114 protein-coding genes, 1 tRNA gene, 1 other RNA gene and 1 pseudogene (2 of these 117 cut by a window edge) are annotated in these 115,343 nt (G+C 51.9%); 48 read left to right on the forward strand and 69 right to left on the reverse strand.

Features of this window, described 5'->3' with window-relative positions; all coding sequences use genetic code 11:
* The 9 genes from BM025_RS09140 to BM025_RS09180 all read left to right on the forward strand — a co-directional run.
* Positions 1 to 4 carry the 3' portion of a chorismate mutase gene (locus tag BM025_RS09140; protein WP_085848365.1) on the forward strand. The gene continues 293 nt to the left of window position 1, outside the view, so the window shows 4 of its 297 coding nt (coding positions 294-297); the start codon falls outside the window, past its left edge; its stop codon occupies positions 2 to 4.
* A gap of 58 nt (positions 5 to 62) precedes the next feature.
* On the forward strand, positions 63 to 437 hold the full coding sequence (gene rpsP / locus BM025_RS09145) for a 30S ribosomal protein S16 (protein ID WP_085848364.1): 375 nt from the start codon (positions 63 to 65) through the stop codon (positions 435 to 437).
* Between the two features lie 204 nt (positions 438 to 641).
* On the forward strand, positions 642 to 1,289 hold the full coding sequence (gene bluB, locus BM025_RS09150) for a 5,6-dimethylbenzimidazole synthase (protein WP_085848363.1): 648 nt from the start codon (positions 642 to 644) through the stop codon (positions 1,287 to 1,289).
* A gap of 30 nt (positions 1,290 to 1,319) precedes the next feature.
* A complete protein-coding gene (gene rimM, locus BM025_RS09155; protein ID WP_085848362.1) occupies positions 1,320 to 1,829 on the forward strand; it encodes a ribosome maturation factor RimM in 510 nt (169 codons plus the stop codon).
* Positions 1,830 to 1,836: 7 nt separating this feature from the next.
* On the forward strand, positions 1,837 to 2,613 hold the full coding sequence (locus BM025_RS09160) for a hypothetical protein (RefSeq protein ID WP_085848361.1): 777 nt from the start codon (positions 1,837 to 1,839) through the stop codon (positions 2,611 to 2,613).
* Between the two features lie 39 nt (positions 2,614 to 2,652).
* Positions 2,653 to 3,477: a tRNA (guanosine(37)-N1)-methyltransferase TrmD gene (trmD, locus tag BM025_RS09165; protein WP_085848360.1), complete on the forward strand. Its 825-nt coding sequence runs from the start codon at positions 2,653 to 2,655 to the stop codon at positions 3,475 to 3,477.
* 289 nt (positions 3,478 to 3,766) lie between these two features.
* On the forward strand, positions 3,767 to 4,141 hold the full coding sequence (rplS, locus tag BM025_RS09170; protein WP_085848359.1) for a 50S ribosomal protein L19: 375 nt from the start codon (positions 3,767 to 3,769) through the stop codon (positions 4,139 to 4,141).
* Positions 4,142 to 4,152: 11 nt separating this feature from the next.
* Entirely contained in the window at positions 4,153 to 4,374 is a 222-nt protein-coding gene (rpmE, locus tag BM025_RS09175) for a 50S ribosomal protein L31 (protein WP_085848358.1), read from the forward strand.
* A 222-nt stretch (positions 4,375 to 4,596) separates the two neighbouring features.
* A complete protein-coding gene (locus BM025_RS09180) occupies positions 4,597 to 5,409 on the forward strand; it encodes a division plane positioning ATPase MipZ (RefSeq protein WP_085848357.1) in 813 nt (270 codons plus the stop codon).
* A 98-nt stretch (positions 5,410 to 5,507) separates the two neighbouring features.
* Here BM025_RS09180 and BM025_RS09185 read toward each other — a convergent pair whose 3' ends face one another.
* The 9 genes and pseudogenes from BM025_RS09185 to BM025_RS09225 form a co-directional block, all read right to left on the reverse strand.
* Positions 5,508 to 5,816: a hypothetical protein gene (locus tag BM025_RS09185; protein ID WP_085848356.1), complete on the reverse strand. Its 309-nt coding sequence runs from the start codon at positions 5,814 to 5,816 to the stop codon at positions 5,508 to 5,510.
* A gap of 138 nt (positions 5,817 to 5,954) precedes the next feature.
* Positions 5,955 to 6,908 carry a glycosyl transferase family protein gene (locus BM025_RS09190; protein ID WP_085848355.1) on the reverse strand — a complete coding sequence of 318 codons (954 nt, stop codon included), beginning with the start codon at positions 6,906 to 6,908 and terminating at the stop codon, positions 5,955 to 5,957.
* Complete coding sequence (locus tag BM025_RS09195) at positions 6,905 to 9,565, reverse strand: nitrate reductase (RefSeq protein WP_085848354.1); 2,661 nt, start codon at positions 9,563 to 9,565, stop codon at positions 6,905 to 6,907. The genes BM025_RS09190 and BM025_RS09195 overlap by 4 nt, the downstream gene beginning before the upstream one ends.
* A 38-nt stretch (positions 9,566 to 9,603) precedes the next feature.
* Positions 9,604 to 10,866, reverse strand: a pseudogene (locus BM025_RS09200) (NAD(P)/FAD-dependent oxidoreductase); the annotation flags it as partial.
* Positions 10,867 to 10,868: 2 nt separating this feature from the next.
* Entirely contained in the window at positions 10,869 to 12,557 is a 1,689-nt protein-coding gene (locus tag BM025_RS09205; protein ID WP_170842165.1) for an ABC transporter ATP-binding protein, read from the reverse strand.
* 4 nt (positions 12,558 to 12,561) lie between these two features.
* Positions 12,562 to 13,656, reverse strand: coding sequence for an ABC transporter permease (locus tag BM025_RS09210; RefSeq protein WP_085848352.1), 1,095 nt, complete (start codon positions 13,654 to 13,656; stop codon positions 12,562 to 12,564).
* A gap of 60 nt (positions 13,657 to 13,716) precedes the next feature.
* Positions 13,717 to 15,084, reverse strand: a complete 1,368-nt coding sequence (locus BM025_RS09215; RefSeq protein ID WP_085848351.1) for a CmpA/NrtA family ABC transporter substrate-binding protein — start codon at positions 15,082 to 15,084, stop codon at positions 13,717 to 13,719.
* Positions 15,085 to 15,368: 284 nt separating this feature from the next.
* Positions 15,369 to 16,544, reverse strand: coding sequence for an ABC transporter substrate-binding protein (locus BM025_RS09220; protein WP_085848350.1), 1,176 nt, complete (start codon positions 16,542 to 16,544; stop codon positions 15,369 to 15,371).
* Positions 16,541 to 17,125, reverse strand: coding sequence for an ANTAR domain-containing response regulator (locus BM025_RS09225; RefSeq protein ID WP_085848349.1), 585 nt, complete (start codon positions 17,123 to 17,125; stop codon positions 16,541 to 16,543). Before BM025_RS09225 ends, BM025_RS09220 begins: the two co-directional genes overlap by 4 nt.
* Before the next feature lie 222 nt (positions 17,126 to 17,347).
* Between BM025_RS09225 and mobA the strand changes: the two genes are divergently transcribed.
* Positions 17,348 to 17,977 (forward strand): molybdenum cofactor guanylyltransferase MobA, encoded by a 630-nt coding sequence (gene mobA / locus BM025_RS09230; RefSeq protein ID WP_170842166.1) that lies wholly within the window; start codon positions 17,348 to 17,350, stop codon positions 17,975 to 17,977.
* Here the strand turns inward: mobA and BM025_RS09235 are convergent.
* The gene (locus BM025_RS09235) at positions 17,965 to 18,222 is read right to left on the reverse strand and encodes a sulfurtransferase TusA family protein (RefSeq protein ID WP_085848440.1); all 258 of its coding nucleotides are present in this window, start codon (positions 18,220 to 18,222) and stop codon (positions 17,965 to 17,967) included. The genes mobA and BM025_RS09235 overlap by 13 nt on opposite strands.
* Positions 18,223 to 18,464: 242 nt before the next feature.
* On the opposite strand from BM025_RS09235, the gene BM025_RS09240 reads away from it, so the two are divergent.
* Positions 18,465 to 19,901, forward strand: coding sequence for an alanine/glycine:cation symporter family protein (locus BM025_RS09240; protein WP_085848347.1), 1,437 nt, complete (start codon positions 18,465 to 18,467; stop codon positions 19,899 to 19,901).
* 88 nt (positions 19,902 to 19,989) lie between these two features.
* Here the strand turns inward: BM025_RS09240 and BM025_RS09245 are convergent, their stop codons facing one another.
* Both BM025_RS09245 and BM025_RS09250 read right to left on the reverse strand, forming a co-directional pair.
* Positions 19,990 to 20,838, reverse strand: a complete 849-nt coding sequence (locus tag BM025_RS09245) for an asparaginase domain-containing protein (protein WP_085848346.1) — start codon at positions 20,836 to 20,838, stop codon at positions 19,990 to 19,992.
* A complete protein-coding gene (locus BM025_RS09250; protein WP_085848345.1) occupies positions 20,835 to 21,563 on the reverse strand; it encodes an aspartate/glutamate racemase family protein in 729 nt (242 codons plus the stop codon). Before BM025_RS09250 ends, BM025_RS09245 begins: the two co-directional genes overlap by 4 nt.
* Before the next feature lie 107 nt (positions 21,564 to 21,670).
* On the opposite strand from BM025_RS09250, the gene BM025_RS09255 reads away from it, so the two are divergent.
* Both BM025_RS09255 and BM025_RS09260 read left to right on the forward strand, forming a co-directional pair.
* Positions 21,671 to 22,480, forward strand: a complete 810-nt coding sequence (locus tag BM025_RS09255) for a helix-turn-helix domain-containing protein (RefSeq protein WP_085848344.1) — start codon at positions 21,671 to 21,673, stop codon at positions 22,478 to 22,480.
* 115 nt (positions 22,481 to 22,595) lie between these two features.
* Positions 22,596 to 23,600, forward strand: a complete 1,005-nt coding sequence (locus BM025_RS09260) for a LacI family DNA-binding transcriptional regulator (protein WP_085848343.1) — start codon at positions 22,596 to 22,598, stop codon at positions 23,598 to 23,600.
* On the opposite strand, the gene BM025_RS09265 is transcribed toward BM025_RS09260, so the two are convergent.
* Together BM025_RS09265 and BM025_RS09270 are read right to left on the reverse strand one after the other, a co-directional pair.
* Positions 23,597 to 24,730 carry a Gfo/Idh/MocA family protein gene (locus BM025_RS09265; protein ID WP_085848342.1) on the reverse strand — a complete coding sequence of 378 codons (1,134 nt, stop codon included), beginning with the start codon at positions 24,728 to 24,730 and terminating at the stop codon, positions 23,597 to 23,599. The two genes, BM025_RS09260 and BM025_RS09265, sit on opposite strands and share 4 nt — an antisense overlap.
* A gap of 171 nt (positions 24,731 to 24,901) precedes the next feature.
* The gene (locus BM025_RS09270) at positions 24,902 to 25,999 is read right to left on the reverse strand and encodes a Gfo/Idh/MocA family protein (protein ID WP_085848341.1); all 1,098 of its coding nucleotides are present in this window, start codon (positions 25,997 to 25,999) and stop codon (positions 24,902 to 24,904) included.
* Positions 26,000 to 26,190: 191 nt separating this feature from the next.
* Here BM025_RS09270 and iolC point away from each other — a divergent pair, with 191 nt between their 5' ends.
* From iolC to BM025_RS09285, 3 genes are read left to right on the forward strand one after another with little or no spacing between them, the layout of a single operon-like run.
* Positions 26,191 to 27,171, forward strand: coding sequence for a 5-dehydro-2-deoxygluconokinase (gene iolC, locus BM025_RS09275; protein WP_085848340.1), 981 nt, complete (start codon positions 26,191 to 26,193; stop codon positions 27,169 to 27,171).
* Positions 27,172 to 27,180: 9 nt separating this feature from the next.
* Complete coding sequence (locus tag BM025_RS09280; RefSeq protein ID WP_085848339.1) at positions 27,181 to 28,035, forward strand: 5-deoxy-glucuronate isomerase; 855 nt, start codon at positions 27,181 to 27,183, stop codon at positions 28,033 to 28,035.
* The gene (locus BM025_RS09285; protein WP_085848338.1) at positions 28,032 to 28,862 is read left to right on the forward strand and encodes a class II fructose-bisphosphate aldolase; all 831 of its coding nucleotides are present in this window, start codon (positions 28,032 to 28,034) and stop codon (positions 28,860 to 28,862) included. Before BM025_RS09280 ends, BM025_RS09285 begins: the two co-directional genes overlap by 4 nt.
* Before the next feature lie 98 nt (positions 28,863 to 28,960).
* Here the strand turns inward: BM025_RS09285 and BM025_RS09290 are convergent, their stop codons facing one another.
* Positions 28,961 to 29,707, reverse strand: a complete 747-nt coding sequence (locus BM025_RS09290) for a tryptophan 2,3-dioxygenase family protein (RefSeq protein ID WP_085848439.1) — start codon at positions 29,705 to 29,707, stop codon at positions 28,961 to 28,963.
* Positions 29,708 to 29,835: 128 nt separating this feature from the next.
* Here BM025_RS09290 and BM025_RS09295 point away from each other — a divergent pair, with 128 nt between their 5' ends.
* Positions 29,836 to 30,294 (forward strand): Lrp/AsnC family transcriptional regulator, encoded by a 459-nt coding sequence (locus tag BM025_RS09295; RefSeq protein ID WP_085848337.1) that lies wholly within the window; start codon positions 29,836 to 29,838, stop codon positions 30,292 to 30,294.
* Between the two features lie 53 nt (positions 30,295 to 30,347).
* Here BM025_RS09295 and BM025_RS09300 read toward each other — a convergent pair whose 3' ends face one another.
* The 9 genes from BM025_RS09300 to BM025_RS09340 form a co-directional block, all read right to left on the reverse strand.
* Positions 30,348 to 31,391, reverse strand: coding sequence for an L-idonate 5-dehydrogenase (locus BM025_RS09300; RefSeq protein ID WP_085848336.1), 1,044 nt, complete (start codon positions 31,389 to 31,391; stop codon positions 30,348 to 30,350).
* An 8-nt stretch (positions 31,392 to 31,399) separates the two neighbouring features.
* Entirely contained in the window at positions 31,400 to 32,677 is a 1,278-nt protein-coding gene (locus BM025_RS09305; RefSeq protein ID WP_085848335.1) for a TRAP transporter large permease, read from the reverse strand.
* 2 nt (positions 32,678 to 32,679) lie between these two features.
* Positions 32,680 to 33,186: a TRAP transporter small permease gene (locus tag BM025_RS09310; protein WP_085848334.1), complete on the reverse strand. Its 507-nt coding sequence runs from the start codon at positions 33,184 to 33,186 to the stop codon at positions 32,680 to 32,682.
* Positions 33,187 to 33,290: 104 nt separating this feature from the next.
* Positions 33,291 to 34,262: a TRAP transporter substrate-binding protein gene (locus tag BM025_RS09315; RefSeq protein ID WP_085848333.1), complete on the reverse strand. Its 972-nt coding sequence runs from the start codon at positions 34,260 to 34,262 to the stop codon at positions 33,291 to 33,293.
* Positions 34,259 to 35,002: a GntR family transcriptional regulator gene (locus BM025_RS09320; RefSeq protein WP_085848332.1), complete on the reverse strand. Its 744-nt coding sequence runs from the start codon at positions 35,000 to 35,002 to the stop codon at positions 34,259 to 34,261. The genes BM025_RS09315 and BM025_RS09320 overlap by 4 nt, the downstream gene beginning before the upstream one ends.
* A 300-nt stretch (positions 35,003 to 35,302) precedes the next feature.
* Positions 35,303 to 36,343, reverse strand: coding sequence for a Gfo/Idh/MocA family protein (locus tag BM025_RS09325; RefSeq protein ID WP_085848331.1), 1,041 nt, complete (start codon positions 36,341 to 36,343; stop codon positions 35,303 to 35,305).
* A gap of 349 nt (positions 36,344 to 36,692) precedes the next feature.
* Positions 36,693 to 37,475, reverse strand: coding sequence for an ATP-binding cassette domain-containing protein (locus tag BM025_RS09330; protein WP_085848330.1), 783 nt, complete (start codon positions 37,473 to 37,475; stop codon positions 36,693 to 36,695).
* A complete protein-coding gene (locus BM025_RS09335) occupies positions 37,475 to 38,557 on the reverse strand; it encodes an ABC transporter permease (RefSeq protein ID WP_085848329.1) in 1,083 nt (360 codons plus the stop codon). The genes BM025_RS09330 and BM025_RS09335 overlap by 1 nt, the downstream gene beginning before the upstream one ends.
* An 85-nt stretch (positions 38,558 to 38,642) precedes the next feature.
* Positions 38,643 to 39,662, reverse strand: coding sequence for a sugar ABC transporter substrate-binding protein (locus BM025_RS09340; protein ID WP_085848328.1), 1,020 nt, complete (start codon positions 39,660 to 39,662; stop codon positions 38,643 to 38,645).
* A 181-nt stretch (positions 39,663 to 39,843) separates the two neighbouring features.
* On the opposite strand from BM025_RS09340, the gene BM025_RS09345 reads away from it, so the two are divergent.
* Complete coding sequence (locus tag BM025_RS09345) at positions 39,844 to 41,043, forward strand: ROK family transcriptional regulator (RefSeq protein WP_085848327.1); 1,200 nt, start codon at positions 39,844 to 39,846, stop codon at positions 41,041 to 41,043.
* 55 nt (positions 41,044 to 41,098) lie between these two features.
* On the opposite strand, the gene hemF is transcribed toward BM025_RS09345, so the two are convergent.
* Entirely contained in the window at positions 41,099 to 41,992 is an 894-nt protein-coding gene (gene hemF, locus BM025_RS09350; RefSeq protein WP_085848326.1) for an oxygen-dependent coproporphyrinogen oxidase, read from the reverse strand.
* 120 nt (positions 41,993 to 42,112) lie between these two features.
* Between hemF and BM025_RS09355 the strand changes: the two genes are divergently transcribed.
* Positions 42,113 to 42,487, forward strand: coding sequence for a hypothetical protein (locus BM025_RS09355; protein WP_085848325.1), 375 nt, complete (start codon positions 42,113 to 42,115; stop codon positions 42,485 to 42,487).
* 7 nt (positions 42,488 to 42,494) lie between these two features.
* On the opposite strand, the gene BM025_RS09360 is transcribed toward BM025_RS09355, so the two are convergent.
* Genes BM025_RS09360 through clpS form a run of 3 tightly spaced genes read right to left on the reverse strand, consistent with a single transcriptional unit; the run spans position 42,495 to position 44,664 of the window.
* Positions 42,495 to 43,307: an SDR family NAD(P)-dependent oxidoreductase gene (locus BM025_RS09360; protein WP_085848324.1), complete on the reverse strand. Its 813-nt coding sequence runs from the start codon at positions 43,305 to 43,307 to the stop codon at positions 42,495 to 42,497.
* Positions 43,308 to 43,337: 30 nt separating this feature from the next.
* On the reverse strand, positions 43,338 to 44,318 hold the full coding sequence (locus BM025_RS09365; protein WP_085848323.1) for a class I SAM-dependent methyltransferase: 981 nt from the start codon (positions 44,316 to 44,318) through the stop codon (positions 43,338 to 43,340).
* 22 nt (positions 44,319 to 44,340) lie between these two features.
* Positions 44,341 to 44,664, reverse strand: a complete 324-nt coding sequence (gene clpS, locus BM025_RS09370; RefSeq protein ID WP_085848438.1) for an ATP-dependent Clp protease adapter ClpS — start codon at positions 44,662 to 44,664, stop codon at positions 44,341 to 44,343.
* A gap of 135 nt (positions 44,665 to 44,799) precedes the next feature.
* On the opposite strand from clpS, the gene BM025_RS09375 reads away from it, so the two are divergent.
* Positions 44,800 to 45,510, forward strand: coding sequence for an HAD family hydrolase (locus BM025_RS09375; RefSeq protein WP_085848322.1), 711 nt, complete (start codon positions 44,800 to 44,802; stop codon positions 45,508 to 45,510).
* A gap of 218 nt (positions 45,511 to 45,728) precedes the next feature.
* A complete protein-coding gene (locus tag BM025_RS09380; protein WP_085848321.1) occupies positions 45,729 to 47,303 on the forward strand; it encodes a D-alanyl-D-alanine carboxypeptidase family protein in 1,575 nt (524 codons plus the stop codon).
* Between the two features lie 38 nt (positions 47,304 to 47,341).
* On the opposite strand, the gene BM025_RS09385 is transcribed toward BM025_RS09380, so the two are convergent.
* From BM025_RS09385 to BM025_RS09405, 5 genes are all read right to left on the reverse strand, one after another.
* Entirely contained in the window at positions 47,342 to 48,949 is a 1,608-nt protein-coding gene (locus BM025_RS09385) for an ABC transporter ATP-binding protein (RefSeq protein WP_085848320.1), read from the reverse strand.
* On the reverse strand, positions 48,946 to 50,052 hold the full coding sequence (locus tag BM025_RS09390) for an ABC transporter permease (RefSeq protein ID WP_085848319.1): 1,107 nt from the start codon (positions 50,050 to 50,052) through the stop codon (positions 48,946 to 48,948). The genes BM025_RS09385 and BM025_RS09390 overlap by 4 nt, the downstream gene beginning before the upstream one ends.
* Positions 50,049 to 51,140, reverse strand: coding sequence for a microcin C ABC transporter permease YejB (locus BM025_RS09395; protein ID WP_085848318.1), 1,092 nt, complete (start codon positions 51,138 to 51,140; stop codon positions 50,049 to 50,051). The genes BM025_RS09390 and BM025_RS09395 overlap by 4 nt, the downstream gene beginning before the upstream one ends.
* 67 nt (positions 51,141 to 51,207) lie before the next feature.
* A complete protein-coding gene (locus BM025_RS09400; protein WP_085848317.1) occupies positions 51,208 to 53,082 on the reverse strand; it encodes an extracellular solute-binding protein in 1,875 nt (624 codons plus the stop codon).
* A 209-nt stretch (positions 53,083 to 53,291) separates the two neighbouring features.
* Positions 53,292 to 53,807, reverse strand: a complete 516-nt coding sequence (locus BM025_RS09405; protein WP_085848316.1) for a c-type cytochrome — start codon at positions 53,805 to 53,807, stop codon at positions 53,292 to 53,294.
* A gap of 121 nt (positions 53,808 to 53,928) precedes the next feature.
* Here BM025_RS09405 and BM025_RS09410 point away from each other — a divergent pair, with 121 nt between their 5' ends.
* Positions 53,929 to 54,759 carry a prephenate dehydratase gene (locus BM025_RS09410; RefSeq protein ID WP_085848315.1) on the forward strand — a complete coding sequence of 277 codons (831 nt, stop codon included), beginning with the start codon at positions 53,929 to 53,931 and terminating at the stop codon, positions 54,757 to 54,759.
* A 78-nt stretch (positions 54,760 to 54,837) separates the two neighbouring features.
* On the opposite strand, the gene BM025_RS09415 is transcribed toward BM025_RS09410, so the two are convergent.
* Both BM025_RS09415 and nudC read right to left on the reverse strand, forming a co-directional pair.
* Entirely contained in the window at positions 54,838 to 55,311 is a 474-nt protein-coding gene (locus BM025_RS09415; protein WP_085848314.1) for an SRPBCC family protein, read from the reverse strand.
* Between the two features lie 25 nt (positions 55,312 to 55,336).
* Positions 55,337 to 56,296 (reverse strand): NAD(+) diphosphatase, encoded by a 960-nt coding sequence (gene nudC / locus BM025_RS09420; RefSeq protein WP_085848313.1) that lies wholly within the window; start codon positions 56,294 to 56,296, stop codon positions 55,337 to 55,339.
* A 235-nt stretch (positions 56,297 to 56,531) separates the two neighbouring features.
* Here nudC and BM025_RS09425 point away from each other — a divergent pair, with 235 nt between their 5' ends.
* From BM025_RS09425 to recR, 6 genes are all read left to right on the forward strand, one after another.
* Positions 56,532 to 58,505, forward strand: a complete 1,974-nt coding sequence (locus BM025_RS09425) for a bifunctional 2',3'-cyclic-nucleotide 2'-phosphodiesterase/3'-nucleotidase (protein ID WP_085848312.1) — start codon at positions 56,532 to 56,534, stop codon at positions 58,503 to 58,505.
* Between the two features lie 105 nt (positions 58,506 to 58,610).
* Positions 58,611 to 58,707, forward strand: an RNA gene (ffs, locus tag BM025_RS09430) — signal recognition particle sRNA small type.
* Between the two features lie 133 nt (positions 58,708 to 58,840).
* The gene (rsgA, locus tag BM025_RS09435; protein WP_085848311.1) at positions 58,841 to 59,887 is read left to right on the forward strand and encodes a ribosome small subunit-dependent GTPase A; all 1,047 of its coding nucleotides are present in this window, start codon (positions 58,841 to 58,843) and stop codon (positions 59,885 to 59,887) included.
* A gap of 63 nt (positions 59,888 to 59,950) precedes the next feature.
* Positions 59,951 to 61,717, forward strand: coding sequence for a DNA polymerase III subunit gamma/tau (locus tag BM025_RS09440; RefSeq protein WP_085848310.1), 1,767 nt, complete (start codon positions 59,951 to 59,953; stop codon positions 61,715 to 61,717).
* Positions 61,718 to 61,791: 74 nt separating this feature from the next.
* Positions 61,792 to 62,136, forward strand: a complete 345-nt coding sequence (locus tag BM025_RS09445) for a YbaB/EbfC family nucleoid-associated protein (RefSeq protein WP_085848309.1) — start codon at positions 61,792 to 61,794, stop codon at positions 62,134 to 62,136.
* Between the two features lie 9 nt (positions 62,137 to 62,145).
* Positions 62,146 to 62,742, forward strand: a complete 597-nt coding sequence (gene recR, locus BM025_RS09450) for a recombination mediator RecR (protein WP_085848308.1) — start codon at positions 62,146 to 62,148, stop codon at positions 62,740 to 62,742.
* A gap of 88 nt (positions 62,743 to 62,830) precedes the next feature.
* On the opposite strand, the gene BM025_RS09455 is transcribed toward recR, so the two are convergent.
* Positions 62,831 to 63,568 carry a DUF1013 domain-containing protein gene (locus BM025_RS09455; protein ID WP_085848307.1) on the reverse strand — a complete coding sequence of 246 codons (738 nt, stop codon included), beginning with the start codon at positions 63,566 to 63,568 and terminating at the stop codon, positions 62,831 to 62,833.
* A 137-nt stretch (positions 63,569 to 63,705) separates the two neighbouring features.
* On the opposite strand from BM025_RS09455, the gene BM025_RS09460 reads away from it, so the two are divergent.
* Positions 63,706 to 64,347, forward strand: a complete 642-nt coding sequence (locus BM025_RS09460; RefSeq protein ID WP_085848306.1) for a ribonuclease T2 family protein — start codon at positions 63,706 to 63,708, stop codon at positions 64,345 to 64,347.
* 39 nt (positions 64,348 to 64,386) lie between these two features.
* On the opposite strand, the gene BM025_RS09465 is transcribed toward BM025_RS09460, so the two are convergent.
* Together BM025_RS09465 and BM025_RS09470 are read right to left on the reverse strand one after the other, a co-directional pair.
* Positions 64,387 to 65,376 carry an NAD(P)H-quinone oxidoreductase gene (locus tag BM025_RS09465; protein WP_085848305.1) on the reverse strand — a complete coding sequence of 330 codons (990 nt, stop codon included), beginning with the start codon at positions 65,374 to 65,376 and terminating at the stop codon, positions 64,387 to 64,389.
* Entirely contained in the window at positions 65,376 to 66,110 is a 735-nt protein-coding gene (locus tag BM025_RS09470) for a COQ9 family protein (RefSeq protein ID WP_085848304.1), read from the reverse strand. Before BM025_RS09470 ends, BM025_RS09465 begins: the two co-directional genes overlap by 1 nt.
* 110 nt (positions 66,111 to 66,220) lie before the next feature.
* Here BM025_RS09470 and rpsU point away from each other — a divergent pair, with 110 nt between their 5' ends.
* Entirely contained in the window at positions 66,221 to 66,427 is a 207-nt protein-coding gene (gene rpsU / locus BM025_RS09475; protein ID WP_058263026.1) for a 30S ribosomal protein S21, read from the forward strand.
* A 112-nt stretch (positions 66,428 to 66,539) separates the two neighbouring features.
* On the opposite strand, the gene BM025_RS09480 is transcribed toward rpsU, so the two are convergent.
* Both BM025_RS09480 and araD read right to left on the reverse strand, forming a co-directional pair.
* A complete protein-coding gene (locus tag BM025_RS09480; protein ID WP_085848303.1) occupies positions 66,540 to 67,442 on the reverse strand; it encodes a dihydrodipicolinate synthase family protein in 903 nt (300 codons plus the stop codon).
* A gap of 43 nt (positions 67,443 to 67,485) precedes the next feature.
* A complete protein-coding gene (gene araD / locus BM025_RS09485; protein WP_085848302.1) occupies positions 67,486 to 69,225 on the reverse strand; it encodes an L-arabinonate dehydratase in 1,740 nt (579 codons plus the stop codon).
* Positions 69,226 to 69,439: 214 nt separating this feature from the next.
* Here araD and BM025_RS09490 point away from each other — a divergent pair, with 214 nt between their 5' ends.
* Positions 69,440 to 70,462 (forward strand): LacI family DNA-binding transcriptional regulator, encoded by a 1,023-nt coding sequence (locus BM025_RS09490; protein WP_244515582.1) that lies wholly within the window; start codon positions 69,440 to 69,442, stop codon positions 70,460 to 70,462.
* Positions 70,463 to 70,657: 195 nt separating this feature from the next.
* Positions 70,658 to 71,398 (forward strand): FadR/GntR family transcriptional regulator, encoded by a 741-nt coding sequence (locus tag BM025_RS09495; protein ID WP_085848301.1) that lies wholly within the window; start codon positions 70,658 to 70,660, stop codon positions 71,396 to 71,398.
* Here the strand turns inward: BM025_RS09495 and BM025_RS09500 are convergent.
* Positions 71,387 to 73,909, reverse strand: a complete 2,523-nt coding sequence (locus BM025_RS09500) for an ABC transporter permease (RefSeq protein ID WP_085848300.1) — start codon at positions 73,907 to 73,909, stop codon at positions 71,387 to 71,389. The genes BM025_RS09495 and BM025_RS09500 overlap by 12 nt on opposite strands.
* Positions 73,906 to 74,598 (reverse strand): ABC transporter ATP-binding protein, encoded by a 693-nt coding sequence (locus BM025_RS09505; protein WP_085848299.1) that lies wholly within the window; start codon positions 74,596 to 74,598, stop codon positions 73,906 to 73,908. The genes BM025_RS09500 and BM025_RS09505 overlap by 4 nt, the downstream gene beginning before the upstream one ends.
* A 127-nt stretch (positions 74,599 to 74,725) precedes the next feature.
* Between BM025_RS09505 and BM025_RS09510 the strand changes: the two genes are divergently transcribed.
* A complete protein-coding gene (locus BM025_RS09510) occupies positions 74,726 to 75,313 on the forward strand; it encodes an arylesterase (protein WP_306455980.1) in 588 nt (195 codons plus the stop codon).
* Positions 75,314 to 75,316: 3 nt separating this feature from the next.
* On the opposite strand, the gene ccoS is transcribed toward BM025_RS09510, so the two are convergent.
* From ccoS to ccoN, 8 genes are all read right to left on the reverse strand, one after another.
* The gene (gene ccoS / locus BM025_RS09515; protein WP_085848297.1) at positions 75,317 to 75,478 is read right to left on the reverse strand and encodes a cbb3-type cytochrome oxidase assembly protein CcoS; all 162 of its coding nucleotides are present in this window, start codon (positions 75,476 to 75,478) and stop codon (positions 75,317 to 75,319) included.
* Positions 75,475 to 77,652 (reverse strand): heavy metal translocating P-type ATPase, encoded by a 2,178-nt coding sequence (locus BM025_RS09520; protein WP_085848296.1) that lies wholly within the window; start codon positions 77,650 to 77,652, stop codon positions 75,475 to 75,477. The genes ccoS and BM025_RS09520 overlap by 4 nt, the downstream gene beginning before the upstream one ends.
* A gap of 12 nt (positions 77,653 to 77,664) precedes the next feature.
* The gene (locus BM025_RS09525; protein WP_085848295.1) at positions 77,665 to 78,123 is read right to left on the reverse strand and encodes a FixH family protein; all 459 of its coding nucleotides are present in this window, start codon (positions 78,121 to 78,123) and stop codon (positions 77,665 to 77,667) included.
* Complete coding sequence (gene ccoG / locus BM025_RS09530; RefSeq protein ID WP_085848294.1) at positions 78,124 to 79,554, reverse strand: cytochrome c oxidase accessory protein CcoG; 1,431 nt, start codon at positions 79,552 to 79,554, stop codon at positions 78,124 to 78,126.
* Positions 79,555 to 79,779: 225 nt separating this feature from the next.
* Positions 79,780 to 80,637, reverse strand: coding sequence for a cytochrome-c oxidase, cbb3-type subunit III (gene ccoP / locus BM025_RS09535; RefSeq protein WP_085848293.1), 858 nt, complete (start codon positions 80,635 to 80,637; stop codon positions 79,780 to 79,782).
* On the reverse strand, positions 80,634 to 80,816 hold the full coding sequence (locus BM025_RS09540) for a cbb3-type cytochrome oxidase subunit 3 (RefSeq protein WP_085848292.1): 183 nt from the start codon (positions 80,814 to 80,816) through the stop codon (positions 80,634 to 80,636). The genes ccoP and BM025_RS09540 overlap by 4 nt, the downstream gene beginning before the upstream one ends.
* Before the next feature lie 12 nt (positions 80,817 to 80,828).
* Positions 80,829 to 81,554 (reverse strand): cytochrome-c oxidase, cbb3-type subunit II, encoded by a 726-nt coding sequence (gene ccoO / locus BM025_RS09545; protein ID WP_085848291.1) that lies wholly within the window; start codon positions 81,552 to 81,554, stop codon positions 80,829 to 80,831.
* Positions 81,555 to 81,567: 13 nt separating this feature from the next.
* Positions 81,568 to 83,163, reverse strand: coding sequence for a cytochrome-c oxidase, cbb3-type subunit I (gene ccoN, locus BM025_RS09550; RefSeq protein ID WP_085848290.1), 1,596 nt, complete (start codon positions 83,161 to 83,163; stop codon positions 81,568 to 81,570).
* Between the two features lie 296 nt (positions 83,164 to 83,459).
* On the opposite strand from ccoN, the gene BM025_RS09560 reads away from it, so the two are divergent.
* Positions 83,460 to 84,299 (forward strand): universal stress protein, encoded by an 840-nt coding sequence (locus tag BM025_RS09560; RefSeq protein ID WP_085848288.1) that lies wholly within the window; start codon positions 83,460 to 83,462, stop codon positions 84,297 to 84,299.
* Positions 84,300 to 84,386: 87 nt separating this feature from the next.
* Here the strand turns inward: BM025_RS09560 and fnrL are convergent, their stop codons facing one another.
* The gene (fnrL, locus tag BM025_RS09565; RefSeq protein ID WP_085848287.1) at positions 84,387 to 85,118 is read right to left on the reverse strand and encodes a transcriptional regulator FnrL; all 732 of its coding nucleotides are present in this window, start codon (positions 85,116 to 85,118) and stop codon (positions 84,387 to 84,389) included.
* A 73-nt stretch (positions 85,119 to 85,191) separates the two neighbouring features.
* Here fnrL and hemN point away from each other — a divergent pair, with 73 nt between their 5' ends.
* Positions 85,192 to 86,547 carry an oxygen-independent coproporphyrinogen III oxidase gene (gene hemN / locus BM025_RS09570; RefSeq protein WP_085848286.1) on the forward strand — a complete coding sequence of 452 codons (1,356 nt, stop codon included), beginning with the start codon at positions 85,192 to 85,194 and terminating at the stop codon, positions 86,545 to 86,547.
* Between the two features lie 26 nt (positions 86,548 to 86,573).
* Here hemN and hemC read toward each other — a convergent pair whose 3' ends face one another.
* A complete protein-coding gene (gene hemC, locus BM025_RS09575; RefSeq protein WP_085848285.1) occupies positions 86,574 to 87,518 on the reverse strand; it encodes a hydroxymethylbilane synthase in 945 nt (314 codons plus the stop codon).
* Positions 87,519 to 87,622: 104 nt separating this feature from the next.
* Here hemC and hemE point away from each other — a divergent pair, with 104 nt between their 5' ends.
* Together hemE and BM025_RS09585 are read left to right on the forward strand one after the other, a co-directional pair.
* Positions 87,623 to 88,657: a uroporphyrinogen decarboxylase gene (gene hemE, locus BM025_RS09580; protein WP_085848436.1), complete on the forward strand. Its 1,035-nt coding sequence runs from the start codon at positions 87,623 to 87,625 to the stop codon at positions 88,655 to 88,657.
* Entirely contained in the window at positions 88,654 to 89,154 is a 501-nt protein-coding gene (locus tag BM025_RS09585) for a GNAT family N-acetyltransferase (RefSeq protein ID WP_085848284.1), read from the forward strand. Before hemE ends, BM025_RS09585 begins: the two co-directional genes overlap by 4 nt.
* Before the next feature lie 259 nt (positions 89,155 to 89,413).
* Here the strand turns inward: BM025_RS09585 and BM025_RS09590 are convergent, their stop codons facing one another.
* From BM025_RS09590 to BM025_RS09610, 4 genes are all read right to left on the reverse strand, one after another.
* Positions 89,414 to 90,091 (reverse strand): glutathione S-transferase family protein, encoded by a 678-nt coding sequence (locus tag BM025_RS09590; RefSeq protein WP_085848283.1) that lies wholly within the window; start codon positions 90,089 to 90,091, stop codon positions 89,414 to 89,416.
* 33 nt (positions 90,092 to 90,124) lie between these two features.
* Entirely contained in the window at positions 90,125 to 90,988 is an 864-nt protein-coding gene (yghU, locus tag BM025_RS09595) for a glutathione-dependent disulfide-bond oxidoreductase (protein WP_085848282.1), read from the reverse strand.
* 14 nt (positions 90,989 to 91,002) lie between these two features.
* Positions 91,003 to 91,653, reverse strand: coding sequence for a TetR/AcrR family transcriptional regulator (locus tag BM025_RS09600; RefSeq protein WP_085848281.1), 651 nt, complete (start codon positions 91,651 to 91,653; stop codon positions 91,003 to 91,005).
* A gap of 283 nt (positions 91,654 to 91,936) precedes the next feature.
* A complete protein-coding gene (locus BM025_RS09610) occupies positions 91,937 to 93,142 on the reverse strand; it encodes a multidrug effflux MFS transporter (protein WP_085848279.1) in 1,206 nt (401 codons plus the stop codon).
* A gap of 318 nt (positions 93,143 to 93,460) precedes the next feature.
* Between BM025_RS09610 and BM025_RS09615 the strand changes: the two genes are divergently transcribed.
* Positions 93,461 to 93,874: a plasmid partitioning protein RepB C-terminal domain-containing protein gene (locus BM025_RS09615; RefSeq protein WP_280139345.1), complete on the forward strand. Its 414-nt coding sequence runs from the start codon at positions 93,461 to 93,463 to the stop codon at positions 93,872 to 93,874.
* 1,476 nt (positions 93,875 to 95,350) lie between these two features.
* Positions 95,351 to 95,539 (forward strand): hypothetical protein, encoded by a 189-nt coding sequence (locus tag BM025_RS18925; protein ID WP_085848277.1) that lies wholly within the window; start codon positions 95,351 to 95,353, stop codon positions 95,537 to 95,539.
* Between the two features lie 141 nt (positions 95,540 to 95,680).
* On the opposite strand, the gene BM025_RS09625 is transcribed toward BM025_RS18925, so the two are convergent.
* The 4 genes from BM025_RS09625 to BM025_RS09640 form a co-directional block, all read right to left on the reverse strand.
* Positions 95,681 to 95,757: transfer RNA gene (locus BM025_RS09625), tRNA-Arg, on the reverse strand.
* 87 nt (positions 95,758 to 95,844) lie between these two features.
* On the reverse strand, positions 95,845 to 97,275 hold the full coding sequence (locus tag BM025_RS09630; RefSeq protein ID WP_085848276.1) for a sensor histidine kinase: 1,431 nt from the start codon (positions 97,273 to 97,275) through the stop codon (positions 95,845 to 95,847).
* 20 nt (positions 97,276 to 97,295) lie between these two features.
* Positions 97,296 to 98,717: a dihydrolipoyl dehydrogenase family protein gene (locus BM025_RS09635; RefSeq protein ID WP_085848435.1), complete on the reverse strand. Its 1,422-nt coding sequence runs from the start codon at positions 98,715 to 98,717 to the stop codon at positions 97,296 to 97,298.
* 2 nt (positions 98,718 to 98,719) lie between these two features.
* Positions 98,720 to 99,481, reverse strand: a complete 762-nt coding sequence (locus BM025_RS09640) for a TVP38/TMEM64 family protein (RefSeq protein ID WP_370738055.1) — start codon at positions 99,479 to 99,481, stop codon at positions 98,720 to 98,722.
* A gap of 261 nt (positions 99,482 to 99,742) precedes the next feature.
* Here BM025_RS09640 and rpmH point away from each other — a divergent pair, with 261 nt between their 5' ends.
* The 9 genes from rpmH to BM025_RS09685 all read left to right on the forward strand — a co-directional run bounded on the left by rpmH (position 99,743) and on the right by BM025_RS09685 (position 107,163).
* Positions 99,743 to 99,877 carry a 50S ribosomal protein L34 gene (rpmH, locus tag BM025_RS09645; protein WP_085848275.1) on the forward strand — a complete coding sequence of 45 codons (135 nt, stop codon included), beginning with the start codon at positions 99,743 to 99,745 and terminating at the stop codon, positions 99,875 to 99,877.
* A 23-nt stretch (positions 99,878 to 99,900) separates the two neighbouring features.
* Positions 99,901 to 100,377 carry a ribonuclease P protein component gene (gene rnpA / locus BM025_RS09650; RefSeq protein ID WP_085848274.1) on the forward strand — a complete coding sequence of 159 codons (477 nt, stop codon included), beginning with the start codon at positions 99,901 to 99,903 and terminating at the stop codon, positions 100,375 to 100,377.
* Entirely contained in the window at positions 100,374 to 100,619 is a 246-nt protein-coding gene (gene yidD / locus BM025_RS09655; protein WP_085848273.1) for a membrane protein insertion efficiency factor YidD, read from the forward strand. The genes rnpA and yidD overlap by 4 nt, the downstream gene beginning before the upstream one ends.
* Before the next feature lie 2 nt (positions 100,620 to 100,621).
* Positions 100,622 to 101,503, forward strand: coding sequence for a tRNA 2-thiocytidine(32) synthetase TtcA (gene ttcA, locus BM025_RS09660; RefSeq protein WP_085848272.1), 882 nt, complete (start codon positions 100,622 to 100,624; stop codon positions 101,501 to 101,503).
* Between the two features lie 82 nt (positions 101,504 to 101,585).
* Positions 101,586 to 103,118 (forward strand): putative bifunctional diguanylate cyclase/phosphodiesterase, encoded by a 1,533-nt coding sequence (locus BM025_RS09665; RefSeq protein WP_085848271.1) that lies wholly within the window; start codon positions 101,586 to 101,588, stop codon positions 103,116 to 103,118.
* 101 nt (positions 103,119 to 103,219) lie between these two features.
* Positions 103,220 to 105,031, forward strand: a complete 1,812-nt coding sequence (gene yidC / locus BM025_RS09670) for a membrane protein insertase YidC (RefSeq protein WP_085848270.1) — start codon at positions 103,220 to 103,222, stop codon at positions 105,029 to 105,031.
* A 17-nt stretch (positions 105,032 to 105,048) separates the two neighbouring features.
* Positions 105,049 to 105,696 carry a ribosome biogenesis GTP-binding protein YihA/YsxC gene (gene yihA / locus BM025_RS09675; protein WP_085848269.1) on the forward strand — a complete coding sequence of 216 codons (648 nt, stop codon included), beginning with the start codon at positions 105,049 to 105,051 and terminating at the stop codon, positions 105,694 to 105,696.
* Positions 105,697 to 105,763: 67 nt separating this feature from the next.
* Entirely contained in the window at positions 105,764 to 106,654 is an 891-nt protein-coding gene (gene argB / locus BM025_RS09680) for an acetylglutamate kinase (RefSeq protein ID WP_085848268.1), read from the forward strand.
* On the forward strand, positions 106,654 to 107,163 hold the full coding sequence (locus tag BM025_RS09685) for a SixA phosphatase family protein (protein ID WP_085848267.1): 510 nt from the start codon (positions 106,654 to 106,656) through the stop codon (positions 107,161 to 107,163). The genes argB and BM025_RS09685 overlap by 1 nt, the downstream gene beginning before the upstream one ends.
* A 67-nt stretch (positions 107,164 to 107,230) precedes the next feature.
* On the opposite strand, the gene BM025_RS09690 is transcribed toward BM025_RS09685, so the two are convergent.
* The 9 genes from BM025_RS09690 to BM025_RS09730 form a co-directional block, all read right to left on the reverse strand.
* Positions 107,231 to 108,022 carry an amino acid ABC transporter ATP-binding protein gene (locus BM025_RS09690; RefSeq protein WP_085848266.1) on the reverse strand — a complete coding sequence of 264 codons (792 nt, stop codon included), beginning with the start codon at positions 108,020 to 108,022 and terminating at the stop codon, positions 107,231 to 107,233.
* Positions 108,023 to 108,037: 15 nt separating this feature from the next.
* On the reverse strand, positions 108,038 to 109,342 hold the full coding sequence (locus tag BM025_RS09695) for an amino acid ABC transporter permease (RefSeq protein ID WP_085848265.1): 1,305 nt from the start codon (positions 109,340 to 109,342) through the stop codon (positions 108,038 to 108,040).
* 1 nt (position 109,343) lies between these two features.
* Positions 109,344 to 110,564, reverse strand: a complete 1,221-nt coding sequence (locus BM025_RS09700) for an amino acid ABC transporter permease (RefSeq protein ID WP_085848264.1) — start codon at positions 110,562 to 110,564, stop codon at positions 109,344 to 109,346.
* Between the two features lie 138 nt (positions 110,565 to 110,702).
* Positions 110,703 to 111,737, reverse strand: a complete 1,035-nt coding sequence (locus BM025_RS09705) for an amino acid ABC transporter substrate-binding protein (protein ID WP_085848263.1) — start codon at positions 111,735 to 111,737, stop codon at positions 110,703 to 110,705.
* Between the two features lie 315 nt (positions 111,738 to 112,052).
* Entirely contained in the window at positions 112,053 to 112,763 is a 711-nt protein-coding gene (locus BM025_RS09710; RefSeq protein WP_085848262.1) for an ATP12 family chaperone protein, read from the reverse strand.
* 3 nt (positions 112,764 to 112,766) lie between these two features.
* Positions 112,767 to 113,435 (reverse strand): HAD-IA family hydrolase, encoded by a 669-nt coding sequence (locus tag BM025_RS09715; protein WP_085848261.1) that lies wholly within the window; start codon positions 113,433 to 113,435, stop codon positions 112,767 to 112,769.
* Positions 113,432 to 114,472 (reverse strand): RluA family pseudouridine synthase, encoded by a 1,041-nt coding sequence (locus tag BM025_RS09720; RefSeq protein WP_085848260.1) that lies wholly within the window; start codon positions 114,470 to 114,472, stop codon positions 113,432 to 113,434. The genes BM025_RS09715 and BM025_RS09720 overlap by 4 nt, the downstream gene beginning before the upstream one ends.
* Positions 114,469 to 114,846 (reverse strand): fluoride efflux transporter CrcB, encoded by a 378-nt coding sequence (gene crcB, locus BM025_RS09725; protein WP_085848433.1) that lies wholly within the window; start codon positions 114,844 to 114,846, stop codon positions 114,469 to 114,471. The genes BM025_RS09720 and crcB overlap by 4 nt, the downstream gene beginning before the upstream one ends.
* A gap of 67 nt (positions 114,847 to 114,913) precedes the next feature.
* Positions 114,914 to 115,343: the end of a replication-associated recombination protein A gene (locus BM025_RS09730; protein ID WP_085848259.1), read on the reverse strand. The gene runs 884 nt beyond the window's last position; only the last 430 of its 1,314 coding nucleotides appear in the window; its start codon lies off the right edge, out of view; it ends in the stop codon at positions 114,914 to 114,916.

Consider the following 115,343-nt stretch of genomic DNA (forward strand, 5'->3'; position numbering starts at 1 on the left):
TTAACGACAAACTGCTTGGGCTCTGCCCCTCGCATCCCAAACAGAAACTAGGAGATACTATCATGGCTATGAAAATTCGCCTCGCGCGCGGTGGTTCTAAGAAACGCCCATTTTACCGTATTGTTGCTGCAGATTCACGCATGCCACGTGACGGCCGCTTCATCGAAAAACTCGGTACATACAACCCATTGTTGGCCAAAGATTCCGAAGATCGTGTGATCATGGATCTGGACCGCGTGAAATACTGGTTGGGTCAAGGCGCTCAACCAACTGAGCGTTTGGCACGTATGCTCGAAGCAGCTGGTGTTCTTGCGAAAAAAGAACGCAACAACCCGAAAAAAGCTGTCCCAGGCAAAAAAGCTCAAGATCGCGCTGAAGAAAAAGCACAAAAAGTTGCTGATGCGGCTGAAGCTGCGGCAGCCCCTGCTGAAGCATAAGTCTAGCCGTTGCAGTCATCTGCAGCGACACGGACAAAAAGCGCAGACTGTTTGATCTGTGCTTTCTCTATCGGCGTCGGGTTTGCCCTTTGGGTGGGCCCGGCGTTTTTTATGCTCTAAGGTCCATGTGGGGTTTGTCGACACCAAGCCTTGACCACAGGGGCCGTTGAGATAAAGCTGAGACTAGGGAGACAGGACAAACAGATGAAAACGACATCTCGAACAGGTCAGTTCACGCGTGCCTTTCGCGATGATTTTCAGATGCTGATGCGGTTGCGGCGCGATGTGCGCCACTTTCGCACGGACCCTGTCGATCCCGATCTCTTTGCCACCTGTCTCGATAGCTTTTCACTGGCGCCTTCCGTTGGGCTTTCACAACCTTGGCAGATCGTAGATGTCAAAAGTGACAAAGCCCGCGCGGCAGTCCAAGCCAATTTTGAAACCGCCAACGCACAAGCTCTGAGCGGCTACACTGGCGACACAGCGAAACTTTACGCGGGACTTAAGCTTGCAGGCCTACGTGAAGCCCCCATTCATTTGGCCGTGTTTTGCGATGAAGCGTCTGAGAAAGGCAAAGGTCTTGGCGCGGGCACCATGCCCGAAATGCGCCGCTATTCCGTTGTCTGTGCCATCATGCAGTTCTGGCTAACCTTGCGCACGCATGGCTTAGGCCTTGGCTGGGTATCGATTTTAGATGCCGCGCGTTTGAATGACGATCTTGATATTCCTAAAGACTGGGCGCTGGTCGGCTATCTGTGTATCGGTTGGCCGCAAACCCAAACGCTTGACCCCGAACTTGAACAGCTTGGCTGGGAAGAACGGCTGCCTTGCCCTCTTCCCGAGATACGCTAATCTAGCCACATATAAATGAAAGAACACGCTATGAGCGACACGAGAATTATCGTTGGGGCCATCGCAGGATCCTTTGGCGTACACGGCGAGGTGCGTCTCAAATCCTTTTGCGTCCCACCCGAGGCCATTGCAGACTATAGCCCGCTGTACACCGAAGACGGCAGCCGCAGCTTTGATATTGTACTTGAAAGATCCATCAAAAATGGCTTTGCTGTGCACCTCAGCGGTGTGAACAATAAAGAAGATGCAGACGCCCTAAAAGGCGTCACGCTGTTTGCCGATCGTGACCAACTGCCATCCTTGCCTGATGATGAATTCTACTACACAGACCTTGTGGGGCTTGAAGTTTATGACACTGGTGGCACCAAGCTTGGCATCGTGCGCGTTGTGGTTGACCATGGGGCTGGCGATTTGCTTGAAGTTTATGCGCCAACGATGAAAGCGCCCGCACTATTGCCCTTTACCAAGGCAGCTGTGCCAACGGTTGATCTTGCGGCGAAACGTATTATTGCCGACCCACCCGAAGGTCTGTTCGAGTGATTTAGATATGAGTCGACGCATCATAATCCATGCGGGGTTTCACAAAACTGGCACCACGACGTTGCAGGACACTCTAAGCCTGAACGCGGGATTTTTTCTGCCCCACGTGGAACTTTACCTGCGAAATGGTGTGTTGATTTCGTCGCTGTCGCGCGCCGTATTAGATTTTTCAGGAAACCGTGGGAAAAGAACACGGGATGAAGTGCGCGCGCAGGCCGAGATATTTTTTTCACTCATCGACCAAAAAGACCCGCGTCCTGTTCTAATCAGCAGCGAAAGCCTTGCGGGTCATTTCCCAGGATCTTCTGGCGTCTCAAAATACGCCCCCGCCCCCCTCGCCATCGAAACGATCAGGGATGCATGGGTTTTTGTGTCAGGCACAGCAGATGGGTTTGAAACCTATTATTCTACGCGCCGCACCGGATGGCTGGCGTCTTGTCATTGGCACAGGTTGAAACATAGCCGTTCAAAAATCAGCCTTGAAGACTATTGCGAAACGTTCGCCAGTGCCGCGGATCACGCCAGTATCATTGATGACATACGCGCGCGGATTGGCGTGCATGCGGTTCATTCCGTCGCGCTTGAAGATATGGATCATCCCATTGATCCTATTTTGGAAATTCTAAACCTATCCCATTTGCGCGCTGATTTGAACATCCCTCCGAATGCCAATGCATCGCTTGGGGACGAGGCGCGCGAAAAACTATTGATGCTCAATCGCAGCAATACAGGGAACCGCGACTATCAACAAGCCAAGGCAGCGATTTTGCGTATCACAACCTGACCCCTTTTCCTTTTGCACGCGTACAGGCTATATGGCTCCATGACCGATCAACCCACAAGAACACCGTCCACATCTTTGTCAAAATCCCATGGCCGCATTGCCGTGCGCCCAAGTTTGCAACCTCGTGATCTTATGGTGGACACGCCGGAGCTTGCAGGCACGTGGAAGGCGAAAATCATCACGCTTTTGCCCACCGCATTTCCTGGGATGCTCGGCGAAAGCCTGACGGGCAAAGCGCTGCAAGATGGGCTGTGGCAACTTGAACCGATTGATCTGCGGATTTTTGGCGAGGGCAAACATCGCAACGTCGATGACACCCCTGCAGGCGGTGGCGCTGGCATGGTGTTGCGGCCTGATATTATGGGCAAAGCGATTGATTTTGCGCAAAACGGCCTGCCAAGTGACCGTGAAAAATGGCCACTCATCTATCTATCCCCACGCGGCAAACGCTTTGATCAAGCGACGGCAAAACGCTGGTCCAAAGCCGAAGGCATCACCATGATTTGCGGTCGGTTTGAAGGCTTGGATGAACGCGTGATCGAACACTACGACATCGAAGAAGTGTCATTGGGTGACTTCGTTTTGACCGGCGGTGAAATTCCTGCGCAAGCGATGATCGACGCCACAGTACGCCTGATTGATGGTGTGCTTGGCAATGCAGAAAGCATCGAAGAAGAAAGCCATTCCAACGGCTTGCTTGAGCACCCACAATACACCCGTCCAGCTGACTGGCGTGGTCATAAAATTCCCGAAGTCTTGATGTCTGGTCATCATGGCAACATCGCCAAATGGCGCGCGGACATGTCGAAATCTCTGACCCAAGATCGCAGGCCGGATCTATGGACCTTGCATAAAGCACAATAAAACCCGCCTCTTTTTTAAAGCATTCGACATGGCCGTCTCCCTCTTGCCTCGTCCCTCATTCAAGCCTATACACCGCGTGTTCGGGATTGGAATCAGTCACCGGACCGTTTGTGTATTGGTATTTGCGCCTTCTTCGACGCAGGATATTGCCCCATAGCAAACGCGATAAAGTAAAAACGACCTGAACACTCTTGCGGGCATCATTTGATGGACCCGATAGAAGACACAGAGCTCTGAGGACGTACACACCTTCACGGAAAATACCGTGAGCATATATTGGAGAACAGCGATGAACCTTATCGCACAGCTGGAAGCCGAGCAGATTTCTGCACTCGGCAGCACAATTCCAGATTTTAAACCGGGTGACACCATCCGCGTTGGTTACAAAGTTACCGAGGGCACGCGCTCTCGTGTACAGAACTACGAGGGTGTTTGTATCGCTCGTAAGAACGGCAAAGGCATTGCTGGCTCGTTCACAGTTCGCAAAATTTCTTTTGGTGAAGGCGTAGAACGTGTGTTCCCGCTGCACTCCACAAACATCGATAGCATCGAAGTTATTCGTCGTGGCCGTGTACGTCGTGCGAAACTCTACTACTTGCGTGATCGCCGTGGTAAATCCGCACGTATCTCTGAAGTCACCAACTACAAAGCGCCTAAGGCGTAAGGGGTCCTGTCATGAAAAAAGATACACACCCAGAATACCACACCATCAACGTCAAAATGACAGATGGCACAGTGATTCAAATGAAATCCACTTGGGGTTCCGAGGGCGATCAGCTTGCACTCGACATCGATCCATCTGCGCACCCTGCGTGGAACGGTGGCAGCTCCCGTCTCCTCGACCAAGGCGGCCGCGTTTCCAAGTTCAAAAACAAATACGCAGGTCTTGGCTTCTAAGCCAAACACCTTTGATTGTATTATTAAAAACGCCGCTCTTAGGAGTGGCGTTTTTTTATGCCTCTTCACCTCTCGCACACTAGACTTCCAAGTCACAAAGCCCTTCGTTTTCATCTCAAATCAGCAATTACTCTTGCGCCAATATAGGCAAGGGCGGCATATAGGGACAAAGCAAAACAGGCGCGCACAAGTACACCGCGCCGCAAGTAAGGTGGACAACACGTGGCGCACATTATCATCGTAGGCAACGAAAAGGGCGGCGCAGGCAAGTCGACCGTGTCCATGCATGTTGCGACAGCCCTGTCACGCATGGGCCTCCGCGTTGGTGCGCTTGATTTGGACTTGCGTCAAAAAACCATGGCCCGCTATTTGGAAAACCGTCTGGCGTTTTGTCTGCGCGAAGGTTTTGACCTGCCGACCCCTGAATATCGCGAACTGCCATCAGTGAGCGACGAAGACTTGGGTGAAGGCGAAAACATGTATGACCGCCGCTTGTCCTTGGCTGTGTCAGGCCTTGAAGAAACCTGTGATTTTATTTTGATTGATTGTCCGGGGTCGCACACACGCCTTAGCCAAGTGGCACATTCGCTGGCCGACACGCTGATCACGCCGATGAATGATAGCTTTATTGACTTCGATTTGCTGGCACGCGTTGATCCGGAAACCAATAAAATCCAAGGCCCGTCTGTGTATTCAGAAATGGTGTGGAATGCGCGCCAATTACGGGCGTCTGCCGGATTAAAACCCATCGATTGGGTTGTTTTGCGCAACCGACTTGGGGCGCAAAATATGCACAATAAGAAAAAAATCGGCGATGCGATGCAAGAACTGTCCAAGCGGATTGGCTTTCGCGTTTCGCCGGGGTTTTCTGAGCGCGTTATCTTTCGCGAGTTGTTCCCACGTGGCTTGACCTTGCTTGACCTGAAAGAGATCGGCGTCAAAAATGCGCTCAACATTTCCAATGTGGCAGCGCGTCAGGAAGTACGAGATTTGATGAAAACGCTTGATCTTCCCGGCGTTGATATCAATTTTTAGCCCACGACTCTATTACCCACAGGTCACTCAAATCAGCTCCACGGAACAATCACGGTCTGAATGATTTTTTTAACTGAGGGCGCTTTAAAAGGCTCGCCTCAGGCAAGGCGATCTAGGCGTGACAAAAACTTGTCCTGTTTGTTTTTCTTAGAAGCCCGCCCGGTTGTATCGTCGTGGATTTGATCATGACTGTGGCGCACACCCAACACAGGCGCGTTTGACGGCTCGGGCATATGTGTATCAAGCTTTTTCGGTCCACGGCGCTCAAAATAGCGTTGCGTCAACAGCGCAACAAGCGCGAAAACCATCAAGCCAACGCCGATAGCCCCCAACACAATGCTATCGCCTGTGCTTAGACCATTCATCCATGCTTCAAAAGAAAGCTGTGCGTTTTCCCAAAGTGCCATGCCTGTTCCCACTCTCAATGACGTTTACCACCTTTCACCCTGTAAAAAGGCAAAAATTAGACTTTGTTGCGGAAACAACTGTGAGAATTAAGGGCGAAAAGTGGAACCGAACGGGCTACACAGCGCATAGGTGACCCATTATTTATCGCGCGTCGTCCACAATGTGCGCGCTGCTGCACTGGGATTATGGTGACCAAGCGTATCCAGCGCCAATGCCGCGGTGCTTTGGATCACGCCCTCAGCAAAGGGATCAATCAGCGCACCGGACCAGAGCGCAGCCAAACGCGCTGGGTCGCTTTCCCCATCATTCAGTTTACGTGTCTCGTCTAGGTCGGGCTCGAAATGATATTCCCACGGTGCGCCGTCGCGCAGACCAAATGCCACGATATCTTTGGATGGGTTACGTTCAAATTCACCCCCGCCGCCCTTGATCACAGTAAGCGACTTGAGGGATAAAATCTGCGACGCATCAGATTGAAGTTCACGGTATGAGGGATGAAAAACGCCCTGTACGCTCACATCAGCCCCGCCGGGATTGAGCATCCGGCTGACGGTATTTAAACAGGAACGCAGGTTGAAATCACGCCGCAGCAAAAGCAATTTCAGTAATTTAGGCGCAAAATTTTCAAGCGGCAGATAAGCAATGCCCTGCGCTTTGAGGCTGTGTGCGGCGGCATCTGCATCGGCACACACAGCAATTCCAGCATAGGGCAACGCATCACGAATGGCCTGCGCCGCCTCGCCTTCGCCGTTAAACCCATGCATCAAAACGCTGTACCCAGCTTGAGCGACCAATTTGGCAGAAAGCAGAAAATACGGCAGCCCACGCGTGCGACCTGCAGCGTAGCTTGGCCAATCCAAATCAGGTTGCGGGACAGCTTTCAAATCATCCCGCAAGGCTTGTGTGAAGCCTGCGATTTCATCGGCGACCTCGCCTTTCATGCGTAGCAACATCAACAGTGCGCCGACAGATTCAGGCGCAGCTTGCCCCGCAAGAATGATCTGCATCGCCTCATAGGCCTCGGTGTAAGTGAGTGCCCGCGAGCGCCCGGGGCCGCGGCCTAGAATTCGAACATAGGGAGCGAGTGTCATTCTGCGGCTTCTTTCAAATTGGTCTGCGCCCCCCGCACCTTGGCAAGAAGCTCTGCTAACTCTGGTCTGCAAGAGCCACAATTCGTGCCCGCTTGCAAGGCTTTGCCAATCATGTCCACACTCATCAAACTTTGGGCTTCGATGGCGGCCACGATCGTATTCACCCCGACATTAAAGCATGAACACACCACAGGACCAGCGTCAGGTTGATCCGCAGGCGATACACCCGCGATGGCATTCGGCGCATCGGTGTTGGGTAAGGTCGCAAGATAATCACGCATCACAGCCACGGGTGATTTTGACACAAACAGCGCCGCTTTGAGAACACCGTCTTGATAAAAAGCCAACCGTGCAGTGCCCGAGTTTGCGTCTATCATAATTTGCGCTGGCGTGTCTGGCAAAGCAAACATCCGGCGCGCTTCGACTTCCCAATCTTTAGGAGCGCTACTTCCTGCCAATTCAAACCTGTATCCTGTCGTGGTTTTTGCCCGCGCCCAATAGGCACAGTTTGGCGAGACCTCACCGGTAGAGATCGCAAAGCCATACCACTCGGCCTGAAACGGCGTCACTTGGACAACGGCAGCTTTGCTTTCAGGCTGACCAGACACAGGGTCGACCACAGGGGGCACCAGCGCGTCAACCCGCGCACAAGGGGCCGTTTCACCGGTCCAATGCATCGGTGCAAAAACATCACCACGCGTGACGCGATCTGTGATCAATGCGCGAAAAATACCACTGCCAACAGGGCTTTTCACCTGCGCCAACATAGAGTGTTCAAGGCCCATGGCCTGTGCATCTTCGGGGTGGATTTCCAAGAACGGCTCGGCCAAGTGTGCCGACAGACGCGATGACAAAGCAGTACGGGTCATCGTGTGCCATTGATCACGAATACGCCCTGTATTGAGACGGAAAGGATAGCGTTTTCCCGTCTTTGCAGCGGGGGCCCGATATGCCAGTGGCAGCATACGCGCTTTGCCATCCGGTGTGAAAAACTTGCCATCTGCAAAAAACCTACCGCCTTGGCGCGTGTCAGTGATAGGCCAGCGTTGCGGCTCAAGCGTGTCATAGGCGTCATTGTCGATATCCCCCAAGGCCGAGATATCAAAGTCCTTGCCAAAGGTGGTGCCAAGGCGGGACATTTGCGCATATTCGCGGAAAATGTCAGCTGGAGTGCCAAAGTCAAATGCAGACCCCCAGCCCATTTTGTCCCCCATGCGCCGACCAACATCTGCCAAGATATCCCAATCTGGGCGGGCTTGTTCTGGGGCAACCATAGCTGCGCGTTGACGTGATATCGTGCGGTCTGAATTCGTGACAGTCCCGTCTTTTTCGCCCCATGCAGACGCGGGCAACAGCACATCTGCCAAGCGTGCTGTGTCTGTGGCCGCCGTGATGTCGCTGACGACCACAAAATCACAGCTCTTCATCGCTGCGACGACCTTATCTGCGTCAGGCATCGACACAGCGGGGTTGGTGTGAATGATCCACAAAGCTTTGATGCGACCATCACCGACAGCTTGGAACATGTCGACAGCCTTGAGACCTAATTTGGGCGACAGGCGATCTGTTTGCCAAAAACTAGACACAGCAGCATGGTGATCAGGGTTTTCAATATCCAAATGACAGGCAAGCATATTGGCCAAGCCGCCAACCTCGCGCCCGCCCATTGCATTGGGTTGGCCTGTGACCGAAAATGGGCCGCAGCCCTTTGTGCCAATACGCCCCGTGACCAAATGGCAATTAAGGATAGCGTTGACTTTATCAGCGCCTGATGATGATTGATTGACCCCTTGAGAAAACACGGTGACGGTTTTGGGCGTGCCGATCCACATATCATAGAACTGAGTGAGCGCACTGGCCTCAAGCCCTGTGACACTGACATCATCGGCTTGAGCCGCCTCAATCGCAGCTTGAGCCCCGTTCACATGGTTGAGATACTGGTGATCAATCGCGCCACGCGCAGATATCTCGCCCAAAAGCCCATTGAACAGCGCCACATCCGTACCCACACGCAGCGGCAAATGCAGATCGGCCAGATCACAACTTGCAGTGCGACGCGGGTCGATGACAATAATTTTCAAGTTGGGGTTCTTGTCACGCGCGGCCACGATGCGTTGATACAACACAGGATGACACCACGCCAGATTGGACCCGACCAACACAATTTGATCCGCCGTTTCCAAATCCTCGTAGGTGCCTGGCACAGTGTCTGTCCCAAAAGCCCGCTTGTGACCCGCAACGGTAGACGCCATGCACAACCGCGAATTGGTATCGATATTGGCCGAACCGATAAAGCCCTTCATCAGCTTGTTGGCCACATAGTAATCTTCGGACAACAGCTGTCCTGATACATAGAACGCAGCGCTGTCTGGTCCGTGCTTGGCAATCGTGTCGGTAAACTTTTGGGCCACCAGATCAAGCGCAGTGTCCCAATCGGTGTCAGTACCGTTCAATTGTGGGGCCAAAAGCCGATCGCCAAGTCCAACGGTTTCGCCCAAAGCTGATCCTTTGGAGCACAAGCGACCAAAGTTTGCAGGATGATTGGGATCACCGCGCACAACCAAACCACCCTGCCCGTCAGGTTTCAGCAAGACACCGCATCCGACCCCGCAATAAGGACAGGTGGATCGGGTTTCATCTGATTGACAAGGCTTCATCACGCGGCCCCTTTCAGAGCGACGGGGTGTTCTTGGGCGACTGCGGCACGCACGGGCATGCCACCAATGGCGCACTGCGGCAAAGCAGCGATATCTGTTTCAAACGCAGGGCCAAAAATCAGTTGATCACGCAAAGCTGAAATATCTGTTTGTGCCAAGATATGAGACTGAAACCACGCCCCATCGCGCGTGTCCCCATAAAGCACCGCGCCTATAAGCTGCGATCCCTGGATCACCAATCGTTTATACGCGCCCTGTATAGGGTCATTCAAAACGATAATTTCACGTCCTGTGGCATCGGTAAAGTCACCAGCAGAAAACAAATCGCAGCCGGTCACTTTAAGCTTTGTTGCAACTTGTTTTTGCACAAAACGCGCGGGACACCCCATAAGCGTTTGCGCCAGAACTTTGGCTTGATCAAACAACGGGGCCACCAGTCCAAACACTGCGCCGTCATGTTCGATGCATTCTCCCAATGCGAACACATCATCCACAGAACTGCGCATCATATCATCGACCTTCACGCCCATATTGACAGTCATACCTGCGTCTTTCGCCAGAGCAACATTGGGGCGAATGCCCACCGCCATAACCAAAAGATCACAGGGCAATTCCGTACCATCGCTCAACTGCAAAGCCCGCACATTTCCATCAGGGCCAGCCAAGATAGCCTGCGAGTCAACATCGCATAAAACAGTGATACCGCGTGCCTCGATATCCTTTTTCAACAGTCCACCTGCGACGGCATCCAACTGGCGATTCATCAAATGAGACGCCTTATGGATCACAGTGACCTTGATGCCGCGCGCGGCCATGCCAGCCGCAGCTTCAAGCCCCAAAACGCCGCCGCCAATCACCACAGCTTTGGCATCAGGGATTTGGGAAAATTCAATCATCTTGGCGGTGTCTTCAAGGTCACGATAAGCGATCACGCCAGGCAGATCATGACCCGGCAATGGGATTATGAAAGGCACTGACCCTGTGGCGATCACGACCTTGTCGTAGGGCACGGCCCCCTGTTCGCCCCAGACAATCTTGGCCTTGGGATCAATCGACAACACGCGCTCGCCGAACCGACAGGTCACATGATGATCGTTGTACCAAGCATCATCATGGGTCACGATGTCTTCATAGGTTTTCTCGCCCGACAACACAGGCGACAGCATCAATCGGTTATACGTGCCGCGTGGCTCTGCATTGAACAACGTCACTTGAAAATCATCAGGAGCGTCCGCCATCAAGTGATCCAGCAAACGCCCTGTGGCCATACCCGCGCCGATGATGACCAAACGCGTCATCATTGTCATTCCGCAGCCACAGCTTTGGCTGGCGGTGCCACTTTGGGCTTTGGAGTCGCGCCGTGCTCATACTCTTCCAAGAAATCCAATACCTCTTGGCGGTAGGCGTAATAATCGGGATGCTCCAAAAGCGCTTTACGCGTGCGTGGACGTGGCAGCTTGATATCGGTGATTTTGCCAATCGTGGCTTGCGGCCCGTTGGTCATCATTACCACGCGGTCCGACAGTAAAATCGCCTCATCAACATCATGGGTGACACAAATCGCAGTGACTTTGGTGCGTTCCCACACTTCCATCAACACCTCTTGCAATTCCCACCGTGTCAGACTGTCGAGCATGCCGAAAGGTTCATCAAGCAACAGCAATTTTGGGGACAAAGCAAAGGCGCGCGCAATGCCGACACGCTGTTTCATTCCGTTGGACATGGAATGCGCAGGCTTGTCCATTGCGTCCGCCAAACCGACACGTTCGAGATAGTATTCGATCACGTCTTGGCGCTCGGCTTGGCTGGCTTTTGGGTAGACTTTGTCCACACCTATAGCGACGTTTTCTTTGGCGGTGAGCCAAGGAAACAGGTTGGGCGACTGGAACACTACAGCGCGCTCGGGGTCCGCGCCGCGCACCTCATAGCCATCAAGTTTAATCACGCCTTTGGAAATATCATTCAGTCCCGCAGCCATAGTCAAAACTGTGGATTTACCACAACCTGAGTGACCAATGATGGAAATGAATTCACCACGATTCACTTTCAAATCGAAATCTTCAACAACCGTCAGTGGACCTTTGGGGGTTGGGTAAATTTTGTGGATTTTCGAGAAATCAAGGTAACGTTGTTCGATTGAACCTTCTTGTGCATCGGCAACAACTTTGGGCACAGAATGGATCGCCGTCACATTTGGCAAACTGCGCATGCCTTCGTGTTTGGCCGTGATCCCGACATCCATAAGATAAGACGTCACGGCTACGCGCAGCGCTTTAAACGCCGCATCCGTATTCATAGCACCACGATCACGAGGGCGCGGGATATTAACCACAAAGGGCTCTCCCAGAGTACCATCCGGGTTCAGCGGCACAATACGATCTGCCAAAAGAATTGCTTCATCTACATCGTTGGTGATCAAAATACAGGTCTTTTGATCACGCTCCCAAATGTCCAAAATCTCATCCGCCAAATTGGCACGGGTGAGCGCATCCAGCGCTGAGAGCGGCTCGTCCAACAACAACATTTCGGGATCCATCGCCAATGCGCGCGCAACGGACACACGCTGGCGCATTCCGCCAGATAATTCAGCAGGACGGCGCGCGGTCGCATGCCCCAAGCCAACCATGTTGATGTAATGATCCGCTTTGTCGCTTTGCTCGGCTTTTGACAGCTTTGGAAACACACTTTGCACAGCCAGCAAAACGTTGCCCTTAACCGTCAACCACGGCATCAACGAATAGGATTGAAACACCAAGCCACGCTCTGGACCGGGCCCTGTGATCGGCTTGCCTTTGTAAGTGACCTTGCCAGTGTCAGGTGTCTCTAACCCTGCCACCATATTCATCAAAGTGGATTTACCGGAGCCGGAAAACCCGAGGATGGCTAGAAATTCGCCCTCTTTCACATCAAGTGAAATGTCTTTCAAAACCTCTGTGCGCGTCAGCCCGTTTCCGAAGCCTTTGTATACTTTATCAAACGTTAGAATGCTCATGAAATCACCGATTGTTCGAGAATGTTGTCAACGATTGCAACGCAAACATCACGCGGTCCAACAAGAACCCGATGATGCCAATAGTCAGGACCGCCACGATGATTTTCGCCAGTGATTGTGATGATCCGTTTTGGAATTCATCCCAAACGAATTTGCCCAATCCGGGGTTTTGCGCCAGCATTTCTGCGGCGATCAGAACCATCCAACCCACACCCAAAGACAACCGCAGCCCTGTAAAGATAAGCGGCAAAGCAGAGGGCAATACCAGTTTGGTGATTTTGCTATAGGTGTTCATTTTCAAAACTTTCGACACAGATATCAAATCTTTATCGATCGTTGCCACGCCCATTGCTGTGTTGATTAACGTTGGCCAAAGCGAACAGAGCGTTACAGTGATCGCCGACACCAAAAACGATTTTGAAAACAACCCATCGTTGGTGGTGTAAACCGCTGAAACAACCATCGTCACAATCGGCAACCACGCCAGCGGCGAGACAGGCTTGAACAGCTGCACAAGTGGATTGATCGCAGAGTTCGCATAAGGCGACAGGCCCGCAAAAATACCCAAAGGGATGGCGATGATTGACCCGATCAAAAAGCCAAAAAATACCGTTTTGATCGAAGTCCATATCTGGGTGTAATATGATGGCGACCCTGTGTAGGGGATGTCTTTTACTTTTTCAGGTTGCCCATTCGCAATAAAACGCTCGTTGCGTTTATCAACCCGTGCCTCATGCGTGGCTTTCTTTTCGGTCTTTGCGATAGCATCCGCATGTAAATTTTTCGCCTCAACCCACACGGCGGCGGGCCCGGGGATGGCCCCAAGCGACGTCACCACTTTGGGCGCCATAAAGCCCCATAACATCAAAAAGCCAACGATGGCTAAAACAGGCACACCCAAAAGCCGCCAAATCTCTTTACCTTGCGCCTTTGGATTATCACCTGCGAGAGCTTTCAAAATAGGCGTCATCCATGGCAAGCCAAGCACCTGCAACCATTTGTCCGCCTTATTGATACGGGTGAACAGTTTTGCGCGCTTTGCCTCTTTAGATTTCGCACCCTGTGCTGCATCCAAAGTTTGTGGGTCGATGGCGGTCATTGGGTTGGTCCTTAAAAACAGAGAAAACGAGGGAGCATCGACGAGACGCTCCCCTTAATGTTAGCCTTTGATGTCTGATCCAGAGACGATCTGCGCGCCCTTTAGACCAATCGGCAAACTGTCGAGATACGCGTTGGGTGCGGCCCCATCAAAACCGATGCCATCGATAACATCCTCAGGTGGTGTCGGTGTTTTGTAACCATTAGAGTCCCAAGGGAAATCAGCCTCATCAGCCAAACCTTCGTCCACCAACAACTTGGCAGCCTCTAGGTAAATTGCGGGTTTGTAGACAGATTTCGCAATGTCATCGTACCAGCTGTCAGACTTTGCTTCGGCGATCTGACCCCAACGACGCATCTGTGTAAGGTACCAAACAGCGTCAGAATAAAACGGGTATGTCGCGTTGTAGCGAAAGAACACGTTGAAATCCGGGACATCGCGTTTATCACCTTTTTCATATTCAAACGTGCCTGTCATAGAGGCCGCGATCACATCAGCATCGGCACCGACATAGTCTGGACGTGACAGAATTTCGACAGCTTCCATACGGTTGGCATTGTCATTTTCATCCAACCACATCGCAGCACGAATCAGCGCTTTGACGACAGCTTTCGTGGTGTTGGGGTACATTTCAGAAAACTCGTTGGTGATGCCAAACACTTTTTCTGGATTGTTTTTCCACAGTTCATAATCGGTCACCACAGGCACGCCGATGCCTTTAAATACGGCCTGCTGGTTCCATGGTTCGCCAACGCAATACCCATCAATCGTGCCAGCTTCCAACGTCGCAGGCATCTGTGGTGGAGGCGTAACAGACAAGAACACCTCTGCGCCAATCTGGCCCGTCACGTTCTCAGGCGAATAATACCCCGGATTGATGCCACCCGCTGCCAACCAGTAGCGCAGCTCGTAATTGTGAGTGGACACAGGGAACACCATACCCATGTTGAACGGCTTGCCTTTCGCGGCATAGTCATCCAGCACAGGTTTCAACGCGGCAGCCGAAATAGGGTGAGAAATTTTACCATCGGCATCTATGGGTAAATTCGGTTTGATCGTTTCCCAAACATCATTCGACAACGTAATACCGTTGCCGTTCAAATCCATCGAGAATGGCGTGATAATATGTGACTCGGTGCCGTAACCGATTGTGGCCGCCAAAGGTTGCCCTGCCAGCATGTGCGCACCATCGAGAGTACCGTCGATTACGCCATCCAAAAGCACCTTCCAATTGGCCTGCGCTTCCAATGTGACAAACAGACCTTCGTCATCGAAGAAACCTTTCTCATAGGCCACAGCAAGCGGCGCCATATCGGTCAATTTGATAAAGCCAAATGTCAGTTCATCTTTTTCAAGATCCAACATTTCGGCAAAGCCGGATGTTGCAAGTGCTGTGCTGGCGATCAGGCTAAGAAGTATTGTTTTCATTTCAATGTCCCTTTGTCATCGTCCGTCTTGGGTCCGGTTTCTGTACGAGCCAGACCCAAAACACGAAAAAAGCCGCCGATACGAACCACCCGGGAGGAGGCGGGTGGTTCGTATCGAGCGGCTTTGCTCTAAGCTTTCATCAACGAAAGCAAAATTCTGCGTCGCGGCGCCATTGCCGTGCGACTGACTTTATTTGACCCCTCCAGCATCGCCTCAGCAACGCCTCACAGCATCTTTTTGCAGATGCAGCAAATTGAGCCAATTATATGCTTATTATTTAGGCATCAAATCTCTGTCGGCTCAAAAACGCGCCCATCAAAAAACGTATCCCGTTCAAGAACAATCTGCCCCGACTCCGATTCTACACCCGACGGAGTTGCTCTGACCCCTTCAAGTTTCGCCGTCGCTATGGGCAAATCAGCCGATGTGCGCGCAAGGGCAGCGCGATATAGATCTGAGCGAAATACAGATCCGGCAGCGGCCAATGCCGCAGGTCGATCCAGCCCCAAACGGGCTGCAAACTGCCCGCCAATCCATTCCGCTTGCGAGCGCCATGGAAACCCTGCGGCACCGTTGCTGAATTCCATAAACTGCGGAACAGATCGCTCAAGACCCGACTTGGATATTACCAGTCGCCCCTCAAAGGCACGATCTAAAATTTCAGCCGACATATTCAAATACGCGGGACGCGCCAAAAGTTCGGATCGCAAAATACGAGACGACGGATCGGCAAGCCACCGTCCAGCACGCCACACAGATCGGATCAAGCGCCCCATAAGCGCGGACTCTTGTTCCGCCCAATCACTGCGCACGGCCAGTACCTTTTCTGGTGCGAATGCCCAGATGGCCGCCCCCGGTATCAACAGTTCTCCAACGCCATTTTCAACAGCGATAGACCCCCAAGGTTCGCCAACACAAAAGGCATCAATCTCGCCCGCTTTGATCGCATCAGCCATCAACGATGGCGGGACGGTTTTGATGTCTACGCCCTGCGGCGCGGGCAGGCCCAGCGCGGACAACCAGTAGTATAAAAGCTCGGCATGCATCGAAAATGGAAAGGGCACACCAATGCGTAAACGCACACCTGACGCTGCGATCAATGCCTTGCCAGCAGCGTAGGCATCATTGAAATCAAAGTTATGTCCCGCATCACGCATACGCTGAGCCAAAGCGTTAGACACACCAATAACTGTACCATTTATGGACAAAACTGAAACAGCAGACAATTTTGCACCGGCCCCACCAAGCCCTAAAGCCGTCGCAACAGGTACAGGCGACAGCATATGGGCGGCTTGAACTTGACCAAAACTCAGCATATCGCGCAAAGACGACCAAGACGGTGCGCGGCGCAAATCAAGCACGAGACCTTCTTCGGCGGCAAAGCCCATTTCTTGCGCAATGATCAGCGGTGCGGCATCGACAAGCGGGATAAACCCAACCGATAAAACAGTACCTTTCATGCCAACAGCCCCGCGGCCGTCACCAAAGCATTCGCCACATCAGCGACGCGTTTACCTTGGTCCATCGCGGTTTTACGCAACAGCGCATAGGCTTCGTCTTCGCTTACTCCACGCGCACGCATCAACATGCCTTTGGCGCGATCAATGACCTTGCGCTCTTCTAAAGCGCGCTTGGTTTCGGCCAGTTCAGTGCGCATCCGCTGAAACATACGAAAGCGCGCAATCGCCGCGTCGATCACAGGTTTCACACGTTGGCTTTGCAGCCCGTCCACGACATAGGCTGACACACCAGCTTCGATCGCCGCCGCAGAAAGGCCTTCGTCAGAACGATCCACAAACATCGCAACAGGACGATCCAGCGGACCAGAGGCCAACGCCAATTCTTCAAGCATATCGCGGGATGGGTTTTCCACATCAATCAAAACGATGTCTGGATTGTGCTCTTTAATATGTCGCGCCAAGCTTGTTGGTTCCGCAATAACATGCAAATCAAAATCGCCTGCATCACACAGACTATCAACAATAAGCGCTGCGCGAGCGGGGTCTGTTTCGACGATGATTACGCAAAGTGTATGAGCCATATTAGGACATGGCGCACAGCGGTTTTGCGATGTAAAGTCACCAAACCTCATACACGTCCAAGAATACAGCGCCTTGCCCAATTTTTAATCAATTCACATGCGGGTGCTCAATGTCATGAGCGAAATGAATCTGCGAGACAGTTGTTTTTTGCTCTGTGCGTCTTCAGATTGACCAACAAAGTACCGGAGCATCAAAATGCGTTTTCATATACGGGTTCGACAATGACGCTCCCAGCAGCAGTAATTTTGGCAGGCGGATGCGGCACGCGTCTTGGTGGCTTAGACAAGGCGCTGTGTACATTGAATGGTCGCTCATTTTTGGCGCATTGCCAGTCGCGTCTTGCACCGCAATGTGGGCTGATAGCGCTCAATGCCAACGGGGACACGCGTAGATTTCACGATACAAAACTACCGATCATTTCAGACAGTGTGCAAGATAGTCTTGGGCCGCTTTCTGGCATTTTGACCGCGATGGAATGGGCCGCAAGCAATGGATATACGCAGGTTCTAACAATCGCGGTCGACACACCGTTTTTCCCGATGAATTTGGCCCAAAGGCTTCTACAAAAGCCCCATGATCAGATCGCACTGGCCGCAACGCGCGACACGAACGGGCATTTGTGGCTGCATCCAACATTTGCAATATGGCCGACGTCTTTGCATGAAAAACTGCGGATGGATTTGGAGCACGGCGCACGCAAGGTGACAGCTTGGGCCAAAGCACAGGGCGCAGTAAATATCATATTTGAAACTCAGGCAAATGATCCGTTTTTCAACATCAACACCCCCGAAGATTTAGTGCGCGCCGAACAGATTGTAAAGTCACAGACCCGCGCCGATCAACCGCGCTGAATAAAGTAAAGCTGGGCCGCGCCATTAGGGCTTTGAGCCGCAAATCCATCCTCTGCTTGCTGTTGTGCCAAAAGGATATGGCCAGATTCCGCACAAAAATGCGGGACATCAATGACTGCGGCAGGATCAGAGGCAACAAGACGCAACACCTGCCCAGATTGCATCGCCAACAGGGCCTTGCGCGCTTTCAGCACGGGCAAAGGGCACAACAGGCCGATGGCGTCGATATATTGATCCCACTTCATGCGCGTCTGCATAGGGGACTGTGCCTGTGTTGTCTATTGTCGCACGCAACTGCCCTGATTATTCAGATCAGAATACCCGCGACAGCTGGCAAAACAGAGCTAGACCGCATGGTGCATTTTGCACTTTAAACAATATCAAAAAGCATCATCTGGTGCTACTTTTATCAATGGCGACCCAATCCAAGGCTCCCTAGGGTTCGTCGACAAGAATAATATATCGGCACGTTATGTCTGGAGGGACTATGGAACAATTAGAAACATTTTTCGGGGTCATCAATGATCTCACATGGGGATGGGCGCTGATCCCTATCCTTGTTGTCTTTGGTATTTTTATGACGCTTATGTCTGGGTTCATCCAGATTCAGTTTTTCAAACGCATGTTCCGCGTCTTGTCCAACGACAACCAAAACCAAGACCCCAACGCTCTGTCCGCACGCGCCGCTTTGCTGGTGTCGGTTGGTGGTCGCGTGGGCGGCGGCAATATCGCAGGGGTTGCAGTTGCGATCACGCTTGGCGGCCCTGGCGCTGTGTTTTGGATGTGGGCCATTGCTCTTGCTGGCATGGCGACATCTTTGATCGAATGCACATTGGCACAAACCTACAAACAATCTGACGGCGAAAGTGCCTTTCGTGGTGGTCCAGCCGATTACATTCGGCGCGGCCTTGGCGCGCGCTACAACTGGATCGCAGTGATTTATGCGATCTGTTTGCTGGCATCCTTTGGACTGGGCTTTAACGCATTTCAAGGCAATACAGTTGCAGGGGCCGTGCAGGAATCCTTTGGTATCAATCGCATGTATACAGGCATCGCGCTTGTTGCGGTCACAGCCTTTGTTGTCTTCGGCGGTATCAAACGCATCGCCAAAGCGGCGGACGTTGTGGTTCCTGTCATGGCAGTTGGCTACATCGGTTTAGCGATATTAGCGATCATCTTGAACATTGGTGAAATTCCACGCGTATTCTCTGACATCATCAACAGTGCCTTTGGCCTAAACGAAGCCTTTGCCGGCGGTATGGGCGCGGCCATCGCCAATGGCCTGCGTCGTGGGTTGTTTTCAAACGAAGCGGGTCTCGGCTCTGCGCCAAACGTGGCAGCCACCGCGCTGGTGCGTCATCCCGTGAGCCAAGGTATCACGCAGTCATTCTCGGTGTTCATCGACACAATGATCATCTGTACATGTACTGCCTTCGTCATCTTATTGGGCGATGTCTACGTACCCGGTGCAGAGGGTGTCGACGGCGTTGTTTTAACGCAGCAATCTTTGGCCAGCCACTTTGGCGTTTGGTCCAAATATGCACTGACACTCGCGATTTTACTCTTTGCGTTCTCGTCGATCATCTACAACACTTACCTTGGCGAAAACGCTATGGCGGCGATCACGAAATCCAAAGAAGCCCTAATCGGCCTACGCGTTGCAATTTTGGGCATCGTGTTATTGGGTGCGGTCGCCCCTGATGCAACATCTGTGTTCTTCTTTTCGGATCCGATGATGGGCATTTTGGCGGTGGTCAACCTTGTTGCTTTGATGATGTTGTTCCCAACAGCAATGCGTGTTGTGGATGATTTTCGCAAACAGTTGAAAGCGGGCATTGAGCGCCCCGTGTTTAATCCTGATGATTTCCAAGACCTGAACTTGGATCGCAAAGCGTGGAACACAGATCGTTGGCAAAACGACTAAATACTCTGGGGTCGCCTTCGGGCGGCCCATTCTTTTGCACATCAAGCCGGTGGGGGCATGATAGGTCAGCTCACCACTTGCGCGCGGATCAATTCAACCAAAGATGGATCAAAGCCGCTTCCGGTGTTTCGCGCCCACCATTTTGAACACCGCTCGCCCAAAGAGCCGCTCCCGCCGCATAGCTGCCGGGATCCAATGCGCCCACCTCACATTGGCTGACCGCGCGGATTTTAACACCACGCTCGGCCGCTTGTTTTAGCGCAGTACTGACGTCAGGGTGTGACATTATCGTACCCACGCCAAAGACCCGCAGCACAGCAATATCAACCTGCGCCAAAGCCGCCGACAAAGCCGCAGCGGGCAACCCTGGCGCCAAGGTCAACACAATAGAATTACGCTCTGCGAACCGATGATATCGCGCCGCAGTCAGCGGATCTTGTGGAATGGCGCGAAAGGCATCTGCGTGATGACAGTCATGTTTAATCAGCCCGTTTGCTGGCAAAATACGCCCTGAAAATGATAAAAACACACCTGCCCCGTGCCCATTCACCAAAGCATCGATGGCAAGATCAAGGTTGCCCTCAGCATCGCCGCCTGCGCCCAATGGTGTCATAGAACCGCACAGCATGACCCGTCGCCCTTGCCCTTCCAGCGCTTGCGACAGTGCAGCGCCCGTAAATGACATGGTATCGGTGCCGTGAACAACAATTACAGGGCAATCGGGATGTGCATCGATCATATCCAACATCTCGTTCCAATGGGCAGGACCAATATCGGCACTGTCGATCAGCGGTGCAAATACATGTTGTTGTAGCGTCACATGTGCGGGCAAGCGTGCCGCTATCGCAGCCTCGACCAGCCCCTCTTGTGGGGCCAACCCATTGGGGCCGCGCACCATTCCAATCGTACCGCCTGTGTGGATCAATAGCAGCTTCATACCGATACCTTTCGCGCACGATACGCGCGAAAGGTAAGCATCTGCGCCACGCAATCCGTTACATCGATAAGTGTTTTTCCAACAACAGGCGTGGCGATCAGTGGTAACTCTGTACAGGCCAAAATAACAGTTTCAGAAGATAGATTTTGCGCAATGGATCGAAAGCGCGCCGCTAACCCTACGTGTTTTTGCCCAAACCGTTTGACGTCTTCAATCAGCAAGTGCAAATCTTCGGACTGGTTTGCGGTTTCAAATTCTATATCGGATTGCAGCTCAGCGTAGGCAGACCAATTGTCCAAAGCCATCACAGGTCCTGCGGCCAACAATCCAACGTGGCTGTGTCCCGCTTGGGTTAAAACCTGATGCAAAACAGCTTGAAACGACAAAAACTGTCCGACGTTTGGCAAAGTATCCAGCAATGCTTGGATACGCGGCGCGAACCAATTCAATGTGTTACACGCAATGACAAAGACATCTACCTGTGGCGCGATTTGGCGCACGGTACGATCAAGCGCAGCCCATGTTGCAGCCTCATTGGCCCGCAAATCCATCGACAAACCCAGTTCGGGCTCAGACACAATAACCACGCGCGGCGCATCAAGATCACCGCGAAACGCCGTCCCAAACTGGTTTTGCGTTTGCACAAGCAACTTGGACCACAAATCCATACCCGCTTCGGGGCCAGAGCCCGCGATGATCCCAATCGTAAAAGGGCGATGTGTCATAGATATCTCCTTGGGTCGATAATGCGCGGTGTACAACATATTGACAATTGCGCCCATGGGCGCAACTTGGCGCTAAGTGATGCTATTTTTGCAAGAAAGAGAATAAATTGTCTGAGATATCCGCAAACCTTCGACTGCTTTGCTCATTCAAGACCTCAATTTCCGAAGTCGGGCGTGAACTTGCGATCAATCGCAGTCAACTCAACCGTTATTTGGCCGGTACATCAACACCACGCACAGGGCTTTTGCGCAAAATTTGTGACTATTTTGGCGTCGAATTGCACGAACTGATGTTGCCACCAGAAGACTTTGCCGAACTGATCCAAGTCCGCGCCCTCGACAGTGACGGCACAGGCCGGCTGCTGTGGCAATACGTCGATAAAGTGATGGCGCGCAATGAGCCACGCATCCAAAACATGACAGGTTTTTTTTGGGAATACTACGCATCCATGTCGCAACCCGGCAAAGTGATCCGTAACATGATCACCTTTGAGCCACGCGATAATTATATGTTTTATCGGCGCTTGGAACGTATGGGGCCACATGACAAACCCTGCCGTCATCACTTTCGGTACCAAGGGGCCGCATTGATGACAGGCGATCGTATTTTTATGTCTGATTATGAATACGGGGCCGAAGTCGAATTGACCCAAACAGTTCTGTACCCCGATTACGCCATGCGCTGGACGCGTCTGCATGGCATCAAACTGGGTGTGTCCGCCGACAGCACCCATATGCCATGCGCGGTGCGGGTCGTGTTTGAGCGCCCGCCGCATTCCATGCATTCCATCTCCGCTTTGCGCCAGTGTGGCCTGTTTGATTTTGACAGCCCGCATATTCCAGAGCACGTGCTTGAAATGATCGACAACGTGCCAAGTGGACCGCAAGTGTTCCAAGCTTACGTGCGCAAACCCTAATTTGACGCGTCCCTATGCAATCGGTTGCAAGTTGTAGACACTGTAATGTGACACTGTGGAGCCAGCTAAGTTTTTATAAACCGGTATCGAGCTGTGAAACGTAATAGGTAAAAGAATGCCAGCAACACTCAAAGATGTCGCGATCAGGGCCGGAGTATCTACGTCTGCCGTATCGCGTACTTTTACGGATGGGGCATCTGTCTCGATCAAAATGCGCCAAAAGGTTGAAAAGGCCGCATCTGAACTGGGGTATAGTCCCAATTTTTTGGCCCGCAGCCTAACGACACGCCGCACAAAGCTCATCGGCCTTGTCAGCAATAACTTTCACAATCCGATTTTTTTGCAGGTCTTTGATCTGTTCACCCGTGGGCTACAAGATCGAGGATTGCGTCCTCTTCTGGTCAATCTAAGCGATGAAACCGATCCCAAAAACTCGCTAAAATTGCTGCAACAATATTCTGTCGATGGCGTAATCGTCGCATCGTCTACGCTTCCGCCCGTATTTTCCAAAGCATTCCGCGACCAAAATCTGCCGGTTGTCCACACGTTTGGCCGTTATTCCAGCACCCCAGAGGTTCATATGGTCGGGATTGATAACGTTGAAACAGGTCGTATGGCAGCGCATGAATTGGTCACACGAGGGTATAACAAAGTCGCGTTTTTAGGGGGGCCGCTGTCGGCAACATCAACCCAAGATCGACACAAAGGCTTTACCCAAGAAATCGCGCGCCATCCGCAAGTCACCCAATCTCACAGCTACGCCCAAGCTTATTCTTTTCAAGCGGGACGGCAAGAAATGCTGCGTCTGCTGAATGAGGGACATGCAGAAGCCTATTTTTGCGGGGATGATGTGTTGTCGATTGGCGCCCTGAGCGCGATCAAAGATGCAGGGCTGTCTGTTCCAGATGACGTTGGCGTCATTGGGCTCAACGATATGGAAATGGCATCGTGGGAAAACATAAACCTCACAACAATACACCAGCCCATCCGCCAAATTGTGGATTCTTCGGTCGACCTTATGGTCGCAATGCTGGACGAGCCGGATCACTATCCTGAGGCGCGCGTATTCCCTTGTCGCGTGGTGGAACGAGGCACATTACGGCCCCGTTCCAAAACTTAGCGGAACATCGGCGGGCGGGCATCTATCCAAACGCCTGCCTCTTTTGCTGATGCAACCGCCGCATGCACGGCCGCCATAGAGCGCACGCCGTCTGACGCATTGGGCAAGCCATCACGCATCTCGCCGCGGATCGCATCCGCCAAATCGCAATAGATATTCGCGACAGCCAAAGGGAAACCTTCGGGGTGTGCAATGGCCACGCGCGACAGACGCTGGGTGTCTTCGCATAGACCCGGTTCGCCTTTTTCGATGATCTGCGTCCGCCCACCAACAGGTGTATAAATCAACTGGTTTGGCTGCTCTGACGCCCAGCGCAATCCACCAGTTTCACCGAACACTTGAATGTCAAATCCATGCTGGCGCCCAATCGCAACGGATGAAGTCCACAACCGCCCAACAGTGCCGCCAGTCATGCGAAAATTGATCATCGCATCGTCTTCCAACTCACGGCTAGATATTGTGGATGCGAAATCTGCAGACAGCTTTTCAACGTTATCATCACATATGAAGCTCGCCATGTGCAGCGCATGAATGCCGCAATCGGCGAACTGACCTGACACCCCTGCCGTGGCAGGATCATAACGCCAACGCACGCGTGGATTGTCTGCATCTGTCGCATCGCCGTGATGCCCGTGGCTAAAGTTGGTCACAACCAAACGCGGCTTACCAAGATCCCCCGCTCGTACCATTGCACGAGCTTGGCGCACCATAGGATAGGCAGAGTAGCAATAGTTCACCGCGCAAATTTTACCCGTTAGCTTTGCAATGCGCACGATAGCTTCGCCTTCGTCCACAGTCATCGTCATCGGCTTTTCGCACAACACGTTAAAGCCTGATTCTAGATAAGATTTGGTGATCTCAAAATGGGTCGCGTTTGGCGTCGCAACCGTGACCAGATCAACGCGGTCATCACGATTTTTTTCCCCTGCCAGCATCTCTTGCCAATCACCATAAGCACGGTCTGTGGCCACCCCCAAACGCTTCGCGTAATCACGTCCGACATCCGCACGATGATCCAACGCACCCGCAGTAAATTCAAAGCGCCCATCTGCCAATGCACCGAGACGGTGCGCGGGCCCGATCTGGCTGCCTTCACCGCCACCAATCATGCCCCATTTCAATTTCGCCATAGTAAATCCTCCCTAGACATCAATGGATCGCCATTATTCGAGCTTGGCCTACACATCTTCAAGCGGCACACCCACCATGGACGGATCACAGTTATGTTCAACAAAGACCATATCTACAGTGACAGGCGCATGACCGATTTTGGGTGTCATAGTAGAACCTTTTGACCAACACTACGCGGGTTGTACATCTACCCACGCTTTTGTCCGAGACGAAGCCAATGCTGCGGCGACAACTTGTGTCACGTCAAGCCCATCTTGAAATGTCGGCCAAACAGGGGTTTGTGTTTCGATGGCCTGCAAAAAATCACGTGCCTCGATGATAATTTGATCTTGATACCCCGTACCGTGACCGGGGCCTTGGCAGAAATTTTCATAATCGGGATGCGCAGGTCCTATTAGAATTTTACGGAACCCGCGTGTGGCTTCAGGTTCGTCCGCAGTATAGAGCCAAAGTGCATTTTGATCTTCTTGATCAAATTTTATCGCACCTTTGGTTCCAGTAATTTCATAGGCAAAGCCCATTTTGCGACCATGGCTGATGCGGCTAAAGTACATCTGCCCCATCGCGCCATTGGCAAACCGACACATCACCTGACCATGATCATCATTGGTGACGGTCCCCTCTGGGCGGGCCTGATGAACGGTTTCCACGTCAGCCACCAAAGACGTAATTGGGCCAATCAAGGCCAATGCACCATTGATCATGTGCGGGGCCAAGTCCCCCATCGTGCCATTGGCTTCACCAGACGTACGCCATGTCGCAGGGCTTTTAGGGTCGGCCAGAAAATCTTCGGTGTGTTCGCCGCGAAACCATGTGATGTCGCCGATCGCGCCTTGCGAAATAAGCTGGCGTGCAAATTGACTGGCTGGTGTGCGGATATAATTGAAACCGACCATGCTGATGTGCCCAACAGAGGCTTTGGTCATAATTTGGCTGTCGCTTAGCGACGCACCAAGAGGCTTTTCGCAAAACACAGGCTTGTTCAACGCAAAAGCCGCAAGCGCAATCTCGCGGTGGGTGTCTTGTGGCGATGCGATCACGATGGCCTCGACCTTAGGATCAGCCACCAATACACGCCAATCATCTGTCGCGCGCGCAAACCCGTAGGCATGACGATACCATTGCGCGCTTGCAGTGCTGCGCGCACAGATCATTTCCAGACGGGGCCGTAGAGCTGTATTGAACACCGCGCCGACGGACGACATTGCGACAGCATGGGCTTTGCCCATATAGCCCCCTCCGACAATGCCTATACCAATCTCAGTCATGCGACGTGGCCTTTCTTATCAGATTATATTTGCAACCGGTTGCAAAATTTGTATCTTGGGATTCGAAACCACGCAAGCGACAATGATCAAATAGGCCACCTACACCAACACAACCATCGCGTCTCACTTAGGGCGGATCGTACACGATAGGAATTTGGCACGTCGCGCATTAAACAACGAAAGAGCATGTGATGGACGTTTTGGCCGGTATCAAGCACAATAATTTCGTGGTTCTTGGCCGTGTTGGCATGGATTTGTTTACAGCGGCAGGTGAGGCGATAGAGACCACCGATAACTTTACCGCAGACATGGGTGGATCGTCTGCCAACATCGCCGCAGGTATCGTGAAACTTGGTGGAAAAGCGTCTTTGGTGACGCGTGTATCCGATGATGCAGTGGGGCGGTTTTGCATGAACAAGCTAGACCACTACGCAATAGATAAACGGTATGTCACCCCCGTTGGCGGCGAAGCCCGCAATTCTTTGGCATTGTATGAAAGCCGGATGCAAGACCACCAATCGGTGATCTACCGCAATGGTGCCGCTGACTTTGAAATGACCATAAAAGATGTCGAAGCCGTGGACTATGCCGCCTTTGGAGCTTTGGTCGCGGCAGGCACTGTTTTCGCTGCAGATCCATCGCGCTCGTCCAGCTTTCGCGCTTTTGAACTGGCACGCGCCGCGGGTATCCCGATCATATTTGATGTCGATTATCGCCCCTATAGTTGGCCATCTGCACAGGTCGCAGAAGAAGTTCTCTCTAAAGCAGGCGCTATGTCAGACATCATTATCGGCAATGACGAAGAATTCGGCTTTATGGCGGGTGGCATTAACAAAGGCCTTGAAAAAGCGCGCGCACTGGCCGCCTCAAGCGCAACCATTGTTGTCTATAAAATGGGTGAGCATGGCGCCATCACCTTTGCGAATGGCACGCAAATCCGTACAGGCATCTATCCTGTCACGGCACTGAAACCCACAGGAGCGGGCGATAGTTTTATGGCGGGATTTCTGTCTTCACTCGTAAAAGGGCACAGTCTTGAAAACGCTGTTCTGCGCGGCTCAGCCTGTGCCGCTATCGTGGTGGCGAAACCCGGATGTGCGCCCGCCATGCCCTTTTCCAACGAATTAGATGCCTTTTTGGCCGACCACCCCGGCCCCACACACGTGACCTAAGGATTTCAAATGCATATTGCCCCACACGACAATAAAAACATCCCTATTGTAGACGTGGACGATGCCACGGTCCCACTCAACTACCTTAACATCGTCAAACTGAAAGCTGGCGAGGCCTTTGAATATCAAGTGCCTGGCTATGAGACTTGCATCGTACCCGCAACAGGCACGATTGATGTCAACGTTGAAGGTGTCGCCTATACTTTGCTGGGCAACCGCACTCTTGATGTTTGGGATGGCGAGCCCGAAGGCGTATATGTACCAGTTGGAGCCAAGGTGACCTTTGTTGCGACCCGCGACACCGAAACATTCATCGCAGGCGCGCGGTACGATAAAGTGCTTGAACCGTTTGATGTGCGTGAGGCCGAACTGGACAAAGTGCAATACGGCTCTGACGACACCAAAACGCACCGCAAGATTAAGCACATTCTAGGCCAAGCGCATCACGGCAAGGTCGGACGATTGTTGGTGTCAGAATTGTTCACCGTTGGCCAAGGTGGTTGGTCTGGTTTCCCTGCACATAAGCACGACACAGATCGCAAAGATGCTGACGGCACCATCATCGAGACACGTCATGACGAAACTTACAATTTCCGCTTTCGTCCGAACCACGGTGCTGGTGTGCAAATCATTCAACATGAAGAAGGCACACCGGGCGATGCCTATCAGCTGATGGACAGGTCCACTATTTTGTTGCGCAGCGGTTACCACCCTTGTGTGGTGATGCCCGGCTACGAAATGTATTACTTCACCATTTTGGGAGGCCTCACGCAGCGCAGTTTGGTACAGTATTTCCAGCCCACACATGCCAATCAAATTGAAACAATTCCGGGGATCAAAGACATGGTCGCTAAGTTTAAATGACGCTTGCAACACTCGCAGAGGTTTTGCAGCCTGCCCTAAAAGGCAGATATGCGGTTGCGGGTTTGGTCACCCTTGGCTGGGAAGATATGCGCGCCTATGTGGCCGCTGCCGAAGCCGAAAACTGCCCTGTCATCTTACAAGCAGGTCCATCGTGTCGCGCCAATACACCTTTGCCGATATTAGGCAAAATGTTCCGATATTTGGCCGAGAACGCCAGCGTACCTGTTGTGGCACATTTGGATCATGGGTACACGCTTGAAGAGTGCAGCGAAGCTTTGGATGCTGGGTTTACATCCTTAATGTATGACGGCTCGCGCAAGCCTATATCGCAAAACATTGATGAGACGGCCATGATCACAGAAATGGCCCACAAAGCGGGCATATCTTGCGAAGGTGAGATCGGTTTTGTGGGATACGCCAATGGCGAAAAATCAGCAGGAACGCTCCCCGACGATGCCGCCAGATTTGCACGGGAGACACGTGTCGACGCCATGGCAATTTCAGTCGGCAACGTACACTTGCAGCAAGACAAAAATGGCGGTTTGGACATAGGTCGCATTCACGCAATTGAAGCCGTCACCACCGTTCCTTTGGTCATTCACGGCGGCTCTGGCGTGCCTGTTGTTCAACGCACGGCCCTTGCGACAGGATCAAGCATCTGCAAGTTCAACATTGGCACCGAACTGCGAATAGCTTTTGGTCAGGCTTTGCGCGACGCTGTCACTGCGGACCCGTGCCGTTTTGACCGCATCGCAATTTTGCAAGACACACACGAGCCGCTCGTCGCTGCAACACGGCACGTCCTGCGCGCTTTCCAACCACGATGATGCGCACCGTTTTTATAGCGCGCCAAACACAGCACACAGACGTGGCGCAAGACTTTGTTCGGCACCTGATCGCATTGCAATCTGGTGAGGTTGATCAGTCAAACGTTGTCTTTGTCGTGAATGATATCACGCACAACGCCGTAACTTTGCCCCCATGCATCTGTCATATCGCAACGAATATCCCACAATTCGGGGAAAAACCTGTGACGTGCGCCTGCCTCTAATATCTCAACAGGGCGCCCTTTCAGCGACTTTGATCCCAGCCCAATCGAGCGGTGGATCAAGTACAAATGGTTGGCGCGGAATTTCTGAAACAGCTCATCGTATTCAATCAAAGCTTCGGCCACGACATAGCTGTCACCGTGGTCATATTTGCCGTTGTATACATCGGCCACACTCAACTCTTTACCGTCCAGATAAGTCGTTTTGTACGCGTCCCATAGATCGTTTGGCATTCGCAACAGCAATTGGAAACCGGGACTTTCTTGGCCAGATCCATTGCCAAGCTGCAAGCGCACCTCTTGGTATTCAAGCGGTGACATGGTTTCGAGCACATCAAGCTGGTCTGTCATAAGACGCATCAAGCGGTGCACTCTGCTCATCAAGGTCACGATGCGATTGGTGTTGCCCTGTTTCAGATAGTCAATCACATCAACCAGCGTATAGGCCATCAGTTTCATCCACAGTTCTTCGACCTGATGCACGATTTGAAACTGTAACTCATCGGCATTGCACAACTTGTCGATAGGTTTTTGACAGCCAAGCAACTGTTTCACGTCCAAATAAACGCCATAATCCAGCATCTTCGGGGTCTCGATCAGTGCGTGATATTCTTCGCGGTTCATCTGTGCGTCCTTTGGTCCATGCCGTTTACCTTTTGTGCCCCACAAAGTGAAAATCATTGTTCTCTTAGTTCCAGCATGCGAAGAATAACGAGAACGATTGATTACAATTGGCGCAAAATGGATAACACATGGATCAGGTCGACCTCGCTCTTTTAAAGAGCTTAGAGCACAATGCACGCTTGTCCTTTGCAGAATTGGCAGACGCCCAAGGCATGTCCAAGACGCCTATTTGGAAACGCGTAAAAGCGCTCGAAGAAGCAGGCGTGATCACAGGGTATGAGGCGCGTTTAGCCCCAAAAGCTATGGGATTTGGCCTATCAGCTTTTGTTGAGGTTGTGCTGGATTTTGAGTCTTCTGACGCTTTTGAAACCGCAGTGGCACGCCATCCATCGATCTGGCGCTGCCACGCCACCACAGGCGATGCGGATTATCTGTTGCAACTGTTTGCGCGGGACATGGACGATATGGATAAATTGATCCGCGCGGAAATCGCACGTTTTCCTGGGGTGCGTCGCACCAGCACCACGGTGGTCACACGGTCTATCAAAGAAAATCAATCTCTGGCAGCCTTGGCACAAACGCGTTAAATGCAGCGCCCCCATAAAACGTCAAATAGGGAGCGCCACGTTTCAAGCAAAACTTAGTCGTTGAACACAAAGTGCACCTTGACGGCGCGCGTCCTGTCGGCCGCCAGTTCGAAGGCTGCATCAGCTTGATCCAGCGGCATTTGCGCAGAGATCATAGGGCGCACATCAATGCGACGCTCGGAAATGGCTGTCGCTGCCTGTGCAAATTCTTTGTGAAACCGAAAAGTGCCACGATGAGTGATTTCCTTGGCCACAAGCACACTGAGCGGCACAGCCGTATCGCCTGCCATCCCGACCTGCACCATCACGCCACGCGGGCGCAAAGCGGCCAAAGCCGCGGCGATTGCAGGTGCTGCCCCTGTGCATTCGAACACAACATCAAAGTGGCCTTTGCCTTGGGCGAAGGCCGCCAAAGCATCACCATCAGTCAACACATTGATCGTCGATGTCGCGCCCATTTCACGGGCAACACTAAGCGGCATATCTTGCAGATCCGTTACCACAATCTGTGCGGCACCTGCTTCTTTGGCTAAGGCTGCACAAAGCACGCCAATCGGCCCTGCCCCCGCAACCAAAACACGTTTACCACTAAGATCACCTGCCAGACTGCGTGCATGCATGCAGACGGCCAAAGGTTCGGAACAGGCCGCTTCAGAAACAGACACATCCCCAGACATAGGCACACATTGGCGCGCATTTAGCACGATTTGATCACGATACAAGCCTTGAACATGAGGTGTGCGCATCGCAGAGCCGCTAAAGATCATATCGGTGCAATGCATCTCAAGCCCCTGCACACAATATTCACACGTGCCGCAATGGATACTAGGGTTGAGTGCAACCATATCACCCACTTTAAGTCCTGTGACACCTTCGCCCAGTTCTTTAACGAAACCAGCCGCTTCGTGACCCAAAATGATCGGCTGAGTCACACGAATAGCGCCAAACCCGCCATGCTGATAGTAGTGCAGGTCAGAGCCACAAATCCCCCCTGCACCAACGGCAACACGAACTTCGCCAGCCTTGGGCGGCGCGACCTCCCGCGTCTCTACACGCAGGTCTTTCGCGCTATGAAGGCAACATACACGAGTTTTCATAAATTCTCCTAAGGCATCAAGACGGACGGCAGCCATGTCGCAAGCGCGGGAACATAAGACACTGCCAAAAGGACACAGATATTGGTGAGCAAGAATGGCAAGATTGCAACCACCACGGGGGCAAGCGGCAAGCGCGCGATCCCCGCACAGACGAACAAACATACACCGACAGGTGGCGTTGTCAGACCAATCATCAAATTAAGCACCGCAAAGGTCGCAAAGTGCAGCGGATCGATACCCACGGCTTCAGCCAGCGATAACAGCGGCACAAACAAGATGATCAGCGCTGCAATGGTTTCCATAAACATGCCAACGAAAAGTAGCAAAAGATTGATGATCAAGATGACCAAAATTTTATTGTCCGTGAAAGACAAAACACCATCAGCAATCGCTTGAGGAATTTTTTCTGACACCAAAATCCAGCCAAACACATTGGCGAACCCCACAAGCACCAAGATGCCCGCAGATGACACGGCACTGTCGATGACAATTTTAGGGACCAATCGCAGCGGCAATTCACGATAGATAAAGCACCCGACAATCATCGCATACACAGACGCAATGACTGCGGTTTCCGTGGGCGTCGCCAAACCCGACAGCAGGCCGTAGATGATCAAAAACGTCATCGCCAGCGCCCAAATGGCCCCTGCAAATGCGCGACCAACTTCGCCAAAACCCTGCCATGGCTGATGGGGGAAATTGTTACGGCGTGAAATGATATAAGTCGTCACCATCATAGCAAGACCCATCAAAATACCGGGAATCGCACCCGCTAGGAACATCTTGCCTACAGAAATACCGCTAAGCGCACCAACGATAATCATCGGAACAGATGGCGGGATAATCGGCCCCACGGTCGAAGATGCAGCGGTCACCGCTGCGGAAAACGCTGCAGGATAGCCCGCCTTTTTCATACCAGGGATCATCACCCCCCCGATGGACGCCGCATCAGCCACAGCTGTGCCCGTGATGCCGCCAAACAGCATGGATGCCGCGATATTTGTTAGGCCCAACCCGCCTTTGATCCAGCCGACCAGCGCATTGGCAAAACGAATAATACGGTGCGTGATACCACCTAAGTTCATCAAATTGCCTGCTAAAATGAATCCTGGAATGGACAACAGCACGAACACATCCATACCTGCATACATTTTTTGCGGCATGACGACAGCAGGGATACCCGCAAGAGTCAGATACCCAAGCGAGGCAACGCCAAGCGTCACTGCGACCGGCAAACCAATCACAAGCCCACCAATAAACAGGCTAAAAAGAACGGTGACTTCCATGATTATGCTTCCTCAGGTTTCTTTTCAGGCATGCCATCGTCACTGCCTGTGATCATGCCGACAATGCGGATCAATGCCGCGAGCGCTAAAACAGCCAACAGCAGCCAAACTGTAAAATGAACATAAGTCATGCGCAGGCCAAGCGCGGGCGAAGTCTGCATCCGGCCAATGGACACGTATTTCCACGCAGGGGCCAAAAGATAAACTGTCAAGCCAAAGGTCATTAGCGCCGAAACCATTCGCAGCATCCAAGGGCCACGCCCCGGCAGGCTTTCGCAAAAGACATCAACGTTGACCATATCCCCCGTGCGCAAAGCCAGCCCTCCGCCAAATGCAACAAGATATAACAAAGCATACCGCGTTAACTCTTCGGTCCACACTGGGGAGTTACCCATGGTGCGCCCAACGACTTGGATCAAAACAGCGCAGATCAAAACCAAAAAGGCCAACCCCGCACCAGCGCGTGCAAGCCAGACAAAGGCTTTTGTTATTTGATTGAGTCTTTTCATAAATCACTCTGGTAGCTCAAGCGCATATGCGCTGCGATAAAAAATCCCCAACTCCGCCACGTCAGGGAGCGCCGCGCGGAATTGGGGAAACCGAACTGGTAGGTTTAGTGAGAGAACAAAACTTCAACGATAGGTTTGATTTCGTCGTTCACATTGGCCAGAACAGCGTCTTTTGCTTTGGCTTGGAACGCAGCGCCGTCCACTTCAACAAAGGTCATGCCTTTGCTTTCAAGATAGGCACGATCATCAGCCACAGAAGCTTCAAACAGTTCACGCTCATAGGCTTGCGCCGTTGCCGCAGCTTGCATCACGGCGGCTTGGTCGTCCGCAGACAGGCCAGCCCATGTGGATTCAGCAATTGTCAGGTAGATCCAAGACCGCACGTGTTCGGTCAAATTGACGTGGCTTTGTACTTCATTAAAGTTCGCAGAGCGGATCAAAGCCAGTGGGTTTTCTTGTGCGCCGATCGTGCCGTTTTGCAGCGATGTAAACACTTCAGAAAACGCCATTGGAGTCGGTTGCGCGCCAAGCGCTTTCCACACATCCACGAAAAGCGGCACGTTTGGCACACGCATTTTCAAGCCGTCCAGATCGTCAGGCGTGGTGATCGCGCGATTGGATGTCAGGTTGCGTGGACCACGCGCAAAATGTGCAATAGGACGAATTTGAGCGCGCTCGATGATCTGTGCTTTGATCATGTCACCAATCTCGCCTGACGCCACTTCATCCATGTGATCAAGCGATTTATACGCATAAGGCACAGCCAAAAGCGCTGCCATTGGCGCCCAGTTTTGCAAAGACTCACCGGTGATGGTCATATCAACAGTGCCAAGCTGCATGCCATTGATCAGATCAATTTCTTTGCCCAAAGACTCGTTCGGGAACACGTCTACTGCGATGCGGCCCTCGGTCAACGTCGACAATTCTTCGCCGAATTTCACGGCTGCTTTGTGCCATGGGTTGTCTTCATTCGCGAGGTGACCAAGTTTCAAGGTCATGTCTTGCGCCATCAAAGGCGCGGACATCAAAGTTGCAACAGTCGCGATAACCGCTGATAGTTTCCAAGTGATTGTCATGTGTACTCTCCTCCTAGAGTGGGTGTATTGACTGACGGGGCAAGGCCACCCTCAGGCAAATCGAAAAAACTGGGATTGGCCGCGATCACGCCAGGCAAATAATCAAGCATTAAGCGCAGGTGTTGGCGGGCATTTTCTTCGGCGCGATCTAAATCTCTGGCTTCAACGGCATCCACAATCTGCGTGTGCTGTTCGATCAACAACGCCATTGGATAATCGAACAAAGACAAAAACCGCACGCGGTCCATTTGGGCTTTCACGCCTTCAACAAAGCTCCATGTACCTGCTTTGCCGACGGCATCTGCAAGCATACGGTGGAACTGTTCATCCAGTTGTGTGAAAGTCTCAAGGTCATCTGCGTGGACACGTTTTTGCAGCTCAATTTGCGCCCGCAAAGTGCCGATCAGCGCATCATCACGCGTCTTGGCCAGCAAACGCACAATGTCAGCCTCGATGGCTTCACGCAGAAATCTTGCATCTAAAACATCTTGATAGGCGATCCTAGAAACGACGGTACGCCGCTGTGGGCGGATCAACAGCAAACCTTGGTCCGCCAGCTTTATAAACGCCTCGCGCACAGGCTGGCGACTGACATCATATACCTTGGCAATTTCGGTCTCAGAAATGCGGTCACCGGGTTTGAGATGGTTGCGAATGATCCGATCGCGCAGCCTTTGCGTCAGCTGCGGTGTAATCGGCAAAGCTGGGTCAAGGGGACGCATTGGATCCATTTGCAACATGTAGATTCTCCTCCCACATTCAAACTGCCATACTTCCATACAAGTTTGCAATAAAAATTGTATACCATTTCTAATGGATGTGCTGCAAAAGGAAAAAATATATAATTAACTGAATAATATGATAAAAATAAATAAACCGATCACGCCATCAGTGAAAAATCATAGGAAATGAAACAAATAAATTCTGATAAAGGGGCAATCTGATCTCTTAGGGGACAAACTAAAGTGGACTGAATGCTCTTTGGACAAGGGTAAATCGACGCCCATCGGCCTTAGTCACAACGTGAGCGGGTTCACCATTTAAATGCCTTGCGAGAGAATGACTGTGCGATCGTCGCGCGATGATGTGATCATGGCATCAATCAACCTATGAACGTTTAATGCTTCGCGTCCAGAGATGGCGGGTGCCCGATGTTCATCAAGCGCTGCTGCAAAATCTGTCAGAATTTCTTTATGCCAATCGTGGGTGAACGCCATAGGATCAGCACCGCCACCTGTGGCTCCCTGTGCGCCATGCGTATCAACGCGACCATCGCGCCAGTGCACAACCAACTGACCAGAAGCAAGCGTCACACTGGCCTCAGCGCAGTGCAGCGTGATGGTTTCAGCACCACCAGGGAAACTTGCCGTGCTGCACGTCACAGATGTGATAACTCCAGATTGAAAATCCACACTGGCCTGAACAAAATCTTCGGACTCCATTTTATGCAGCGCTGTCGTGCGCGCTGTTGCACGCACTTGATGTACGGGGCCCAACAAAGATAGCGCCAAATCCAACGTATGAATCGCTTGGGAAATTAAAACACCGCCACCGTCGCGCACGTATGTTCCACGCCCCGGCGCATCGTAATAAGACTGGTCGCGCCACCATGGCACTGTGATCTCGGCTACGGCAATGTCGCCAAAAGCATTTTGTGCCAGCAATGACGCGAGTTGTTTCGAAGCTGCGCGCATCCGGTGTTGGAATACGACCCCAAGCGTAACACCTGCCGCTTCACAAATTTCGACAATCTTTTGGGCCGCGACCGTATCGCGTTCAATCGGTTTTTCCATCAAGATGTGCTTGCCGGCTTTGGCAAAAATCTGAACCATCTCCAAACGGGCATTCGGCGGGGTGCAAATAAGAACAAAATCAATATCAGGATCATCCGCAATATCTTGCGCATTGGCATAGACATTCGGCGTGTATCCCAGCGTGGATGTCACAGAATCGGCAAAGATTGTGGCCCGTTTTTTGTCGCGTGCGCAAACACCTGCAAGGGTGATTTTTGGGTGCGCATCCGCGATGGCGCGTACATGCGTTTGCGCCACCATACCAAGCCCAATCAAGACCGCTTTCATTGTGCTCTCCCTAGCCAATGCGTGTGAATGGGTCGAACGCTAGAGCAAGGCCATTAATCTGTAAAGTTCTAGTATGTCAGATTGGGTAGGTCATAAATCATACGCGGATTCGGGCGATACAGCAGGTAGATTTACGCTTATTGAGCTGTCACACCTTTATAGGTTTGCTGTAAATTCATAACGATTTCTGCGTGGGTGACCTCTTTACGGTCGTAGTGACTATGTAGGTTTCTAAAGAACACAGACGGCATTAAGGGCCGCTACACTGAGCCCTATAAGTTAAACCAACCAGATACGACTGCACGTCTCCGGTTGGTTTAAGTCTTGTCGCTTTACATATCGCTCGGCGCTATACCTCGGCCATATCACCCGATTGAGGTGCGTCTTTTGCGCCTGTCATAAAGGCAACTGCATCAGACATCGTGTAATCTTTTGGATCGATAACGCAAAGGCGCTTGCCAAGTCGATGCACGTGAATGCGGTCTGCAACTTCAAACACATGTGGCATGTTGTGGCTGATCAAAATGATAGGGATGCCACGCGATTTAACATCCTGAATAAGCTCTAGAACCTTGCGGCTTTCTTTAACCCCAAGCGCTGCCGTGGGCTCATCCAAGATAATGACCTTTGACCCAAAAGCGGCGGCGCGTGCGACAGCAACCCCTTGGCGTTGCCCCCCAGACAGGGTTTCCACCGCTTGATTGATATTTTGGATCGTCATTAAACCAAGTTCAGTAAGCTTTTCGCGCGCCTTCTCTTCCATCATTTTGCGATCAAGTTGGCGCAGGAACGTTCCACGCCAGCCCGGCTTTCTAAGCTCACGCCCCATGAACATATTGTCAGCGATCGACAGTGCCGGCGACATCGCAAGGGTCTGATAAACCGTTTCAATACCGACATTGCGTGCATCAATAGGAGAGGTAAATTTGATCTTTTTCCCTTCAAGATACACATCACCCTCATCAGGGATCACAGCACCAGAAACAGCTTTAATCAAAGAGCTTTTCCCCGCGCCATTGTCACCGATCACAGCCAGAATTTCACCTGGGTACAGATCAAAATCGCAATGATCCAAGGCAGTGACTTTGCCATAACGTTTGACCAAATTACGGCCTTTGAGAATGGGTTCCATTACACTGATACCTTTCTGATCCATTGATCGACTGCGACGGCTGAAATGATGAGCAAACCAATCAACAAGAATGTCCACTGCGCATCTGCGCCTAACAAACGTAAGCCAAGTGTAAACACGCCCACGATGAGTGCGCCAAACAACGGCCCCATGATAGACCCGCGCCCACCGAACAATGAGATGCCGCCAATCACAACGGCCGTGATGCTTTCGATGTTCAAAAGCTGACCTGATGTCGGGCTCACACTGCCAATGCGGCCAATCAATGCCCAGCCTGCGATGCCGCAAATCAAACCTGTAACCGCATACACTGAAATCAAAATTTTACGCACATTAACGCCTGACAATTGTGCCGCCTCGGGGTCATCCCCTACGGCGTAAATGTGGCGGCCCCATGCGGTTTGTCGCAATGCGTAGGCCAAAAAGGCAAAGATCAAAACCATGGCAATCACGCCAAAAGTAAAGGTCGCGCCACCACGTCCATCCGCGTCAGCACCGACTTTAAAGGTCGTGCCAAGCAGTTGCAGCAAAGGTGCCTCTGCTTCAATTGTCTGACTGCGAATGGTTTCATTGGCGGAGTATAAAAAATTGGCAGCGAGAACGATTTGCCACATGCCAAGCGTCACAATAAAGGGCGGCAATTTCATCACCGCAATCAGCCAACCGTTGATCGCCCCCACAGCCGTGCCAAATGCCAAACCGCACAGCACCGCGATTTCCACGGGAATGCCATAGCGAAAGGTAAACTGTCCCATGATCACACTAGACAAAACCGCGATGGCACCAACGCTAAGATCGATACCAGCGGTTAAGATCACAAGGCTTTGCGCAGCAGCAACGATCCCAACGATTTGTACCTGTTGCAAGATCAACGTCATCGCAAAAGGTGAAAAGAATTTAGCCCCCAAAAGCAGGCCAAAAATGGCAATGGACAGGACCAATACAATCAACGGCACCAAAGCCGGATTGACATGAAGCCAATGTTGCAGGGTCGGCACAAACCCCTTTTTGTGCGTTTGAAATTGTGCGACCTGATCCGGCGCTGCACTGGCAGCCCCTTCAAAATTCTCGGCGTCAGACATGATCACTCCCCAGATTGTCTTCAAGCAGTTTATATGAAAGAGGGGCGCATAACGCCCCCCTTATCGTTTTTGTTATAACAAGGGCTTACCCCCAGCAGAGGTTACGGCCGTCTTCAACTGAGATGGAGTCAACACCATCCACAGCCTTGTCCGTCACAAGCGCAACACCTGTATCAAAGAAGTTTTTGCCAGGAGTAACTTCAGGCTTCGCACCATCATTTGCCCATGCGGCAATCGCTTCGATACCTTTTGATGCCATAAGCAATGGGTACTGCTGCGATGTTGCGCCGATCACGCCGTCCGCAACGTTTTCAACACCAGGACACCCACCATCGACAGACACGATCAACACGTCTTTCTCACGTCCGATAGATCTAAGCGCTTCATAAGCGCCCGCAGCGGCTGGTTCATTGATGGTGTAAACAACGTTGATCATAGGCTCTTTCGCCAGAAGGTTTTCCATGGCTTTACGGCCACCTTCTTCGTTGCCTTGCGTTACGTCATTGCCAACGATACGTGGGTCAGTTTCGTCGCCCCATTTGTTTGGATCGCCAAGATCAATACCGAAGCCTTGCAAAAAACCTTGGTCGCGCAAAACGCCAACAGACGGCTGGCTAACAGCCAAATCAAGCATCGCAATTTTAGCGTCTGCGGCCGCATCGCCAAGCGTCGCGGCGGCCCACTGACCGATCAATTCACCCGCAAGAAAGTTGTCTGTCGCAAATGTTGCATCGGCTGCATCGATTGGCTCAAGCGGCGTGTCGAGTGCGATCACAACAAGACCAGCATCCCGTGCTTGAGTGACGGCAGAGACGATGGACGACGTGTCGGACGCAGTCAAAAGAATACCCTTTGCGCCATCCGCAATACATGTCTCAATCGCAGCAACCTGTGTTTCGTGGTCGCCATCAACTTTACCCGCGAAAGATTTCAGCTCCATGCCCAACTCAGCCGCTTTGGCTTCAGCGCCTTCTTTCATCTTCACAAAGAATGGGTTGGTATCTGTTTTGGTGATCAAGCATGCAGTTGTCTTGTGATCGTCAGCCATAGCAGCGCCAGCAGATGTGACCAATGCAAGTGCAGTACCGATAAGAAGTTTATTCATGGTTTCCTCCCAGAAATTCCAAATTTGGCAGCCGGTTCGCCGCTCCCTTTTCGCCGAATCGTTTTAGCGAATGACGTAAAGGTGACAGAGTTTCGACCAAGCTGTCAATTAATTAGTTAACTTTCCTTATTAATGTAAATGAGGTATTCAGCTACACCGAAGAACGGTATATGGATGCACAATGGAAGAGACCGTCGTCAGAAAAATCTCTGCGGGCCTTAGTCAAAAAGGTGTTCGCAACCACAACGAACGCCTGCTGCTTTCGTTGCTCCAAAGGCATGGAGACTTGCCTGGAAGTGATCTGTCTCGACTGGCTGGACTGTCACCACCGACTGTTTCGGCCATTCTAAGACGTCTTGAAAACGACGGTATCTTAGAGCGCGGAGAACCTGTGCGCGGCAAAGTTGGCAAGCCATCTTCCCCCATGCGCATATCCCCCAACGGGGCTTTTTCATATGGGCTCAAAATTGGCAGACGTTCTGCAAGCCTTTTGTTGATGGATATCACCGGCGTCATTCGACACCAGCGCGACATGACCTATGCCTTTCCCGTCCCTGCAGATGTCTTTTCTTTTTTGCGCAATGGCATAGAAGACATTAAATCATTGCTGAGCGTGAAAGACCTGTCGCGGATTTGCGGTATAGGTGTTGCTGCCCCGTTTGAGATGTGGAACTGGCGAGATCAATCTGGCAAAGCCGATGAAGCATTCAAATCGTGGGAAGGCGTCAATTTTCGGCTCGAAATCGAGACGATCAGCACCCTGCCCGTCACAACCCTGAATGATGCAACTGCGGCCTGCCAAGCGGAACACATCTATGGGCGCGGCAAAGAGTTTCGTGACTACGCCTATTTTTTCGTGGGCACGTTTATGGGCGGTGGCGTGGTGTTAAATCACTCTGTGTTCGAAGGGCGCCAAGGCAACGCTGGCGCACTTGGCTCCATGCGCAGCATCGGCCCAAACGGCGAAAGCATGCAACTTGTCGACACCGCTTCGATGCACCTGCTAGAGGCACGATTGCGTGAGGTAGATCTTGACCCTGCTCTCCTTTGGGTTTCTCCGCAAGATTGGACAGATATTTCCAGATATGTTGAACCTTGGCTTGGCCAAACAGCGCAAGAACTGGCCAAGGCCAGTCTTTCAACCTGCTCTGTAATCGATTTCGAAGCCATTTTGATTGATGGGGCTTTTCCTGCAGAAATCCGCCATGAATTGGTCGAACGGGTCCGCCGCTACATTGCCAATCAAGACACCAGAGGGCTTATCCCGCCCCAGATTGAAAGCGGTAATATAGGCGGAAATGCCCGCGCCATCGGCGCTGCCAGCGGTCCTATTTTTGCTCAGTATTTCCTAAACACAAACGCAGGGCTTGTGGCCGTTTAACAAACCCCATGCGCCGACATACTGCTTTCGAGAAACGTCTTGCTGCGATGCGCAGCTAAACCCACTTTGCCAAAGGCGGCAGTGACATCAGAACGGCATTGGCATCGTGACCCGTCTCAAGACCGAATTTAGTTCCACGATCATACACCAGATTGTATTCTGCGTAGAGCCCACGATGCACCAACTGCGCGTCTTTGTCGGCATCCGTCCACTGCGTGTTGCGGCGTTTTTCCGTTGCCCCCAAAAAGGCTGGTAAAAAGGCACGTCCAACATCTTGGGTAAAGGCAAAGTCAGCCTCCCAATCTTCTGTGCAGTGATCATCAAAAAATATCCCACCAACACCGCGAGCACGGTTGCGATGCGGGATATAAAAATACTCGTCCGCCCACTCTTTGAAGCGTGGGTAATAGCCTGCATCATGGCGGTCGCAGTGCTCTTTTTGCACAGCGTGAAACGCCGCTGTATCATCTTTATATTCGATGCAAGGGTTCAGGTCTGATCCACCCCCAAACCACCACGCATGTGGCGTCCAAAACATCCGCGTGTTCATGTGCACAGCGGGCGCGTGCGGGTTTTGCATATGCGCCACAAGCGAAATACCCGCAGCCCAAAAGCGCGGATCATCTTTCATTCCAGGCAAGCCTTTGCGCGCGGCCATAGCATTTTGCGCGCGTTCACCAAGCGTGCCGTAAACAGTCGAAATATTCACACCAACTTTTTCAAACACACGTCCACCGCGCATCACAGACATCAAACCACCGCCTGCATCACTGCCATCTTCTGAGTTGCGTTTGGTTTCGGTAACTTCAAAACGCCCCACGGGTTGATCCGCAAACGGGCCCGTGACCTGCGTGTCCTCTAGAGTTTCAAACGCCGCAACGATGTCATCGCGCAGTGAGCGAAACCATGCAGAAGCGCGTGTTTTTTCAGTATGAAAATCATCGGTCATCAGACGTCCTTTGCAGCAGAATTCGAATTCTGTGTTAGCAGAAATACGCCGATAGTGCCAAGGGCGGTTATCGCGCGGCAAATCCGCGCTATGTTAGCGTATAATCAAAGGAGTTTTCCCATGCGCCTGCTATTAGCCCTGCCCGCGTTGCTTGTCTTATCAGCCTGTTCTGAACAACAAATGTGCATATCACGCGCAACGCAAGATTTGCGCACGGTGCGCGGCTTTGCGACAGAAGCAGAAGGCAATCTGGCGCGAGGATATGCACTGGTTGAAACGCAGGTTGTTGACTATGAACGCGTGCAGTGTGGAACCACCTCTGAAGGGGCTACCAAATACTGTCGCGTTCCCGTGCGCGACACAGTGCTCAAACGCAAATCAATTGATTTGGATGCCGAGGCCGCAAAGCTATCTGTGCTGCGCCAAAAAGAAAGCGCACTGGCCCTAAAAGCGGATGCAAGTATACTTGCCTGCCAAAAAGCATACCCTAGCTAAACGCAGTTCAATGCATGGGTTTGCGCACAGGGTCAACCAAAGTGCGCCCGCCATCCACAGTTAAAATTTGTCCCGTCATAAACCCTGAGCCTTCTGACGCAAGATATTGAACTGTCTCGGCCACTTCGGTTGCCGAGGCAATCCGCCCAAGCGGCGTTTTTTCGATGATTTCGTCACGATACTCTTCGTGGTCGGTCAAAATATCTTGCAGGCTCGCGCTCATAACCGACCCGAAAGCCACTCCGTTGATACGAATACCATGAGGTGCAAGCGCAACGGCCATAGACCGTGTCATCTGATCCACCGCAGCACAGGAAATAGAGAATGCCATCAAAGACGGATGCGTGCGCCGCGACGCAATGGATGACAGGTTGACGATAGAGCCCACAGGCGCATGTGGGTTTTCATCTCGTTTTGAATTGGCCCGCATCCATTTTGACACCTGCTGCGTCATCCGCAAGCTTGTCATCAGGTTTTGTTCAAGCAGGTATTCAACCTTATCCTCTTTCGCCACTGTAGGATCACACGGCGCCACTTGGCGCGAGGCATTGATCAAAATATCCACACCATCAAAGGCGTCAATCGTGGCAGACAGCAGATTGGCGATGGTCAGTTTTTGACGCAAGTCACCGGCAAAATACCGAATATTGGATGCCTCATCTTGCGCGGCATCGCCAATCTCGGCAATCAATCTATCTTCATCGATATCGGCACACATGACATTTGCACCTTGGGCCAGAAAGTGGCGCGCAATCGCGAGCCCGATCCCATTGGCAGCCCCAGTCACGATGGCGGTCTTTCCTGCAATCGAAAAGCTCATGGCAAAATCTCCGAATCTGTTCGTCTCACGTTACGACGTTCTCTTGCTGGCACGAAGGGGCTTTGACGCTTGAAGGATTTTGAACCCAGAGGTTCCGCCAATTTCCGCCACAACGCCAAAATGTTGGCCAAGTGTCGCCTCATAAGGCAAATGACGGTTCGCCACCATCCACAATTTTCCGTGCGGCGCCAAACAGCGCGCGGCAGAGGCGATAAACGCCTGCCCCAACGCGGGGTCCGCGGTGCGAGCGGTGTGAAACGGCGGGTTCATAATGATGCCATCAAAACCAGGTTTGGTTTCAAAGGTAGTGACATCCGCCCAGTGAAACACCGCGCGCGCATCATCAATGTTGTCTTTGGCGCAGGCGAGCGCTGCAGCTTCAGCTTCGACGATATGAAGCTGCTTGACGCCTTCATGCGTCAAAATATGACGTGATAAATATCCCCAGCCCGCACCGAAATCGGCAACCTTGGCGGGCAGTTTTTCAGGCAAAGCCTCGACCAAAGCCGCTGAGGCTTTATCAATACCGTCCGCCGAAAACACACCAAGACGGGTCACAAACCCTTCAACAACATTCAAGGCACCGGGATCAACCCAATCGGTGAAATCGCCGCCCTCGAACAGAAAGGCTTTGCCATGCGCCTTGGAAACCAAAGCAAGAATAGGCGTACGCTTGCGAACTTCTTTAAGCAAGCTGTCGATGCCATCCGTTTTTTGCCCATCCACAACCACGCGCGTACCACGCGCAGCTGCATCGGCGATCAAAGCACGCGCTTCGGCTTTGGCACGCGGCACAGCGACGATGGCAAGATCAAAGTCGCCCTCTGCAACGGTGCGCACGTTACATCCAAGCGCCTCAAAGGCGGCGGCATCAGGTTTAAACCCTTGCACGATTTGCACATCCGCAGCGCCAAGCGCACTGAGATCTGCACCGGCACGGGGGCGATAGACCACGGCCCGATTGGGCTGGTCTTGTCCATCAAGGACGAGGGGAAGTCTGGGGGATACCATTGGCAGGTCTGGCGCAGAGCGCCTATTCCTTTTCCATTGTGCATTGCAGCGGGTGTTGATGACGACGCGCGAAATCCATCACTTGAGACACTTTGGTTTCAGCAATTTCAAAGGCGAAAACGCCCACAACCGCCAAACCTTTGGTGTGAACCGTCAACATGATTTCAGTCGCTTGAGAACTTGTGATACCGAAGAAACGCTCCAGCACCAAGATAACAAACTCCATAGGAGTGTAATCATCGTTCAACAGCATCACTTTGTACATCGGCGGACGTTGGGTTTTCGGCCTTGTTTTCAAAGCGAGACCAAGGTCACCGTCGTCAAAGCGATCATCTTTATCGGACATTTTTAAAGGCAAACGGATCACGCGGGGCGCTCCAATTCGGGTATGCAGAAAATTCAGTGTTCGGGCGCAGTATATAGCCCCTTTTTCCCGCGAATAAAGGGGGGTATGCCCTTAGAGGTTAAGGAGATGACCCAAATGTCCGTTAAATTCTCGACAATTGCCTTTGATGCTGACGATACGCTGTGGGAAAATGAACAGTTTTTCCAAGTGACCCAAGGTCGATTTGCCGATCTTTTGGCCGATTTCACCGAACCTGATCACTTGGCCGAACGCCTGCTCGCAGCTGAGCGCCGCAACCTTGGTCGCTATGGATTTGGCATCAAAGGGTTCATGTTGTCGATGATTGAAACGGCAATCGAAGTCACGGATGAGCGTGTGTCAGCCAGCGTGATCAAAGAACTGATTTCAGCCGGACAAGAGATGCTGCAACACCCAGTTCATCTATTGGATGGCGCGGCAGAAACCGTTGCGCAGTTGGCACAGGACTATATCATTTTACTGATCACCAAAGGCGACCTTTTGGATCAAGAACGCAAGCTCGCCCAGTCAGGCTTGGGTGAATTTTTTGACGGGGTCGAAATCGTGTCGAACAAAACGCCGCAAGTTTATACAGAAATTTTCACACGACACAGCGCCCGACCCGATCAAATTATGATGGTGGGCAACTCCATGAAATCTGACGTTATTGCACCAATACATGCAGGTGCTTGGGGCGTTTTTGTACCGCACAATCGTACGTGGGACATTGAGCATGCAGAGCCGCCATTGGGGCACCCTAAGTTCCAAGAATTGGAAAATCTACATGCACTCCCCGCGTTGATTGCACAAATTTCCAACTCTCGCTGAACAATCTGGATTTTTTTACGCTGCTGAAGTCTACAAAATATGACGTACAAACATAGTATGTAGACAATCTGAACATCACGACCACAACATATGGCGTTGCAGGGATGCATCCCTCAAAACCCCTTGAAAATTGACAGTTTTCTCAATTCAAACCCTGTGCTAGGTTGATTTCAAATAAGTTGGGCGAAAACGATCCGACAATATGAGGCAGATTTATTATGGCAAGCAACGTGCAAGCACGCGTGAAAACGTGCGGCGTTTCTAAGAGCATTTTTTCCCTTTGGCTCATCGCATTGTTTGCGGCATTCGCCCCGATCAATGCCGCGATGTCCGCCGAATATGCAGCGCTGGTTATGGATGCGCGCAACGGAAAAGTTTTACATGCCAGCAACGCCGATACACGATTGCATCCAGCCTCACTGACCAAAATGATGACGCTCTACATCGCGTTTGAAGCGATCGAAAACGGTGAGATTTCACTGGATTCAACAGTTACCATTTCCCGCAAAGCCGCCAGCGAACCGCCTTCACGACTGGGATTAAAAGCCGGACAGAAAATCAAACTTCGGTATTTGATTCGTGCTGCAGCCGTCAAATCAGCAAATGATTCTGCAACAGCAATTGGTGAAGCTATCGAAGGCTCGGAAGCTGCCTTTGCCCGCCGGATGAATCGCACAGCCCAAGCACTTGGCATGTCACGGACCACTTTCAAGAATGCACATGGCTTGACCGAAAGCGGCCACCTGTCCACGGCTCGGGATATGAGCGTTTTGGGCCGCCATGTATTTTACGACTACCCAGAATATTATAACCTTTTCTCACGCAAAACCGCCGACGCGGGCGTGCGCACAGTGACACACACCAATTCGCGGTTTTTGAACAGCTACAAAGGCGCCGATGGGATCAAAACAGGTTATACATCTGCTGCGGGCTTTAATCTTGTGGCTTCTGCGCAGCATGGCACTGAGCGCATCATCACCACGGTGTTTGGCGGGCGTTCAACCATCACGCGCAACGCGCGTGTGGCAGAATTGATGGATCTTGGCTTCAAACGTGCCGGCACACGCGTTGCCGTCAACAAACCCCAAAAACCACCCTATATGGGCAAAGCTTCAACAGGTGCTGTGATGGTGGCGGATTCTGGGCGCACGCCGCGCAAAGCCTCTAAAATCGTGCGGGCGCGGATTATGATGACCTCTAGCCCTCTGCCAAAAATGCGCCCTCTGCGCGCACTGGAGCCTGAAGAAGAAAACATCCTGTTGGCAATGTCAGATGATATTTTCAACGTTGTGGCAGAAGCAAACAAAGAAGCCGCAGTTTTGGCCGCAGCCAATGCAGCGGCAGCGCAAGCCGCTACATTGCTGCAAACTGCAGCGTTGGAGCAAACCAGCGAGGCACCTGCAGCCCCCCAAACAGATGTGCTTATTAGCTTCAAACCAACACCGCGCCCTGAGCGTTTAGACCTCACAGCGGTCGAATCCATCGTCGCACGAGCCACACCAGCCGCAATCGAAGACGCAGCTCCGGTCATTGTGACCCGCATGTCCACATCGGGAAACCGCCACTGGGGTATCAATATCGGAACCTATGGGTCTGAATATGAAGCACGCAAAGTTTTGCTAAAAGCAGCGCTTGCTGAGTTGGAAAACCTTGATGGTGCATTGCGTAAAGTTGTGCGCAGCAAACGTGGATATGATGCGAATTTCTTAGGCCTGACGCAAGATGTTGCGGCTCTCACATGCCGCAAACTTGAAGCGCGCGGCAGTGATTGCAAGGTCTTCGGTTCATCTTAAATCTATTGCATTGGTGACATGAACACCAAGGGCGCGGGCTAAACCCCTGCGCCCTCTTTCACATCCAAATCAAACGCTGCGGCGATCAAAGCCTGCGTATAGGGTTCGCGCGGGGCGTCAAAAATCTGTGCGGCATCTCCGGCCTCGACCACATCACCGCGTTTCATCACCAGCACTTTATGGCTCAGCGCACGTACCACACGTAGGTCGTGCGAGATGAACAAATACGCCAGCTTATGCTTGACCTGCAGATCGCGTAAAAGTTTGACGATTTGCACCTGTACTGTTTTATCAAGCGCAGATGTCGGCTCATCCAGCACCAATAGTTTTGGCCGCAACACCATCGCACGTGCGATGGCAATTCGTTGGCGTTGCCCGCCAGAAAACTCATGCGGATACCGATTGCGCGTGGCAGGATCAAGCCCAACTTCGGTCATAATTTCGTTCACGGCCGCCTCTGCCGACGCATACGCGCCAAGGCCATGCACGCCAAGCCCTTCGGCAATAATTTCACCCACATTCATACGCGGAGATAAGGATCCAAAGGGGTCTTGAAACACGATTTGCATATCGGCACGCAGGGGTCTGATTTGCTTATTCGACCACCCTTGGATATCTTGCCCAAGCACCACAACCGGTCCTTCAGAGGCAATCAAACGCATCATCGCAAGCGCCAGTGTGGTTTTGCCAGATCCACTTTCGCCCACGACGCCAACAGTTTCCCCTGCCCGCACTGTAAATTGAGCCGCATTCACCGCTTTGACATGCCCAACAGTGCGCCGCATAAAGCCGCGCTGAATGGGGAACCAAACACGCAAATTATCCGTCTGAGCAATCACTTCAGCATCTTGAGGCACCTCAATTGGATGCCCCGTGGTTTCAGCATCAAGCAGCATTTTGGTATAGGGGTGAGATGGCGCATCAAAGATATCTTTGGTCATGCCAGCTTCAACAATCACGCCATCTTTCATCACACAGACACGGTCCGCCAATTTGCGAACGATCCCAAGGTCATGGGTGATAAACAACATCGACATCCCCATAGAGGCCTGAAGGTCACGCAAAAGCGTTAATATCTGCGCTTGAATGGTGACGTCCAGCGCTGTGGTCGGCTCATCTGCAATCAACAAATCCGGTCCATTGGCCAGCGCCATAGCGATCATCACGCGCTGGCGTTGACCACCCGATAATTGATGAGGGTAATCTTTGAGACGGTTTTCAGGGTCGTGAATGCCCACTTGCATCAACAGTTCAATCACGCGCGCGCGAGCCTTTGTGCCACGCTGCCCTTGATGAACAAGCAAAATTTCAGACAGTTGCTTTTCAATTGTGTGCAGCGGGTTAAGCGATGTCATCGGCTCTTGAAAGATAAAGCTAATGGCATTGCCACGCAATTTACGCAGCTCTTTTTCAGAGGCACCACACAATTCTTGACCGTTGTATTTGATCGATCCTTCAATCACTGCACTGTCGGGCAAAAGACTGACAGACGACAAGGCCGTCACGGATTTCCCAGACCCAGATTCCCCCACCAATGCAACTGTTTCGCCTTTGCACACATCAAAGGTCACGCCTTTTACAGCAGGGCTTAACGCGCCATTTTGGTGAAACGAGACCTTGAGATTTTCAAACGACAACAGGCTCATTGGAAGGTCTTTCTGGGGTCAAATGCGTCGCGGATGCCTTCAAAAATGAAGACCAGCAACGACAACATGATCGCGTAAGTGAAAAAGGCGGTGAACCCCAACCACGGCGCTTGCAGGTTTTGTTTCGCTTGCGATGTTAACTCGCCCAGCGATGGCGATGATGTTGGCAAGCCAAAGCCCAAGAAATCAAGCGAGGCCAAAGTGCCAATTGCGCCCGTCATGATAAAGGGCAGCATTGTCACCGTGGCGACCATTGCGTTGGGCAACATATGGCGGAACATGATGGTCCAGTTCGACACGCCCAGCGCGCGCGCTGCACGAATGTATTCGAAATTGCGCGCCCGCAAAAACTCTGCGCGTACCACGCCTGTCAAGGCTGGCCAGCCGAATAAGATCGTCACAAACACCAGCAACCAAAATGATCGCCCAAGAATGGCGAACAAAATGATGATGACATAGAGCGAAGGCATCGAACTCCAGATTTCTAGCACACGTTGGAATATCAAATCAGTGCGCCCGCCAAAAAATCCCTGAATTGCGCCCGCGATAATACCAATGACCGATGATACAGTCGTCACAATCAAAGCGAACAAGATCGACAGGCGAAAACCATAGATCACACGCGCGGTCACATCGCGCTTTGTGTCGTCAGTGCCCAACCAGTTTTGTTTGGTGGGCGGTGAAGGGGCTGCGCCGGGGCCTTCGACTTGGGTGTTGAACGAATAGCGAATAGGGGGCCAAACCATCCAGCCTTTTTCAATCGGCTCGCCATTCACCACCGAATCTTTGGTGTCGGCGATGATGCCTTCTGGATCGTCAAAACAGTCTTCTAACCCGCCGGACTTGATCAAGCATTCCACTTCGGCATAGCGATAGACAGCCTCGGTTCTAAAGTCGCCGCCAAATTCGGTTTCGGGATAAAAGTTAAAGATTGGCGTGTAATAGCTGCCGCGGTATTGCACCAAGATTGGTTTGTCGTTGGCCAGAAATTCGGCGAACAGGGACAACACGAACAACACAGAAAACAAGACCAATGACCAATATGCACGGCGATTGGATTTGAAGTTGCTCAAGCGACGCTGATTGAGGGGGGAAAGTTTCATGAATCCCTCTTTTCGAAATCGATCCGTGGATCAACAAAAATATACATGAGATCAGACAAAATCCCGATAATCAGCCCGATCAGGCCAAAGAAAAACAACGTGCCAAAGATCACAGGATAGTCACGCTGTAGGGCAGCCTGAAACCCCAACCGACCGAGACCATCAAGTGAAAACAACGTTTCGATGATGACAGAACCTGAGAAAAATACGCCTAAAAATAAGGCCGGAAATCCAGCAATCACGATCAACATCGCATTGCGAAACACGTGGCCATACAAAACACGATGCTCAGACAGACCCTTGGCCCGTGCCGTGACCACATATTGTTTGCGAATTTCATCAAGGAACGAATTTTTGGTCAGCAAGGTGAGCGTCGCAAAGGATGAGATCAAAGAGGCCAAGACCGGCAAGGCAATGTGCCATGCATAATCACCGATTTTGGCGTACCAACTCAACTCTTCAAAATTCGGTGACGTCAGGCCGCGTAGTGGGAAAATCTGCCAATATGAGCCACCCGCAAAGACCACCAACAACATGATCGCAAACAAAAATCCAGGGATCGCATAAGCGACGATAATGATGGCAGAGGTCCACGTGTCAAAGCGCGACCCATCGCGCACAGCCTTGCGGATGCCCAAAGGAATAGAGATCAGATAGGAAATAAGCGTCGCCCAAAGCCCCAGAGAAATAGACACTGGCAGACGGTCCCAAACCAGTTCAAGTACACCTTCGGATTTGAAATAGCTTTCGCCAAAATCAAAACGCACGTAGTTCCACATCATGTGCAAGAACTGTTGCAATGGCGGTTTATCAAGCCCGAACTGGCGTTCCAGCTCTTCGATGAACTCAGGCGGAAGCCCGCGCGCACCTATGTATTCGGACGAAGATGTCCCTTCGCCAATCTCAACAGCCACATCGCCTGCGCCACCCGTGATGGACGAAAACACATCACCTTCGCCATTGAGGTCGGCCAAGACCTGTTCGATCGGCCCCCCCGGAACAAACTGTGTCAGCGCAAAGTTGATGACCATAATCCCAAACAAAGTCGGGATGATCAGCAACAGTCGCCGCAATATATAGGCTCCCATTTTGGGATGTCCTCCACCTGATATCGGGGCCTTGCGCCCCTGTTCTTATCTCTTGTCGATCTTTGCGTTATTTTATTGCGCCTGCAGCTTTTAGATCGGCTGCTTTGTCGGCGTTGTACCACCAGAAATCCAAATAGCCGAGCGCCAGTGGTGGGAACTGATCTGTGGGCGGATGTTCGTACATATCATAGTGAGCGACCCAGTATTCAGCGCCAAACCACGCGGGCACCACAAAGTAATCGTAGCGCATGATACGGTCAGCCGCCCGCACAACTGCGGCCATATCATCGTATGTATGTGTTTTAAGAATCTCTTCGCCCAGCACATCAATCGCAGGCGATGAGTAACCAGCGGGGTTGAAAATATCATCTACCCCGCGCGAGCCAAACTTTTGATCAAAGCTCGAATCCTCTTCAAAGGAATTCACATAGCCATCGTAGATCACATCGTAATCAAAGCTTTGAGTGCGTGCCTGATATTGGTTTGCATCCACACGATTATAGACAGCGTTCACACCCAGCGCTTGCAAGTTTTCCACATAGGGTACGATGATCCGGTCGAAATTGGGCGAATATTGTAAAAATTCGATATCAAGGGTTTCGCCCGCAGCATTGCGCAGCTTGCCATCATCACCCGGAATATACCCAGCCTCTTCCATCAAACCCAAAGCTTTACGCAGGTTTTTACGGTCCAGTGACCGATTGCCAGAGGTATGCGCCAAGGTCACAGGCTCGGTCAAAATCTCAGCGGGAATCAAGTCTTTGACGCTCTCTAGATATGCAAGCTCTTTGCCTGTTGCCACGCCTGTTGCTGCCAATTCCCCTGCATTCCAAAAGCTTTCGCGCTGTGAAAACAGCCCATATTGCAACGTGTCATTGGTCCACGTGAAATTGAACATCAGCCCCAAAGCACGGCGCACATTGCGGTCTTGTAGTTTCTCGCGGCGTAGGTTGAATAAAATCCCATAGGCGGGTGGCATTGTGCCGTTAGGCAAAGACGCTTTGGTCACCCAGCCCTGCTCCAGCGCGGGAAAATCATACCCCGTCGCCCATTGCAGGGATGAATTTTCTTGGCGAAACGTAATGTCGCCCGTTTTAAACGCTTCAAAGGCTGCGATCGTATCCCCAAAATATTCCACCCGAATGGTGTCGTAATTTTCGCGACCAACCTTAAACGGATGAGACGCGCCCCAATACTCTGGATTGCGCGTGTATTCGACCCATTCGCCTGCTTTAAACCCTGCCAACGTATAAGCGCCCGTGCCCGGTGATGTCTCATTGCGCTTTTCATCCAAACGCGCGCCAGTTTCTTCAAACCATTTCTTTTGGAATACAAGAGTGGCCCCAGCTTGTTCGATCAAACCCTTGCGCGGGATACCTGGCTGAAAGGTGTATTTCACGGTGTAGGGATCAAGAGCTTCGGCATTTTTGATCATCGCACTGACACCAACGCGCCATGACGGGGTGCCCTCTGCGATAAATTTGTTATGCGAGAACACCACGTCTTCTGCAGTCATTGGGCTGCCATCCGAAAACGTTACATCTTTGCGCAGATTGAAAATCACCCAATCTTGGCTTTCAGGGTATTCAATGGTTTCGCACAGCAAACAATATGAGGGCTGTGTGTACTCATCAGCAGTCGAGATCATCAAGCGCTCATACATTGTCGAAGACAAAGCGGCAGGGGTGCCAGACGTGGTCGCAAACGGGTTCATACTGTCAAAAGTGCCCACAGTCCCCATAGAAATCTCACCGCCTTTGGGGGCATCGGGGTTCACATAGTCCAAATGTTCGATTGTGCCTGCATATTTTGCATCCCCCCAGTCCGAAAACCAAGTCGCGACAATCGTATCTGTATCTTCTGCCAATGCGCTTGTGGCGCTGACAATCATCGAACAAGACAAAGCCGCGGCAAGAAAACGACGCTGAGACAATTGAAACATGCAAAACCTCCGTTGGGGTGTGAGCTGATTACCCTTTATCCACAATGTGATCTGGTTTTGCACGTCTTCCAACACCCAAATTGCACAGTTGTGAAGAAAGCGTGACGAAACGTGAAGCCAGAGGCAAATGAGCCGATAGATTTTGCCAAAAAGAAACCCTCACCGGCAGCACCGATGAGGGTCAAACTTTAAAGGCAGGCGTATGTGTTTTAGCCGCCAATGGATTGCAGATAGGCAATCACATCTGCGCGGTCTCCAACTTTCTTGAACCCAGCAAATGTCATTTTCGTACCAGGCGCAAAGCCTTTTGGTTTTTCCAAGAAGTGGTTCAGCGCTTCGGCTGTCCATGTGCCTTCAAGTTCAGTCAAGATACCGGAGTACCCAAAGCCAGCAACAGAGCCGATGTCGCGATCAAATGATCCATTCAGATGCGGACCAGTTTTATCGTTGCCATCAACAGCGTGGCAAGCCGCACATTTTTTGCCAAAGATGTTTTCACCAGATGCAGGATCAGCCGCAGCAAGAATCGGGCCGAAGTCAACGACTGCAACCTCTTCTTCTGCACCAGCACCCGCGTCATCGACTTCGATAACGTAGGCCTGCTCACCACCATGGCCACCGCCAGTATGGTAGATTGACTCCGCAGCCCAAGAGCCAAAGAGGAAAAACAAAAAGGTGCCGCAAATAGCTGCAACGCCTTTGGTCAGGGTCATAGTGTCGAACATGTCGCGTTCCGTGTATGTACATCAGTTGAGGGTATCTACCCGTTTCCCTCACTACTTTTCAAGGTATAAGACCCGCGACCAAACGACATACTGCAAAAACTTAGTTAAAATGGGGACTCACATGGCCGCACGTATCGCTTTTCAAGGAGAACTTGGTGCCTATTCGCATCAAGCCTGCGTGGAGACTCGCCCAGATTTTGATCCCCTGCCCTGCCCAACCTTTGAAGATGCACTCGAAGCTGTCCATTCTGGCGAGGCTGAACTGGGCATGATCGCCGTTGAGAATTCGACCTATGGCCGCGTGCAAGACGTCTATCATTTGCTGCCCAAAGCCGGCTTGCACATCATCCAAGAGACCTTTGTACGGGTGCATGTAAACCTTTTGGGCCTTCCCGGCGCCAAACTTGACGATATCACCCACGCCCATGGTCATCCGGTTATCCTGCCCCAATGTGGCAAATTCTTACGCGATCACAACATCAAAGGCGTGACCAGTTCCGACAATGCCCGCGCTGCGCGTGATGTCGCCTCTGGAGGCGATAAAACCCAAGGTGCGCTGGCATCAGAATTGGCCGCAAAACTATACGGGCTTGAGGTTATCGCCCCAAAGATCGAAGATCACAAACTGAACACAACACGTTTTCTGGTCATGTCACGAGATGCAGATCACACACGTCGCTCTGATAAAATGGTCACGGCATTCATGTTCCGCGTGCGCAACATCCCAGCCGCGCTCTACAAAGCTATGGGCGGATTTGCCACAAATGGCGTAAACATGACGAAACTTGAAAGCTACATGGTTGATGGTGTGTTCACTGCGACTCAGTTTTATGCTGACATCGAGGGACATCCTGACGATGAAAACGTCAAACTGGCGATGGATGAGCTTGGGTATTTCACAGAAATGGTGGAAATTTTAGGCGTCTATCCAGCCGATCCAAGACGCTCGTAGCTTGCGTCAAATCAAATCACAGGCGTGCTTTTGAAAAGCGCCCGTGTTTCAAAGGTAGCGGCCCTAATGTCGGTGCCTTTAGGCTATTTTTCTCGCCTCATAGCGCGCGCCAATGACCTCGCTAAATTTACCCACACGCTTATCAAACCGACGCTGCAACGATGCTTTCGCAAATTTCACCGATTGAACCAAAATACGAGCAGACAGCGTTTGCGGGCGTACATCATATCCAAGCATGATACGGGTCCGCACTGACGACAAAGGCACCAAATCGATACTCAGCGTCATATCCAGACCACCAGACTTAGCGCATGCCACCAATACATTAGGCGAATCAAATTCAGCAATACGCGCATCAATATCGCGCCATTTACCACGAAACGGCGCGCGCAAGACCCAAGCGGCCCCAATACCACGAGGCTGCATTGGATTTTTGCGGCGCACTTCGATACCACGGCGCATCGCCTGCCGTTCGAGCCCATCAAAATCAGACATCTGCGCGAATACAAAATCCGCAGGTGCTTCAATATCTTGGCGGGTCGAAAACTTCATGGCAAATCACCTAATACATATTACTTCAGATGTTATCGGCGCAAACTGACTTATCCGCAAGCCACAGAGCCAAGAGAAAATGCGCAATTGTCCCATCGCGGGCAGGCAAAATTGTTGGATGAGTGCCCGCCATAATCTGTGCACAGCCCTCTTTTGTCAGCCAAAGCGCATCGGCCAACTCGGTTTTGTCGATGGTAATATCATGTGATAATGCTTCGCCGCGACACCCAATCATCAAGGATGAGGGGAAAGGCCAAGGTTGACTGGCCATATATGACACCGCTCCCACACGAATATTCGCCTCCTCCAGTACTTCACGACGCACAGCAGCTTCAATCGGCTCGCCCGGCTCAACAAACCCCGCAAGCAGTGAATACATACCTTCGGGGAAATGAGGGCTACGCCCCAGCAGCACGGAATTGCCATGGGTGATCAACATAATCACCACAGGATCAGTGCGCGGGTAATGAGGCGTGGCACAGGTGGGACAATCACGCTGCCAGCCACCAGCGGCAGCTTCACTTTGCACGCCGCACGCAGAGCAAAACTTATGAGTTTTATGCCAACCAAGAATCGCACGCCCTGTGGCGGCCATTTCTGCCTCTAACGGGCTGAGTTTGGTCATCACCACTTTAAGATCACAGAACGCCATGCTTGGCGTACTGACATGACGTTGCACAGTGACGTCAAATAAGTCGCCTGATGCAGGAAACTCATCGCTGATGGAGGCACTTGAAACATCGGCGGCAAACAAGGGCACACCAGCATCATCCAGCCCCAAGAAAATGACAGTATCCATTTGAGCCAGCAAAGGATGATTCCGCTGCAACAGCGCAAGTCCGCCATCATCATCAATCAACGGCTTCAGAGACCAAAATGGGATAAACCGAGCAGCTTTCGTGCTTTGTAAGCTCTCTGAATTTTTTCTGAGATCTTCTCTACGGCTCAAGGTTCCTGCTGCAAAAGCCATCGATTCTAGTTTCATTTTTATACCTTTCGCCGCCCAAGACTTACTCGGCGCATTTCAAATCAAATTTCGCAGCGCCACCCGTTGCGAATGTGTAACATTTTCGAGCCAACTCAACCAAAAGTTGCAAATAGACCTCAGAAGCAACCTAGAGGGTTTAAAATACGTCAGGCATGGTTAAAGTTCCTGTGTCATCTATCTGTCGCGCGCTTCGGTCACACTCTCAACAAACAGACCAAAGATCGAGGGCGCAATGGCACAGCATGTTAATATAACCCGCAGGACATTTTTGTCCCAAACCATCACAGGGACTGCCTTGATTGCATTACATCCCTTTTCCGCACGCGCAGGAACAAATCAAGCCCATTTGCGCATAATGGAAACGACGGACCTTCACGTCCACGTGTTTCCATACGATTATTATGCTGACCGCCCCTCAGATGCTGTAGGTCTGGCGCGCACGGCCGCTCATATAAATAACGTGCGTGCCCAAGCGCACAACTCGATTTTGGTCGACAATGGCGATCTTTTGCAGGGCAATCCAATGGGGGATTATATTGCTTACGAGCGGGGCATGAAAGACGGCGATCTGCACCCGATCATCGCAGCGATGAACACGATTGGATTTGACGTATCGACACTGGGTAACCACGAATTCAACTACGGCCTTGATTTCTTACTTAAATCGCTAAACGGTGCAAACTTTCCGATTGTATCGGCTAACGTCGTCAAAGAAATGGGGCGCACGCCGCTTGCAGACACAACACTGATTAAACCGTATGTGATTCTTGACCGCGAGATCACCGATGGAACGGGGCAAAAGCACCCGATCAAAATCGGCCTGATCGGATTTGTCCCACCCCAAATAATGACTTGGGATCGTCGCCATCTAGAAGGCAACGTGCAAGTGCGCGACATCGTTGACACCGCCCGCGCCTATATTCCCGAGATGAAAGAAAAGGGCGCAGACCTAATTATCGCGCTCAATCATTCTGGCATTAGCGCGGCAAAACACACCGAAGGCATGGAAAATGCCAGTGTCCCGCTTGCCGAACTTGATGGCATTGACGCGCTGGTCACAGGGCATTCCCATCTCGTTTTCCCCTCACCCGCGTTCGATGGCATGGCAGGTGTCGATGCTAAAAACGGGCTAATCCACGGGAAACCGACGACAATGGGCGGATTTTGGGGGTCTCATCTTGGTTTGATTGACCTGATGATTGAGCGCGACGGTACCGAGTGGCGAGTTGTCACATCGACGGTTGAAACACGGCCCATTTCAGAGCGCAACGATGAAGGCGCGCTCGTTCCTTTGGTGGAAAGTGACACTGCCGTTGTGGCCTCTGTCGCCAAAGCCCATGATGAAACCTTGGCCTATGTGCGACGTGCTGTTGGCAAAACGGCCACCCCTTTGCATTCATATTTCGCATTGGTTGCGGATGATCCCAGTGTGCAAATCGTATCGAATGCACAGCTTTGGTATCTCAACGATATGCTCAAAGGCACCATTCACGACGGACTGCCCTTGCTGTCCGCAGCCGCACCATTCAAAGCGGGTGGGCGAGCAGGGCCAGACTATTTCACGGATGTAGCCCCTGGAAAAGTGGCGATCAAAAATGTGGCCGATCTGTACCTTTATCCCAATACCATTCGTGCTGTGCGCATCAACGGTGCCCAACTCAAGGGCTGGCTTGAACGCTCTGCCGGCATATTCTTGCAAGTCAAAGTGGGTGGGCAAGATCGCCCCCTCATCAATCCCGATTTTCCATCTTACAACTTTGATATCATCGACGGTGTCACCTATAAAATTGATGTCAGTCAGCCCCCTCGGTTTGCCCCCAAGGGCGAACTGATGAATGCTACAGCCACGCGCATCATAGACCTCGCCTATCAGGGCACACCTGTGACAGATAACATGGAATTCATCGTGGCCACCAACAACTACCGCGCTGGCGGCGGTGGCAGTTTTCCGGGTGCAGATGGATCAACGATCATCTTTGAGGGCCCTGACACCAACCGCGACATCATTGTACGTTACATCGTTGAACAAGGCACGGTTGACCCAAAAGCCGACAACAACTGGACGTTCGCCCCCTTGGAAAACACAACGGTTCTGTTTGATACGGGCCCCAATGCCATCAAACACTTGAATGAATTGACCAGCATTCAAGTTGAACCCGCAGGTGAAGGCCCAAACGGCTTTGCACGGTTTCGTATTTCACTTTAGTCCCATATTTCGCAACGATTTCGGCCTAAAGCTCCGCAAATACGCTAAAACAGATTTCGCGCCACCCTCTTGCGAATCCGCTAAATGTCACTTATGTGGTGCCTTGAGAGGTTGGCGCGGGCGAGCGCCTCGCCAACCCGGTCAGATCCGGAAGGAAGCAGCCGCAACGAGTCCCGTTTGGGTCGCTGTCCAGCCTCTCACCTATCCCCAATAAAAGCGCTAACAACCATCGTACAAATGCCACGACCAGAATCCGTTTTGCCCTTGCGTGCGCTTGCCCCTTGCCGTGCGCGCCTTGCTGCGCATTATGGCCTCATGATCAAAAGAAAATCAGTATGACTCCGTTCTTTGAAGCTCTCGGCTGGTCCGAGCAATTTTTGGCGCAAATGAGCGACAGTGACATCGAAACTCTGACGCCAGTGCGTCTCACCGAAGTGCGCCGCAATCGTGTGATTGGGCTTGATGCGCAAAACGAGCGTGTTGATTTGGCACTGTCCGGCGACAATGTAGCCACCGATATGGCAGTTGGGGATTTTGTACTCAGCGATGGCCAACGCCTTGTGCGGGTGCTGAGCCGCAAGTCTGTCATCTCTCGTAAAGCGGCGGGGCATACCTCGCAAGCACAGCTTATTGCCGCCAATATCGACACCTTGTTTATTGTCACGTCGTGCAACGCAGACTTCAACGAAGCCCGCCTTGAGCGCTATGTTGCCTTGGCGATCGAGGCCGAAACCAACCCTGTGATTGTCATGACCAAAGCGGATATGTCTTTGGGTGATCCACAAAGTTACATTGACCGCGCCCATGCCATTTCAGACCGCGTCACGGCGCTGGCCCTGAATTCAAAAGACCCGAATGATGTCGCAAAACTGAACGAATGGTGCGGACCGGGGCAAACCGTTGCACTGGTTGGTTCATCTGGGGTTGGCAAATCCACCATCGGGCGCACCCTAACGGGCGAAGACCTATTGACTGCTGACATCCGAGAAGACGACGCAAAGGGACGCCATACAACAACAGCGCGCTCAATGCACTTGATGCACGCAGGCGGCTGGATGATCGACACCCCGGGGATGCGCGAGCTTGCTTTGCATGATGCCGCCGCTGGGATTGCGACCTTGTTTGAAGACATCACGGATTTGATCACAGAATGTAAGTTCTCTGATTGCCAACATAAAACCGAACCGGGCTGTGCCATTCTTGCGGCAATCGACGCTGGCACTTTATCGCACGATCGCCTGAACCGTTGGCAAAAATTGCGCGATGAAGATGCGACAAACACTGGGACCATTGCGACAGCCAAAGAGCGTGGGCGCAAGTTCAGCAAGGTAAAACGCACAGCTTTCAAAGCAAAACGTGTGCGGCGCGGCGAGATCGAGTAAACCAAGGTTGCGACTTGGCCCCTGCCCGCATACCTTAACCCCAAGAGATTGAGGGATCACAACATGACCGAGACGAACACAGGCTATAAGGTTCTGGCGCGAAAATATCGCCCTGAAACCTTTGCGGATCTTGTTGGCCAAGACGCCATGGTGCGCACGCTGAAAAACGCGTTTGAAGCTGATCGAATCGCACAAGCATTTATCATGACCGGCATTCGTGGCACGGGCAAAACCACCACCGCGCGGATCATCGCAAAGGGACTGAATTGCATTGGCCCTGATGGAAAAGGCGAACCGACAACACAACCTTGTGGACAGTGTAAGCCCTGCATCGGCATCTCCGAGGGGCGGTTCTTTGATGTGCTTGAAATTGATGCCGCGTCCTCAACCGGCGTCGACAACATCCGTGAATTGAATTCCATGGCCCGCACCCGCCCTGCCGAGGGGCGCTATAAGATTTTCATCATCGATGAGGTGCACATGTTGTCGACAGCGGCGTTCAACGCGCTGCTGAAAACGCTTGAAGAACCCATGGCTCACACGAAATTCATCATGGCCACGACCGAAATTCGCAAAGTGCCTGTGACTGTTCTCTCCCGCTGCCAACGCTTTGATTTGCGCCGGATTGAACCCGAAGTAATGATTGCCATGCTGCGCAGAATTGCAACGGCAGAGAATGGCGAAATCAGCGACGAAGCCCTTGCGTTGATCACACGCGCTTCAGAAGGTTCGGCCCGCGATGCGCAATCCTTGCTCGACCAAGCCATTTCCCACGGCGCGGGAGAAACCACGGTGGAACAAGTGCGCGCCATGTTGGGCCTTGCCGATCGAGGCCGGGTGTTGGACCTGTTCGATATGATTATGGCTGGCGATGCGGCAGGCGCTTTGGAAGAAATTGGTGGGCAATATGCCGATGGTGCTGATCCTTTGGCGGTGATGCGCGATTTGGCTGATATCACCCATTGGGTATCCGTGATTAAAATCACGCCAAATGCCGCGGATGACCCCACCATTGGCCCAGACGAGCGCACGCGTGGGCTGACCATGGCGGAAAAAATTCCAATGCGGGTATTGTCACGCATGTGGCAAATGCTGCTCAAGGCATTGGAAGAAATTGCAGCGTCCCCCAACGCGATGATGGCCGCTGAAATGGCTGTGATCCGCCTGACCCATGTGGCCGACCTGCCGATGCCTGATGATTTGGTACGCAAGCTTAATGAACAAAATCCGCCTCCACGCCCCCCTTCCGGTGGTGGTAGCGGTGGCTCACATGCTGGCGGCGGATCTGTCACTGCGTCGGGCCAATCTATGTCTGGCGGGCAAATCACCCACGGTGCGACCATGGTAAGTGGTGCTGCCACAGCTTTAGCTGTTGCACCTGATGAATCACTCGCCCGCTATGGTCGGTTTGAAGATGTCGTCGAATTGGTCCGCCATCACCGCGATGCCAAGCTGCTGATTGAGATCGAAAACCATGTGAGGCTGGCCAAATTTTCCCCCGGTCGGATCGAATTCGAACCCGCCCATGACGCGCCCCAAGATTTGGCTGCGCGCCTTGCCAGCCGATTGCACGCCTTTACGGGTGTGCGCTGGGGCGTCACAATTGCGAAAGCCCCCGAGGGCACCAAAACAATTTTTGAGGTCAATAACGCAGCCAAGATCGCGCTAGAGGCACAGGCCCGTGCGCATCCGATTGTGGCTAAGGTGTTTGAGCTGTTCCCAGATGCTAAAATTGCCAAAATTCGCACGCCTGAAGCGATTGCGCTTGAGGCTGCCGCAGACGCGCTACCCGAGGTCGAGGACGAATGGGATCCTTTTGAAGACGACTAACAGCGCAAAACATACGGTTGAAACCCTGTTTTTGAGATCATATCTCACAGAGGATTTAGAATAAGGAGAGCGATATGCTCAAAGGACTTAGTGGGCTTGGCGATATGGCCGGCATGATGAAAAAAGCACAACAAATGCAGCAAGATATGGCTGACATGCAAGAGCAGTTGGAAAACGTGACTGTTGTTGGTGAAAGCGGTGCAGGACTTGTTAAAGCGACAGCAAACGCCAAAGGCAATCTGACTGCGCTTGATATTGATCCATCGATTTTTCACCCAGACGAGAAAGAAGTGGTCGAGGATTTGATTTTGGCCGCTATCAAAGACGCCCAAGCCAAAGCATCCGCCAAAGCGCAATCTGAAATGACAAAAATCACCGAAGGTCTTGGGCTTCCGGCTGATTTCAAAATGCCGTTTTAAGGCGCAGAAATGGACGCGGGCAGAAAAGACATTGATGCGCTGATCGACCTGATGGCCAAGCTGCCAGGCCTTGGGCCGCGCTCTGCCCGCCGTGCCGTTTTGCACCTAATCAAAAAACGTGAACGATTGATGAGCCCACTGGCAGATGCCATGAAGTCCGTGGCGGAAAACGCCCGCGAATGTGTGAAATGCGGTAATATCGGCACTGGCACGATTTGCGACATCTGCGCCTCTGAAAAGCGCGCCACAGGTGAGATTTGCATCGTTGAAGACGTGGCCGATCTGTGGGCGATGGAACGCGCTGCGGTGTTTCGTGGGCGTTATCATGTTCTTGGCGGCACGCTATCGGCGCTTGATGCCATTGGCCCCGAAGAACTGCGTATTCCGCTGCTGATCAGTCGTGTGCGCGACGAGGGCGTGACTGAAATCATTCTCGCACTCAACGCCACGATCGATGGCCAGACCACAGCGCATTACATTGCGGATGAACTGGCGGGTGCCTGCACCGTGACATCCCTAGCCCAAGGTGTGCCGATTGGTGGCGAACTGGATTATCTGGATGATGGGACAATCACAGCGGCCTTGAACGCCCGCAAAGGGTTTTAGGCGCACGGCCACAAGTTCAAGCGAACCGCCCCAAAATGCAAAAAGCCCACCAAATTGGCAGGCTTTTCAATATTATATGCTGGCGCATTTAGTCTTTGTCGTCATCACTGTCAGGCAAGTTAAAGAAGCTGTCTGCGTCGGGCAGTGGCGCTTCTTTTTCGTCATCAGAATTGTTACCCAAAGTGAACGCTTCGAGACCTGAGATTGCTGTTGGGATACGTGGCTCTGCATCCATGCCCAAAGATTGCTCTGTAGACAACAATTTGCGGCGCTCATCGTCTGACATCGCATTGCCTTCGGCAGCGCGTTTGGCGGCAGCTTTTTGCACAGCAGCATCCAATTCGGATTGTTTACACAACCCCAAAGCAACCGGATCAATCGGCTGCATGTTGTTGATGTTCCAGTGCGTGCGCTCTCGGATCGCTTGGATCGTTGGCTTGGTTGTACCAACAAGTTTGGTGATTTGAGCGTCAGCCAATTCAGGATGGAATTTCACCAACCACAAAATTGAATTCGGGCGATCTTGGCGTTTCGACAAAGGCGTATAGCGTGGACCACGACGTTTTTCTTCACCAGACGCCGCTGGGTTGAATTTCAACGCCAAACGCGACATCGGATCTGCTTCGGCTTTGGTGATCTCGTCTTGCGTCAGTTGGTTGTTGGCAATCGGGTCAAAGCCCTTAACGCCAACTGCCACATCGCCATCTGCAATGCCTTGGACCTCAAGCTCGTGCAGGCCACAAAAGGCTGCGATCTGAACAAAGCTGAGTGTCGTGTTGTCGACGAGCCATACAGCTGTGGCTTTCGCCATAATAGGTTTTGCCATGGATACTCTCCTTGAATACATAGGCCCAGATACAACTTCTCCGTCGCCTGAAAAGGCTTTCCCAGAGCGGGACGGTTCACATTGTGGGGGGAACTTGAAGATTGTATACTGCGGATCAATGTCAGAGGAAAGAGAAAATGCGTAAAACAACTGTTACTGGGCTCACGCTTGCCGGTATGATGGCCGCCACATCTGTTTTCGCTGATGGCGAACCCGCCGGAGATTTCGACTATTACGTGTTGGCAATGTCGTGGTCGCCCACGTGGTGCGCACTTGAAGGCGATGACCGCAATTCTCCACAATGCGACAGAAATCTTGGCTGGGTGTTACACGGACTTTGGCCGCAATATGAAAACGGCTGGCCGTCTTATTGCCATACGTCCGAGCGCGATCCAAGCAAGCAGCAAACAGCCGCAATGGAAGACATCATGGGCACGGATGGCGCTGCTTGGTATCAGTGGAAAAAACATGGCCGCTGTGCGGGGTTGCCTGCGCAAGAGTATTTGGACACAGCACGCAAAGCCTATGACAACGTGACGCGCCCAGCTGCGTTTCGCAATTTAGGCAAAGACGTGTTGGTCCCTGCATCCGTTGTGGAACAAGCGTTTATGGGCACCAACGTTGGGCTTGACCGCGATGAGATCACTGTGACGTGCAAAGACAATCGTATTCAAGAAGTGCGCATTTGCCTGTCTAAAGATCTTGAACCGCGCACCTGCGGGCAAGACACGATCCGCGATTGCACGCTTGATAAAGCGCGTTTGGACAAAATCGACTAAAGTCGATGAAGGGCGGCGAGCATATCTAAGGTTTGCCGCCTAACCGACTTTCAACACAATTTTGCCGATATGCGCATTGGTTTCCATCAGTGCATGCGCCTGCGCGGCATCGGCAAGTGCAAACTCGCTGTGCATCACGGGGCCGACTTGCCCAGCCTCAATCAACGGCCAAACCTGTGCCAACAGCGCTTCGGCGATTTTTGCTTTGGCTACGACAGATTGCGGACGCAAAGTCGATCCCGTGACTGTCAAACGCTTGGCCATCACCAGCGCGAAATTGATCTCAACTTTTGAACCTGTCAGAAATGCGATATTCACCAAGCGCCCATCAGGACTAAGCGTTTTGATATTGCGCGCAATGTAATCGCCACCCACCATATCCAAAATCATATTTGCGCCGCCTTCTGTCTTCAGCACATCGACGAAATCTTCATTGCGGTAATTGATCGCCAGATCTGCCCCAAGTCCAATGCAGGCTTCACATTTTTCATCTGATCCAGCGGTCGCAAACACACGCGCACCAAAGGCGCGCGCCAGTTGGATCGCCGTCGTGCCAATGCCAGATGATCCACCATGAACCAAAAACCGCTCGCCCGCTTTCAAGCCACCGCGCATGAAAACGTTACTCCAAACCGTGAAAAACGTCTCAGGTAAACAAGCTGCCTCTTTGAGCGACAGTCCTTTGGGAACAGGCAAAGCATGCATGGCAGGCGTGGCAACATATTCGGCATATCCACCACCGGGTAGCAATGCGCAGACTTCGTCACCAACACACCAATCCGATACAGCACCGCCACAGGCCACAACTGTACCAGAGCACTCAAGCCCAAGTAAATCTGATGCCCCTGCAGGCGGATCATACAGGCCAGCGCGTTGCAATGCATCGGGGCGGTTCACGCCAGCGTAGGCAACTTTGATCACAATTTCATCGGCTTGCGGCACTGGCACTGGGCGCACGCAAAGTCGCAGCACATCTGGCCCGCCAGCTTGTGTGATTTCGACGGCGGTCATTGAAAGGGGCAAAGACATCAGTGGCTTTCTGTTTGATGAGACGTTTTTGAGTTGGATGCAGTGCCAGATTTTGTGCCCGGCACATCATCACGACGCACGCCTGCTGGCGCTTTAATCGTTCCTAAAATCGCATTGGGCAATGCAAAAAGCGCTGACAAAGCTTTGTTATCACGCACACCAGCTTTGGCTTTCTCAAACGACATCACATCATCGATACGCCGATCAAGGAAAGCTTTTGTATCGCTGAACCCTTCGCTGTCATCCCCCAGCCAAAACAAGACTGTCGATGTGAATACCGCAGACAATGTCGCGCGTTTTGTGTACCAATTCACATCGTCCGATGTGTCACCTAAAGCATTCCAAATTGCATCAGCCGTTTCCCAAACCAAACGTACGCCCTCGGGCGCGCAGTAGGGCAATGAGAACAGTGTCATGCCACGACGCACAACTTCGCGGTCTACCGCAGCAATGCGCAACCAAACGGCATGAGCGATCTTATCACGAAACCGCATCGTGCTCATGTCAGCGTCGTCAAGCGCCGCGATCATCGCGCGGTCCCCGCCTTTATGATATGCTGCAGCCAAATCAATCGATCCGCGCGGCGCCGCGACACGCGCCATTTGCTCAGGCACCCCCGAATCAGCCACGGCGGCCTTGAACGTTTGCGGCCCCCAGCCATCGAAAACGACATGGGGAATCGCAGCTTCGACCAGTTTTTCACGGGTTGAATCGGGGTAAGCGGTGCTTTGCATCGGATCTCTCCTTTTGGGCCTATGCACATGGTAGACAAGCTAGCGCGGCTTTGCTATAGGGCGATCTCCTGCAATTCATGCAAATCTAACTAGGAAGGTGGTGACACCACATGCAGGTTAGCGTTCGCGACAACAATGTCGATCAAGCTCTCCGTGCCCTGAAGAAAAAACTTCAGCGCGAAGGCGTTTTCCGTGAAATGAAGCTTAAGCAACATTTCGAGAAACCCTCCGTCAAAAAAGCACGCGAGAAAGCCGAAGCAGTCCGCCGTGCTCGCAAGTTGGCTCGTAAAAAAGCTCAACGCGAAGGCATGCTCTAGGATCGCTTTGATCTGACGTGCGAATGGTCTTTTCTTAAAGACATATAAAAATAAAAACCCCCGATGTTCAGGCATCGGGGGTTTTTTATAGCGTATTCAAGATGCGTTTCGTTCATGGCCTGCAAAGCGAATTTGCCCACATAAATCCATCAAGGCGCGCTTGCTGTGCATCCGTCAACGGCCAAGCGGATGGCGGGCGCGTGGGACCACAATCGATCCCTTGGGCCAAAAGCGCCGCTTTGACGCCTGTCACATTTGTCCCGTTAAATTCTTCGGCGCGGATATCTTCAAACGCTTGCATATCTGCGATCAAAGCGTTGGCTGTAACATAATCACCCGCATCTAAACTTGCGTGAATAGCCACAGAGCGCTCAGGCCAAACATTGATCAAACCCGACGTAAAACCACGCGCCCCAACCGCATAAAGCGCGGGAGCCCAAATCTCGGCCAAGCCCCCGACCCAAACAATATCAGGGTCGCAAGCCTTTATCGCTGCCGCCAATTTCAGCGGATTTGGCGTGGCCCATTTGACGCCTTTGACACCGGGAATGGCACATAGATCGGCAATCGCATCGGTCCCAATTGCGTCATTGCGCAAGTACAGCATCATCGGCAAACCTGCCGCATCAGACACCGCTTTGATATAATCCACAGTGCCACGCGGGCTGACAAAAGGGTCTGGGGGCTGATGTATCATCAAGGCTGCAGCGCCAGCATCGGCACTGGCTTTCGCCAAACGACAAGCATCGCGCACGCCTCGTCCAACACCCGCCAAAAGCGGTGCGCGCCCATCGACCAACTCAGCCACTTCAGACACCATTGTGCAGGCTTCATCAGTCGTCAGCGCGTAAAATTCACCTGTGTTGCCATTCACAACAGGCATATGCAGTCCAGCGCCCAGCGCACGATCAATAATTGGCGCAAGCTTTTGTGGCGCAACGTCCCCCGCAACGTCATACGGGGTGACAAGAATACCAGAGATGCCACGCAGGGCGGTATCGAGATCAAGAGACATACTGTCTTTCCTTTGCCTTCAAACTACAACAGGGCTTTGGGTTTTAAAAAATATCAGGTTCCGAAGCAGCCGCCCCAAAATCGCGTTGCAGATAATCGAAATCGCAGCCCGTATCTGCTTGACCTACATGCTTGGAATACATCCAACCCCAGCCACGCTCAAATTTTGGTTCAGGGGCGACCCAGGCCGCTCGACGACGGGTAATTTCAGAGTCATCCACCAACATATCCAAGCGACGATTTTCTAAATCCAATCGTACAATGTCGCCTGTTTTCAGCAATGCCAACGGCCCTCCAACATAGCTTTCAGGTGCGACATGCAGCACGCAAGCCCCATAAGATGTCCCCGACATGCGCGCGTCAGAAATACGCAACATATCGCGGTACCCTTGTTTGATCAGCGCCTTGGGTATCGGCAGCATTCCCCATTCAGGCATCCCTGGCCCACCCTGAGGCCCGGCATTGCGCAAGACCAGAACGGTGTCTGGCGTCACCTCAAGATCTTCATCTTCGATGGCGGCTTTCATGTCTGGATAGCTATCAAAGACCAGTGCAGGGCCTTGGTGCTGGTAATATATCGGATCACAGGCCGCAGGCTTGATCACAGCCCCATTAGGGCAAAGATTGCCGCGCAACACGGCAAGTGAACCTTCTTTATAGACGGGATTGGACAAAGGCCGGATCACGTCATCATTATACACAACCGCGTCTTTTAAGTTTTCACCCACAGTTTTGCCCGTGACCGTCATACAAGATGTGTCCAGTAAGCTCGCCATTTGCGCCATCAAAGCGCGCAGCCCGCCAGCGTAAAAGAAATCTTCCATCAAATAGTCTTTACCAGAAGGGCGGACATTCGCGATCAACGGCGTCGTACGCCCCAACGCATCGAGATCATCCAGCGTCAACGCCACACCTGCACGGCGCGCCATTGCGATCAAATGCACGACCGCATTGGTTGAGCACCCCGTTGCCATAGCCACAAGAGCGGCATTTCGCACAGACGCCTCAGTGACGATCACGTCAGGCGTCATATCTTCCCACACCATATCAACGATACGGCGACCGCAATCTGCGCCCATACGTTGGTGGCCAGAATCAGCCGCCGGAATCGATGATGCACCAGGCATGGTCAGACCCATCGCATCCGCAATAGCTGTCATGGTCGAGGCCGTGCCCATGGTCATACACGTCCCAGCGGATCGCGCGATACCGCCCTGCACGCCTGTCCATTCCGCATCCGATATATTGCCTGCGCGGCGTTCATCCCAGTATTTCCAAGCATCGGACCCTGACCCAAGCACCTGCCCCGCATAATTTCCGCGCAGCATCGGCCCAGCTGGCAGGTAAATCATCGGCAGCCCCGCCGTGATCGCCCCCATCACCAATCCAGGTGTGGACTTATCACAGCCGCCCATCAACACCACGCCATCTAGCGGATGTGAGTGGATGTTTTCTTCAACTTCCATAGCCAGCATATTGCGGTAGAGCATTGAAGTGGGTTTGGTAAATGTCTCATCGACAGACAGCGTTGGCAATTCGACAGGGAATCCGCCAGCTTGAAGAATACCGCGCTTCACATCTTTGACCCGTTCGGGAAAATGGCTGTGACACGCATTCAGTTCTGACCACGTATTGAGGATTCCGATCATCGGACGTCCCATATAGTCGGCCTCAGAGTACCCCAACTGCATCATACGCGACCTATGACCAAAGCTGCGCAAATCATCAGGCGCAAACCAACGCGCACTGCGCAAGGTGTCAGGCGTTTTTCGCGTTTGATCCAAGGTAGGTATCCTTCATGTTTTTACTTTATGTATGCGCATACATATCACCATATCAAAACAATTAAAGGATTTAGTAGTCTAAAGTATATTTAATGAATACGCATATAAATGAAAATTGGCTACAGAAACACATTCCTGCCACGCCGCAGCGTTTCGTGCAGCGAAATGACAAAGACACCTTGTCAGCCCCGCAATGAGAGCCGATTGTGTTCAAATGACAAATGAAACATTTCGCGACAGCGGCAAGAGCCGAGTGACAATGGCTGCCGTGGGCCGCCTGGCAGGCGTGTCACAAGTTACTGTCTCGCGCGCCCTATCCCATCCTGAAAAGGTATCCCCAGACACTTTACAACGTATTCGAGACGCTATTGAAGCGACAGGTTTTGTGCCCAATGCACTTGCGGGAGCCTTGGCATCAAAGCGGTCACATTTGATTTCCGCTCTGGTGCCATCACTCACCAATATTGTCTACGCCTCTTTCATCGCAACATTTTCCGCCCAATTGCGCAGTCACGGGTATCAGGTTTTGCTGTCAGAAACCGGCTTTGATACAACATCGGAACAAGATCTGATTGCCACTCATCTGTCGCGACGCCCTGATGCGATGCTTTTGACGGGTATTCATCACAGCCAACAAGCACGGCGATCTCTTTTAGGCGCAGATATTCCCGTGGTCGAAGTTTGGGATATCACAGACAGCCCGATCGATATGTGCGTCGGCTTCAACCATGTCGACGCAGGGCGCGCAGTTGCAAACTTTTTGTACGAACAGGGCCATAAAAATGCCGCGACCATCACGGCCAATGATGAGCGCGCACTGCGTCGCCAGTCCGCTTTTTCTGAGACATTTACACAGCTAAGTGGCAATGCGGTTTTAAATTCCAATACCGGCGGCCCCGCCAGCATCGGCGCAGGGCGACGTGCGCTGGCGCACTTGATCGATGATACTGGATTTCAACGCGGAGCCGTTTTTTGCAGCTCTGACCTTTTGGCGCATGGCGTACTGATTGAAGCACGTGCTCGTGGTCTTTGTGTACCCGGCGATATGGCAGTCATGGGATTTGGCGATCAAGACTTTGCACGCGACCTAGAGCCCGCCCTAACCACCGTTGCCATTGATCGTCTTGCGTTAGGTAGCGTCGCCGCAGAGGCGCTTTTGGCACGCTTGGTACGACCAGATACAAAACAATCAATCTTTGACCTTGGGTTCAAAATCCTGCGCCGCGCCTCTGCCTGAAGGATTTGACACTCAAGCCTTGCGCACCACGAAGTGCGCCCGCATTACGATCTAAAACCAAATATGCCAACTTACAGACCCAATGGGAACCAAGCCTATATCACGTTGAGGCCGTAAGTTTACGCGCTGCACACATTGCTAATATTTGAAAAGTCGCGCACTAAATGGATGCCCCACAATGACGGTCGATGGTTTATGAGTATTCTGAAATCAACAATTTCCGGCACACCTCGCCGCAACAACCACGCGCATGTCGTCAATGAAATTGGGCATGCCATTGTAAACCACACGTTTGCAACAGGGGAAATCTTGCCCAAAGATGTCGAACTTGAACAAAGGTTCAACGTCTCACGCACAGTTCTGCGAGAGGCCATGAAAACCCTTTCAGCAAAAGGAATGGTTTTCGCGCGCGCCCGCGTTGGCACCCGTGTCACGGACCCAAGTGAGTGGAATTTTTTTGATAAAGATGTTTTAGAATGGCATCTCGACTCTGGGTTTGATCGCACATTCATCATTCACCTCACAGACATACGCCTATCGTTGGAACCTTTTGCTGCGCGACTGGCAGCTCAACGAATATCCCCAAATGATCTAGATACACTGCAAAAGTATTGCAACGATATGGAATTGGCACCGAGCAATGAAGCATTTGCCTTAGCGGATTTGAATTTTCATCAGGTTCTCTTGCAGGCCTCAGGCAATCCATTCATGCTTTCTATCGGCAACATCATCGAAGCGGCCTTGGCAAATACATTTCAAATATCTGGCCCAACCAACAATCAAATGCATCACCTCAAAGCCGTTGCCGCACACCGTGACATCACCCGAGCAATCGCAAATGCAGATGCAGATGCGGCCGCAGCGGCGATGCACACAGTTATCTTGGCAGGTCGCGACCGCGTTCTTAAGGCAATTGATCAAAAATCAATCCTTTGAGCGCAGTACGCCAGCGGGTCTAACAAGCATGGCACGCCACGAAAACCACAAAGATGTGCTCAGTGTAACGCCAATGCCACCAAGTACGATGATGATTGATGCGCGCCAGTCAAAGGCGAAAGAGGTGTCCATCACAAAATGTGTCACCGCCCACCCGCCAACACCGCCTGCGAAAATGGCAACACATCCAGCAGCCACACCCATATAAATCGATCGCAGAGCAAAACTCCAAAGAATGCGCAAACGCGTGGCACCCAATGTTTTCAAAATAGCGGCCTCGTACCGTCGCTTTTCTTCGCCTGCAGCAGCAGCCCCAATCAAAACAACAGCACCCGTGATCAAGGTCGCAAGCGCCCCCAATGTTGTCGCAGCCGCGATGCTTTGCATAATAGTCACAACACGATCTATCGCGTCCCGCACACGAATTGTTGTAATATTCGGATAGGCTTTTGACAGCGATCTGATGAGCGGCGCTTCAGCATCTTCATCCGCATAAATCGTCGCAATATAGGTGTGCGGCGCACCTTGGATTGCCGCAGGATTCATTGAAAGAACAAACCCCATACCTGCCCCAGAAAAATCAACCTCGCGAAAAGATGTGATCCGGCTTGTGATATCGCGGCCAAGAACATTAAGGGTCAACGTATCTCCAAGAGACAGCCCAATTTCGGCGGCTTCTTCTGCGGCAAAGCTAATTTGCGGATCACCATCATAGGTCTCGGGCCACCAAGCGCCTTGTGTAATGCGCGCATTTTCGGGTTTTGTGGCGGAATAGGTCACGCCACGATCCCCACGGATCACCCAGTGATTTCCTGCGACGGTTGCGGCGTCTTGACCATTTATTTTCGTTATAATGCCGCGCAACATCGGAGCCGTTTCGAACTTTCGTACACCTGTGGTGGCCGCAAGTTCAGTCGTAAAGCCATCAATCTGGTCTTTTTGGATATCCACAACGAAATAGGACGGCGCAACAGCGGGCAATTCATTTGAAATGGCGCCGCGCAAGTTGGTATCGATTTGACCAACGGCAGACAGCACAGTCAACCCAAGGCCCAATGAAAGCACGACAGACATTGTTTCGCCACTTGGGCCACCGACAGAACCCAGCGCCAACCTTAAAGACGGGCGACCTTTGGCAAAGCGACGTTTGGCCATCCAAGTCGCGAGACGGCGCAAAAGCGCTGCACATAGAACAAGCAAAGCAAAGGCGGCCGCCAAGCCGGCAAAAGACCAAAGGACCAACCCGAACGAACCAGTGAACACAATCGCGCAGCCGACCAACAACGCCACCAATACCATCATTGTGATCAAATATGGCAAACGCGGCAGACCGCTCAGCCCCAATTGTGCATTTCGGTAGAGCGCAGCAGGACGGATTTTTTCGGTACGCGCCAAAGGCCACGTCACGAAAATAGTTGCAGCCAAAAGACCATAGATGGTGGCTTCGATCAACGACTGAGGATAAACGCCGATTTGCGCAGGAACAGGCAAAGCCGCCTCGATAAAAGGCGCGACAAGAATGGGCACAGCAGCCCCGATCCCCAAACCGATAACGATGGCAGCACATGTCAAAACGCCAAGTTGAAAAGCGTAAACCATAAAGATCGTCGCGCGCTCCGCACCAAGCGTTTTGAGCGTGGCAATGATGGTGGTTTTACGATCCAGATAGGCACTGACTGCCGCAGAAACTCCAACCCCGCCAACGGCAAGACCCGCAAGGCCAACTAAGACCAAGAACGCCCCGAGACGATCAACAAATCGCGACACACCTGGCGCCCCATTGCGAGCATCACGCCAACGAAAAGCGGCGTCACTCAAAGCTTTGGTCGCATTGTCTTTCGCAACATCCAGATCGGTCCCATTCGGCAATTTCAACCGATACGCCGTTTCAAACAGCGTGCCCGGCGACAAAAGGTTTGACCCCTTCAGCGCAGCGGTACTTACAATAGAGCGCGGCCCAAGCGAGAACCCTGCAGACGCATTGTCGGGCTCACGTGACAGTTCGGCCATAACAATGAACGGTAGGCCTCCGACAAGAATATCGTCTCCAAGCGAAAGACCAAGGCGCTCAATCAGCATCGGGTCCAACACCGCCCCAGCAACACCATCACGCCCTTTAAGCGCGGCAGACAGCGGCATGTCGGGCGACAAAACAACAGACCCAATCAAAGGATATGCCGCGTCCACCGATTTGACTTGGGTCAGAGCGCGTTCGTCACCGTGCGTGATCATCGACCGGAAGTCCGCTATTTCCGACAGAGCCAAACTGTTGTCTTCAAGCCAAGCGCGCTCGGCATCTGACGCAAAGCGGTACGTGAATTCCAGCTCTGCATCGCCCCCCAAAAGCGCAGCACCTTCACGGTCCAACCCCGCTGAAATGCTTTCACGCACGGATGTGACCGCAGCAATCGCTGCGACACCAAGCGCCAAGCAGGCCACGAGCACACGAAAGCCGCGCAAACCTCCGCGCAATTCTCGGCGCGCGATTTTCCACGCAATCGCAACACTCATGCAGAGACCTCATCTGTCGTGAGATCAAGCGAACCATCGCGCAATCGGATCACTCGATCACAACGCGCCGCCAATTCAGGGGCGTGGGTCACCAGAACCAATGTCGACCCATGACGGTCGCGCAACCCCATCAGCAAATCCATAATCGCCTCGCCTGTTGCACCATCCAAATTGCCTGTCGGTTCATCAGCGAGAAAAATCTCAGGGCGCGGCGCGGCAGCGCGGGCCAATGCCACACGCTGTTGTTCGCCACCAGACATCTGCGACGGGAAATGATCACAGCGCGCGCCAAGCCCCACAGCCTCAAGTTCGGCACGTGCGCGATCGAATGCATCCGCATGACCGGCCAATTCTAATGGGGTTGCGACATTTTCAAGTGCTGTCATCGTCGGAATAAGGTGGAAGGATTGGAACACAATCCCCATATGATCTCTACGAAAGCGTGCAAGCGCATCTTCATTCATATCTGTCAGGTTGTGATTGAGCACAAACAAAGATCCTGCGGTGGCCTGCTCTAACCCACCAAGTAACATAAGGAGAGACGATTTGCCCGATCCAGATGGCCCTACCAGCCCAACCGTTTCGCCGCGCGCGACATCAAGTGTGATCCCCCCCAAAATATCGACACGCCCAGCGTTGCCATCTAATGAAAGTCCAATGTCTTTAAGGGAAATCACAGTGTCGGTCATGCAGCGCGTCCTAAATTGCTTCTCTTCTCGATATGGGGCCTTTGCCCCAAGCAGCAAGCTGTTATCTACGTTTTTAGTTTCAGTTTCCCTAATTACAGCTGGCCCCAGTGCCGCATTAGCAAAAACGGTGACGATTGCGGCCCTTGGAGACAGTTTGACGCAAGGCTACGGGCTACTGCAAGAAGAAGGGTTCACAGCGCAATTGCAAGATTGGTTGGATGCTGCACAAAGCGATGTGACCCTTATAAACGCGGGCGTGTCAGGCGACACCACAGCTGGCGGACTGAGCCGTGCAGATTGGACCCTGACACCAGATGTGGATGCGATGATCGTCGCCCTTGGCGGCAATGATGTATTGCGCGGCACAGCGCCTGAAATTGCACGCGCAAATCTTGCGGGTATTTTGGACATCGCCGCTTTGAAAAACGTGCCAGTGTTGTTGATCGGCATTGATGTGCCCGAAAATTATGGAACTGACTATAAATCCCAGTTTACCGCAATCTACACCGATCTAGCGGCAGAATATGACACGCTTTTGATCGACAGTTTTTTACGGCCCCTCACTGAAATCGGTCCCATGAGTGAGGTTCTAAACACTTATTTTCAAGGGGATGGCATTCACCCCAATGCGAAAGGCGTCAGTATTATTGTGCAAAGCGTCGGACCAAGTGTCAGTGACTTGGCAGATCAAGTGCGGGCGCGTTCTGCACAATAGGGATTAATCTGGACGTGGGTGATCGTCGTAATCTGTAGTTAAAATACGCTCTGCATCCCCTTGCGGATCATCAAACTGTTGCGACTTGATAAACCAAAAAAACGCGCCAAGCCCCAGCCCGCCCAAGAACAACGAAATCGGGATCAAAAAGACAAGAACGTTCATTTAAAACCTCTCAACCGCAACGCATTGAGCGACACCGTGATAGACGATGTAGACATGGCCAAAGCCGCCGCAAGTGGTGTCGCGAAACCCGCCAGCGCAATTGGAATTGCGATCATGTTATAGCCTGCAGCGATGGCAAAGTTTTCTTTGATCCGGCGCGTCGCAGACACGGCCACCTTGGTCGCCTCGCCAATCGGGGCCAAAGACTGCCCCAACAGGACAATATCAGACACCACACGTGTGGCTTCCAAAGCAGATGCTGGCGAGATTGACACATGTGCCGCCGCCAAAGCAGCGGTATCATTCAACCCATCGCCGACCATCAAAACTTTGCGCCCGTTGCGCGACAATGCTTCAACCCGTGCGGCTTTATCCATTGGCAGGCATTCCGCGTCCCATACGCTTATACCTACCCTTGCAGCAATATCAGCCACGGCAGCGGGGGCATCGCCAGAAAGTAAAACAACGTCTTTGCCTTGCGCTTTCAACGCAGCGACAGCCACCTCGGCCCCCGCGCGCAATTGATCGACGAAAGTAAATGCAATCGGGACCGCACTGCCAATCTGCAGATAAGTAGCTGTTTGCGGTAAAGCTTCACAGCCAAGCCACGCAGCACGACCAAGTCGCACGCGCTGGCTATTCCACTGTGCCTCGATCCCCTGTCCGGGCACTTCAGTGACATCAACAACACCTGCGGGCTCGCAGCCCGTATCCCGCGCCATCGCATGTAAAGCAGCTGACAATGGATGGGCAGACCCCGCAGCCAACGCCATAACAACAGAGCGCGCTTCGTGGCTAATTTCGGACCAATTTGACGGCTCAGGTCGCCCCTCAGTCAATGTGCCGGTCTTGTCGAATACAACGGTATCAACCTCGGCCAGCCGTTCCAAAGCAGTTGAGGATTTGATCAACATACCTGCGCGAAACAACCGCCCTGAGGCAGCGGTTGTCACAGCAGGCACGGCCAATCCAAGCGCACAAGGACATGTGATAATCAAAACGGCGACCGCAATATTCAAAGAATGACGCATATCGCCCGTAGTGATGAACCAGCCTAAAAATGCGATCAAAGCCAGCAAATGAACAGCTGGCGCATAAATGCGCGCGGCACGATCTGCCAATGACGTATAGCGATTGCGCGATGTTTCCGCCATGGCGACCAAATCAGCCAATCGGTGCAGGGAGCTGTCTTCGCCTGCGGCAGACACTTGAACCAAAAGAGGGCCTGTTAGATTGACCTCACCCGCGCTCACCTGCGTACCAAGTGATGCGGCTACAGGCAGCGTTTCACCAGTCAAAAGCGAGCGATCCAATTCAGAACCGCCCTCAACAACAACCCCATCCACGGGCACCCGCGCGCCGGGAACAACCCTTACGATTGCACCACGTGCCAGTTCGCCAATGGGAACGATACTTCCATCTTCAAGTGTGGCGCGGGGCACCTCAAGCGCGGTGAGTTCTTCTGCAGCAGAGCGGGCAACGGACCGTGTTCTATGGTCCAAATAGCGCCCAGCCAGCAAAAAGAATGTCAAAGACAAAGCGGCGTCAAAATAAGCGTGTGCGCCCGAATGAAAGGTTTCAAAAATCGACATGCCAGCGGCAAGCACAATGGCCAGTGAGATCGGCACATCCATATTCAATCGCCGACCACGCAATGCACCCCAAGCAGATGCAAAAAAGGGCTGCGCCGAAAAGGCTATCGCAGGCAGAGCAATGACAGCAGATATCAAATGGAACATATCGCGCGTGGCATCAGATGCACCGGACCATACGGCCACGGACAACAACATGACATTCATCATAGCAAAACCCGCAACAGCAAGGCGTGCTAAAATAGCACGTCCTTGGCGGTCGGTTTGCGTCGCGGCCAAGGCGCCAGCATCCAGTTCATAGGCCTCGTACCCCACACGATTGAGCGCCTCTGCCAAAATTGTGGCGCTGGTGGTGTGGTCCGCATCAACTTGAGCCCGTTTAAGTGTTAAATTCACGCGTGCGGCTCGCACACCGGGTTGGCGCGCAAGTTCGCGTTCCACACCAGAAATACAAGCGGCGCAGTGAATGGCTGGCAGCGACAACGTGATTTTCGCATCTTTGACATCGTGTGCATGAGCTACATCCTTTGCCGCCGGTGCAGCAAGGCATGCAGGACACGCAGACATTTGAATTTCAGACATCGCGCGGCCTTTCTAGCGCTTCACATGGATAACAACGCGCTGTTTGAAAGGCGTGCCATCCATGGCTTCTGCCACCATGCGATAATTCCAGTTGCCCGCATCCAAGACACCCGTCTCAGCCACATAGGACGTGCCATCGAAAACGAATTCAGGCGTTTGATCCTGTGTCACATTCGTGGCGCGCCCCAAGGTTCCAGCGATCGATTTCACCTGTACAGGCATGCCATCTTTGCCACGAATCGTCACATATAGTTTTTCGTTTCGATCCGTAGCATCGACAGTCCAGCCCAAAGCTTCTTGCGATGCTTTATCTGCATTAAAGCTTTGCGAGGCGACATAAGAGTTTTTTACCTCAAGCCCTGGAAAGGTCCGAACCGCGCTGTAGGCCATGAAAAGGTTAACGCCAATGATGACAGAAAAAGCCGAAACTGTGCCGATCAAAACATGCTTACCCGTGATTTCGCGAACCATTTATTTGCCCTTTCCGTTGAACACTGTGCCCACAGAGGCGCGCTCATTGTTTGTTGTATCAGTCACCCACATGGTGATGGGGGTTCTGTCAGACGTCGCGGGGACTGATTTTGGCAGCGCAACCACATAGACCCGTTGCAATTTGGTGCCATCCGCAGGCACGATCACAGTTTGATCGGCCCCACCTTCGATTTCAACCGACAAAGCATCACTTCCGCTCACAGACATTTGGAACGGCCTATCATCACCCAGTTTATTGCGCAGGCGCACATCATAGATGTTGCGGATTGATCCGTCAGATAGCGTCACATAGGTCGGGTTGCGCACGGGGGCGACAGTCATATCAATGTCTGAACGAATAAACAAAGCAAAGACCAACCCAAAACCAACAGCAGACCACAATGCAGTGTACATTAAAGTCCGTGGACGCAAAATGTGTTTCCAAATCGGCCGAGGCGGCTGGCCAGCGATTTCCATGGGCTCGTCCTTAAGCGCCATGTAATCAATCAAACCACGAGGCTTACCGATTTTATCCATCACTTCGTCACAGGCATCGATGCACAAGGCGCAAGTGATGCATTCAAGCTGCTGCCCATCGCGAATATCGATACCAACAGGGCACACATTCACGCAGGCCATACAGTCGATGCAATCGCCTTGATTGGGGTCTATTTCCCCTTTGCGAAGCTTCCCGCGTGGCTCTCCACGCCAATGACGATACCCAACCACAAGCGTATCTTCGTCCATCATAGCCGCTTGGATACGCGGCCATGGACAAGCGTAGATACAGATCTGTTCACGCGCAAATCCGCCAAAGAAAAACGTGGTCGCGGTCAAAACGGCCATCGTGCCATAAGCAACGGGATGGGCATTTCCAGTGACAAGATCAACCAGCAATGTTGGCGCATCAGTAAAATAAAACACCCAAGCCCCGCCTGTCGCCAGACCGATTAATAGCCAAACAAACCATTTGGTCAGGCGCAGGCGCACTTTACGCAAATCCAATTTCTTCTGGCGATGTAGACGCAAGCGCGCGTTGCGGTCGCCCTCTATCCAACGCTCGACCAGAATGTAGAGATCCGTCCAAACGGTTTGCGGACAGGCATAGCCACACCACACGCGCCCCGCTGCGGATGTAAACAAAAACAGCCCAAGGCCGGCCATGATCAACAGTCCAGCTATGAAATAGAATTCATGCGGCCAAATTTCGATCCAAAAAAAGAAAAAACGTCGATTGGCCATATCCACTAAGATTGCTTGATCTGGCAACTTTGGCCCACGGTCAAAACGCAACCAAGGCGAAACATAATACACCCCCAACGTCAGGATCATGATAATCCATTTCAGGTTGCGAAACACGCCTGAAACGCGGCGCGGGAAAATGGGCTCGCGGGCTTTGTAGAGTTTGGGTGTATTGTCAGTAGAACTCATTGGAGCCGCCTCTCGCACTGTTCGCGTTTGCACTGTCATGCGCGTGCCGCGCTGTCCTAGCATTGATATGGATCAAGCTTACGCCCACGTTATCCGCTTGGTGCATGTTATGTCGCACCCGATATTTCATTTGCTTAAAGATACGCGATCAAAAGCAACTAGAACGTAAAAAGGCTGGCCGCTTTATGCGCCCAGCCCCGTATCTAAGGCGCGTTAAAGGCAGGGTTATTCCCCACCACCGCGCGTGTGGACATAGATCGCGGCTGCGTTGACTTCAGCTTCGCTCAAACGCTTGCCCCATGCAGGCATCACACCAAAACGGGCGTTGGTGACTGTTTCATGGATGGTCTCACGATCCCCGCCATAAAGCCAGATAGCATCGGCCAAGTTAGGCGCACCTTGATCGCGATCTCCGGTGCCGTCTTCAGCATGGCAAGATGAACAGTTCTCTTCAAACACAACAGCACCTTGAGAGGACAAAGTGGTGTCAAACTCAGAGCCTGATATCTGCAACACAAACTCAACGACCTGATCTATTTGTTCAGGTTCTAAAAGCTCATCCGCACCAAACCGTGGCATTTCAGAGTAATGCGCGTCGTCAGTTTCATTGCGGATACCGTGCTTGATGGTATAGGCGATTTCATCGATAGAACCGCCCCAAAGCCAGTCATTGTCCAAAAGGTTTGGATAGCCCACATTCCCAGCAGCACCAGACCCGTGACATTGCGAACAATTCGCGCGAAACACCGCAGCGCCAGCATTTGTCGCATAGTCGTACAGCGGTGAGTTTGGTTCGATTTGTGTGATGTCTGCAGCAGCCAACTCGGCCTCAACAGCGGCATTCATATCATCAAAACTTTGGATATCAGCCGCCACTTCAGCGCGAGTTGAGTAGCCCAACAAACCAGTCGTTGCACCCTTAACCAAAGGCCAAGCTGGGTACGCAATAGAATAGCCGATAGCCCAAACGATGCACAAATAGAAAGTCCACAACCACCACCGCGGCAAAGGATTGTTATATTCTTCAATCCCATCCCAAGAGTGGCCAGTGGTTTCGACCTCATTCTTGTCTTTGTTGCTCATGACTGAGACTCCTCATTGTCAGAGGGGGCATTTTCGTGCCGGAAGGGAATGTTGGCGATGTCTTTGTACTTTTTGCTACTGCCGGGGCGAAACGCCCAAAGAATGGCAGTGACGAAAAAGGCAAACATAGCCAAAAGCACCCAACTGTCTGCTATTTCACGGAAGATATGATAGTTCATGTCAGTTCCTCCTTAACGCGATGCGTCTGGGGTAAAGGTTGAAAAATCAACCAAAGTTCCCAGCATTTGCATGTAGGCGATCAAAGCATCCATTTCCGAAATGCCAGGCTCATTGTCGAAATTACGCACTTGTGCACCGGGGTAGCGTTCAATCAATCCATCGTAGTCACTGTCAGGGTCAGCTTGCGCCTTGAAATCGGCCTGTGCCACTTCGATCATTTCAGACGTATAAGGAACGCCAACAAGTTTATGCGTTTTTAGAAGATCTTCGATATATTCGCCTTCGATCTTTGCCTTGGTCAGATAGCCGTATTTTGGCATCACAGATTCAGGCACAACAGATTGCGGGTCACTCAAGTGATCGACGTGCCACTCATCCGAATAGCGCCCCCCCACACGGGCCAAATCTGGCCCTGTGCGCTTGGAGCCCCACTGGAATGGGTGATCATATTGCGACTCTGCTGCCAATGAATAGTGACCGTAGCGTTCCACTTCGTCACGCATCGGGCGGATCATTTGTGAGTGACAGACATAGCAGCCCTCACGCACATAGACATCACGCCCTGTGAGTTCGAGCGGCGAATAGGGCCGCATACCTTCCACGTCCTCGATGGTATTCTCTAGGTAAAATAGAGGCGCGATTTCGACGATGCCGCCGATACTAACCACCAACAAAGACCCAACCAAAAGCAAGGTTGCGTTGGTTTCAATGAACTTGTGTTTGTCTAGAAGTCCCATATCTGAGCGCCCCCTATTCTGCCGGAACCATGGCTGCGGCATCTGCAATTGCAGGTGCGCGGCGCACGGTCATCCAGAGGTTATAGACCATGATGAGAGACCCAAGCAGGAACAGAACCCCACCCATAGCCCGCACCACATACATCGGGTGTTTGGCTGCCACAGTGTCGGCGAATGCGTTGACCAAGAACCCTTGGCTGTCAACTTCGCGCCACATCAGACCTTCCATAATCCCTGTGACCCACATAGACGCCGCGTACAAAACGATGCCAATTGTGGCCAACCAAAAGTGCCAAGACACGAGAGACAAAGAATACAAACGCTGTTTGTTCCAAAGCTTTGGCACGAGGAAATATAGAACACCGAATGTGATCATGCCGTTCCAACCCAAAGCGCCAGAGTGCACATGGCCGATGGTCCAGTCAGTATAATGTGACAGTGAATTCACCGCACGGATCGACATCATCGGACCCTCGAATGTGGACATGCCGTAAAAGCCGATAGAGATCACCATCATGCGAATGACAGGATCAGTACGCAGCTTGTCCCATGCGCCAGACAGCGTCATCAAACCATTGATCATCCCGCCCCAAGAGGGCATCCACAAGACGATGGAAAATACCATCCCAAGTGTCGATGCCCAATCAGGCAAAGCGGTGTAATGCAAATGGTGCGGGCCAGCCCAAATGTACAAAAAGATCAACGCCCAAAAGTGAATGATGGACAATTTATACGAAAACACAGGACGCTCAGCTTGTTTGGGCACGAAGTAGTACATCATCCCCAAGAACCCAGCCGTCAAGAAAAAGCCAACCGCATTGTGACCATACCACCACTGCGTCATCGCGTCTTGAACGCCAGAAAACAATTGAACAGATTTGGACCCAAAGATCGACACAGGAATGGACAGATTGTTGACGATGTGCAGCATCGCGATGGTCACGATGAACGACAGATAGAACCAGTTCGCCACGTAAATGTGCTTTTCTTTACGGATCAAGATTGTCCCAAGGAACACAGCCAAATAAGAAACCCAAACGATGGTCAGCCAGATATCCACATACCATTCTGGTTCAGCGTATTCTTTGGATTGGGTGACGCCGAGCAAATATCCTGTCGCCGCCAAAACGATGAACAGGTTGTAACCCCAAAACACGAACCATGCTAAATTTCCGCCCCAAAGCCGCGCGGCTGATGTCCGCTGCACCACATAAAATGAGGACGCGATCAAAGCGTTGCCGCCAAAGGCAAAAATCACCGCTGAGGTGTGCAAAGGGCGCAAGCGACCAAAGTTTCCATAACCGTGCAAAAATTCAAAGTTGAGTTGCGGAAACGCAAGCTGGAACGCGATGAACGTTCCCACAAGAAATCCGACGACACCCCAGCCAGCCGTTGCGATTACGCCAAAACGGACGGGGCCATCAAGATAACCCGTCGGCTTGACGTGCACTTCGCCCGTATCCCGTAGAGTGTAAATAAATGTCACAGCCGCTGCGGCCATAAAGATCAGAGCGTGAATTTGGTAACCCAAATCGCGTCCGTAGTTGGCGGCAAGACCGGCAAGGACCACGACGACCCCCAGCACTGCCAGCTTAATATAGTTCCACATTTTGCGTCCCTTCGATCAAATGCCCTTCGTTGAAGGCATAGTGGACCCGCGCATAAGAATGCGGGCCGTGATGAATTGGGTTTGACTGACATGAGCAAAGCAAACCTTGATCTGAGTCAAGGTACTCCAAAAATGCAAAAAAAAGACAAACAGAGTATAATTTTATCGCAAATATCTCTCGTGTGCATGGCAACAAAGCTTTCTGAGTAAAATGTGGCATTGATCTCAATCAAAGCTCCCGGCGCAATATCAGCGCACAATATGGGCATGTAGAACTCAAAACACGGAGGCACCCCATGCCCTTCAAGACCATCACAACGATTATGTGCGACGCAAAAGCCGATATGCATACACTCAACGCAGCGATCGCTTTGGCGCGCCGTGAAGAGGCCCATCTTGATGTTATCTGTCTTGGGCTTGATCGCACCCAGCTTGGTTTTTACTATGCAGGAACCAATGCTATGATTTTGCAAGATAATTTACAGATTGCGCAAAAAGAAAGCGAAGATTTAGAAGCAATTGTCAACGCGCATTTGGCCGCCGAAGACATCCAATGGGCGACCCTACCGATAACCGCGCAAATGGTGGGCCTGACAGTGCAACTCTCAAATATTCTGCGCTATTCCGATCTGGTCATTTTGCCCCGTCCCTATGGTCCCAACCGTGATCGTGAACACGAAGAAATCCTAGAAGCTGCACTGTTTTCATGCCGCGTTCCAGTGCTTGTCATGCCAGATGACGCGGTTCTACCAGATCGCATTCAGCGCGTTGTTGTCGCATGGAATGACAGCTCAGAGGCACTGGGGGCCATTCGCGCTGCCCTGCCTGTCTTGAGCGTTGCAGACAATGTGAACATTGCCATCATTGATCCACCAACACACGGACCAGACCGCTCAGATCCCGGTGGCGCTTTGTGCCAGATGTTAGCCCGCCATGGCGTGCAGCCCGAAGTATCGGTGCTCGCAAAAACCATGCCGCGTGTCACTGATGTGCTAAGCCGCCATGTAAGCGATCAAGCCGCTGACATGCTGGTCATGGGCGCCTACGGCCACTCGCGTTTTCGCGAATCAATCTTGGGCGGCGCAACCCGCGACATGTTAGAAATGGCTGAAGTGCCTGTCTTTATGTCGCATTAACTCAAGTAAACGCATCTCAAGTTGAGGTACACCAATTTGACGCGCTGTAGATCATCTCTGTCTGGGTTACAGCGCGTTAAGGCCGAATTAAACCATCACCCCGCCGTCTGCATCATCACCTGTTTCTGCCACCAAAAGATCAAAATCAGGGATAATGATCTTACGCTTGCCCTCAAGCTGCACGATGCCTTCACGTTTGAGCGCAGAGACTTGTCGCGATACAGTTTCAAGCGTGAGCCCAAGATAATCGGCCATAGCTTCGCGGGTCAAAGGCAATTCAAAAGACGTGCCGCTTTGGGCTGTCTGAAGCGCCAATGATGCCTCTCGGCGCGCCAAAATGGTCAACAAAGACGCAATTTTTTCACGTGCTGTCTTACGCCCCAGAATAAGCATCCATTCGCGGGCAGCATCCAATTCGTCTAACGTCATTTCAAGCAAACGTTGGGCAATATGCGGGGTATTGAGCATCATTTTTTCAAACGGCTTGCGGCGAAAGCAGCACAGCGTCAGATTGCTCACAGCCACAACATCATACGGCGCAAATTCACGCCCCGGACGTCCCAAAAAATCAGAGGGCAACAAAAGCCCCACCATTTGTGTCCGTCCGTCCTCCATCGCTTGGCTCAAAGATGCGACACCCGTCACAACAGAGGCCACAAAATCCATACTGTCCCCAGACCAAATCACCGGCTGGCCAGCCTCAAAGGATCGATAAAACTTGATCGATTCCAGAATCTCCAACTCATCGCTTTCGCAACGCGCGCAAACGGCACGGTGGCGAATAGGGCATGTTCCACAATCTTTAAGGTCAAATGTCATAACGATCCTGCTATGGCTGCTTTCTTGATCTGGGTCAAAGCGCAGAAACTATCTTTGGGTAAACCCTACCCGCATGACCACCCACACACAACTCCGCAATCTGGGCCTTTTTGACGCTCGTGTACCACGCTACACGAGCTATCCAACCGCGCCGCATTTTTCAACCAACCTAGGTGCGACACAAACGGGCACTTGGATGAGCGAACTGGACCCCAGTACGCCCGTTTCTTTGTACGTTCATGTGCCGTTTTGTAGGCGGTTGTGTTGGTTTTGCGCGTGCCGCACCCAAGGCACAAGCACCCTCAGCCCTGTTGCGGCCTACCTTGAAACGCTCAAGCTAGAACTCGAGTTGATCAAGAAACATCTGCCAAACGGAATCAAAATTGGCCACCTACATTGGGGGGGCGGCACGCCCACCTTGCTTGATCCGGCCATGATGAAAGACCTAACACGCGCCATCACTGCAGTTGCGCCCTTTTCAACAGACTATGAATTTTCAGTCGAAATCGATCCCAATGAGATCGACGATGCCCGCCTTGACGCTCTTGCACTTGCCGGTATGACACGGGCATCCATTGGGGTGCAGGATTTTGACCCTAAAATCCAAGAGACCATTGGTCGAATACAATCCTATGAGATCACAAAAGCAGCTGTGGATGGCCTGCGAAATCGTGGAATCAAATCACTCAATGCCGACATTTTGTACGGGCTACCGGGACAAACCTCTGAACGGATTGGGGACAGCGTCCAAAAACTTTTGTCGCTTGCACCAGACCGTGTTGCTCTGTTCGGCTACGCCCATGTGCCATGGGTCGCCCGACGTCAATCGATGATCCCCACCGATGCCTTGCCAACCCCAGAAGAACGTCTTGAGTTGTTCAATGTCGCCCGCGATTTGTTCGTGTGGGATGGTTATTCTGAGATCGGGATCGACCATTTCGCGAGCAAAGGCGACGGACTAGAGCTTGCTGCGCGTTCTGGAAAACTGCGTCGCAATTTTCAGGGTTATACAGATGACAAATGCCAAACAATGATCGGCGTTGGTGCGTCTTCAATCGCCAAATACGAACACGGCTATGCGCAAAATGCCCCCTCAACATCTGATTACCAAAAACGGGTGCGCGCAGGGGAATTGCCCATCACCAAAGGGCACCAGTTCACAGACGAAGACCGCCTGCGCGGCCGTATTATCGAAGCCCTGATGTGTGATTTTAGCGTGAGCTTCAGTGACCTGAACACGCGGTTCGGTGTGCAGAAAACCCAATTCGATGCTTTCGCAACAAATGTCGCCACCGCATTTCCAAAGATGCTGAAAACGTCACAGGACGCGATAGAAATCAAAGAGCACGCACGACCATTGACCCGCATGATCGCACGGCATTTCGATGTTTATGCAATGACACAAGAACAGCACTCTAGCGCTGTTTAAGCCAAGAAACGTTGTTCAAGGCTGTGTTATCTCCAGTCGAAAAAATTATCCCCAGCCCGAGCCAAAAGGCGCTGCGCAAGAGTTTCGCCAAGCGCGGCCCCTTGGGCAATCGGACCACTGATAACATCAGACAAAGCTTCTGATCCATCCGTGCGCAACACTTCACCGCGCAGTGTAAGTGTATCACCTTCAAGCGTGGCAAGCCCTGCGATGGGGGTTTCACACGATCCATCAAGCGCCGCCAAGAACGCCCGCTCTGCCGCCAAACGGTGTCCCGTTGCTTCATGATGAATCGCTTTCAAAAGCGTAGCGGTATTGGCATCATCCAAACGTCGCTCGATCCCGATCGCACCTTGCGCCACCGCAGGCAACATATCATCTGGCGAAATTTCCGTGCGCGGCACATCCGCCGCATCAAGTCGGTTCAATCCGGCCATGGCCAAAAACGTCGCGGCAGCCACACCGTCTTTCAATTTTTTCAAACGGGTCTGCACATTGCCGCGAAATTCAACAACATTCAAATCGGGGCGGCGGTGCAAAAGCTGTGCTTTGCGGCGCAGTGACGAGGTGCCGACAACAGAACCAACGGGCAGGTCTTGCAGCGTGCCGCCGCTCAGTTGGATAAACGCATCACAGGGGTTTTCGCGCGGCAAGTAGCAATCTAAAATCAACCCTTCGGGTTGATCAACAGGCATATCTTTCATCGAATGCACGGCAATATCGATGTCTCCCGCAACAAGCTGTTCTTCGATTTCGCGCGTGAACAATCCTTTGCCACCGATCTCTTTGAGGGCACGGTCTTGCACACGATCCCCTTGGGTGGAAATCACCATCACCTCGAACGCCTCAATCGGCAAATCAAACGCCGCCATCAAGCGCGCACGGGTTTCATAAGCTTGAGCCAGCGCCAGCGGTGAACCACGGGTGCCGATTTTCAACGTACGGGCGGGGGTTGGAAGTGTATGTGTCATAGCCATGAAGTACCTGCGACACGAGCGCCTGACAAGCCATGGAATGCTTGACAAAACACCGCAGGCGCGTGACCAACGTCCAAGCAATTTTGGAAGGGCGGATCATGGCAGACAAAACAATCCTCAAGGCACTGCGCGGCGAAACTCAGGCTGTGCCTCCTATTTGGATGATGCGTCAGGCTGGGCGTTACCTCCCGGAATATCGGGCCACACGTGCCCAAGCCGGCGACTTTTTAAAGCTGTGTTACAATCCTGACTTGGCCGCTGAAGTCACATTGCAACCGATCCGTCGCTTTGGCTTTGATGCCGCTATTTTGTTTGCTGACATTTTGCTTTTGCCACAAGCCTTGGGCGCAGATCTTTGGTTTGTCACAGGAGAAGGCCCACGCCTGTCCACAATCACAAAGGAAGACGATTTCGCGCCTATGAAGAGCAAAGACGACATCCACACCGTGCTTGGCCCTGTGTATGAAACCGTGAAAATCCTGTCGCGCGAGCTACCAAAAGAAAGCACACTCATCGGCTTTGCTGGCGCGCCGTGGACCGTTGCAACCTATATGATCGCAGGGCGCGGCACACCCGACCAAGGCCCTGCGCATGCTTTGCGGATGGGCAACAATGAGTTGTTTGAGAAAGTCATTGATTTGCTGACGGTCAGCACCATCGAGTATTTAGACATGCAAATCCAAGCGGGTGCTGAGGTTGTCAAAATCTTTGACAGCTGGGCCGGTTCACTGAAAGGTGACGCATTCGAAAAGTACGCTGTTGCCCCTGCTCGCATCATCACGCAAGAACTGAAAAAACGCCATCCCGGCATTCCAATCATCGGGTTCCCACGCGAAGCAGGTGACGGCTATATCGGCTTTGCCAAAAAGACTGGCGTGGACTGTGTTGCGCTGGACAATTCCATTACGCCTGAATGGGGCGCCAAGCATGTGCAGGTCGATGGCTGTGTTCAGGGCAATCTGAAATCATCCCATATGGTGACAGGTGGCCAAGAGCTGATCGACGGCGTGCGTCATGTGCGCGATACCTTTGCCAAAGGCCCACATATTTTCAATCTTGGTCACGGCATCACTCCAGATGCAAACCCCGATAACGTTTCCTTGATGATCGAAACTTTGCGAGAGAACACATGATCAGAAACGCGCAAACATCAGACATGGACGCCATTGCCGCGCTGCAAGTCCAAAGTTGGCGCGCGGCCTACCAAGGCTTGCTATCAGACGACTATTTAGGCCAACCCGTCGTCGATGATTTGCGCGCCAAATGGGTGGGTATGGATGTGCCCAAAGACGATATTTTACTGGTACATGAAACCCATGGCACGGTGAATGGGTTCATCTATGTGATGTGCTCTCGGACGCCTGCCTACATAGACAATCTGCATGTATCGCCCGATCAAAAGCGATCTGGCATTGGCAAAGTCTTGATGCAAGAGGCAGCAAGGCGCTTGATAGCTCAAGGCGGCACATCTGTGTCGCTCACAGTGATCACTGACAACCTGCCTGCTGTGAACTTTTATGACAAGATGCGCGGTGAACGTGGCCCAGCACAAGATGAAAAGCTCTATGGAGACCCCGTCAAAACATACCCCGTGACATGGTATGACCTGCACGCCTTGGCCGGACAATAACCAAAACATATACCCCGCCGCGCCCACTATAAAAGCGCGAAAAGTGTCAAAGGCAGCCCCAAGAACTGTCGTAATCAGAGATATCGTATTTTACCAACAAACGTGGTTTTATAAGTGAGTGCTCCATATTTTATAGGCGTTGATTTCGGAACTGGCAGTGCCCGCGCTGGTGTAACCCCAGCATGACGCGGACGGCATCTTCGCTTGGATCACATGCCTTTTGGCGCCCCGAAGCTATCACCCCGGGGCGGACCAGATATTATACGTTGACGTAGTTGCTTGGAAAGAGTGCGCGCAGCGATGCCTCATCCCCGACAGCCTTGAAGGTTTCGCCCTGTCCAATCAACTGTGCTTTTTCTACAGCTGGGCGCGCATTGATAGCATCGAACCAACGTGCAACTTCGGGGAATTGCGCAAGGCCTTCGCCGCCTAACACACGCGCACCCCGTATTGCCCAACCCCATGCAGAAATATCGGCGATGGAATAGCTGTCACCCACGATGAATTCGCGGCCTTTCAGATGGTCGTTCAAGACCTGATAATGGCGTTCTGTTTCGCGCATAAACCGGTTCTTAGCATATGGAAGATCTTCTGGAGCCGCATAATGGAAGTGAACGTTTTGACCGGAAAATGGTCCAAGCCCAGATGCAATAAACAACAACCAAGACAGCATAGCGCCGCGATCTTCAGCTGCGCCACCCAACTTGCCAGTTTTATCGGCAAGGTACAGTAGGATTGCCGTGCTGTCGAAAACAACGGTGCCATCGTCATCAATCGCTGGCACTTTGCCATTGGGGTTGATCGCACGAAATTCTGGTGTGTGTTGTTTGCCTGCGGCGGTATCAACAGGCACCAATTCATACGGCAGATCAGTTTCGGCTAAAAAGAGCGCGATCTTCAACGGGTTTGGTGTTGGATGGTAGTAAAATTTCAACATTTCATAGTCCTATTGGTCTTAAGGAAAGACAGGTCACTCTGCCGTTTGTGCGATCTTGTCTTGAGTTTTCGTGTCAAAATCTGACGCATCATGACGTTCGTGAAGTTGCTCGTTGAGAGGCCCGCGTGTACGGTTCACAATGCGGCCACGTTGAACGGCTGGACGGGCAAGAATGTCATCTGCCCAACGGCGCAGGTTGACGTAGCTATCCACATCAAGGAACTCACCCGCATCATAGGCCTCACCCAGAACAAGATTGCCATACCAAGGCCACGTGAGCATGTCCGCAATCGTGTATTCGTCTCCGCCCAAAAACCGATTTTCGGCCAATTCTCGGTTCAACACATCCATTTGGCGCTTCGTTTCCATTGTGAAGCGGTTGATGGGGTATTCGAACTTTTCGGGTGCATAGGCATAAAAGTGACCAAAGCCGCCGCCCAGATATGGTGCAGAGCCCTGAAGCCAGAACACCCAGTTCATAATTTCAGTGCGTTGCGCAGTATCTGTAGGCAAAAAGGCCCCGAACTTTTCTGCGAGATACAGCAAAATTGAACCGCTCTCAAAAACGCGCGTGCCCGTATCATGGTCCATCAGAGCCGGAATTTTAGAATTCGGGTTCACGGCCACAAAACCGGATGAAAACTGATCTCCATCGCCAATCTTGATCAGATGTGCGTCATATTCGGCACCCGTTTTGCCAAGGGCCAGAAGCTCTTCCAGCATGATGGTGACTTTTTGACCATTAGGTGTGCCCATCGAGTAAAGCTGAAGCGGATGTTTCCCGACGGGCAGTTCCGCGTCAAAAGTAGCGCCCGCAACGGGCCGATTGGTCTTAGCCCAATCGCCGCCGCTTTCGGCATCCCATGTCCAGACCTTCGGGGGAGTGTAATCAGCCATTGCATGTATTCCTTTCAAGTGGGTGTGACGCCAAACGATGTGGCAGTTATGAGGTGAGGGTGATCTGGTGCGTTAAGCCGCAAAGTTTCGACATCCCCTGCTAATTCTTCGGCAAGAGCAGCGATATCGGTTTGCTCTATTCCTAAATGCAGTTCAAAACGCAGGGCCGCTATTGTACCTTGGAACCGCCGTGCCAAATGTGTGCAGTCGGCATGGTCCGGCAGTTCGCCTTCAGCCTTTGCACGTTCAAACGCATCCGCAAAAGCCTGACGGATATGACCGAGGTGAATTTTAGCTTGATCAGCAATTTTTGGTTCAGTTGACGTCGCATCCACCAGTGTTTTCGTCAGCATACAAACCTGACACGCGACATCTTCAGGGGCAAGGCGCGCAAACCCACGTATGTATTCAGCCAGTCCTGTCAGAGGTGAATTTGCCTGTTCCATATGTGCGCGAAACCGGTTTATGGACCGCTGAACGTACAAACCCAGTGCGAGAAGGTAGAGATTTTCTTTGTTACAAAAAGCGCTATAAATGCTCCCCGGCTTCATTTTGAGCGCGCATTCCAAGTCTTTGAGGGAGGTCGCGTGATAGCCTTTTTCCCAAAAAATGAGCATTGCTGCTTGCAACGCCTCGTCTCGGTCAAATTTTGCAGGCCGGCTCATAAGATATCTTTTCCAAAGGTCTCAAATTATCAGTATGAGTTAATGATCGATTACTCAACAACTTTCGAAGCCCCCACAAACTTATGATGTAAAAAGCGGATATAAAACTGTGGCACACAGATGAGCTGAACAGCCGCAAGATTTGTAAACGCCTTGAAGCCGCTCACCGCACTTAGCGTATTTGACCGCTTCACGCAGAACGCGCGCTTTGCAGAGTCTGGAATGCCATGCAATGAAAAGACCACAGGCACACCAAAACCGACATTTACACGCAGTTTTTGGATCAAGTTCGCTGTGGTAATTTCTGGGCGACAAAAGGACGATGCTTGGCGATCAACCACAACGTTGCGCAGGCAGTGCCTATAACAATCAGCAGTATGCCATAGTTGCGGATAAGATTGTGAGAGTTAGCAGAAACGATCTGCACGGCGCCAGCCCCCAAAAGGGTCCCGCTGAACTGGATCAGTGCCGCAGCCGATCCAGTATCTTTTGTTTGCTGATCTAACATCAAGTTCACGCCCGGCACACGCACAATGATAACACAAACGGTTGTCGTGGCAGCTACAGCAGCAAAGACCCAAAGGGAATACCCTCCAAAGAACAGCATCGCGATACCGCCAATGACGATCATAGCGAAGCATCCCAGAATGACTGACTGCACTTGGATGATACGAGACAACCGCAGATAAAGAAACGGCCCCAACGTGGCGCAAACGGCATTGAAAGCGAAAATGAAACTGAAGGTCTGCTCGGACATACCAAAGTCGTCGATATAAACATAGGCGGCGATGCCAAGGAAGGCCATCAAACACATAGGCACCAAAGAGAACAGCATGAGCAGGTAGGCGAAATGTGGGTTCTTCAACACCACGCCCAAGCGGCTCCATGATTTTAGGATAGGGGCTGTAGATTTATCCACGACAGTTTCATGATAAAGCGCGACGAGCCATCCTGCAAAACAGGCAAACACAGCAAGCACGATAAACATTGCATGCCAAGATGCCACTTTTAGCAAGAACGCCCCAAGAACTGGCCCGACCATTGGCGCGATAATGACCAGAGACATAACGGTCGCCATCATCCTCTCGCGCTCACGTCCGTCAAACATATCCTTGACGATAGAGGTGCCAACCACGGTAATTCCACCCCCCGCGAAACCTTGCACGATGCGAAAAGCGATTAGATGTTCAACACTATTAGCCAAAGCACATAAGAGACTGGACACGATATAAATTGCGAGAGCTGCAAAGAGTATTGGCTTGCGACCCATCCTTTCGCTCAACGGCCCCCAAAACAGCATGCCAACAGCAAAAGCGACCATATAGGCGCCAAGTGTTAGATTGATCATGCCATGGCTGGTCGCAAAAATTTCAGCCATTTGTGGCAACGCAGGAAGGTAGAGATCCATAGTCAGCGGGGGAAAAGCACCAAGAATGACCAATAAAAACAATGTTCCTCGCTTACCCAATTTTGGCTGTTCGATATTCATTTCAAAATGTCCTGTTTCGATGATCCGGCGAAAGCAAGGGGAATGGAAAATATATTACGCGCGGTAACGTCATTATTTGCCATATCTGAAGATGAATGACGACCCACAATTACTAAAGTGTTTTGAAAATAAAAGCTTAGCTTGCGATCATTTAGCCTTAGGGGGCAGGACCGCTTCCGGCTCCTCGCCTGTGATATGAACCCCAGACCTATGGCTACACTCGGCTGGGAGCCGTCATCTGCTGCGGCGGAGGCGAGCGCTTGGGGCGGCACGAAACCTTGACAGGTCCACATAACCTACAACAAGCGTATCAGCCGCTTGGCGACGATACAGGAACATAAGATGATACTGCATGCTTTAACGCTTGGTGTTCCAGAAGAACGTCTTGCCAGTGCGTTGAACGTCAACATTAAAACAATGCAGGAAAAGCGCCGCCTCTTAGATGGCAGTTGCGGCGAGGCGGCAGACTTACTCAAAGACAAGCAGGTCGCATTGACTGGTTTTCGGATTCTCAAGAAGATGAAACCACTACGTCAGATCGAAGCGACTCAGTTGATGGTCGCGATGAACAAGTATACGATCAACTACCCCTGTTCGTTGTTGGCTGCGACGCCAGAAAATCAGCCTATCGCCGGTGCGACACCTAAGAAAATCAAAGGTATATCCCGAGAACAACTCGAGCTCACGGAAACTGAGGCCGCAAACCTTGAGCGGGAGGTGTTCACGCCCTGAACTTGCCGTTAGACGAAATGCAAATTGGGGACCCGAACCCTTTAAGCGCGGGGACCGCAGGAGATGCCGCACTGTGGGGCGAATCAAGTGCGGTGTTGGGACGACGCGATCCCATTTGAACCCATCATGCCAGATCAAAAAATGGGTTCAGGCAACACCATCAAGACGGCCTGCAATGTATAGCTCAAATTCTATCGTAGCACGCTCATGGGTCTCTTCCGCAGCACGATCTATAATGGACCAGTTCTTTTCGACCTCACCCGCAAAATCGGACGCTTGGGATCACAACATTTTACGAGCATAGATACTGAGGTAGTCAGTTGCCAGAAACACATTCAAAGCGGGTACACATCCGAACTTTCACCGAAATGCTTCCGAAAAATGGGCCAAATTAAAATTATTGGTCCCTCTTAACATTGCGTCTTCCAGAGCGAACAACAGCATTTGAATTGTTAACCCGAACTCATTTTGCTCCTGCATGAACAAGCCGAAGCACCAAGATCGGGCGCTTCATCAGAGTTGGGCGTAACAGCCAGTCGCATACCGAGCACGCAACGGGTCACCGCATCGATCGCAAAATATAGCCAACGCCCGCCGCGTGACAAAGATGCAAGCTGTTCAGCAGACAAGCGATCTAACGCACCTTTATGACGAGAATGGCAATCAGATCAACATTCCACTCATCGTTCTCAATACGCTCCAATGGATAGCTCACATCGATTCCATCTACGAAAAGCATGAACTTGCGGTTGGCTGCCTCTACTCCATAACGTTGCGCGTGCGTCGTATATGTTCGGATCGCAACGATTGATGAACAATCGCAAGCCCTAAACGAATACAACGTCCCAACAGGATGAGGCCCAGTCCGTATTGCATTACCATATTGTTGAAAAACAGGACTTCGAATCTCAAAAAACTTATCCTTTCAAGGCCTTATCCAACCTGAAGGGGAGTTAAGTAATATCGTGCACCCAGGAAGATATGGATGAAGTAAATAATTTTTATTATCAAAATGTTAATGCATAAATATTCAATAATATTATGCACTTTTCTATGAAAAACGAAGCATGCGGTTTTCACAAAGCCCTCTCTTAGATTGGGGCATCACTCGCCGCAAAGGTCACCACGGGGCGCTGATCTCACTAGAAACCTTTGAGCGCGCCGAAACGGAACCAAAATGGTCCTGCCCGCACAGACATCAGCAGCGACTTCCCGCTGCGTGGCGCGGCGCTCTGCGCCGACTGTGACAAGCCACTGACGTCTCGCTGGTCGCGCAGTCATACGGCAAGCGCAATCCGTATTTCTGGTGCCGCACCAAAGGCTGCGAGAGCTTCCGCAAAAATATCCGCGCTGAAAAGGTCGATGTCGTGAAGGCCATGCTGACCCAAGCTTGTGCGCAACGTTTGACACAAGCCGATGCGATAAAAGCTGAGCTGACTCGTCAAATGGCAAACCGACAAACAACTCGACGCGCTGTTGGCCCGCATCGTTGAAACCAACAACTCCACCGTCATCGCTGCCTATGAGACGAAGATCACCAAGCTAGAGCAAGAAAAATTGGTTCCGATTGAAAAGCGGGAGAAAAAATCCACATCAAAGCGCACATCCGAGCAAATTTTCGAACTCGCGGTAAAATTCCTGTCAAACCCTTGGAATATATGGTAAATTATAGACCTAACACTCAAGAAAACAGTGCTCAGATTGGCATTTAAAGCCCCATTGACCTATGATCGCCAAAATGGATTTCTAACCCCGCAAACGTCTGTAATCTTTAGGCTTTTGGAGGGTTTTTACTGAAAAGTAAAATGGTGCACCCGAGAGGATTCGAACCTCTGACCCCCTGATTCGTAGTCAGGTACTCTATCCAGCTGAGCTACGGGTGCGCTCATGAGGGCGATTTACCGAGTGTGGCGGGGCGGCGCAAGGGGCCAATTGATCTTTTTGTAAAAAACTTTGTCACAAAATGAAATTTAGGCAGATTTTGATATCTGGTCACCTGCGTGCACGTCGGAAAAGCCTTTTGGTAAATGAATGGCAAACCGTGTGCCTGTCTTATCACTAAGCTCAAGAACAAGCCGCCCACCATGCCCGCGAATAAGTTCGGACGCGATAGCAAGCCCCAAGCCAAAGCCACCTTTGCGCGCGCCGCCGTGAAAGGGCTGAAACAAGTGCTCACGCGCCTTAGCGGGCAATCCAGGACCTGTGTCAGAGATATGAATGATCCATTCGTCGGCTTCATCCACACTGGACACGGCAATCTCACCTGGATTTCCGGTTGCCATGATGGCTTGGCGCGCGTTGCGCACAAGGTTTGAAATAACGCGGTACAGTTGTTCGTCGTCCGCACGCAACACCATGGTGGCGGGCACATCTTCTGCAAACGACAGATCGAAATCCATCACAGCAAGACGCTCACTTTCAATAACTTCAGCAACCAATTCAGCGATACGCACCCCTTTCAAGGCGGGGGCAGGCTCTTCGGCTTTACCAAACGCCAAAGTGGATTCGCATAGATTCACGGCACGGTGAATCGAGTTCACGAGCTTGGGGGCAGAGCGCATAACTGCAGGGTCTTGGGAGGCTTCAAGCCTGTCACTGAAAAGTTGCGCAGTGGTCAAAATATTGCGCAAATCATGGGACACCTTGGCGACAGCCCCACCAAGTTGCGCCAAACGTTCTTTTTGCCGCAAGGCCCCCGTGAGTTCTGTTTGCATGTCGCACAAAGCAATTTCAGCCTCGCGCAATTCAAGAACATGCGCAGACGGTTCAATAATGCGGCGGGCATCTTCGGGGGCTTGAGCATATGATGTCATCGCCCCCACGACACGCTTGATCGGCTTCACGATCAAAGCACGTACCGCGAAAAACAACAGAGCTGCCGTGAGAAAGGAAATGACAGCAGACAACATCAAAATTCGCATGCCGTAGTCAATCATCGCCATGCGCAAAGGTTGCGTCGAGAGCGTTACCTCAATCAAGAGGCCTGCCTGTTTTACAGGGTCGCCAATCACACGGATCACTTGGTCTTTAGGATCGAGCATAACAGTGATCGCGTCTTGGATCAGCTCCCACGCAGAAGCATCACGCAAATCATAGGTCGCAAAGATTTGCGCAGGAATCGGTGAGGACAGCACCAGTTGGCGGATCTCATTGCGCCGCAGCACCACGTTGTAAACGCCGGCATTGGCCAAAAGTTCGTCTTCCAGCCCCATATCAATGGTTTCATTAGCCAAAAGCGCGAGCGACGCGATTTGCGCTCGCTCAAGGCGCGACAGCAAAAAGTCTTCCCGAAAACGTGCAATCGAAGGCACGAAAATCATAACCTCTGCGGCCATCACAAAGATAACCGTAAGCATCAAGAACCGCCCTGTAAGCGTATTTAAGAACCGTGGCAGTTTCATAGACCCTCGACTGGGCCCCTTTATGGCAGGAACCGTTGAACCAGTTTCACAACTGTTTGGACACGCGGGTTGTCAAACAGCTTTGGTGTAAAATAGGAACCCGCAGCGCGCTTGTTAAGTTCCATCAATGTCGGATATGGCGCGACCACGCCAGCAATTTGTCCCATTTTTAGTCGAGAGGCTACCGCCAATGCCCAAAAGGATATCAATTCCCCAGCATCAGGCCCAACAATCGTCACCCCAACAGGGCGGTTTTTCACAACCATCACTTTAATAAATCCACCACCAGACGAGCGCCCTGTCGCGATAGCACGATCATTGCCAGAGATATCAGCGCGCGACACTGTCAGTTTCGCACCATGGGCCTTATGCGCTTCAGCTTCAGTCATCCCGATTTGGGCCAATTCAGGGTCAGTATACGTCGCACGCGGAATATGGTCCGACTGCGCCTTTGCAGGAAGGCCAAAAAGCATGGAGCGAATCAAAACACCCGCGTGATAGCCTGCAACATGGGTGAACTGCATCCCACCTGCGGCATCACCGATCGCATAAACACGCCTGTTCGATGACCGCAAAGAGGCATTCACCTTGACGCCCGCACGGTTGCGATTGATCTCGCCCTTTTCCAAATCCAGCTTATCTGTGTTGGCAACGCGCCCAACTGCAACCAATAGATCACTGCCTTTGACTTCAGAGCCATCTTTGAGCGTCAGCGTGATATCACCAGCACCGCCAGAGACAGTCACTACAGGCGCCTGCTCTAGAATTGCGACGTCTTCCGCACGCAGCGCCTCTTTCACCACCTGAGCCGCCTCGGGATCATCGCGGCCCAGCGCGTCCATAGCATCCAAAACTGTAACATCGCATCCCAAACGACGGTGAGCTTGCGCCATTTCCATGCCGATAGGTCCGCCACCCAAAACCAAAAGGTGCTTGGGGGCCGAGCGCTGCTGCCACAACGTTTCATTTGTCAAATACGGCACGCTCTCCAGCCCATCTATGGGTGGAATAAAGGCGCGCGAGCCTGTTGCAATCACAAAACGGCGGGCCGTGATTTCAGTGTCTCCAGCTTGTACAGTCGTCGGCGATGTGAACCGCGCAAACGCCCGTATCACAGTACAACCGAGGCTCTCAAACCGTTCTTGGCTGTCATGAGGAGCAATCGTGTTTATGGCCGATTGGACATGATCCATCGCAACTGCGTAGTCGACCTGCGGAGCAACTCCCGCAATCCCAGCCCCACCTTTGCGCATCAAATGCGCCTGTTTGCCTGCAGACAAAAGTGCCTTGGACGGCACACAGCCGTAGTTCAAACAATCGCCACCCATTTCTCCCGCTTCAATCAGCACCACCTTGGCGCCCATTTGAACGGCTCCAGACGCAACAGACAGCCCACCAGAGCCGCCACCGATCACGCAGATGTCCGTTTTAATTTTTTGCAGGGTCATTTCGTCACCTCCTCGGTGCGTTTGAAGCGCTTATAGAGCATCGGCAGTGCGGACAGGGCCGCAAGTCCAAGAATCGGGAACAACACTTGTGGTTCAAAAATCACCCCAAGATTGGGCGTCTCGCCACGCTCGAACACAGACCCAAGCCCAGCACCGACAGACGTAAACACCAATGTCCCCGGCACAATGCCAAGCCCCGTGGACACCACAAAGCGGTACAACGGGACACCCACAAACGCAGGCAACAGATTGGCGACAAAGAAGGGGACAATAGGTAGCAATCGAATAAGAAAAAGCATCGACCACTGATTTTCGTCAATACCATCTTTGAGACGCTTCAGACGCCCTGAGCCGGTGTCCATCTTAGCTGCAAGCCAAGCCCCAAGCCCCCAACGCGCGGCAAGAAACAAACAGCTCGCGCCAATCGTCGCCCCTGCAACGTTGAAAAACACGCCAGGGAAAACTCCAAACAAAAAGCCCCCAGACAAGGTCGCAATACTTGCGCCGGGCAATGAAAACGTAACGATGACAATATAACTTAGCACAAAAACAGCCACAGCGGCTCCATAGTGCGCATCACGATAGGCCAAAAGTTCCTCGCGGTGTTGCGCAAAGCTTTCGAAACTCAACGAGTCGCGAAATATAGCGGCCAATCCAACGGCCACTGCTACAAACAGCACGAGGGGCAAAAAGCGCGCAACCGTCCCTCTGGAAGTCACAATCGGGGCGGGGGCATTCAAGGGGCTAAAATCAGGCAAAGGCTTTCCTTTATGGGGCTTGTCTGGCAAAATGCTCAGGCTTTGCGCCATTGACCAGCGAAAATGCGCAATCTCACGTGGCAGTGAACATAGGTCAGCGGACCGTTATCAACTGTAATATTCCTGAGATTTGTTTTGCGAAATGCCGCGCAATCAATTGACAACCCCCCCACTCCTGCCTAAAGACTGCGCTTTGAACGTATACACGCCTTCGAATCCCCTTAAAGGATTTGGGCCAACCAAACCGATGGAGATGGAGCGATGAAACGCACCTTTCAACCGAGTAACCTCGTACGCAAACGCCGCCACGGTTTCCGTGCGCGCATGGCGACTAAAGCTGGTCGTAAAATTATCAACTCACGTCGTGCGCAAGGCCGGAAATCCTTGTCAGCGTAAAGTTGAGCCGAAAGGCTATGTGAATGACACCGCCGAATGCACCTATGGTTATGGCTCCTGCCGAAGCTAAAGGATCGCAATCGGTGGATTTGTCATGTCAAAACCATACGATTGTAACACTACAAAAGCGCGCAGACTTTCTGCGGGCTGCGCGTGCGCGTCGCCAAGGCACATCAAGCCTTTTGCTTCAAGGTCGCATGCGGGCAGCCGATGAACCTAAAGACGGCATTCGTGTCGGCTACACGTGTTCCAAAAAGGTTGGCAATGCGGTCAAACGCAACCATGCCAAACGCCGGTTACGCGAAGCGGCCCGTGCCGTAATCAGTGAATTTGGGCGCGAAGGTTGGGACTATGTGCTGATCGGCAAAGCTGGTGACACAAGCGCCCGCCCCTACCATCTCCTCCTAAAAGATCTGCGATATGCGCTGCGCAAAGTCCACGGCGTCTCAGAAAAACCTAGTGGGCCTCAACCAAATCGGCCACAAGAGGGACAGAAATGACTCCTCTCGCAGTGCTCGTGTCTCTGCCCGTCCGCGCCTATCGGATGATTTTTAGTGCATGGGTTGGATATAATTGCCGATACCAGCCCACTTGCAGCGCTTATGCTTTGGAAGCTCTTGACAAGCATGGCGCACTAAAAGGCTCATATCTGGCGGCACGCCGTATTGGTCGCTGCCATCCGCTGGGCAAAAGTGGCTACGACCCTGTGCCCGAGGCTAAACCAAAAAAGACCGAGGATTAGGCGTGTTGGACGATCTTGATGACATCCACCCACTGTTTCACGGTGCGCCTTCAACAACCGAATTTAAAAAGCTGCGCAAACGCATCGTGCGCAATGTGCGCGAAGCTGTCGAACAATACGGCATGGTGGAACGCGGCGCGAAATGGCTAGTGTGCATGTCTGGCGGCAAAGACAGCTATACACTTTTAGCGATTCTGCATGAGCTACAATGGCGCGGCTTACTGCCTGTCGAGCTCTTGGCCTGTAATCTAGACCAAGGTCAGCCTGGATTTCCTGCAACTGTACTGCCTGAGTTTCTTAAGAAAATGGCAGTACCGCACCGAATCGAATACAAAGACACGTATTCCATCGTCACTGATAAAGTACCTGCTGGGCGCACCTACTGTGCGCTGTGTTCACGTTTGCGCCGCGCGAATCTATACAGAGTTGCCCGCGAAGAAGGTTGCACAGCCGTTGTGCTTGGCCACCATCGTGATGACATCTTAGAAACCTTTTTCATGAACCTGTTTCACGGTGGGCGCCTTGCCACTATGCCACCGAAACTGGTCAATGAAGAAGGCGACTTATTTCTCTATCGTCCTTTAGCACATGCCGCCGAAGCTGACTGTGAAAAATTTGCAAAATCAATGAATTACCCCATAATTCCCTGTGATCTATGTGGCTCTCAAGATGGGCTTCAACGCCAGCAAGTCAAACAGATTTTGGATGGATGGGAAAAGAACAGCCCCGGCCGACGTCAAATTATGTTCAAAGCCCTCACCAATATCCGGCCATCGCATATGCTCGATCCAAAGCTGCATGATTTCATTGGGCTTCTCACGTCTTCCCCGGATGGCAAGATGGAAAATACGGACAATTCGATGGAAATCCCGAAACTGCGTTAACGGAGCAGCCACTAAATTGGCGATACTTTGACAGTGAACTGCGCGCCAATGCACGCCACCACTGATTTAGGACGCCGATCATATGCCAGATGATATTTCTGCCACGCGACGCCGCTTACAAAATCTATTATCAGGGCATCAAACGCTCGCGTTCTTTCCAGCAATCTGTTTGGGCGCTTTTTGGGTGGGCGGCGAGCCGGCTCTTATTGTGGCGGCGCTTGGACTTCCCGTATTTTTTGCCTTCATTCAAGGCACAGCCAAACACCTTCCCAAACAAACAGGGGCAGACGCGATAACTGGCCTGCCGCTTCGCACAGCAGTGATAGACACCATCGATCAAGTCATTGACAACCAATCCACCACGGGACGCACGACAGCGTGTCTCGCCGTAGAGATTGACGGATTTCACAGCATTGAAACCAGTTTTGGGCCTGCCGCGGCCGAAGTGATTTTAAAATCCTCCGCGCGCAGAATTCTTGATATTATGCGCGACCTCGACGTTGTTGCACGCCTTGACGGCCCTCGTTTTACAATTGCTTTAGCGCCGATGCACCGCACAGATTTGGAAACGTTGATTCAGCTATCTTCGCGCATTCAAGCCACTCTGTCAGAACCGCTCTCTGTTGACGCTACAAAAATTTATGTATCTGCAAGTATTGGGTTTTGCCTGCCTGCTCGCGCACCTGGTCAGTCAGGTGCAGCCTTTCTTGATGCTGCCGAAGCTGCGCTCGCTGATGCGAAATCAAACGGGGCAGGTTCAATCCGTGCTTTTACACCGGGGACCACTCAAACGACCCTAGATCGCAGCACGATACAGGCAGACGTTGGGGATGCTCTCGAAAACGGGCAAATTATACCTTGGTTTCAACCTCAAATTTCAACCGATACAGGTGCTATTTCGGGTATGGAAGCTCTTGCTCGTTGGGTTCATCCAAAAAAAGGTGTGATTCCCCCAGCGAATTTCCTACCCGCGATTGAGGAAAATGGCCTTATCGAACGCCTTGGTGAAATTATTTTATATCACTCATTTTCAGCTCTCCAAACCTGGGACGAGGCAGGTTTTAATATTCCAACGATATCAGTAAATTTTTCGGCAACCGAACTGTCTAATCCGAAATTAGTGGACAAAATTCGCTGGGAGCTTGATCGGTTTGAATTCGAACCATCTCGTCTGACTATTGAAATTTTAGAAAACGTGATTGCCTCTTCTGACAATGACACTATCACACGCAACATAGCGGCGCTCAGTCAACTTGGCTGCGGAATCGACCTAGATGATTTCGGCACAGGCCACGCATCTATCGCAAATATTCGCCGCTTTGCTGTAAAGCGGATCAAAATCGACAAGTCATATGTGAAGCGCTGTGATGTTGATCGAAACCAACAAGATATGTTGGCTGCCATCCTGACCATGGCAGAACGTATCAATCTTCAGACCCTCACAGAGGGCGTCGAAACCGTGGGAGAACATGCAATGCTGTCCCAATTGGGGTGTGGTCACGTGCAGGGTTTCTCTATTTCGCGACCACTAGCTTTTGACCTCACACTGAATTGGATGGACGCCCACCGCAAAAAACTGGCCCAAACACCCAAAATCGGTCGTAAAGCCAGCTAGTCACTTTTCACCTTTCCCTAGGAAAAACTTCGAATCTGCTTGACCTTCGGCGCTTGGAGAGGTTGAACCACCACTACCAATTCAACAATCAGGCGACCGTGATGGATGATCAAAATAAGAACCTGATCCTGGCTGTAGTGCTCAGCGGGATCGTGTTGCTGGGGTGGCAGGTTTTCTTTCCTGCTCAAGAACCAGCAACATCTGTAACATTGACGACACCAGCCGCTACAAGCGACGGCACGGTCGCTATTACCCCGCCCCTCGCGCAGGGCGGCGATATAGCGATTGAAGCAAATACGCTTTCAACGGCCTCAGCGCCACAAGCACCACGCGTGTCTATAGACACTGATCGCCTGAAAGGTTCAATTTCTTTGGTCGGCGGGCGGATCGATGACCTATCACTCAAAGATTACACGGTCGACATCGATAGCGACGAAATCGTCACACTGTTGACACCCGTAGGGACAGAAACGCCATACTACGCTGTTTACGGCTGGGCCCCAGGCGGCAATCTAGGACAAGACGATGTCCCAGGAGCCAATACGATTTGGTCAGTCGAAACTGGTGATGTACTGACGGTCTCAACCCCAGTCACGTTAACTTGGGATAATGACAAAGGCTTAACCTTTCGTCGCACAATTTCCATCGACAAAGATTACCTATTCTCTATCACTCAATCCGTCCAAAACGATGGAACGGATGCCGCACGCCTTGCTGCCTACGGTATAGTCGCGCGTCACGGCACTCCTGACGTTTCAAAATATTTCGTGCTCCACGAAGGTCTTGTGCGCCAAACTGATAAAGACCTTGAAGAAGCAAACTATAAAGACATCGCAAAGTACGATTTCGATGCACGCGAAGGTGCCCAAGTCGAAATCGCGCAAGTCGAAGAAAACGGATGGGTTGGCTTTACAGACAAAAACTGGATGACCACACTTGTGCCTCAGCCAGGTCAGCCCTTTACCTCTGTTGTAAAGTTCGTTCAAACTGCGGAAATCTACCAAGTTGAATCGCGTTTGCCGGCACAGGTTGTTGAACCGGGCTCCTCCGCTGAAAACACAACGTATCTCTTTGCAGGCGCAAAAGAATGGGAAGCCATCAAAGGCTACCAAGATGACAAAGGGTTTTACCGCTTCATCTACTCCATCGACTGGGGTATCTTCTTTTTCTTCACACAACCCATCTTCCGCTTGCTTCATGCACTCAATGGTCTGATCGGCAATATGGGCTGGTCCATCATCGCCCTGACGATTTTGATCAAAGGCATCATGTTCCCGCTCGCCTACAAATCTTACGTGTCCATGGCCCGCATGAAAGAGCTGCAGCCTGAAATGGAAAAGATGAAAGAGGCCGCTGGCGATGACCGCGAGAAGCTTCAAAAAGGCATGATGGAACTTTACAAGAAGAACAAAGTGAATCCCGCTTCCGGTTGTTTACCTTTGATCCTTCAAATTCCTGTGTTTTTCTCTCTCTACAAGGTTATTTTCGTCACCATCGAACTGCGCCATGCTCCTTGGATCAGTTGGATTCGTGACTTGTCAGCCCCAGACCCAAGTTCAATTCTGAACCTCTTCGGCCTGCTGTCGTTTGCCCCACCAGACCCCAATTCTATATTTGCGATTGCCAGCCTTGGTATATTGCCAATTCTATTGGGCATCTCAATGTGGCTACAACAAAAGCTAAATCCGGCCCCCACAGATGCAGCACAAGCTATGATTTTTGCTTGGATGCCTTGGGTGTTCATGTTCATGCTGGGCAGCTTTGCTTCGGGTCTCGTCCTCTACTGGATTTCAAACAACACCATCACGTTTATTCAGCAATATCTCATCATGCGCAGCCACGGTCACAAACCGGATCTCTTTGGAAACATACTTAGATCCCTGCGCCTCAAGAAAAAGGAAGGTTCGGCCTAAGGGCCGTATCACCCAATATGAAGCTAACATTTCCCATTGCGGAACCAGACGCGGCGGCCCTTGAAAAGGGTCGCCTCCTCTTTTCAGGCGAAACTGATTTTGTAAAAGGCGTCGTCGCCATGGACGGCATGCCGCCAGACGACCGAATCGAAATTTGCTTTGCAGGTCGCTCAAACGTGGGCAAATCAACACTGATCAATGCGCTCACAGGACGCAAAGCTTTGGCGCGTGCGTCCAATACGCCAGGCCGAACACAAGAGATCAACTTTTTCACCTGCGCAGACAGCCATTATGTCGTCGATTTACCGGGCTATGGATTTGCCAAAGCGCCAAAAGACACAGTGGCCAAATGGCAGCGCTTGCTCAAGGCCTACCTGTCAGGCCGCGCAACTCTGCGCCGAGCCTTTGTCTTGATCGACAGTCGTCATGGCGTAAAAGCCGTTGACGAAGAAATCATGAGCTTGCTTGATCGCTCAGCTGTCACTTTTCAAGTCGTGATGACCAAAGCAGATAAAGTCAAAGACGCCGAGCGCGAAAAGAATTTGGCCCAAACTCGTGAAGCCGTTTCCAAGCATCCTGCCGCCTACCCAGAGATCATCGTGACATCTTCTGAAAAAGGTTGGGGGGTTGACGTGCTACGCGCGGTGATCTCAACTTTGGAATAACACTTTTATTACGGCATACAGGGTTGATATGCATCGTCAGCCTCACACATTCCCCGGACCCCAAGCCATGAAGAAACAAGACATGAATAGAGATTGGATCGCAACCGCACGCACATTGTCCCAAGCCCTGCCCTATTTGCAGCGCTACGAAGGCGCGACTGTCGTGATTAAACTTGGCGGCCATGCCATGGGCTCTGACGAGGCAATGGAAAGCTTTGCGCGCGATGTCGTTTTGATGCAGCAAGTGGGCGTTAAGCCCGTTGTCGTGCACGGTGGCGGGCCAATGATCAATAAGATGTTGGCAGATTTGAATATCGAATCCGAATTCGTGAATGGTAAACGCGTGACGGACCTTGCCACCGTCGAAATCGTCGAAATGGTTTTGTCTGGCTTGGTCAATAAGCGCATCGTGCAAGCGATCAATAGTCAAGGGGGCCGCGCGGTCGGCATTTCAGGCAAGGACGCGAACTTGATGGTCTGCGAGCAAACTGACCCGACGCTTGGGTTTGTCGGAACGCCGGTTGATATGAACCCTGCCATCATTGCAGAATTGGGTCGTGAGGGCCTTATCCCCGTCATCGCACCAGTTGGTGCAGGCCGCAATGGCGAAACATTTAACGTCAACGGCGACACAGCTGCGGGTGCTATCGCTGGTGCGCTCAAAGCGGATCGCCTGCTGTTGCTCACAGATGTGTCGGGCGTCAAGGGTGCAGATGGCGAGGTGTTAACCTCATTAAACTCCGATATGATCCGGTCATTGACCAAAGAGGGCGTGATCGCGGGCGGGATGATCCCAAAAACTGAGACCGCGCTCGATGCACTGCGAGACGGCGTCAGAGCTGTTGTGATCTTGGATGGGCGTGCCCCCAATGCCTGCCTGCTTGAGCTTTATACAGAGCATGGCGCGGGCTCGTTAATCCGCGATTCTGAACAAAATAACTCAACGAAAGATATTTAATGGGCTTGCGCCTTATCCTCGCACGCCATGCAAAATCAAGCTGGGGCGACCCCTTGCTTGAGGATATAGATCGCGACCTCAATACCCGCGGCACAAACGATGCAATACTGATTGGGCAGTGGCTTGCCACAAATGGCTACTGTCCGGACGAAGCACTCGTTTCAGCCGCCTGCAGAACACAGCAGACGTGGTCATCAATCAAAACTACAACCACGCTGGATACAACCAAAGTCGCGATACACGACGGGCTTTACCTTGCCTCCAGCGACCAAATTTTACATCATATACGGCAAGCGACAGGCAATACGGTCCTTGTGATTGCGCATAATCCGGGGATCGGCGATTTCGCGACGCGATTTGCCAAAGTCGCAACCACACATAGCGATTTCGCCCGCTATCCAACCTGTGCAACCACAGTTTTTGATGTCAAAGCGTCCTCATGGTCCGATGTGAAATTTGGTGAGAACCCTATTTTAAACTTCTGTGTCCCGCGCGAGCTTCGTCCATAAAAGAGATATACATCAGCTGATGCAAAAGGCGCCCTGAGGCGCCTTTTCATTAACATTTTGAACTGCTTTAGTGACCCAAAATTTGGCTCAGGAACAATTTTGTCCGTTCGGATTTCGGGTTGTTAAAGAACTCTTCTGGCTCGTTTTGCTCAACAATTTGACCTTGGTCCATAAAGATCACGCGGTCGGCCACTTGACGTGCAAAGCCCATTTCATGGGTCACACAGAGCATGGTCATGCCTTCTTCCGCAAGCGTGACCATGGTGTCGAGCACCTCTTTGATCATCTCAGGATCAAGCGCTGACGTGGGTTCATCGAACAACATGATACGCGGTTGCATACACAAAGAGCGCGCGATCGCCACACGTTGCTGCTGGCCACCAGACAGCATGCCGGGGTACTTGTTCGCTTGATCAGGGATTTTCACCTTTTCAAGAAAGTGCATTGCCAGTTCTTCGGCTTCTTTCTTGGGCGTTTTGCGCACCCACATTGGGGCCAAAGTACAGTTTTCCAAAATGGTCAGATGTGGAAACAAGTTGAAGTGTTGAAAGCACATGCCAACTTCTGAACGAATCTTATCGATGTTTTTAAGGTCTGATGACAGCTCAGTACCATCGACAATAATTTGGCCTTTTTGGTGCTCTTCCAAACGATTGATACAGCGGATCATCGTGGATTTTCCAGAGCCAGAAGGCCCCGCAATCACAATGCGCTCACCACGTTGAACCGTAAGGTTGATGTCACGCAACACATGGAAATCACCGTACCATTTGTTCATGTTGGTAATCTGGATCGCCACCTCATCAGAGACGTTCATTTTGCTTCGGTCGACAACGCGGTCTTGAATTTCAGCAGACATAGATAGTCTCCTTTCTTAGTGATGATCGGTGCGAAGCTTGCGCTCCAGCCACTGTGAATATCGGGACATTGAGAAACAGCATACCCAAAAGATAAGTCCGATAAAGATGTAGAGTTCCCAAGTGATCCCGTTCCATGCCGAGTTGGCCCTGATGGCTTGCGCGGCGGCAAGCATGTCAAAAATACCAATGAAGAATACAAGCGTTGTATCTTTGAACAGACCAATGAAGGTGTTCACAATCCCTGGGATCGAAATCTTCAAGGCTTGCGGCATAATGATTAATCTTTGAGCTTGCCAGTAATCTAAGCCTAAAGCATCAGCAGCTTCGTACTGACCTTTCGGCAAAGCCGCCAAGCCTCCACGGATCACTTCCGCCATGTAAGCAGACGAGAACAACGTTACCATGACGATCACACGCAGGGTCAAATCGAATACAACGTCTGGTGGCAAAAAGTAGTTGAGCAAGAGCGACGCTGTGAAAAGCAACGTGATCAACGGAACGCCACGGAAGAACTCGATAAAGCCGATACACATAGCTTTGACCAACGGTAAATCCGACTGACGCCCCAGCGCCAACACGATGCCAATTGGCAAAGATAGGGCAATGCCTGACACGCCGATAATCATCGAGATCACAAAGCCACCAAGTTCACGGCTTTGAATTTCTCGCAAAGCAAAAAGAGGCACCGTGTCGTTCAGAACGCCGACGATTGCGGGACCGATTAAGAACCACCAGAGTAGCGCAATAGCGACCCCCACAAGCGTTGAAAGCCCCGACCCCATGTAACGCCCTGCGCCGATAGTTGCAAAATATGCAACCACAAATCCCATTGCGATAGACAGCGGTCCCCACAAGGAACCACCCCAGATCAACCACACCATCAAGAAAGGGTACGCGGCAGTGAGCCACAACAGTTTGCGTGGTAAGGCGTCAAACAGAACAGGCAAAACGGCAATGATCAGCAGAACAAAAGCGATATGGGTGCGCCAATATTCGCTGGATGGAAAAAAGGTGCCATAGAAAATCTGCTGCCAACGTTCATTGATCACGCCCCAACATGCCGCATGTCGACCGCTCAAAATCTCGCGACATTCTTGCAGTGAGTTCGCGTCCCAAACACCACCGAAAATCCAAGGCAGCGCCCCTCTGAGCAACGAATAAATCAGCACGATAGACACAAGTGTCAAAGCCGTGTTGAGCCAGTTAGAAAACAGGTTGTCTCGAATCCATTTAGACATGCCAACCTGCCCGCGTGGGGCTGGTTGTTGGTCCAACATGTTGTCGCGCACAAATGCGATGGTCGTATTTTGATTACTCATCTTAGCGCTCCTTCAGTTTCATGGATTTGTTGTAGACGTTCATACCGGTTGAAATCACAAGAGATACGATGAGGTAGATCAGCATCATCAACAGCATGCTTTCAAGTTCTCGACCCGTGTTGTTCATCGTCGTGCCACCAAGCGTGGCACGTAGATCTTGATAGCCAACGGCAAGAGCGAGCGATGAGTTTTTCGTAAGGTTCAAGAACTGCGAAATCAGCGGGGGAATGATCACCCGCAGCGCTTGCGGCAAAATCACAAGGTTCATGGTGCGCGAAGGGCGAATGCCAAGTGCCGCGGCTGCCTCGCTTTGTCCTTTTGAAATCGCCAGAATACCAGAGCGAACAATCTCGGCGATAAAGGACCCCGTGTAGACAGACAAAGCCAACCAAAGTGCCAAAAATGAGTTACTGAGCTCAAATCCACCCTTAAAGTTAAATCCTGTTAAAACAGGGAAATTCAATCCAATGGGACGTCCCAGAATGAAAAACACCAACAAGGACGGTACAAAAAAGATCGCGATTTTGATCCAAAAATTTGGCAGAATTTGACCTGTCGCTTCGAACCGGCGTTTGGCCCATCGACCAAAGGCCCAGATGCCCAAAAGTGACAATAAGAATGTGATGACGACAAATGCAGACCCCGCGCCCCAGTCAGGAGACGGAATATACGTGCCACGGCCCGTCACTGCGATACTGTCCCACAGCCACATTGATGCGTCAGGGTTTTCACCTCTAAACGATTTGGGTTGTGGTAAAGTTTCGGTCAGCACAGCCATTGTTGCGATGATCCAGATCACCACGGGGATGTTGCGGAACGTTTCCACGTAGACAGTCATGATTTTTGCGATCAGCCAGTTTTTTGACAAGCGCAAAACGCCCGCCGTTACCCCGATGATCGTCGCAAGGATACAGCCCAAAAATGCTACGAAAAGTGTGTTGAGCAACCCGACCATTGCGGCGCGAAAGTTAGATGATGTTGAATCATACTCGATCAAGCGCTGTTTGATGTCATAGTTAGCTGGATTTTTAAGAAACCCAAAATCGATTTCCTTGCCTAAACTTGCAAGATTGCTTTTCACGTTCATCACCAAGAAAAGCGCGATAAACATAAAGGCGATAAACGCAATAACTTGGATCGTTATGGATCGGTATCGCGTGTCGTAAAGCAGTTGACTGATGTGAAATCCATCGGCCTTTGGTGGGTCTATCATTGTCGTCATTGTAGACTGTCCCCCATGTCCCCGTTTGTAACGCAAAATTCGACAGGATTACGCCCCATCGTTTGGTTACTTTGTTTTTGATCGTGCCTAGATATGAAAAGGGCGCGGAGTGAACCGCGCCCTTAAGAGTGCTAAAACCTAGCGGAAGGGTGGGGAGTAGATGAGACCACCTTCGGTCCAAAGCGCGTTCAAGCCACGTGCAAGGCCAACTGGTGTACTTTCACCAATGTTCGCTTCGAAAGATTCGCCGTAGTTGCCCACTTTAGTGATGATGTTCAGACCAAAGTCGTTTGGCAGACCAAGCATCGCGCCAAGTTCACCTTCGCCACCGAGCAAACGGTTGATTTCAGGGTTCTCAGTGCCGTTAGCAGCCATGTCAGCTGCATTTGCAGATGTCACACCAAGCTCTTCAGCAGAAACCATTGCGTTAAGTGTCCAACGTACAACGTCGCCCCATTCAGAGTCGCCGTGGCGTACAAGCGGGCCGAGTGGCTCTTTGGAGATGATTTCAGGCAAAACAACATAGTCGTTTGGCGTTTCAAAAGACGCACGGGATGCAGCAAGTGCAGACGCGTCAGTTGTGTACACATCACATGCGCCAGCCAAAAACTGGTTTTGTGCTTCTGTGAAGCTTTCCACTGGAACGGGCTCATAGTCCAAGCCGTTTACACGGAAGAAGTCCGCGAGGTTCAGCTCGGTTGTTGTACCTGTTTCAATACAAACAGTCGCGCCAGACAGTTCTTTTGCAGACGAAACGCCTAGGTCTTTTGGAACCATAAAGCCCTGACCATCGTAGTAGTTTACGCCAGTGAATTCGAGTTTGAGATCGACATCGCGTGAGAATGTCCATGTTGTGTTACGTGCCAACATGTCAACTTCGCCAGAAGACAGCGCTGTGAAACGCACAGCAGATGTCAGCGGTGTGTATTCAACTTTTTCTGGATCGCCGAAAATCGCAGCGGCAACAGCGCGGCAAAGATCTACGTCAAAGCCTTTCCAAACGCCATTCGCGTCTGGGGCAGCAAAACCCGGTGTACCTGGGTTCACGCCACACTTAAGTGCACCGTGCTCTTTGACCGCAGCCAAAGTAGATGAGCCAGAGTCTTGAGCCATAGCACCGCTTGCCACGAGACCGGCAGCAGCCAAAGCGCTTAGAAATACAGTTTTTTTCATTTTTACCTCTTCCTGATCATGCGTTGTTTACAACGCTTGTCCGATCATTTGTTGACCGGTGAATTGGATGAATGGCGCATATGCGCCCTCACTATGTTAAGATGAGAGCATTCATCACATATCGTCAAGTCCATGATCAAGATTTCGCATACTTAAGAGGCGGCAGCACAATTCATAAGCATACGATAACACCGACACTAACTGATGCTATTTTAGCATCAGTTAGTGTCGGTTCTATGTATACAGGGGCTACGCGGGTGATTTTATTCAATTTCACCGCATGAATAGGCCGTGAAAACCGGAAACTGGGTATCGCTATTTTTGCGCCATGTGGAAAAAATCATACGCATGTTCAAAGCTTTTCCGTTTGATTTCAGAAACTTTAGTCGCTTCGTCATCTTCGCCCCATTGGGCAATTTGGTACGCCTCATCGATGCGAGATAGGTCCCAAAGGGCTTTCGGTGCATGAAGTGATTCGGTTGCAGCGAATCCAAGGGCCAAAGATCCTGACAAAGCGACAAGATCATGAAACGCCGAAAGCTCAAACGCAGTCAGTGAGTGTACGCGTGCGCGCAGTAGTTCCAGCGCAGTTGAATCCTGTGGTACCGGCATAACACCCGCACGGGTTTCAAGGCGCGCACCATAGGTTTCAAAAACCCAGTCGATGATCGGATCCCAAGCCTCGGCTTGCTGTGCGATGAGTTCACGGGGAGATGTGGCGCGATAGCAAATAAGGTCACTGTCGCCGTAATCCGCCAGCATATCTGCGACCTCGGTGTGCTGAATGCGCACCTTATCAATCGCAGCATTGGCACCACGAGTGAACGGCATGCCACTTGGATCAATCTTGCCCTCTTGCGCGTCCCATTCGTCCCGAATGTGGACCGCCAACGGTTGCGTTGGAACGACCAAAAGCGCTTTGGCAGGGGTGCGCACATTGCGCCCATCCAAAAGGACGGTAAATCCTCCCTCAACCTCACTAACAGTTGTGTCTTTCCAAAAGCGCTTGGCCGCAAAATCCGCCACGTCTTAGTCCTTCCAAATCTGATCTAAAGCCGCATCAAGCTGGCTAAAATCTGTCACGACAGCGCGTGCCCCCGTCGCCTTTAAAGCGTCAACTCCGTGGTACCCCCAAGAGACGCCAAGCCCAGCACAGCGTGCGGCAGCTGCCATTTCCATGTCATAGGTGGTATCGCCAACGACAACAGCATTTTGCGCGGCCACTTCACACTCTGCCAAACAAGCTTGAACCATTGATGGATGTGGCTTTGACGGATGATTGTCAGCGCATTGCGTGCTGACAAAATGAGAGCCAAAGGTCCATTCTTGCAGCAAGGCATCCAAGCCGCGTCGGCTTTTCCCTGTGGCAATGGCTAAAACCACGTCATCGCGGGCAATCAAACGCGCGATAGCGCTGTCAGCGCCCTCAAACAGTGGCATGGCTGCATCCATTTTTAAGCGATTTTCAGTAAAATCAGCTTTGTAGACATCAACCATCTCGGCAATGGTTTTGTCACTCGCCTCTTGGGCAAGTTCGCGGATCGCAATAGGTAACGACAGGCCCACGATCGACAAAATGGCATCACGCGTCGGCGTTGGCACCCCAACCGCACCAAAAGCAGCGGTCATTGACGCAATGATATGAGCCTGACTGTCGATCAATGTGCCGTCGACATCAAAGATTACAAGTTTGGTCATCTCAACGTCTCAAAAGGATCTTCAGCCGCCAAATCTTCGGACCAGTCAAAGGTATCCCAGCTATTTTTCATATGTTCAGGAAGCGGGGCAGTAACGCTAAGCGGTTTATGGGTCACAGGGTGTTCAAACGCGATGCGACGTGCGTGCAGATGGAGTTTTTTACTGATCACGCCACCAAGCTGCGCGCCCCAGCCATCGCCCATATTTTCCTGACCAGAGCCGCCATATTTGCCGTCACCGACAATAGGATGCCCAATCTCGGCCATGTGCACACGCAATTGGTGTGTACGGCCAGTCAAAGGTTCCATAGCCACCCAAGACGCGCGACTGCCAACACGGTACAGCGTAGCGTACAGCGAACTGGCCCGCTTTGCGCCCTCAGTCGTGCCGACATCGCGCGGATGCACAGCGATCATTTTTTCGCCTTCGCCGCCTTTGCCACGCCCCATCGCTTTGACCAAACCATATTTGATCTCACCGAGATAAGGCACAGGAACGCCAGCGACCAAAGCCCAATAAATCTTACGCGTGTTGCGATGGCGAAAGGCTTCGGTCAGCTTTGTTGCCATTGCTGGGGTGCGCGCCAAAACCAATGCGCCCGACGTATCTTTGTCCAAGCGATGCACCAAACGTGGCTTTTCGGGATAGCCAAAGCGCAAAGCCTCGGACAGAACATCAACGTGTCGCGTTTGTTTTGATCCGCCTTGGGTGGGCAGCCCCGCAGGTTTGTTGATCACGATAATATGGTCATCTTTGTACAAGACGGCCTCTTGCATCATCTTGATATCAGCCTTGGTGATGCGAATGGTGCTGTGTTTTGGTGCTTCAGAGTCTGGCAGCGGAGGCACACGCACGACATTGCCAGGACCAACGCGAGTATTGGATTTCACCCGCCCACCATCGACGCGAATATCGCCTTTGCGGCACATCTTTTCGATGTTGCCCTGTGTGACCAGTGGAAACGATTTACGGAACCAACGATCAAGGCGCTGTTCTGGCTGATCGTCTCCGATGGTAATTAATTGAACCTTGCTCATGCGAAAAAACCCCGTGCAACTGTGAGACCCAATGCAATGCCGCCGAGCGCCAAGGCCAAAGTGCCGAATACATATAGAGCGGCCAGACCGAATTGTCCGCGCTCGTAAATCGTTATCGCATCAAGCGAAAACGCCGAATAGGTGGTGAAACCGCCCAAGACACCGGTCATCAATAAAGGCGCAAATCGGTTGCCCGATTTTTCAGCCAAGACAACGACAAGAACCCCCATCAAAAATGACCCTAAAAAGTTGACGGTCATCGTCCCCCAAGGGAATCCTCTACCCAGCAAACGCATCATGCCAATGCCGGTCAGGTAACGGGCCGAAGCCCCGATTGCGCCACCAAGGGCCACTTGGAGTAGAGGAGTCATGATCAGTGTCCTTTTGCCTGTTCCTTGGGTCGCATGGGGTAAAATGTCAACAGATATAGGGCCCACAAGATCAATCGTGTTCCCTTTGGGCCCGTAGCTTTTCAAAATACGCCACCCTCTTGGCCAAATCACGCTCGAAACCGCGCTCAACTGGGGCGTAGAATTTGGTGCGCGGCAAGGTTGCTGGGAAAAAGTTTTGCCCTGAAAATCCATCTTCAGAATCGTGATCATAAGCATAGCCAGCCCCAAACCCCTGCTCTGCCATCATTTTGGTTGGAGCATTTAGGATATGTTTGGGGGGTGGTTCCGACCCTGTTTTGCGCGCCGCTTCACGTGCTGCCTTATAAGCCATATACCCCGCATTTGATTTCGGCGCGAGCGCCAGATAAATCACCGCTTGCGCCAAGGCCAGTTCGCCCTCAGGGGACCCCAAGCGTTCAAACGTTTCCCATGCATGCATGCAAATAGACTGAGCTTGCGGGTCGGCCAAAGCGATATCT

It is taken from the genome of Pacificibacter marinus, assembly GCF_900109555.1.
Classification (GTDB): Bacteria; Pseudomonadota; Alphaproteobacteria; order Rhodobacterales; family Rhodobacteraceae; genus Celeribacter; species Celeribacter marinus_C.

Coding starts and splice junctions, on each gene's coding strand:
- mobA (WP_170842166.1), top strand. CDS start 17,348: ATGACGCTCCCAGCAGCAGTAATTTTGGCAGGCGGATGCGGCACGCGT.
- hemE (WP_085848436.1), top strand. CDS start 87,623: ATGGCAGACAAAACAATCCTCAAGGCACTGCGCGGCGAAACTCAGGCT.
- BM025_RS09340 (WP_085848328.1), bottom strand. CDS start 39,662: ATGAATAAACTTCTTATCGGTACTGCACTTGCATTGGTCACATCTGCT.
- BM025_RS09600 (WP_085848281.1), bottom strand. CDS start 91,653: ATGAGCCGGCCTGCAAAATTTGACCGAGACGAGGCGTTGCAAGCAGCA.
- trmD (WP_085848360.1), top strand. CDS start 2,653: ATGACCGATCAACCCACAAGAACACCGTCCACATCTTTGTCAAAATCC.
- BM025_RS09425 (WP_085848312.1), top strand. CDS start 56,532: ATGGCACAGCATGTTAATATAACCCGCAGGACATTTTTGTCCCAAACC.
- hemC (WP_085848285.1), bottom strand. CDS start 87,518: ATGACACATACACTTCCAACCCCCGCCCGTACGTTGAAAATCGGCACC.
- BM025_RS09395 (WP_085848318.1), bottom strand. CDS start 51,140: ATGGGAGCCTATATATTGCGGCGACTGTTGCTGATCATCCCGACTTTG.
- rnpA (WP_085848274.1), top strand. CDS start 99,901: ATGACACCGCCGAATGCACCTATGGTTATGGCTCCTGCCGAAGCTAAA.
- argB (WP_085848268.1), top strand. CDS start 105,764: ATGAAGAAACAAGACATGAATAGAGATTGGATCGCAACCGCACGCACA.
- BM025_RS09590 (WP_085848283.1), bottom strand. CDS start 90,091: ATGTTGAAATTTTACTACCATCCAACACCAAACCCGTTGAAGATCGCG.
- BM025_RS09665 (WP_085848271.1), top strand. CDS start 101,586: ATGCCAGATGATATTTCTGCCACGCGACGCCGCTTACAAAATCTATTA.
- BM025_RS09195 (WP_085848354.1), bottom strand. CDS start 9,565: ATGAAGCCTTGTCAATCAGATGAAACCCGATCCACCTGTCCTTATTGC.
- BM025_RS09500 (WP_085848300.1), bottom strand. CDS start 73,909: ATGAGTGTTGCGATTGCGTGGAAAATCGCGCGCCGAGAATTGCGCGGA.
- BM025_RS09405 (WP_085848316.1), bottom strand. CDS start 53,807: ATGTTCGACACTATGACCCTGACCAAAGGCGTTGCAGCTATTTGCGGC.
- BM025_RS09380 (WP_085848321.1), top strand. CDS start 45,729: ATGGCAAGCAACGTGCAAGCACGCGTGAAAACGTGCGGCGTTTCTAAG.
- BM025_RS09540 (WP_085848292.1), bottom strand. CDS start 80,816: ATGAACTATCATATCTTCCGTGAAATAGCAGACAGTTGGGTGCTTTTG.
- BM025_RS09705 (WP_085848263.1), bottom strand. CDS start 111,737: ATGAAAAAAACTGTATTTCTAAGCGCTTTGGCTGCTGCCGGTCTCGTG.
- BM025_RS09280 (WP_085848339.1), top strand. CDS start 27,181: ATGCATATTGCCCCACACGACAATAAAAACATCCCTATTGTAGACGTG.
- recR (WP_085848308.1), top strand. CDS start 62,146: ATGGACGCGGGCAGAAAAGACATTGATGCGCTGATCGACCTGATGGCC.
- BM025_RS09715 (WP_085848261.1), bottom strand. CDS start 113,435: ATGACCAAACTTGTAATCTTTGATGTCGACGGCACATTGATCGACAGT.
- BM025_RS09295 (WP_085848337.1), top strand. CDS start 29,836: ATGGATCAGGTCGACCTCGCTCTTTTAAAGAGCTTAGAGCACAATGCA.
- hemN (WP_085848286.1), top strand. CDS start 85,192: ATGACCACCCACACACAACTCCGCAATCTGGGCCTTTTTGACGCTCGT.
- BM025_RS09235 (WP_085848440.1), bottom strand. CDS start 18,222: ATGAAGTGGGATCAATATATCGACGCCATCGGCCTGTTGTGCCCTTTG.
- ccoN (WP_085848290.1), bottom strand. CDS start 83,163: ATGTGGAACTATATTAAGCTGGCAGTGCTGGGGGTCGTCGTGGTCCTT.
- BM025_RS09265 (WP_085848342.1), bottom strand. CDS start 24,730: ATGGCGAAATTGAAATGGGGCATGATTGGTGGCGGTGAAGGCAGCCAG.
- BM025_RS09305 (WP_085848335.1), bottom strand. CDS start 32,677: ATGGAAGTCACCGTTCTTTTTAGCCTGTTTATTGGTGGGCTTGTGATT.
- BM025_RS09470 (WP_085848304.1), bottom strand. CDS start 66,110: ATGCAAAGCACCGCTTACCCCGATTCAACCCGTGAAAAACTGGTCGAA.
- yidD (WP_085848273.1), top strand. CDS start 100,374: ATGACTCCTCTCGCAGTGCTCGTGTCTCTGCCCGTCCGCGCCTATCGG.
- bluB (WP_085848363.1), top strand. CDS start 642: ATGAAAACGACATCTCGAACAGGTCAGTTCACGCGTGCCTTTCGCGAT.
- rpsP (WP_085848364.1), top strand. CDS start 63: ATGGCTATGAAAATTCGCCTCGCGCGCGGTGGTTCTAAGAAACGCCCA.
- BM025_RS09480 (WP_085848303.1), bottom strand. CDS start 67,442: ATGTCTCTTGATCTCGATACCGCCCTGCGTGGCATCTCTGGTATTCTT.
- ccoP (WP_085848293.1), bottom strand. CDS start 80,637: ATGAGCAACAAAGACAAGAATGAGGTCGAAACCACTGGCCACTCTTGG.
- BM025_RS09335 (WP_085848329.1), bottom strand. CDS start 38,557: ATGTCTGACGCCGAGAATTTTGAAGGGGCTGCCAGTGCAGCGCCGGAT.
- BM025_RS09375 (WP_085848322.1), top strand. CDS start 44,800: ATGTCCGTTAAATTCTCGACAATTGCCTTTGATGCTGACGATACGCTG.
- BM025_RS09210 (WP_085848352.1), bottom strand. CDS start 13,656: ATGACCGCCATCGACCCACAAACTTTGGATGCAGCACAGGGTGCGAAA.
- BM025_RS09390 (WP_085848319.1), bottom strand. CDS start 50,052: ATGAAACTTTCCCCCCTCAATCAGCGTCGCTTGAGCAACTTCAAATCC.
- BM025_RS09465 (WP_085848305.1), bottom strand. CDS start 65,376: ATGTCTTTGCCCCTTTCAATGACCGCCGTCGAAATCACACAAGCTGGC.
- BM025_RS09250 (WP_085848345.1), bottom strand. CDS start 21,563: ATGACACATCGCCCTTTTACGATTGGGATCATCGCGGGCTCTGGCCCC.
- BM025_RS09260 (WP_085848343.1), top strand. CDS start 22,596: ATGCCAGCAACACTCAAAGATGTCGCGATCAGGGCCGGAGTATCTACG.
- BM025_RS09315 (WP_085848333.1), bottom strand. CDS start 34,262: ATGACAATCACTTGGAAACTATCAGCGGTTATCGCGACTGTTGCAACT.
- BM025_RS09270 (WP_085848341.1), bottom strand. CDS start 25,999: ATGACTGAGATTGGTATAGGCATTGTCGGAGGGGGCTATATGGGCAAA.
- BM025_RS09220 (WP_085848350.1), bottom strand. CDS start 16,544: ATGAAAGGTACTGTTTTATCGGTTGGGTTTATCCCGCTTGTCGATGCC.
- BM025_RS09445 (WP_085848309.1), top strand. CDS start 61,792: ATGCTCAAAGGACTTAGTGGGCTTGGCGATATGGCCGGCATGATGAAA.
- BM025_RS09330 (WP_085848330.1), bottom strand. CDS start 37,475: ATGGAACCCATTCTCAAAGGCCGTAATTTGGTCAAACGTTATGGCAAA.
- BM025_RS09495 (WP_085848301.1), top strand. CDS start 70,658: ATGAGTATTCTGAAATCAACAATTTCCGGCACACCTCGCCGCAACAAC.
- rpmE (WP_085848358.1), top strand. CDS start 4,153: ATGAAAAAAGATACACACCCAGAATACCACACCATCAACGTCAAAATG.
- rimM (WP_085848362.1), top strand. CDS start 1,320: ATGAGCGACACGAGAATTATCGTTGGGGCCATCGCAGGATCCTTTGGC.
- iolC (WP_085848340.1), top strand. CDS start 26,191: ATGGACGTTTTGGCCGGTATCAAGCACAATAATTTCGTGGTTCTTGGC.
- rsgA (WP_085848311.1), top strand. CDS start 58,841: ATGACTCCGTTCTTTGAAGCTCTCGGCTGGTCCGAGCAATTTTTGGCG.
- ccoO (WP_085848291.1), bottom strand. CDS start 81,554: ATGGGACTTCTAGACAAACACAAGTTCATTGAAACCAACGCAACCTTG.
- BM025_RS09440 (WP_085848310.1), top strand. CDS start 59,951: ATGACCGAGACGAACACAGGCTATAAGGTTCTGGCGCGAAAATATCGC.
- BM025_RS09285 (WP_085848338.1), top strand. CDS start 28,032: ATGACGCTTGCAACACTCGCAGAGGTTTTGCAGCCTGCCCTAAAAGGC.
- rpmH (WP_085848275.1), top strand. CDS start 99,743: ATGAAACGCACCTTTCAACCGAGTAACCTCGTACGCAAACGCCGCCAC.
- BM025_RS09355 (WP_085848325.1), top strand. CDS start 42,113: ATGCGCCTGCTATTAGCCCTGCCCGCGTTGCTTGTCTTATCAGCCTGT.
- BM025_RS09325 (WP_085848331.1), bottom strand. CDS start 36,343: ATGAAAGCGGTCTTGATTGGGCTTGGTATGGTGGCGCAAACGCATGTA.
- BM025_RS09385 (WP_085848320.1), bottom strand. CDS start 48,949: ATGAGCCTGTTGTCGTTTGAAAATCTCAAGGTCTCGTTTCACCAAAAT.
- BM025_RS09300 (WP_085848336.1), bottom strand. CDS start 31,391: ATGAAAACTCGTGTATGTTGCCTTCATAGCGCGAAAGACCTGCGTGTA.
- BM025_RS09320 (WP_085848332.1), bottom strand. CDS start 35,002: ATGTTGCAAATGGATCCAATGCGTCCCCTTGACCCAGCTTTGCCGATT.
- BM025_RS09720 (WP_085848260.1), bottom strand. CDS start 114,472: ATGAGCAAGGTTCAATTAATTACCATCGGAGACGATCAGCCAGAACAG.
- BM025_RS09160 (WP_085848361.1), top strand. CDS start 1,837: ATGAGTCGACGCATCATAATCCATGCGGGGTTTCACAAAACTGGCACC.
- BM025_RS09345 (WP_085848327.1), top strand. CDS start 39,844: ATGGAAGAGACCGTCGTCAGAAAAATCTCTGCGGGCCTTAGTCAAAAA.
- BM025_RS09205 (WP_170842165.1), bottom strand. CDS start 12,557: ATGAGCATTCTAACGTTTGATAAAGTATACAAAGGCTTCGGAAACGGG.
- BM025_RS09585 (WP_085848284.1), top strand. CDS start 88,654: ATGATCAGAAACGCGCAAACATCAGACATGGACGCCATTGCCGCGCTG.
- BM025_RS09215 (WP_085848351.1), bottom strand. CDS start 15,084: ATGAAAACAATACTTCTTAGCCTGATCGCCAGCACAGCACTTGCAACA.
- BM025_RS09365 (WP_085848323.1), bottom strand. CDS start 44,318: ATGGTATCCCCCAGACTTCCCCTCGTCCTTGATGGACAAGACCAGCCC.
- BM025_RS09685 (WP_085848267.1), top strand. CDS start 106,654: ATGGGCTTGCGCCTTATCCTCGCACGCCATGCAAAATCAAGCTGGGGC.
- ccoG (WP_085848294.1), bottom strand. CDS start 79,554: ATGAGTTCTACTGACAATACACCCAAACTCTACAAAGCCCGCGAGCCC.
- clpS (WP_085848438.1), bottom strand. CDS start 44,664: ATGTCCGATAAAGATGATCGCTTTGACGACGGTGACCTTGGTCTCGCT.
- BM025_RS09695 (WP_085848265.1), bottom strand. CDS start 109,342: ATGAGTAATCAAAATACGACCATCGCATTTGTGCGCGACAACATGTTG.
- BM025_RS09630 (WP_085848276.1), bottom strand. CDS start 97,275: ATGAAACTGCCACGGTTCTTAAATACGCTTACAGGGCGGTTCTTGATG.
- rpsU (WP_058263026.1), top strand. CDS start 66,221: ATGCAGGTTAGCGTTCGCGACAACAATGTCGATCAAGCTCTCCGTGCC.
- BM025_RS09415 (WP_085848314.1), bottom strand. CDS start 55,311: ATGAAGTTTTCGACCCGCCAAGATATTGAAGCACCTGCGGATTTTGTA.
- BM025_RS09245 (WP_085848346.1), bottom strand. CDS start 20,838: ATGAAGCTGCTATTGATCCACACAGGCGGTACGATTGGAATGGTGCGC.
- BM025_RS09185 (WP_085848356.1), bottom strand. CDS start 5,816: ATGGCACTTTGGGAAAACGCACAGCTTTCTTTTGAAGCATGGATGAAT.
- BM025_RS09525 (WP_085848295.1), bottom strand. CDS start 78,123: ATGGTTCGCGAAATCACGGGTAAGCATGTTTTGATCGGCACAGTTTCG.
- fnrL (WP_085848287.1), bottom strand. CDS start 85,118: ATGACATTTGACCTTAAAGATTGTGGAACATGCCCTATTCGCCACCGT.
- BM025_RS09490 (WP_244515582.1), top strand. CDS start 69,440: ATGACAAATGAAACATTTCGCGACAGCGGCAAGAGCCGAGTGACAATG.
- BM025_RS09520 (WP_085848296.1), bottom strand. CDS start 77,652: ATGTCTGAAATTCAAATGTCTGCGTGTCCTGCATGCCTTGCTGCACCG.
- BM025_RS09400 (WP_085848317.1), bottom strand. CDS start 53,082: ATGTTTCAATTGTCTCAGCGTCGTTTTCTTGCCGCGGCTTTGTCTTGT.
- BM025_RS09690 (WP_085848266.1), bottom strand. CDS start 108,022: ATGTCTGCTGAAATTCAAGACCGCGTTGTCGACCGAAGCAAAATGAAC.
- yghU (WP_085848282.1), bottom strand. CDS start 90,988: ATGGCTGATTACACTCCCCCGAAGGTCTGGACATGGGATGCCGAAAGC.
- BM025_RS09610 (WP_085848279.1), bottom strand. CDS start 93,142: ATGAATATCGAACAGCCAAAATTGGGTAAGCGAGGAACATTGTTTTTA.
- hemF (WP_085848326.1), bottom strand. CDS start 41,992: ATGACCGATGATTTTCATACTGAAAAAACACGCGCTTCTGCATGGTTT.
- BM025_RS09360 (WP_085848324.1), bottom strand. CDS start 43,307: ATGAGCTTTTCGATTGCAGGAAAGACCGCCATCGTGACTGGGGCTGCC.
- BM025_RS09455 (WP_085848307.1), bottom strand. CDS start 63,568: ATGGCAAAACCTATTATGGCGAAAGCCACAGCTGTATGGCTCGTCGAC.
- BM025_RS09290 (WP_085848439.1), bottom strand. CDS start 29,707: ATGAACCGCGAAGAATATCACGCACTGATCGAGACCCCGAAGATGCTG.
- BM025_RS09700 (WP_085848264.1), bottom strand. CDS start 110,564: ATGACGACAATGATAGACCCACCAAAGGCCGATGGATTTCACATCAGT.
- BM025_RS09560 (WP_085848288.1), top strand. CDS start 83,460: ATGCCCTTCAAGACCATCACAACGATTATGTGCGACGCAAAAGCCGAT.
- BM025_RS09190 (WP_085848355.1), bottom strand. CDS start 6,908: ATGACACTCGCTCCCTATGTTCGAATTCTAGGCCGCGGCCCCGGGCGC.
- BM025_RS09410 (WP_085848315.1), top strand. CDS start 53,929: ATGGCCGCACGTATCGCTTTTCAAGGAGAACTTGGTGCCTATTCGCAT.
- yihA (WP_085848269.1), top strand. CDS start 105,049: ATGAAGCTAACATTTCCCATTGCGGAACCAGACGCGGCGGCCCTTGAA.
- BM025_RS09460 (WP_085848306.1), top strand. CDS start 63,706: ATGCGTAAAACAACTGTTACTGGGCTCACGCTTGCCGGTATGATGGCC.
- nudC (WP_085848313.1), bottom strand. CDS start 56,296: ATGAAACTAGAATCGATGGCTTTTGCAGCAGGAACCTTGAGCCGTAGA.
- BM025_RS09310 (WP_085848334.1), bottom strand. CDS start 33,186: ATGAAAAGACTCAATCAAATAACAAAAGCCTTTGTCTGGCTTGCACGC.
- BM025_RS09505 (WP_085848299.1), bottom strand. CDS start 74,598: ATGACCGACACTGTGATTTCCCTTAAAGACATTGGACTTTCATTAGAT.
- BM025_RS09225 (WP_085848349.1), bottom strand. CDS start 17,125: ATGGCTCATACACTTTGCGTAATCATCGTCGAAACAGACCCCGCTCGC.
- yidC (WP_085848270.1), top strand. CDS start 103,220: ATGGATGATCAAAATAAGAACCTGATCCTGGCTGTAGTGCTCAGCGGG.
- ccoS (WP_085848297.1), bottom strand. CDS start 75,478: ATGAACGTTCTTGTCTTTTTGATCCCGATTTCGTTGTTCTTGGGCGGG.
- BM025_RS09240 (WP_085848347.1), top strand. CDS start 18,465: ATGGAACAATTAGAAACATTTTTCGGGGTCATCAATGATCTCACATGG.
- rplS (WP_085848359.1), top strand. CDS start 3,767: ATGAACCTTATCGCACAGCTGGAAGCCGAGCAGATTTCTGCACTCGGC.